Origin of the sequence: Brevibacillus laterosporus DSM 25 (genome assembly GCF_002706795.1) — a bacterium.
GTDB classification, from domain to species: Bacteria; Bacillota; Bacilli; order Brevibacillales; family Brevibacillaceae; genus Brevibacillus_B; species Brevibacillus_B laterosporus.
This window is the reverse complement of record NZ_CP017705.1, coordinates 1270172-1365000: the sequence shown is the minus strand read 5'-3', so window position 1 is coordinate 1365000 and position 94829 is coordinate 1270172. Positions and strand designations below refer to the sequence as shown.

Below are 94829 nucleotides of genomic sequence, written 5' to 3'. Positions count from 1 at the left end.
GAGCATTCTCTCAATGTCTGGTGATGATGGCAGAGGGGTCACACACGTTCCCATTCCGAACACGACCGTTAAGCCCTCTAGCGCCGATGGTACTTGCTCATTCGAGCCGGGAGAGTAGGACGTTGCCAGGCCGGTAACCTTCAAGGTTACTGAAACAATTATTTTGTTCTTTGAAAACTGGATAATGATAGAAAGCATACAAGGCAAACGTTCTTACTTTTAGTAGGAACATGCAATAACATTAGTGTAGATCGAAAGATCAAACCTTTAACTGTGGTTAAGTTAATAAGGGCACACGGTGGATGCCTTGGCGTTAGGAGCCGAAGAAGGACGCAGCGAACTGCGATAAGCCTCGGGGAGTGGTAAGCACACTTTGATCCGGGGATTTCCGAATGGGGGAACCCACCATCTGTAATGGGATGGTATCCTTCACTGAATACATAGGTGATGAGAAGGCAGACCCGGTGAACTGAAACATCTAAGTAGCCGGAGGAAGAGAAAACAATAGTGATTCCGTCAGTAGCGGCGAGCGAACGCGGAAGAGCCTAAACCGTAGGATTCATCCTACGGGGTTGTGGGGCGTTTCATATAGGAGTTACAAAAGACAGATGTAGGTGAACAGTTTGGGAAGACTGACCAAAGAGCGTGATAGTCGCGTAACCCAAACATCTGTCTCTCCGAGACCAACCCCGAGTAGCGCGGGACACGTGAAATCCCGTGTGAATCTGGCAGGACCATCTGCTAAGGCTAAATACTACCTAACGACCGATAGTGAACCAGTACCGTGAGGGAAAGGTGAAAAGCACCCCGGGAGGGGAGTGAAATAGTACCTGAAACCGTGTGCTTACAAATAGTCGGAGCACTTTCTATGTGTGACGGCGTGCCTTTTGTAGAATGAACCGGCGAGTTACGATAGCGTGCGAGGTTAAGTCGAAGAGACGGAGCCGCAGCGAAAGCGAGTCTGAATAGGGCGAAAGTACGTTGTCGTAGACCCGAAACCGTGTGATCTAGCCATGTCCAGGGTGAAGGTAGGGTAACACCTACTGGAGGCCCGAACCCACGCACGTTGAAAAGTGCGGGGATGAGGTGTGGCTAGCGGTGAAATTCCAATCGAACTCGGAGATAGCTGGTTCTCCCCGAAATAGCTTTAGGGCTAGCCTCGGATTTAGAGTCTTGGAGGTAGAGCACTGATTGGACTAGGGGCCCTCATCGGGTTACCGAATTCAGTCAAACTCCGAATGCCAAGTACTTATATCCGGGAGTCAGACGGTGAGTGCTAAGATCCATCGTCAAAAGGGAAACAGCCCAGACCATCAGCTAAGGCCCCCAAGTGTATGTTAAGTGGGAAACGATGTGGAGTTGCCCAGACAACCAGGATGTTGGCTTAGAAGCAGCCACCATTTAAAGAGTGCGTAATAGCTCACTGGTCGAGTGACTCTGCGCGGAAAATGTAACGGGGCTAAACATACCGCCGAAGCTATGGCAGTCCTTATGGACTGGGTAGGGGAGCGTTCCAAGCAGCAGTGAAGCCGTATCGTGAGGAGCGGTGGAGCGCTTGGAAGTGAGAATGCCGGTGTAAGTAGCGAAAAGACAAGTGAGAATCTTGTCCACCGAAAGCCTAAGGTTTCCTGGGGAAGGCTCGTCCTCCCAGGGTTAGTCGGGACCTAAGCTGAGGCCGAAAGGCGTAGGCGATGGACAACTGGTTGATATTCCAGTACCACCTCTGTTCCGCTTGAGCAATGGCGTGACGCAGGAGGATAGGGTGAGCGGCCTATTGGATGGCCGTCTAAGCAGTAAGTGTGGTGTGTAGGCAAATCCGCACACCAGTAAGCACAAGCTGTGATGGCGAGGGAAATATAAGTACCGAAGTCCCTGATTTCACACTGCCAAGAAAAGCGTCTAGCGAGGAACAAGGTGCCCGTACCGCAAACCGACACAGGTAGGCGAGGAGAGAATCCTAAGGTGCGCGGGATAACTCTTGCTAAGGAACTCGGCAAAATGGCCCCGTAACTTCGGGAGAAGGGGCGCCTCGGTAGGGTTTATAGCCCGAGGAGGCCGCAGTGAAAAGGCCCAAGCGACTGTTTAGCAAAAACACAGGTCTCTGCGAAGCCGCAAGGCGAAGTATAGGGGCTGACGCCTGCCCGGTGCTGGAAGGTTAAGGGGATGGGTTAGCGCAAGCGAAGCTTTGAACCGAAGCCCCAGTAAACGGCGGCCGTAACTATAACGGTCCTAAGGTAGCGAAATTCCTTGTCGGGTAAGTTCCGACCCGCACGAAAGGCGTAACGACTTGGGCGCTGTCTCGGCAAGAGACCCGGTGAAATCATAATACCTGTGAAGATGCAGGTTACCCGCGACAAGACGGAAAGACCCCATGGAGCTTTACTGTAGCCTGGTATTGAAACTTTGTGCATCATGTACAGAATAGGTGGGAAGCTGTGAAGCGAGGGCGCCAGCCTTCGTGGAGCTGTCGTTGGGATACCACCCTTGATGTACGGAGTTTCTAACTTGCCGCCCTTATCGGGTGGAAGGACCATGCCAGGTGGGCAGTTTGACTGGGGCGGTCGCCTCCTAAAGAGTAACGGAGGCGCCCAAAGGTTCCCTCAGAATGGTCGGAAATCATTCGTAGAGTGTAAAGGCACAAGGGAGCTTGACTGCGAGACCTACAAGTCGAGCAGGGACGAAAGTCGGGCTTAGTGATCCGGTGGTTCCGCATGGAAGGGCCATCGCTCAACGGATAAAAGCTACCCTGGGGATAACAGGCTTATCTCCCCCAAGAGTCCACATCGACGGGGAGGTTTGGCACCTCGATGTCGGCTCATCGCATCCTGGGGCTGAAGTAGGTCCCAAGGGTTGGGCTGTTCGCCCATTAAAGCGGTACGCGAGCTGGGTTCAGAACGTCGTGAGACAGTTCGGTCCCTATCTGTCGCGGGCGTAGGAAGTTTGAGGAGAGCTGTCCTTAGTACGAGAGGACCGGGATGGACGCACCTCTGGTGCACCAGTTGTCACGCCAGTGGCACAGCTGGGTAGCTATGTGCGGACGGGATAAGCGCTGAAAGCATCTAAGCGTGAAGCCCCCTTCAAGATGAGACTTCCCATAGCGCAAGCTAGTAAGACCCCTCATAGACGATGAGGTTGATAGGTTCGGTGTGGAAGTGCAGTAATGCATGGAGCTGACGAATACTAATCGGTCGAGGACTTATCCACATTGCCTTTATGCTGACTTCATTATCTAGTTTTGAAAGAACAATTATTTCTTTTTTGTGCCCTTAGCTCAGCTGGATAGAGCGTTTGACTACGAATCAAAAGGCCGGGAGTTCGAATCTCTCAGGGCACGCCATATTACTATAACGGGAAGTAGCTCAGCTTGGTAGAGTACTTGGTTTGGGACCAAGGTGTCGCAGGTTCGAATCCTGTCTTCCCGACCATTTAAATATGCCGGTATGGCGGAATTGGCAGACGCGCGCGACTCAAAATCGTGAGGGAAACCGTGGGGGTTCAAGTCCCTCTACCGGCACCATACATAATCAAAGCCTCGAGACGATGTTATCATCTGTCTCGGGGTTTTTTCCATATAGACGAACTGTATACTTATAAAAATATTCGCACATATAGATTGAACCTGTGGTGGTAGTATGGTACATTCGGTCATGGTAGAGTCATTAAGATGGAGGAATTACACGTGATTGGATATACGGAAGATATAAAACAAGGGAATAAGAAAGCATTACAACAACGAGTGGAGCAGCTAGGTCATGTGGCATTGCTGATGCGCCGAAATGGCGATGAGGCGCAAGCACTAAAAATAGAACAACTTGTAGCAAAAGGGAATGCAGAGGAGATGAGCATTGCTTTTTGTGGGCATTTCTCTGCGGGAAAATCTACAATGATTAACACGATACTTGGACAGGAACTATTGCCTTCTAATCCAATTCCAACGAGTGCAAATGTAGTCAAGATTCGTGGTGGACAGCCTGCTGCTAATGTTTATACCCGACATAGCGGAATCCTTCATTTTGATCCACAAACGAACTTAGAGGAGTTAAAAAAATTCGCTGTAGATGGTGACCAAGTAGAATGGGTAGAAATATGCTATCCGGGACTGTTTCTTGATGAGAAATCAAGCTTATTGGATACACCTGGCATTGACTCCACAGATGCCGCACATAAAGTAGCCACAGAATCTGCTTTGCACTTGGCAGATGCAGTTATATATATGATGGATTACAACCATGTGCAGGCAGAGGAAAATTTTAACTTTACTAAAATGCTTACAGATCGCAATAAGCCTGTCTATCTTGTCATCAATATGATTGATAAGCACGTTGAATTTGAACTGGATTTTGATGATTACAAGGAGAGTGTAGAAGAAGCATTCGCTACATGGAATATTAAGCCAGATGGAATTTTCTATACAACGCTATCTGAACTAGATCATCCTGAAAATCAATATGATGAATTCCGAGAAAAATTGATTAGCCTATATCATCACCGTACAGAATTGCTGATAGACAGTATTCTACATGCGTCTCTTGCTTTAATTGAGGAGCATATTCGCTTTTTACGTCGTGCTAATCAAGCACAGCTTGAAATAGTAACGGAGCAAATAGATAAAGGCTTATCAGCTTTAGAAGAGAAGGGGTTCCATGTAACAGATGAAGAGGGCCTGATACAATTACTAGCCTCGACTGAAAAAGAATGGACTCATTTACAACAAAATAAAGAACAAGCTTATGAGGAAATGGAAAAGGAGCTAAGCAGCTTATTACAAAATGCTCGCTTAACCTACTATAGTACTAATCAGGCAGCTGAAGCTTATGTAGAAACGCGCAAACCAGGCTTTAAGATAGGTCTCTTCTTCACAGCTAAAAAAACGGAAGAAGAGCGACAAGCAAGGCTAGAAGCTTTGTTTAATGACGTAGCAGAAAAGGTAGCAGGTAATCTAGACTTCCATTATAAACAACTGCTGTTAGCCTTTGCTGATCGTTACAACGTTCGTGATGAAGCTTACAATCGTGCTGTTCATGCTAATCAGATAGAACTTACCACCGATTGGCTTTCTTCTCTAGTAAAAGAAGGAGCAGGAACTAGTGAGTATGTCATGAATTTCTGTCAGGATATATCCGATAGCATTAAAGCCAAGTATCGAAAACAAGGCCTATCATTCATAGATCAATTACATTCAAAACTGGCAGAACAAATGATTGCTGAGGAAGGCAAGGTAAAAGAACGATTGGATGAATTAAGGATATTGCAACAAGCGTTCAAGCAACAGAAATCTTACCTCGACCAAGAAACGAACACAAAACAAGAACTCACATCGTTGTTATCAGGGGACATATAAAGGAGACCATTATGAACCAAGTAAAACAGATGTTACGTGCAGGTGCAGGTCAATTACGTCATGCAAGCGAGTTAATCAATCAGATTACTGGGTTAAAACAACAAGCGCAAGCAATGACAGAGCGTGCGCAACGCATGGAGGAAAATCGATTTACAGTTGCTTTATTCGGTGCGTTTAGTGCAGGTAAATCCTCCTTTGCCAATGCATTAATGGGAGATATGGTATTACCCGTTTCTCCCAACCCTACTACAGCAGCTATTAATAAAATTATGCCACCGACCGAGGTATATACACATGGAACCGTGCGTGTTGTACTAAAATCACAGGAATCGATTGAACAGGATGTTCTGCGCTCGTTAGCAGTGTTCGGTAAGCATGCGCATGATTTGACTAGTGGATGTGAAGCGGTGTCTTCCATCGAGGTATCAGACATAGCTCCAAATGCCAAGCCCCAATACACCTTTTTGAAAGCGGTAATAAAAGGCTTACCAGAGATCGAGAATTATCTTGGACAGGAGCTTTTGGTAGATGAAAAAGAGTTTAAAAAATTTGTTGCCAAAGAGGAAAAAGCCTGCTTTGCCGATTATATTGAGCTGTATTACACGTGTCCGTTGACGGAGCAGGGAATGGTATTAGTAGATACACCAGGAGCTGATTCTATCAATGCCAGACACACAGGCGTGGCCTTTGAATACTTAAAAAATGCAGATGTAATTTTATTCGTGACGTATTACAATCATGCATTTGCTCAAGCTGATCGAGAATTTTTATTGCAGATGGGGCGGGTAAAGGATACGTTTGAGTTAGATAAAATGTTCTTTATTGTCAATGCAGCTGATTTGGCACAAAATGATGAAGAATTGCAAGACGTTCTTACGCATGTAGAGAAAAACCTGTTATCCTGTGGTATTCGTCATCCGCGGATTTATCCGGTATCGAGCCAGACTGCATTGCTTGCACATATGCATAAAAATGGGAAGCTCACCTCCTCGTCGGAGAAAATTTATCGACAGCGTTCAGGTGTTGGTGAGAGTGAAGCATTACCTGATTTTCATACAGGGTTGAAATTATCAGGTCTGGACAAATTTGAACAGGATTTCTTACACTTTACGATAGATGGTTTAGCTCACATGGCTGTAGCCGCAGCTGAAGGAGAGATTAACCGTGCACGCACGATCTTAGCAGAGTTTCTAGACTTATCACAACAAGGAGAGACAGTCAGGGAAGAGCGACGTGCACATCTTGAAGAGGAAAGATCGACTGTAATACAACGCATACAAGCGGCCCAAATAAGCTCAATTTCTCGTTATATGGAACAGGAGAGAGTTGAACTTTTATACTATGTAAAGCAACGACTATTTTTACGGTTACCGGAGTTATTTAGTCAAGCATTTAATCCCTCCGTCTTAAAAGATGACGGGCGCAATCTAAAGAAAACCGCTCAAGCATGTATGGATGACCTGCTTCGTTTCATTGGATATGATCTAGCACAAGAGATGCGTGCTACTTCTCTTCGTTTAGAAAAGGTATTGCACAAGGAAGGAAATAAACGCGTCCAGGCTTGGCAGCAGGATGTGAAGGAAACCTTTCATGGATTGTTACTTGCTCCATATACCCAACAACAGATTGAAACACCAGTAGTACCTGAGAAGATGAAAGAAGTATCCGTTCAGTACTTTCAACCTGCCTTACAAGCTTTTAAAAACCCACGTGACTTCTTTGAAGGGGAAGGCAAAGGGAAAATGCGAGAGATGTTAGAAAAACTATTGCAGGAACCAATAGATCAGCAACTTGCTTGGGGAAACCAGATTTTAGAAGCTGTGTTCACCAAAGCTGTAGAGGATATGTGGCAAAAGGAGCAGGCCAAAGTGGAAGAGCAAGTGGATGAATACGTGAACGGTTTGCTGGCAGCGCTAGATAGTAATATAGATATAGCCAAGCTTCAAGCGGTACAGGCAGAGCTTCTTAGCATTTCAACAGAGTCTGCAAGCTAACCGGCATTCATCAGGTAGAACATTAAAGTTCAATCCTAAAGAATACTGTTCTTATAAAGACGTGATGAAAATTCTTATTTTCCCAAAAGCATTTGGGGAGATGCCTGCATAACATACCAAGAAAGCATTTGTTGCTTTACTGATTGATGGTAAGGGAGGCATCTTTGTATGCAAGGGAAAGTAAAATGGTTTAACAAAGAAAAAGGGTATGGATTTATTGAAAGGGAAGACGGTACGGACATTTTTGTTCACTATACCGGTATTAACGGTTCAGGATTCCGTAATCTAGAGCAGGGTGAGCAAGTAGTGTTTGATATCGTAGAAGGACAGCGGGGTCCACAAGCTACCAACGTCGAAAAAAATAATCAATAATGCTACACATAAATCACGACTACTTTTGCCTTTCCGGGCTTAAGTGGTCGTTTTACTTTTTTATAAGTCTTTCCCAATGTTCTTTGGTTTGTTATCATCAGAAAAAAGAGACAAAAGAGGAGTAATTGCTATGACCAATCAAGTTGTAATGCCTTTAGGTGCATATTTGAAGGAATGCTTTACTCAAATGGTGGATTGGCGCCGTCACTTACATCAATATCCTGAGCTGTCGTTTAAAGAAGAGAACACACCTGCAATGATTGCTCGCATATTAAGAGAAATTGGCCTAGATCAAGTGCGTGAAAAAGTAGGAGGTCGTGGTGTCGTCGGAACTCTGGTTGGAGGAAAGCCAGGTAAAACCGTTGCGATTCGTGCTGATTTTGATGCATTGCCGATTCAGGATCAAAAAGATGTCGAATATAAATCAAAGATTCCAGGTGTCATGCATGCATGTGGACATGATGGTCATACGGCAGGTTTGTTAGGACTTGCTAGTGTTTTAGCCCAACATCGTGAAGAGATTCCTGGTACTATCGTATTCTTGTTTCAATTTGCTGAGGAAGAGAACCCAGGTGGGGCAACCTATATGGTGCAAGACGGAGCTATGGATGGGGTAGACGCAGTATTTGGTGCGCATCTTTGGGCGGATTTTCCATATGGTAGTGTGGGGATTGCACCAGGTCCAGTTATGGCTAATGCTGATGATTTTACTATTCAGATTCAGGGTAGAGGTGGGCATGGTGCTATTCCACATCAAACAGTTGATTCTATTGTAATCGGATCACAGATTGTCAATAACATTCAAACGATTGCTAGCCGCAATGTGGACCCATTAGAAAGTGTTGTTGTGACGATTGGAACCTTCAACGCTGGAGATAACTTCAATGTGATTGCTGATTCTTGCAAAATGACCGGAACCCTGCGTACGTTTTTACCAGAAGTCCGTGATTTGAGTGAGCGACGGTTAAAAGAGATTGTGGAAGGTACAGCTGCTATGATGGGAGGAACAGCCGTCTTAGACTATGACAGAGGATATCCTGCCGTTATTAATACAGCAGAGGAAGCGGAGTTGGTACGACAAGCGGCTATGTCCGTTGTTGGAGCGGAGGGCCTTATACCTTTAAAACCGACTATGGGTGGAGAAGATTTTTCGTACTACTTGCAAAAGGCACCAGGAGCTTTCGTTTTTATTGGAGCAAGAAATGAAGAGATTGGAGCTTGTTATCCGCACCATCATCCGCGTTTTGATATTGATGAGAGAGCCATGCTTGTAGCCGCAGAAGTATTGGGACGGGCAGCATTAGCTTTTTTACACGATCATCAGGCGTAATGAGGTAGGAAGGATAAAAAAACGTTTTATATAACAAAAAGGCGGGTGGGAGTTATTATGCAAGAAGCTTTTGTGTTACCTCTTGAAGACTCTTTTGTGATACGTGGAGATGTGCATACTACAGCGGCACCAGGAGAAAAACAGCCTGTACTGATATTTTGTCATGGATTTAAAGGTTTTAAGGATTGGGGAAGCTTTCCTTATGTAGCAGGCGCTCTGGCCACAAAAGGAGTGACAGTCGTCCGCTTTAACTTTTCAGCAAACGGAGTCGGGGCGAGCCTGACTGAATTTGATGAACTAGAAAAATTCGGAATCAATACCTATGCCAGGGAACTCGCTGATCTACAGGTACTTATGAGCGCGATTCGGGGCCGTGAACTACCTTTGGCAGAGCATTTTGATACAGAACAAATCTTTGTGATGGGACATAGTAAAGGTGGGGGGGATTCTATTCTATTTGGTGCAGATCATCCAGCTATTAAGGGAATTATTACATGGAACGGTATTGCCAACGTAAATTTATTTGATGAAGAATTACGACAAGAAGTAAAAGAGAACGGCATAGCTTATATGATAAACGGACGAACTAAACAAAAAATGCCGATTACGTCTGAGGTAATTGAGGATGTCGATCAGAATGTAGAAGCTTATGATTTGGTGAAAAAAGTCTCTCAGCTTGATAAATCTCTCTTAATTATACAAGGTGAGAAGGATTCTGGACGTTTAGTACACGGAGCTAAACGGTTAAAAGAAGCTTATCCGAAAGCAATTTTGCACTGGATTAGGGAAGCGGACCATGTAATGAATACGAGACATCCGTTTACGGGAACGAGTGCAGAATTAGAAGAAGCGATTGAAGTTACTTCTCAATTCGTGCTTCAAAATACTCAATAGTAATGAAATGATAGGGGGGAATCAGCGTTACATGTATTGTTCGCGGGTTCCCCTACAAGTTTCCTTGCATTTTTAAAAATCTTGCTCTATTCATTCAAATGTCGATAGTATTTCCGATAAATGCCTTTTGTTAGCTCTTTTGCTTATGATATACTGATAGGCAAAATAGAGGGCTTGGATTGGAGATTGATTTTTTAGAAAAATCAAAATAAAGATAGAGGATGGAGAGGGATTAGTCATGAAGGGAAAAAAAATCTATCTGTACGATACAACCTTACGGGATGGTACCCAAGGAGAGGGAATCAGTCTATCTGTGGAGGATAAAGTTAAGATCGCTGTACGTCTGGATCAGTTTGGAATCGACTATATTGAAGGTGGTTGGCCGGGGAGTAATCCTAAAGATATGGCTTTTTTCCATCGGATGAAAGAGGTAGGGCTAACGCATACAAAGCTGACAGCCTTTGGTAGCACTTGTCGACCAAATATACAAGCTTCTCAAGATGATAATTTACGCGCAATTCTGGAAAGTGGTGTGTCTGTAGCCTCGATTTTCGGAAAAGCCTGGGATTTACATGTATACGAGGCCCTAAAAACTACGTTAACTGAAAATCTACGTATGATTCATGATTCTGTGAGTCACCTACATGAAAACGGGCTAGAAGTTATGTTTTTAGCAGAGCACTTTTTTGATGGATATAAAGCAAATGCTACATATGCATTGGATGTACTAAAAGCAGCAGAAGCAGCTGGTGCAGACTGGATCGTTTTATGTGATACAAATGGTGGAACGCTCCCTCATGAAATGAATGAGATTGTTACTCGGGTAAAGGAGGCCTGTAGTAAGCCGATTGGAATTCACCCTCACAATGATTGTGAGTTGGCAGTGGCAAATGTGATAGCAGCAGTTCAAGCGGGTGCAGAGCAAGTCCAAGGAACAATGAACGGGATTGGTGAGCGATGCGGAAATGTAAACTTAGTTTCTGTTATTCCCAATCTACAGTTGAAATTGGGATATCATTGTGTACCTGAAGATCGATTAAAGCAATTAACCAGTATTTCTCGCTATGTCGCTGAAATTGCGAACATTACGTTGCCAGTCAACCAACCGTTTGTAGGTAATAGTGCTTTTGCTCACAAAGGTGGTATTCATGTAAGTGCGGTTATGAAGAACACAAGTACTTATGAGCATATCGAACCGGAAGTTATCGGGAATCGCAGACGAATTCTTGTTTCGGAGCTATCAGGACAAAGTAATCTAATAGCAAAAGCAGAAGAATTACAAATATGTTTTAATGGAGAAAAATCAGTGTCAAAAGAAGTAGTACAGCGTCTGAAGGACAAAGAGTACGCTGGTTACCAATACGAGGGTGCAGAAGCTTCCCTTACCCTCATGCTTTTACAAGCATCGGGAGAGGAAGCTGAGCTGTTTCAGTTAGAATCCTTTAAAGTATTTATGGAAAAAAAGTCTGATAAATCAATTGTCTCTGAAGCGATGGTCAAGTGTAATATCAATGGTCAAACCGTACATACGGTAGCAGAAGGAAATGGACCGGTTAATGCACTAGATAATGCATTGCGAAAGGCATTAGAGCAACACTTCCCGACTCTTAGCCACATGCATTTAAAGGATTATAAGGTACGTGTTCTCGATGAGAGTGAAGCGACATCAGCTAAAGTACGGGTGCTGATTGAGTCCATTCATCAGGGAGAGAGCTGGAGTACAGTGGGAGTATCAACGAACGTGATTGAAGCTAGCTGGGAAGCACTTGCCGATAGTATTCGCTATTTATTGTGGAAACAAGGGGCAGAAGCTCTTGAACTGGAACGGGAAGAAGTACGGGTAGGCATTGTTAATCATTAAAAAGGCATCTAAGACACGACCTATTGTTTTTGCGTATGTCGTGTCTTTTTATACATAAGATGTTTGAAAGTAAATGTGTGGCGTGAAACTAAATAGGGGACATGAGGAGGAATGAATATGGTGACCAAAAAACGAAAGATGACTGCGGAAGATTTGTTGCGTTTTGAATGGTTGGAGGATCCACAAATATCTCCTGATGGGAATAGTGTAGTATATATCCGAAGAACAATTGATTCTAACGGAAAATATATTTCCAATTTGTTTATACGTTCTCTAGTAGGTTCAGAAGAACAGCAGTGGACTTTTGGTAACCATCGGAATTCTTATCCGCGCTGGTCACCAGATGGTAATTGGATTGCATTTGAGTCAGATCGTTCTGGAGAGACACAGGTTTGGTTACTTTCCATAAATGGAGGAGAAGCACGTCAATTAACAAATAACAAACACGGTGCTGCAAAGCCGATTTGGTCACCAAATAGTGAAAAACTGTTAGTTCAAGTAAGGTTATCTCCAAATGAAACGCTACATGAAACACAGGAAAATGTGGCTACATCTCCTGATGCTTCACCACATAGCTCTTCTCATGCTAAAACACCATACATAGCTACCTCATCGACGATTACAGATAAAGGGAGCAATAGTAAGTCTGAACCAGAGAGAAACGAAATCAGCTCGTCACCTGTATTACAAGGTAAGCCAGTCCTACAGGTGGATTATATTCGATATAAATCAGATGACGCTGGCTTGTGGGATGGAAAGTATAGTCAATTAGTATTATGTGATCGAAAAAGCGGTCAATTACGTCAAATCACTAATGAAGAGCAGGATCATTCAATGGCTGCCTGGTCACCAGATGGCAGGCAGATCGCGTGTTGTGTTACGGAGCGCAAAAGTGAGCGATTTTATCCTACCTGCGATTTATGGATTCATTCAGTAGAAGACAGCTCTTGGCAGAACTTGTCTGGTTCAACGGGAACGTTTATGTTTCCAACCTGGTCACCAGATGGCAAAATAATAGCGTGTGTAGGCTACGAGCGGGTGTTTGAACAGGAAAAATTAATGCATGTTTGGCATTTTCAGTTAGATACAGGAAATCGACGTTGTTTGACTGAAAAGTGGGATGTACACTTTTCAGATGCAATGGTTGGTGATATGCGTAGTGGACATATCAATCCAGGTGCTGTTTGGCGTGCAGATGGTCAAGGCAACTATATCACTGTTTCGGAGCAAGGTAGAGTGAGTCTTCACTATATATCAATCACTGGAGAGAATATTCCCCTTGTAAGCGGAGAGCATCATGTGTATGGATGGACTCTTCATAGCAAGAGCAGTAAGGCTGTCGTGGCGGTAAGTGATCCTTTGACTCCTGGAGATCTATTTTGTATTGATATGAAAAAAGGAGAAAGCAAACGGCTAACAACAAGTAATCAGTGGTTAAAAGAAGTGGAGTTATCCAGTCCTGAGATGATTACCTACCAAGCGGAAGACGGATGGGAGATTCAAGGGTGGATGCTAAAACCGGCTTTTTACAAAACAGGTGAAACCTATCCACTTCTATTAGAAATTCATGGTGGACCACATACGATGTATGGTTATACATTTTTTCACGAGCTTCAGTTTTTAGCAGCTAAGGGCTATGCTATTTTGTATACGAATCCGCGAGGGAGCCACGGATACGGTCAAAAGTTTGTCAATGCGGTTCGTGGTGATTATGGAGGACAAGATTATCAAGACTTGATGAACGGGGTTACTTATGTGTTAAGTCATTACGATTATCTAGATGAGCAACGGATGGGGGTAACTGGTGGTAGCTACGGTGGATTTATGACGAATTGGATTGTTGCACATGATAAGCGTTTTAAAGCCGCGGTGACTCAACGCTCCATCTCAAACTGGGTTAGCTTTGCAGGGGTAAGTGACATTGGATATTATTTTGCAAAATGGGAAGTCCATGGTGATTTGGTTACGGACCCAGATAGGCTATGGCAGCATTCTCCTTTGCGCTATGCTCAAAACGTTCAAACTCCTTTACTTATTTTACATGGTGAACGTGATTATCGATGCCCGATTGAACAGGCAGAGCAATTCTTCACTGCTATTAAACAACATAAGAAAGCCCCTGTACGCCTTATGCGTTTTCCAGATGCAACACACGAATTATCACGAAGCGGTGACACTGGGCATAGAATTATCCGGCTACAAGCGATTGCTGGATGGTTTGACGAATATTTATAATGTATACAAAAGGACCACATCACTCGGAATGTGGTCCTTTTGCTGTGTCATACTGTGTCAGCACTATTTTGCTACATTCTAATCTGTCTTACGCATGCTACCTAACTCTTCGACAATCGCGGTCATTTCGTTAACGCTAAAGCTGGTTTTCTTTTGCACCATGTTATATAGATATAACAGGTCTTCATAGCTATCCATTTTAAAATCCTCAGGACGCATTACTTGGGTATTCGCCATGTTTAGTTTGCTTTTAATTCCCTCGATAATGACAGTCAGGTTTTCTAAAGTCGCTTCTTGCAAATTGCTCATGCTCTACTCTCCTTTGTTTTCATCTGTTTTGTCTATTTGGTTAGTTGTCCGCGTGTTACACCAAGCTGGTTGGTTGCTTTTAATGTCTTCCATACTTTTGTGCCGGAAATCTCTCCGTGTAGAGCTTTGCGGTATAAGTGAATCACTTCTTGTACGCGAGAAGGTTCTTCCTCTAAAAATTCTATGCGATAAGCCCCTACTCCTAATCGTTTAAATTCTGGCAAATATTCGGCGCCGGATTGGTCAATTGCATTATAGACCGTATTGCGGCAGCCCGTATCTACACGGACTGGGTGAGAGAAGCCAACGCGATCTCGCAAGGAAGCACGTGATGTTTCACAAGGAGTACCACAATTCGTGTGATCTGTTCCTTCACTCATGAATGTACAATAAATGCAATGCTCGGTATGGAACATTGGCAAATGCTGATGAATAACTAGTTCTAGTGGCGAGGCATCTGTATGTTCAAGCATGTCGACCATCTGTTGAATATTTAAGTCATAGGATGGTGTGACGCGCTCAAGTCCATAGCCCATGAACAACTCAACAGCTTTATGATTAGCAATATTCAAAGAGAAGTCACCGATTAATGGGATATCTATTTCATCACGACGCGAAAGATAGTAGTACAAGGCTCCTGTGTTACGGACTAGAATCGCATCAGGCTTACTTTTTGCAATAAGAGCCAGTACGCCATTTTCATCCGGCATATGAATACGCATAGTAGCAAGCGCAATTTTTTTCCCGTATTGATGTGCCAATTTCACTGCCTGCGGATATTGCTTTACAAACTCGAAGTCTGCATAAATAAAGTCAACATCGGTTTGTGCTGCTGCTTCTATCTGTTCCAATGAACGACAGAGCACAGTCAGTAGTGGATGTGCTACTGGTTGATTGTTTGACACGGTAGCATAAACGTCTACTTGACTTTTTTGATAAACAGGCGGTTTACGGCGAAGATACAGCAGTTGCTCGCTTGCTTCACGGCGCATCCGGTTCAGTTCGCTGACAGGAATGATAACCTCGCCTTCCAAGTCTAATGAGAGACGATCCTCTGGCAGATGGAACAAGGTACCTCCTAGTCTGCTAAATTGATCATATAAAGAGGCCTGAGTTATTGGGCGCTTCATCGCTTGTTCTAAAGGCATAGTAGAAGCAATCGTTACCGCATGATTAGCTTGCTCATCAATCCACACGGTTTGCAGTGGTTCTCCTACACGTCCAGAAACGTGGAGAGCCACTGGGAACGTAGCATAAGGCTTTTCAGTCTCAAAGGTTTTACGCAGACGTTTGTTCAATTCAGGATCATTTGTTTTCCACACTCGATCGCCTACATGGATACGACCTAGCCTCACATCATTTCGACCCATGACAATTTCATATAAACCTTCCTGTACCTGACCTTCTACTTTATCACCATGCACTAAAATATCGTAGACCCGACCACCCTCTTCTTTTTGAGTCGGATCACCTGCATCAAATACGATGCCATCACCACGTTTTAATGGAGAAGTGACTTCTACTAGGAGTGCGTGCTTTAGCACCTTTTTTACTGTACCCAGGTAAACACCGCGGCTTTTCGGGAAGCTTCCGTCTAATAATAGGCGGTTATTTGTTCCTTCCAGAAAACCATGGGTGAATCCTCGTGAAAAGCTTTGTTGTAGCTCACGGATCTCATCCTTGTTTGGCTTAGCGTTGTTTCCAGCGAAATATCTGTCGATTGCTGCTCGATATTTGCTAACTACATTGGCCACGTATTCCGGTGTTTTTAGACGTCCTTCAATTTTAAAGGAAGTGACTCCTGCCTCAATTAATTCTGGCATGATTTCAATCGCGGCTAAATCCTTTGGAGAGAGTAAATAAGCGATGTTACCCATCTCTTTTTGGACTCCATCTACCATTAAATCATAGGGCAGACGACAGGCCTGTGCACATTCACCACGGTTGGCAGAGCGACCGCCCCACATTTCTGAGGTAAGGCATTGACCAGAGTAAGAGACACAGAGGGCTCCGTGTACGAATACTTCCATCGGTAGTTTTGCCTTTTCACCGATTTTCTTAATTTCTTTTAGAGAGTTTTCACGACCCAATACAACTCGCTCCATGTTATATGGTTTGGTAAACTCTACCGCTTCTGGAGAAGTGATGGTCATTTGAGTAGAGCCATGAATAGGGAAGTCGGGGCTGATTTCCCGGATTAATTTTACCAACCCTAAATCCTGCACAATTACAGCATCTACACCGGCGTCGATACAGGCATCGATTAATTCTTTGGCATCTTGTAATTCATTTTCAAAGACAAGAATGTTGAAGGTAAGAAAGCCCCTCACCCCATACATATGCAGATAAGCCATAATCTCAGGTAATTCTTTCATTTGAAAGTTTTCGGCACGAGCACGTGCATTAAACTTCTCTACACCAAAAAAGATGGCATTTGCTCCGTTGGCAACAGCGGCTTTTAGACAATCCCAATTACCTGCAGGTGCTAGCAATTCAATATCTTCTCGTCTAATCTGATTCTTCACGAATGGTAACCCTCCAAACAAATATGACGCTCTTTTTAATAGGATGTAGTGCTTCTTTATAAAAGAGCAATTTATAATAGCAAAACAAGTCATGTAGTAAAAAACAGACATTTGCTTTTTAATCGTAAGGCAAATGTCTTTGAGTCTGCGATATTATCGTTTCTTCAATAGGTAATAGATTTATTTTGCCCACATTCTAATAGGGCTTAGACAGGCACAAATCTAGTAATATAGAAAAAATCTCTATCCTCCATCATAGGAGAAGATAGGTTGAGTCGCAAGAAAAAGATGTGCTAAAGAAGAAATTGGTCATTGTTACTTCGTGTGATCTTGAACTCTACTGATTCATTCGGCAAAATATAACATAAATTTACATTTTATTCACTTTTTTGTTTGTAATTTGTGGTAAACTTAGTATATTGATGGTATATAGTAAAAAAGGAACAACGGCTCATAATCACCTATTGTTCCTTCATCTATTCGTCCTACTTTATTTATTACTTCATCACTAGTTCACGTTCATCAACAGATACGTCCATGTGTACAAATTGCTTCACATCAAAAAGTCCCATGTCAGTCAGCTTCAATGTAGGGATGACTGGTAGAGCTAGAAAGGAAAGCGTCAGGAATTGAGAGAACTCCTGAGATGCACCAATACGAAGTAATGCTTTGTCTAACTGATCGAGTTCTGCCATTACACCGTCAGCAGGACGTCTTGTCATTAAGCCAGCAATTTCTAGAGAAAGGGAAGCTAAAACCTTTCCATTTTCAACAATGACAAGCCCACCCTGCATCTCTTCTAGTGTTTTAATCGCAGTTAGCATATCCTGATCGTTGGTTCCAACGGTAATAATGTTATGGGAGTCATGGGCAATCGTGGTAGCCATTGCACCTGATCGTAGGCCAAAGCCTTTAACAATTCCTACTCCGATATGACCTGTTTGGTGATGGCGCTCCACCACAGCCATTTTCGCTAAATCACAGTCGATCGATGTCTGGAAGAATCCGTTGGCGATGTCTACGTCTTCAATCAGATGCTCGGTTACAATGCTATTAGGAATTACACCGATTATATGGGCTTTTTTCTTAGTCATAGGTAGTTGAAGCTCGCGTTCGGTCACTGGTGTTATACGTACACTATTGGTGATCGTAGCTGGTACATTTGTAGGAGTAGAGATATTTCCTTCGTAACGGCCGTTTTTTGCTACCTGCTTACCATTTTTCCACACATCGGTAATACTTACTTGTTCTAGGTTGTCCATTATAACTAGATCAGCTATATAGCCAGGAGCAACGGCACCTTTTTCTGTAAGACCATAGCATTCAGCAGCGGTAAGTGTAGCCATGCGAATTGCGGTAATTGGATCAATACCACATTGGATAGCCAGACGTATGCTGTAATCTATGCTTCCTTCTTTAAATAGATCATCTAAATGCTTATCGTCAGTACAGAACAAGCAACGTGCTGCTGTGCGTTCATTAACTACTGAAATAAGATTCTTCAAGTCTTTGGCAGCAGATCCTTCACGAATGAGTAGGTACATACCTAATTGAAGGCGTTCCTTAGCATCTTGTAAGGTTACCGCTTCATGATCTGTCCGAATTCCTGCTGTCATATATACGTTAATAGCGTCCTTGGAGAGCCCAGCGAGATGTCCATCCAATTTTTTACCATGTTGTCTGGCATCAGCGATTTTTCGAACCATATCATCACTACCGCTCATGACAGCTGGATAATCCATGACCTCAGCTAGGCCAAGCACACGGGGGTGATGATAAAAGGGAGCAAGGTCTTTGGCATACAGCTTCGCACCTGAGTGTTCAAAGGAGGTAGCAGGTACACAAGAAGGAAGCATCACATACACATCAAGGTCAAGCCCTTCTGATGCTTCTAGCATGTATGAAATACCAGCGGCACCTGATACATTGGCAATCTCGTGAGGATCGCAGACTACAGTAGTCACTCCATGAGGGAGAACAATTTCGGCGAACTGAGTAGGTGTTACCATAGATGATTCAATGTGAACATGCCCGTCGATGAAACCCGGGGCGATGTATTTACCTTTAGCATCCCAGACATCTTTACCTTCATAGGCTCCGATTCCAATGATCATACCATCTGTAATGGCTACATCTGCCTCAACAATCTCTCCAGTAAAGACATTTATGATTTTACCATTCTTAATAACCAAATCAGCTTTAGCGTGTTTGGAGGCTGCTTGGATACGTTTTTGTAGGGCAGAAGGTTGAATGTTCATTTGAATCGCTCCTCTAGTAGTTATAGTTATACATAACGAGAAAAACCCCAGGAATCGACCTGGGGCTCTATGAACACGAAAACACATGATAAGACGTGAAGGAAGTAGGGTGTTTTGCTATAGGTATAACAAAATAAACCGCTACATAATTCGCAGTCTTACTTGTATCATCCGCGTAGTCAGGTTATTTACGGTAACCCGGTAGAGACTTATAGGCCATATTCCTATGATTATACGTGGCTATCATTTTTATTTTCATAAGGGTGTTGATGTCTTTTTTAAGAAAGATATTGTTTTGTATTGTAGTAGCACATGAAAGATAAGTCAATATAAATTATGATTCATTTGAACAAGAGAGCTATTGGAAGGGGGTGTAACTATTTGGTACCTAAATGTAGAACATAAACAAACCGGCTACTAGAAGGCTTCGGTAACCGGTTCACTAGAAAGAACTATTCTTATGATTGGGTAGACACATCTAGACCTTCAAATACAATTGAGACCTTCTCTTCCATGATTTCTTCCAAAGGCCAGCCACCATCGCTACGTACCCAATCATATAAGGCGTTGTAATAGATGTTTTCCAGCATATTGGCTGCAATTAATGGATTAATTTTACTTTTCAGTCTCCCTTTCTCTTGAGCATCTTCAATTAAATCAGCAAATAATTCTCTTAGCTCAAAGTACATATTTTTCTTTTCCGATTCCAGAACTTTACGATGCTTCATAGAGGATTCAATCAGTACTTTCAAAAAATCGTAATTCTGTATATTTACTTCGTTTAAGATTTTATAAATGCGTAGGACGCGTTGTTTACAACTCTCGCCAAAATCCCACTCTTCGCGCCTATCTTCAATTTCCTGTAAGCGTTCATAGCCCCAATTGGCAAGAATCGCTTCTTTTGAGGTGAAATGTAAAAAAATGGTTCCGCGTGCCACATCCGCTTCCTCGGAGATCATATCAATCGTGGTCGCTTCAAAACCATGTTCTTTAAACAATTTAATAGCAGCATTAAAAATACGTTCCTTTGTTTCGCGCTTCTTGCGCTCTCTGCGAGTAATCAAGCTAACACCTCCTGGTAGAAGTATATCATAATCTTGCTAACTCACTAGGGAATCGTCAAGAAAATTGTGCCATTATTTAAATAAAAAACACTTTACGAGTGGCTTAGTTAGAATGTATATTTATTATTAATAATGAATTTTTATACGTTATGAGTGGAGGAGTAAAACCATGAGTATGACAGGTACACTGGTAATTCGCCATGCAACTATACACGATATAGACCAAATGTTAGAAATTATCAATCATTTCGCCGCGAAAGGATTAATGCTCCCCCGTACCAAGCTGTCCATTTGTGAACATCTACAGTCCTATATCATCGTGCACGATGGGCAAGGAGTAATGGGAATGGGTGGCTTGCATATTTTGTGGGAGGATTTAGCAGAGATTCGCTCGCTTGCTATGGCTGAACGTGCGCAGGGAAAGGGGATTGGCAAGAAGCTTGTTCTCGCTTTGGTGGAAGAAGCAAGAAAATTAGGGATACGTCGAGTGCTGTCACTAACGTATCAGGTTGAGTTTTTTCACAAATGCAGCTTTCAAATTGTTCAAAAAGAAGCCTTGCCGCAAAAGGTATGGAAAGATTGCATCAACTGCTCCAAATTACCGATGTGTGATGAAATTGCTATGGTACGCATCTTAGAACCAGCTGAATATGAATAAAAAAGAAGTAAAGCGGGAAGAATGTGCCAGACCTTATGGTGGCAGCGTTTTCCTGCTTTTTCACTCTTAGGGTGAGAGTGAATAATTTTATGGGTTTACATAATGATGAAAGGGCTTTCAAAAGCAGGATATTCCGTAGTACCTGTTGAATAAATATAAGGACAAGGAATCCAAGTCGGAGGTAAAAACGTGCAAAAAATGGATTGGGACTTGTATCTAATGCCTTATGAGCAAGCTGTAGAGGAATTAAAAGTTAAATTAAAAAATATTCGTAATGAATTTAAAAAACGGAAAGTTCACTCGCCAATCGAATTTGTTACCGGTCGAGTCAAATCAATTAATAGCATTTACAACAAAGCTACTCGTCTTCATTTTCCTATCAACGAAAATATTGCATGGGAAATTCGAGACATTGCTGGATTAAGGATTATTTGTCAGTTTATCGATGATATATCGTTTGTCGTAGATATGCTACGTGAACGCAAGGATATGAAGATTTTTCTGGAAAAGGATTATGTGACACAGCCTAAAGAGACGGGATACCGTGGCTACCATCTAGCAGTGGAGTATCCAATCATGACCATAGACGGACAAAAAACCATACCTGTTGAAATACAAATTCGGACGTTAGGCATGAATTTTTGGGCCACGATTGAGCATTCCTTACAATATAAATACGAAGGAATTATTCCGGAAGACATCAAGCTACGTCTTGTCGAATCAGCCAAAGCTTCCTATACGCTAGATAACGAAATGAATAAAATTCGTGATGAGGTTAAAGAGGCTCAGATTGAATTTACTAGGAAAAAGGAGTCCCCGATTGATCCACTACTTAGCATTGTGGAGCTTGATTTAGATGTAGACACCGAATCGGTCTATTTTGATGAGAAGCAAATCGCGCTACCAGAAGACAAGGAGGAAGAAAATGAGCACAATTAATTGGCAAAAAGAAGTAGAGAAACGAAAAGACGAATTAATCGCCACTACACAGCGCTTTTTGCAGATCGATAGCGTGCTGGACCCAGATACGGCGGGGGAAGGAGCTCCATTTGGCAAGGGAGTTCAGGCAGCATTGCAATTCGCATTGCAAACATGTGAGGATGCAGGTATGACGATCAAGAATATCGATGGATATGCTGGTCATGCTGAATTTGGACAGGGTGACGAGTGCATTGGTGTTTTAAGCCACGTAGATGTAGTACCACCGGGGGATGGTTGGACTATTCCACCGTTTGCAGCAGATATCATCGAGGGAAAAATAATTGCTCGTGGAGCTTTGGACGATAAAGGCCCCGCTATGGCAGCTATTTTTGCCGCAAAAATGATCAAAGAGCTTGAGCTACCACTTCAGAAACGGATTCGACTTATTTTTGGAACGGATGAGGAGTCGGGCTGGGAATGCGTGAAACGTTATTTTGAATCAGAGGAAATGCCGACAATGGGCTTTACTCCTGATGCTGACTTTCCGCTCATTTATGCTGAAAAAGGATTAACTCATCTGGTTTTACGCCAAACGAATGAAAACTTTGAACAATTGATGAATCAGGCTCCTCTGAACGTTAGCCAAGAAGGAACCACACAGCTTCTCTCCTTCCATGCTGGTATGCGTGTGAATATGGTACCAGAGATAGCAGAAGCAGAGCTAGCTTGCCCGCCCGAACAAGTAGTGGCATGGACCGAAGCATATCAAATTTATTTAGAAAAAGAACAGCGTCGAGGTCATATTACTCAAACGGATACAGGTGTAGTATTCAGTTTGCAGGGAGTTTCGGTTCATGGTATGGACCCAGCAAAAGGGGTAAATGCAGGAGCCTATCTAGCTCAATTTTTACAAAAATGCGATTTGGACGTGCGAGGACGCGCATTTGTTGACTTTATAGCGACTTATTTGTTTGAGCAGCATGATGGCGAGGCATTTGGGATTAACGCAGATGATCAGGAGATGGGATCACTTACGTTGAATCCAGGTATTTTTCACTATGTAGCTGGTGAGGACGTACGTTTCGATCTGAACATTCGCTATCCACATTCCATTTTGTTTGAACAATGGAAGCCGAGGCTTGAACAAGTCGCAGCTGAACATGGCTATCTGTTAGAAATCATTACTCATAAAAAGCCACATCGTGTAGACCCAGCTCATCCCCTAGTAACAACTTTACAGCGAGTCTATACGGAACAGACTGGTGAAAAGGCTGAATTGTTAGCAATCGGCGGGGGGACATACGGGCGTGCTTTAGATGTTGGTGTTGCATTTGGTCCACTATTTCCTGGTAGACAGGATACAGCTCATCAACGAGATGAATACCTGTTAGTAGAGGATTTATTGAAGGCTACGGCAATATACGCACAGGCAATTTTTGAATTAGCGAAAAACTAAGCCATATCTTTCTTGTCTTTTAGGAAATACTTATATTACTATAGAGAAAGTGTCTTCTAGGACAAACATGAGCGAATAGGCTGGTAGATCCAGAAATTAGGTAGTAGACTGGATCAGACAGTACGGTTTTCGTTAAGAAGGAAGTGAAAAGATGGCTAAGTTCGAACAATTTGGTTTACGACCGGAGATTATGCAGGGGATTTCCGACCTGTTTTATAAAGAGCCCACAGCTATTCAAGAAGAAGCAATTCCATTGATTATGGAAGGTAAGGATGTCATCGGACAAGCTCAAACTGGTACTGGTAAAACAGCAGCGTTTGTATTGCCGATCCTCCAAAAGCTACAGGATGGGAAAAAGGATATTCAGACATTGATCCTTACCCCAACCCGTGAGCTATCTATTCAGATTGCTGCTGAAATTGAGAAGCTAGGCAAACACCTTAATGTGAGTGTTTTATCCTTGCATGGCGGTACAGATATTGAGCGTCAAATGAATAAGCTAAAAGGCACTGTTCATATCGTAGTGGGAACTCCAGGGCGTGTGCTTGATCATATGCGCCGTGAAACACTACACTTTGGTCGCATTCATACTTTGGTATTGGATGAGGCTGACAAGATGCTAGAGATGGGCTTTTTAGAAGATGTGGAAAAAATTATCGTCTCCACGCCAAGTAGCCGACAAGTTCTGCTATTCTCTGCGACAATGCCGGATTTGGTGAAAAAGCTGGGACAACGATTTATGAACCAACCGCCACATATCAAAATTGAATCAAAGCAAAAAACCGTTGCTAATATCACACAAGAGTACTATGTAATCAACCAAACAGATAAAATAGATGCGCTACTTGATCTTATCGAGGTCACTAAGCCATTCCTAGGTATTATTTTTGCTAACACACAACAGCGTGTAAAGATTTTAACGTCACGTTTACAAGAGGCTGGCTATGATGCCAAGGCACTATATGGTGATTTGTCTCAAAAGAAACGCGAAACCCTGATGAAGGATTTTCGGAAGATGAAATTCCAATTCCTTGTAGCTACCGATATTGCTGCCCGCGGACTTGATGTTGAAGGGGTTACTCATGTATTTAACTACGATATCCCGAGCGATGTAGAAAGCTATATTCACCGTGTTGGACGTACAGGTCGTGCCAATCAGCTTGGAAACTCAATTTCTTTTGTGACTCCACGCCAAAAAAGCGTTATGGCTCGCTTTGGTTCTGCGACAAAGGCGGATATTGAGGAAAAATTACTTACGCATACTCGTCACTTGGATGCAGGTCGCAAAGCTCGTGCAGCGGAGCGAGAAAAGCATTATACTGAGCTGAAAACGGAGAAGAAGAAACAGGAGCAAATTGAGATAGCAGAAAAAGAAGCTCCATTAAAAAAGGCTCTTGTGAAAAATAAACAAGTAAAGCCTGGTTATAAACGAAAGCTGAAGCGTGAAATGGATGAGTGGAAAACACAATACGAACGGAATCAAAAGCGTGAAGTAGGAAAGAAATCTGCTAAAGCAAACAAAGGTAAAGCAAAGGGTCGCTCAGGAGGACAGTCGTCGGCTGGTGGTCGTCCGGGGCAAGCGCCAAGCAGACCAGGACAAGCGCCAAACAGACCAGGACAAGCACCAAGCAGACCTGGTAAACGATTTAGCAAATAAGCTTCTTTTGCAGATCAGATAAAGTAGGATAACGTAATAGAGAAGCTCTTTTCCTATTTATTTAATGGGAATAGGGCTTCTTTCTGTTACAGAAAAGGATTTTGACGAATTGTGGCGAAATCTATCGGGTGTAGAGTGAGGTGAAAAGCATGAAAAACTCCCGATCAGAAAGACATCGAATGCGCCGCCGAGCTGATCGAGATGTAAGCCGATTTTGGATTATGGGCTTCATCTTTAGCTTAATAGTGTTATCCGTCGAATTTTTTGTTACCATACCTGCTGAAGCAAAGTGGCTGTTAGAAATGGAAATGGTATTGTTTAGCGCCAGCTTTACATTACTTGCTTTTTATCTGCTGGGTTTAACCTTTGTTTTTTCAAAACAAGGTGAAGCTGGTGGTGTTAACCATCAAGTAATTATTTATGTGTGGTTGGGAGCTATTTTGTACCATTTGTTTGTACTAGTAACCAATATGACCAATCAGCATGTATATAAAGCAGGGATTATTCTTTTTTTAGGCCCTCTATTTTTAACGATTTACCATTTTATTACGTACCTGTCTGCTTTGCTTCAAGCACGACGTGATGAAGAACAAACATCGGTAGCCGCTTTGGAAAGATCTGCCTATCAACTCATCAGTGAAGCAACTAAACTGTATGAAGAGATACGAAAACTCAAAACTGAATTTCCAGAAGTGGAACAGATGCTTAATGCCAATCAATTTGCACACAAGCTCGAAAAATATACGCTTGAGATGCAACACTATTTACAAGTTGATTCGTTCCAACGAAGAGATTTGGAGTTTCTGGAAGGGCATTATCTATTCATCGAAAATATTTTAATCATTGTGAAGCAGCACCCTGGTATTGCAGAATCACGTAAATATCTAGCACGAGAAAGAGTGCTATAACCCGAAGAATGGACCATGCTCATGCGGTCCGTTTTTCGGGTTTTTTAATTGAAGCTCGGTAAAATGCATTTTTATTAAAAAATTTGTTGCATAAAAGTTTTCCCTATCCTATATTATTTCGTGTACGAAATTTTCGAGTGCGAAATAATATTAGTGATCGCGAATATATGTAAGAGGTGATATGAGGTGCCTAAAGGGCTGATCATACGTGATGGGGTAAGACAACTTAATAAAATCATCGGGATGATGATTACACAGGAGCTTAGCGAGGTAGGAATTACAATGCCTCAGATTAGTGTGATGCGCAAGATTAAGGATGGACCTATGACGATTGGCCAATTAAGCAAGGACCTCTATCTCTCTTGCAGTACGGTTTCCGGGATAGTCGATCGCTTAGAGAGGGAGGGGTACATCGAACGTGTGCGAGATACTGCTGATCGGCGTGTAGTCTGGATACACATCACAGATAAATTTGAGGAGATGGCTAATTCCATCCCGGTGATGCAAAAGGAATATTTTACAGAACTAATAAAGGACTTATCGGAAGAAGAGATAGACAAAATCACCGATGCCCTGCAACTGCTCATTAGACAATTTGAGAAGAGGATTGAGGAGAGAACATGAAAAAGAAATTTATTCTATATACCATACTGCTGCTTATGGTTGTAGCAGGTGGAGGAATCGGTTATTACTACTGGTACCAAGGTACTCATTACATTACTACAGAAGATGCTCGTGTTGCAGGTGACACGTATCGTGTGATGCCACGGATATCTGGCAAAATAACCTCGTTAGACTTGTCAGATGGTCAAAGCGTACTAGCTGATCAAATTGTGGGTCAACAGGATACAACAAATATCGCTGGCAACATGTTAGATAATGCTACTCTGCGTGCTCCCATTACTGGTACGGTGTTAAAAGTAACGGCTAAAAGTGGAGAAGTGGTAGCCCCTGGTCAGTCCGTTGCAACTATTGTTGATATGAATAAGCTCTATGTGTCAGCTAACATCGAAGAGACTGATTTAGGCCGTATCCACCTAGGGCAAACCGTTGAATTTACCTTAGATTCATTTAAAGGTCAGACATTTACAGGACAGGTCTCAGAATTGGGAACAGCAACAGCCTCTACGTTTTCCTTATTACCTGCAACTAGCACAAGCGGTAACTTTACGAAAGTGACACAGCGAATACCAATTAAAATTTCTATTGGCGATAAACAAAACAGCCGCATTCTGCCAGGTATGAGTGCTGTGATTAAAATTCATTTGAAAGGGAATTAGGGTGAAGAGTATGAATAAAACACAAAAAGGGATAGCAGGTACTTTTGCCATTATGGCGTTGTTGCTCGGTGGCTGTAGCAACAATAGTGACAATGAAGCAGCAAATGCTCCAATTGTACAAACGATGAAAGTTGTAGGTACTACGAACTCGTCTGGCTTGATGGCATCGGGCAAGATTATTCCCGATCAACAAGTTCAGGTGGTTTCCAAATTATCTGGTCGAGTAGCAAATGTCAACGTAAAAGAGGGCGACCGTGTCAAAAAAGGAACGGTGTTAGCGACTCTCGAAAACGCTGAGCTAGTACAACAAGTACGTCAAGCAGAAGCTGGCATTGTAGCGTCTCAAGCCAAATTAAATGATACCAAAGCTGGTACACGCCAACAGGATTTAGATCGGCTAAACAGTGCCTTACAACAGGCAAAAATGGGCTGGGATGTCGCCCAAAAATCATATGATCGCATGAAAGCTTTATTTGATACAGGGGCTTTGCCTCAAGCTGATTTGGATAAAGTAGCGCTTGCATTAGAACAGGCTAAATCAGGGTATGAACAAACAAAAGCACAGCTTGATTTAGCGAAAGCAGGCGCAACCTCCAATTCTATAACAGCTTTGCAAGCGGATGTAACACGTCAAAAAGCTGGTTTGGATTTAGCTAAAACAACTTTATCTAATTCAACGATCACATCACCAATCGACGGAATGATTGCGATTCGTAATATTGAGCCAGGAGAGATGGCAGCGCCTAGTATCCCACTAATGACCATCGTCAACATGGATACAGTGGTAATAAAAGCAAGCGTTCCTCAAGAACAAGTAAACCATTTGAAAAAGGGACAGACGGTACAGGTTGTAGTAAATAAGGATAAGAAAATGGAAGGAACCATTGATTTTATCAGCCCTGTTTCTGATACAAACAGTACGACGTTCCCTGTTAAAATCCGAGTGAAAAATGATGATTCGTTATTAGCTGGAATGATTGCTGAGGTCTATTTTGGTACAGATACTACACAAGTAGCCACAGGGGTGGAGATTCCAAAAAGCTCTGTTATTGAGCAAGCTGGTAAAAAATTTGTTTATAAAGTAGATGGAAATATTGTTCACATGACTCCTGTTGAAGTAACAGAAAAAAATTCTGATTGGTTATATGCGAAATCAGGTGTTACCGCTAACGATCAGATTGTTACACAACCAGCTAAAGATCTGCATGATGGTAGTCAGGTTCAGGTAAACTAGGAGGCGATCAAATTTGTCTGCTTCTAACAACAAGGAGAATGCTTCCTATAAATGGTTGGCGTTGGCTGCTATTGTAATGGGTACATTCGTGGCTGTCTTGAATAACAGTTTAATTAACATTGCCCTACCTAAGTTAGTAGCTGTATTTGGTTCTACTACTGACACCATTCAATGGGTGCTAACAGGGTATATGCTTGCTTCTGCGGTTGTTATCCCGATGAGTGGTGCACTTGGAGATAAATTTGGCTATAAGCGAGTATTTGTAACCTCACTTGCTTTATTTACGATTAGCTCTACGTTTTGTGGATTTTCATGGAACGATAGTAGCATGATTTTCTTCAGAGTGGTGCAAGGATTAAGCGGTGGTTTCATCATGCCGATCGGGATGTCTATCATCTACACGATAATGCCACGAGAACAAATCGGGACAGCACTTGGTTTATGGGGGATTTCTGCGATGGTAGCACCTGCTGTCGGCCCTACGCTAAGTGGGTACGTCATAGAGTATTTCAACTGGCGGTTTCTCTTCTTCATGGGTGTACCAGTAGGGGTTTTAGCGGTAATCATGAGTAGTATTATTTTAAGAGAAACACCGCTGAAAAAGGATTTAAAATTTGATTTTCCCGGTGCCATCTTGTCTATGATTGGTTTTGCTTCATTATTGCTCGCCTTATCAAAAGGGCAATCAGAGGGTTGGACGTCATTGTATATCGTTAGTCTATTATTTGTGGCCGTGTCCAGCTTAACATTACTGGTCTATGTAGAGTTAACTACTGAGCAACCGTTGATCGAGTTCCGTATTTTAAAGAATGGAACATTTTCGCTTAGTTTGTTGATTGTTAGTTTTCTTACGATGGGAATGTTCGGTGGTATTTTTATGATGCCGTTGTATATGCAGAACATCCAAGGCTTATCCGCCATGCAGACAGGTCTTCTCTTGATGCCACAGTCAATTGCCATGGCATTAATGATGCCGATAGGTGGTAAATTATTTGATAAATTTGGTGTTGTCCCACTTGGGTTGATTGGATTGACGCTCGCGGGTATAACTACCTTCGAGCTTCAGCATTTAGCTCAGGACACCCCTCATCGTTGGATTGATGTGCTATTAACCATTAGGGGATTGGGAATGGGATTATGTATGACACCTCTTTCTACGGTTGGGATGAACGCCATCGAGAAGTCGATGGTTGGTCGTGCTTCTTCCTTATCTAATCTGATTCGTCAAGTGATGGGCTCCTTTGCCATCGCTATTTTGACAGCACTAATGAGTAATCGGCAAACCTTCCATGCTGTGCGAATCAGTGAAAATGTGCAAGCGACCAACGATACAGCTAATCAAATGATGAGTATGCTATCAGGAGTATATGCACAAAGTGGAGTGGATTCTGCTACCTCAATGGGAGGTGCCTCTGCTATACTGGCAGGTTTGATTCAAAAAGAAGCCTTCACGAGAGGGATTGCAGACACCTTTATGGTATCAGCGTTACCAATCCTTCTATCCATTCCATTGGTGCTGTTTTTCCTAAAAAAGCGAAAAACACCAGATGATGTAGTGGTAGCAAAAAGAGCTCCTATTGATAAGCCAGAAGGAGAGTCACCACAAAACGTTTCATCTACAGCAGGTACCTCACCAGTGGAAGGATAAATATATATGCCCTCTACCTCAGTTAGCCTTGGCTGGCTGGGGTCTTTTTTTACACAAACGCAAGGAGAGAACAGCCCCTTCTAGAGTAGAAAGTAGCTGTTCTCTCCTTGTGTTTGTTACAGTCCATTGCTCTGTACTTGCTGGACACTTGTTTTCTTACATATACAATGCCTTCACGCTGTCCCTTTTACTTTATTCAAGAATAGCTAAAACATGTACAGGACAACGTAATTGGTTTCGGAATTCTTCAAGTAGGTCAGCTGAAGCTGAAAAAACCACACATGTAGAAGGTCCACCGGATTCCTCTAAATCAAGAGCGGGAGGAGTGGTGAGACGATATGAAAGCGAGGCACTTTTTGCTAGCTGATCCATTTCATAAGCAATGCCTTTTGAACCAACGGGCAATAGATCATGGACACCGGGATGAGCACGTAGGTGGATCAGGTCAGCTAGGGAAAGCATCTCGGGATCGTCTAATCTAACTTCATGCTTAGGGCCGCTTTTTGGAAGGCCTGCACACATGATAGCTTCTCTCGATTGGGCTGTTCCTGGGGAAAACTGTGATTGCTGTACTAGCCCAAGCACGGTTATTCCAACCCCTGTCTGCATGGTTGGAATGTTCTCCTCCGTACTTCCTGTAAACTGGATATCCTCTGTGACGCCTGCTTCTTTCGCATATTCCTTAATACCACGGAGAATTTCTTCACCGTAGCCCTCGAACTCTACTGATAGCGTATCGCATATCATAAACGGAGAGGCTCCACAAGCAATCAATTCAAATAGCGGCACACGAACAGCAAACCGTCCTAACATATCAGGTGCGATTTGGACAATATCTTGTGGTTTGGTGCCGATGCCGCCATCTGAATCGCATGCGATAACAATGCTTTGTGCTTCATTGATCCGAAATAGCGTCAGATCACGTACCTTTTGCAAATGGTGTAATGGATTTGTGAGATAGGGTACTCGCATAGCTGGCTCCTTTACAAAATGGATTATCTGTTTAGTGATGTGAGTGCTTACGCAAAGCAAGTAAGGTTACAAAACTAACTGCTTCACGTAATTCCATGCTCAGGGAATCGGCAAGGTCAGGAGGAAAATCATCTTTATACACATGTGATTCCTTTTGTAAGCAAAATCCATTCTCTTGCGCTAGCTGTTTTGCTTCCCAGGGCATGATTGTATTCTGGATAGTGGCCTTTCCATACAAACGTGGATAGCTATGTGCCCGCGGGCCTGCTGTGGGTCCCAATACCCCCAGTAGTAACAATCCGTTTGGTTGCAGGATGCGTTGAAATTCTTGAAGGACAAGTAAGGGAGAGGAAGTGAACTCCATCGCGTTAATAGACAGGATACCTGCAAAGGTTTGGTCTGAATATGGCGTAGCAGAAATATCTCCCTCCATAAATTGTAGAGAGGTAGAATCAGAAAGCCGTCTGGTTTGCTGTGTGGCATAGGCTATCATTTCTGAGGAAATATCCAAACCTGTTACATTATACCCTACAGAGGCTAGCTTGAAGCTAGCATATCCATCACCACAGCCAGCATCCAGTATTCGACCTGTGTGGGCAGGAAGAAGTCCTGTAAATAAAGGCAGGATCGTTTTGCGACTGCCTTGTTCCCACATTCCCTTACTACGCTCATGCCAATCACAAGCCATTTGATTCCACTGTTGTGAGACAAATGTATTCCACTCTTTCATCGCACTTCGCTCCCTTCAAATATCCCTGTTTATATCATAACTGATGGAGTAGGTAGACAGAAGACTATTATTGATACTACATGAAAGCGTTTAAGCGTTACTTCATATTCTTGCATGAAAAAAACAGAACATGTAATCTCAAATAAATAGGTTTAAAAAATTCAGAATAATCGGAGGTTGATCGATGTGAGCGTAACAGACTTTTTCCCCATTCAAGATTGGGACTATGTTGAGTTGTATGTAGGAAATGCGAAGCAGGCAATGTACTACTACGCAAAGGCATTTGGATTTGAGCCATATGCGTATCGTGGTTTGGAAACAGGGAGTCGCACTCAAGTCTCTTATGCGTTAAAGCAAAATCACATTCGTTTGGTGTTGACAGGAGCATTAGATCCAGATCATCCGATTACTGATTTCATTAAGCTTCACGGAGAGGGAGTTAAAGACATTGCCCTTCGTGTAGAAAATTGTGAAAAGGCTTACCAGGAAGCTATTTCTCGAGGAGCTACATCTGTGATGGAACCTACTGAATATAGCGATGAACATGGAACGATAAAAAAAGCAACGATTGCTACTTATGGAGAAACCGTTCATTCTTTTATTGAACGTAAAGATTACAAAGGAGTATTTTATCCAGGCTTCCAACCTTATCAAGCTCCGTTTGCCTGTCAGGGTGCGGGTCTAATTGGAATCGATCATATGGTAGGAAACGTAGAAGTTATGGACGAATGGGTTGGGTTTTATGAGAAAGTCATGGGCTTTACGTCTTCCCAAAACTTCAGCGATGATGACATTTCTACTGAATACTCTGCGCTCATGTCCAAAGTTATGCAAAACGGTACTGGGCGAATTAAATTTCCGATTAACGAGCCTGCGGAAGGAAAACGCAAATCACAAATTCAAGAGTATCTGGAATTCAACAAAGGGCCAGGGGTTCAACATATTGCTGTATTAACCAATGATATTTTGACAACCGTTTCGCAATTAACGGCAAATGGTGTTGACTTTTTAAGTGTACCTGACACGTATTACGAGGATTTAGTGGAACGTGTAGGGGCAATTGAAGAGGATATTGAAAAATTAAAAGAACTAAGAATTTTAGTAGATCGTGATGATGAAGGCTACTTATTGCAATTGTTTAGTAAGCCAGTAGTAGATCGTCCGACACTATTCTTTGAGATTATCCAGCGTAAAGGTAGTCGTGGTTTTGGAAATGGTAACTTTAAAGCATTATTTGAAGCACTAGAGCGAGAGCAGGAGTTGCGTGGAAACCTATAATGATCCGATAAACGAATAAGTAAGGAAGCTAATTTCTCATTACATATGAAAAGTGGCTTCCTTTTTTATAATCAGATATTTTTTGAAAAAAATGTATATTATGCTAAAAAAAGCTTTTCAGCCGATCTACAAGTAAGGTATCATAAATAAAGATTCTAGTTATTTTGTTAAAAATCAGATAATTTAGATTATTGGTATGTATCTTATATTCTGAAAGGAGGAGCACTTTATGAAGCGAAAGATACTATCCATTATTATGTGGACAGTTATTTCTGCATTAGGAGGCATTGGATTTGGTGCGTTGGCTTTATCAAAAGGGGAGCAAGTAAGTTCCTTCTGGTTATTAACGGCAGCTTTATGTACATATGCAGTAGGTTATCGATTTTACAGCCGTTTTATTGCCCGTAAAATTATGGGGTTGGATGACAGACGAGCTACTCCTGCTGAATTACATAATGATGGCAAAGACTTTGTGCCAACGAATAAATGGGTTTTATACGGACATCACTTCGCGGCGATTGCGGGTGCAGGCCCGTTAGTAGGACCTACATTGGCAGCTCAAATGGGGTATTTACCCGGTACAATTTGGATTATTGTTGGGGTTGTATTGGGAGGAGCGGTACAGGACTTTATTATTTTATTTGGTTCGATGAGACGAAATGGAAAATCATTAGGTCAGATTGCTAAAGAAGAAATTGGACCTATTGGGGGCGTCTTGGCAATGATTGGGATACTAGCTATTATGGTTATTCTCATTGCCGTATTAGCACTTGTTGTTGTTAATGCTCTCACTCATTCACCGTGGGCAACCTTTACGATTGCCATGACGTTACCAATTGCTATCCTGATGGGATTGTATATGAGGTATTTCCGACCTGGAAGAGTGCTAGAGGCCTCTGTTATCGGAATTGTACTTTTGTTTGCATCCCTGTATTTTGGACAAGCAGTAGCAGAGTCACCAACCTGGGCACCACTGTTTGATTATGAAGGAACGCAACTTGCTATCATGATTATCATATATGGTTTTATCGCATCTGTTTTACCGGTTTGGTTTTTATTAGCTCCACGCGACTATCTCAGTTCCTTTTTAAAAATCGGTACAATAGCTTTTCTTGCCATTGGTATCATCTTCACATTACCTAATCTACAAATGCCAGCTTTAACAAAATTTATTGATGGCACTGGCCCAGTATTTACTGGAAACCTTTTCCCATTCCTTTTTATTACGATAGCTTGCGGTGCCATCTCCGGCTTTCATGCCTTAGTCGCTTCAGGTACAACACCAAAAATGATTATCAAGGAAAGTGATGCACCATTAATTGGCTATGGGGCAATGCTGACTGAATCTATGGTTGCTATTATGGCGTTGATTGCAGCCTGTGTATTAACACCAGGACTGTATTTTGCAGTGAATGCACCTACTTCAGCAATAGGAGCTGATGCAGTAACAGCGGCAGCTACTATTACCAACACGTATGGATTCCCTGTCACAGCTGAGCTATTAACGGAAACAGCCAAAGATGTAGGCGAGACGAGTATTTTATCTCGAACAGGAGGAGCTCCTTCCTTCGCATTGGGAATGGCACATATCTTTTCAGGGTTTATCGGTGGAAAAACCTTTATGGCCTTTTGGTATCATTTTGCTATCTTGTTTGAGGCAGTTTTTATCTTAACTACCATTGATGCTGGAACGCGCGTTGGACGCTTCATGGTACAGGACATGCTGGGTAATGTGTTTCCGAAATTAAAACGTATGGATTATCTCCCCGGTAACCTAATCGGGTCTGCTGCTGTGACAGCTGGATGGGGCTACTTTCTGTATCAAGGGGTTATCGATCCATTGGGTGGCATTAAAACACTCTGGCCATTGTTCGGTATTGCTAATCAAATGTTAGCGGCAATTGCTTTTGTAGTTGGTACCACACTCATTATTAAAATGGGCAAGGCTCGCTATGCTTGGGTTACGCTATTTCCAATGGCATGGCTTTCATCGGCTACCTTATATGCGGCTTGGCAAAAAATTTTTTCTAATGATATTACGATTGGATTCTGGGCGCATGCGAATAAATTTAAGGAGATTTTAGCGTCAGGCTCATTGCCAAAAGGGGTAACATCGGTTGAAGTGGCTGAGAAAATGATTTTTAATGATAGGGTTGATACCATTGTCTGTGCGATCTTTTTGATTATTACAATCGCCATTATAATTGATGGGGTACGTCTGTGGCTCTCTATTGCGAATGGAAAGAAATACGAGCTAAAAGAGGAACCCTTTGTGTTAACCAAGCGTGATCATAAAGGAGATCTACTCGCTTAGCTAGAAAATAAAAAAGCCGAAAACCGCCCACGGGCTGGTTTTTGGCTTGTACTTGTCTTCAAAGGCTTGTTGCCAGTCCGCTTTCAGAACTGTTCAAAAAATGTTGTGAAGGAGAACTGTAGGGGTGCGTTTTAACGCAGTTTGGGATAAAGTTCTACACTTTAGGAACACGAAGCGGACTGACAACAAAACTAAGAGATTGTTCAATCTATATCATAAAACAGTCTCAATAAAGAAATCTATATTTTTAACCAAGAAACTTTAATTTATATAGAGAATTGTTTTTAATCTGTTGAAAAGGTGAGGGGTGGGCAATGCGAAAGAAAATAAGACACTGGAAACGCCGATTCAAAAAAGTTCGTTCCATCATCAAAACGATTTTTGGTATGCCAGATTATGATCGTTATCTGGAGCATTGGTATAAGACACACGGTGCTCCCGGAATCTTTCCTATGACAGAGAAGGAATTTTATCTTTTCGCTTTAAAAAACAAATATGAGAGCGGCGAAATGAATCGTTGTTGTTAATGGAACGAAGGCTATGTAGCAAAGGGAGTGCTACATAGCCCTACTTATTTTTATCAAAAAGAATGCAGGAAGAGATGAGCCTGGGTCTCATCTTTGTTTAATACTTCTACATAGGAAAATCTATTGTTAGTAGGTAGATGGTGATCGCCAAACCAATTGGAGATTACGCAATTACGGATTCGACAGCGAATACCCTGCTGGTGTAAAAACGTATATAATTCAAACGCTTCCGATTCTGGCCTAAACTATTCATAGTCGCTGTTTTTGATTGTAAGGTGTAGGAGATGGTGAAATATGATACACTAAAGAAAATTGGATGGGTTGGGTGGCGATATCTTTGCAACCGAATGAACTGGAACAGTGGAAAGAATTGGCGATCGCATGCGCCAAAACAGCCGGTAAGTTAAGTTTAGAGAAAATGAATCAGCCCTATGAAGTGAATTATAAAACCTCTGCCTCTGATTTAGTCACAGCTGTAGATGAAGAAGTAGAGCAGATGGTTATTGATATGATCCTCAAGCAATATCCTGAGCATGGTATTTTGGGAGAAGAAAATCGTTTTCAGGGCAAGGCCCCTTCTGAATATGATACCTTGTGGATAATTGATCCTATTGATGGAACAACTAATTTTGTTCATCAGCAAATTAATTTTTCTGTTTCAATTGCGGTGTATCATAAAGGAGAGGCAGCTGTAGGCGTCGTATATGATCCATCCCGTGATGAGTTGTTTTATGCAACCAAAGGTGGAGGGGCTTATTTAAACGATCGACAGTTACGTCTACACCGACAAGTAAAATTAGAGGAAGCCTTACTTTGTACCAGTGTATTTTGGAATAAACGAGCTGAGCAGATAGGCATCGATGTTATTTTCAAAGAGTTGGCTGGTAAAGTTCGTGGGATGCGCTTGCTAGGAAGTGCGGCTTTAGAGCTATCTTACGTGGCAGCAGGACGACTGGATGGTTACGTCAGCTTGCAATTGAACGCATGGGATTTTGGGGCAGGCAAGCTCATCATTCAGGAAGCGGGCGGTACTGCTACAACTATGGAAGGCAAAGAACTTCCATACGATGCCAAAAGCAGTGTAATGGGTTGCAACCCGACCTTTTATGAAGAATTGCAACAATTTATTCGTAGTAATATGAACCTTATTCGTTCCGCACAAGATGTGGAGGATCATACATAGGTATTTTTCCATAGCAATCTGCCTTTTTTTCGCTTTTCTATGCTCTTATCCAAGCATCACATGACCAAAATTCATAGGGTACTAGCAGGAGTTTGTGAGTCCATGCATTCTCCGCTACTAGACCGTGAGAAGGAGGAAGGATCATGGGATGCGGTAGAAGAGGTGGTATATTTGGCTTTGGTGGCAGCTTTTTATGGATTATCATTATTATTGTAATATTGGTGTGCTTCTGTGACGATTAATCACACGTAGTTTGCAGAAATAATGAAGCCTTACCCGTTTTGGGGTAAGGCTCTTTTTCTACTATGCTTTGTATGCGTACATTTGTTGACGGCGCTTGTCATCGCAGTCTTTGGAAGCGGTGGATGACTCCCATACATGAGCAGAATACTCCATCTCAACGATCATACGATTTATTTCTGCGTACAGACAGCCAACCTCTCGTAAAGAGGAGATACCAGCTGTCTCTATCGATGTGACGAACTGTTGAGATTGTTGTTGTTTTATCCTGTATAACAGACTCATTAACTCCTGATGAGCCTCTGTGGACGGATTTGCAACAAAGGCACCATATGTCGAAATGGCGGCACTAGCATCAAGCAAAGGTTGGTCAAGAGTATGACGGAGAGTGGGGAGATATTTTAATTCCTGAGCAGTATACAAGATACTACATATAGAGATCAGCATCTTTTGAACGGAATCAATTTGTTGTTCCAGATGATAGAGTGTGTTAAGGTCTTTCCGACAAAATACATTATATTTTAGGCTTTTTTTTGCATGTACTAATGAAGCTTCGAGTTCATTATTCCATTTTAAAAGAGAGGCTGGTTCTACTATGGGAGTATCTGTTTTACCAGAGTGACTATTTAATGCAGTTGCCATTATTGTTAATGTATGAGCTAATTGCTTACATGACTCGGCGTGTTTCCTTTGAACTGTAGGAACATAGTTCTCCGGCCGAATAACCATTTGAATAAAAACGGCCACGAGCGCTCCAATAATGGTTTCTAAAATCCGTCCAGTTGAATAACCTTGCATTTGCTGAAAGGTCATTACCATCACAGAACTAACGCCGATTTGTGAAATAATCTGTGGATTCAAGCCTAGAGCGGTAGCTGTGCCCATACCTACTAATAGAACAAGAACGAGACCTAGTATCCCATTTTCAAAGTGAGGAAGAATAATAATACTAGAGATAACTCCTCCAATGATGCCAATTACGCGATAAATCCCCTTCTCCAGAGTATCTGCAATGGTAAGTTGCATGGTTAATACCGCAGCAAGCGGAGCAAAGTAGGCAAAATGATTGCCAAACAATAATGAGGCGATCAACAATGACAAGCCGGATGCTAATACGGTTTTACACACATGAAACGTGAGACCAAAGCGAGCGCACCAATTCATACTGCGCTGCACCATGGAACTCACCTCCTCGTTTTTTCTAAGCTGTTTTAGGTGTTCATTACAACCATCATGGTAAACCAAAAATGTTGATAGGAAGGCTTATAATTTTGACAGATTTCCGATAAAGTTCCTTTTTTCACAATTATAATGGTTTGTTTATAAATGAAAGCGAATACATTTACAAACAAGTGACACATTCACATTTTTGTACAGGAGAGCTTGTTCTGATATGCTAAAATGAAGGATATCTTTTGACAGCTAAATAGATGTAAAAATAGGCAAAGTAGAGTTATTATCTTTTACTGATGTTGGATTATTTTGAACAATATTATTTTTATAAGCTTGAACATAATTGATAAAGGGGCGAGGCGATTGAACGATTGGCGCATGTACACGGATGAACGCAAAGAGGAAAGAAAACATGTGTCTTGGCATGAGGTACTCAGAGAAATTGCGAGTTTGGATGGAAAAATGAGAACGTTGGTACATGCTGCCTATGGTGACCATGTTGATTTGGTTGTGTCAGGCGGTGATGAAGGATATGTCTTAGTTCAATGGAAAGAGTACGCACGTGACATCAGACATTATGTACTAACGACGAAGCAGGTTGATGTGGAAGTAACGGGCCGAATCATAACAGTAGAAGGAGAAGGGCTCCCAGTACCGGCTGATTGGGCTATTTCACTTGAACAAGCCATACCTTTGCTTGGGGATTTATTGCAAACCTGCGAACAAAAAGAAAACGCAGATTTGCAATGGTTATTACTTGAGACAGAATCTGGGCAAATGTGATGGGGGAATCAGGCATAATCTTTGATTTTCGCCATACTATTGTAGTGTAACAGGAGGGAAATTCGATTGGCCCTTGCACCGTTATTCTCATCTGTGGGTATGATGGCTGTCATTATTGGAATAGGGGCAATGATCGGTCGGATGAAGCCAGTCACTGCTGATGCTCGTCAATTATTGATTACCATTATTATCAACGTAGCTGTTCCATGTATTATACTCAACGGAATTTTTCACACTCAGTTGAACCAGCAACTCTTGAATCATATTTTCCTCATCTTTTTTATTGCTGTTGGTCTGAGCTGTTTTGGAATGCTTCTTGCTTTTTTATTTGCAGTCCTATGTAGTGTGCCTATGAATAAGCGGAAAGAATTTTCCTTTATCGCTGGACTTGGCAATACCGGATTTATCGGTCTTCCTTTGTGTGTTGGGTTGTTTGGGCCGACAGGGGGACTGCTAGCGGCAATCTATGATGCTGGTCTTGATCTGGTACTCTGGACTGTCGGAGTTATGGTTCTAAAGGGGAAAAATGGATTTACATGGAAAGATCTGAGTAGCATCGTGAATATTCCAATGGTGGCTATTGTAGTTGGGATGGTTTTTGCATTGATGGAATGGCAACCGCCAGAGATGGTTAAATCACTTACCGCTATGTTGTCTTCTATAGCTGCACCCTTAGCAATGCTGTACATTGGTTTATTAATTCCAGATCTGGTAGTACGTAAGCAACAAACGACGCGAGCACTCCTGATTTTAAGTCTATCTATGATTGTTAAGCTTTTCTTGTATCCAGTCATTGTTGCTGGCCTACTTTGGAGTTTTCACTTAGCGACAGAGATTACCCAAGTAACTTTGGTGATGGCAGCAATGCCTACCATGACGCTAGCCTCCATGTTATTTGCCAAATATGCGGCTGATGAAGATTTAGGAGCGATGGCGACGGTTAGTTCAACGATTATCAGCTTGGTTACCATTCCTTTGGTCGTTATGTTAGGTCAATTTATCTTGTCTGTATAACTTTTTTAAAGTACGTAATCACATGAATAAAAAATATAAAAAAAGAGCCTAAATTACCACCTGCTTGATTCATGAAGTGATTTTTATGTTATAATGGAATTGTAACTTTACAATGAAAGGATCGGATAGTGATGTTACCGCGAAGGACAATCTGGAAACGGTTTGATCTCTCAGACACGTAGCGTAGTAGTTAGAGCGTTCCACTCTTGACCTGTGAACACTAACTACGAAAGAGAGATGCTTTATGATACAAACAAGCGATCCTGACAGGACCTGCTTCGTAGTTAGTGGAGAAAGTGACTAACTAACTACGAAAAGGGGAAGCCTCGATGAGGACAAAACCATACCAACAAACCTTCATGATTTTACTGGGAACTTTTTTATTGGCCTTTAGCTATTACCACATCAACTTTCAGAATAATTTAAGTGAAGGTGGATTTGTGGGGTTATCATTACTTGGAAAATACGCTTTTGATTGGTCGCCGTCTATTACCATGCTAGCATTAGACATTCCAATCATTTTAGTTGCAATGATGATCAAAGGACGTAAGTTTTTGATTAATACCATTGTAGCAGCGACATCTTTTTCCTTTTTCTATGAGCTATGTGAGCGTTTCTCGCCGCTAGTATTTGACTTTAGCAATGCCATGTTGCTCGCAGTCTTATTGTCTGGAATCAGCACGGGCTTCGGTCTGGGATTGGTTCTTAGATTCGGGGGAGCAACAGGTGGAGATGATATTTTATCTCTATTCATAAGTAAGTGGACGGGTATGTCAGTAGGTACCGTTTTATTAATATTTGACGTACTTGTGTTGCTGCTTTCGTTATTTTTCTTACCAGTACCTCAAGTCCTGTATACACTTTTAGCAGTCTCAATCGCTGGTAAAGTGGTTACATGGACCTACGAATACGGTACAAAAGAAAAACAAACCAAGCTGGCGCACAGTGCAGCGTAAAGAAAAAACCAGTTAATAAGGTGAATGTTAGTCTGCTAGTCAGATAACAATGCCCCTGTTAATTGGTTTTTTTATAGAAAATGTTTGACAATGATAATGAGAACCAATATCATTTTATGGGAAGGTATTATATTTCAGGATATTATAGCGTGACATCGAAAGGAAGATGATCATGGTTCGCTTACATACACAGCAGTTAAACATAGGTTATAACGATAATCTAATTGTAGAAGACTTAAACATATCGTTACCAGATGGAAAAATCATTGCTCTGGTCGGTGCAAATGGATCAGGTAAGTCTACCATTCTAAAAACGATGGCACGTCTTTTGAAACCGAAAAAAGGCGGAGTATTCTTGGATGGTAAATCCATTCACCAACAGGATACCCGTAAAGTAGCCAAGGATTTAGCTATTCTGCCGCAAAATCCAGTAGCTCCTGATGGACTTACTGTAGAAGAATTGGTTTCTTATGGACGCTTCCCTCATCAGAAGGGCATGGGAAGTATGACGCCTGAAGATAAAAAAATTGTGCAATGGGCATTGGGAGTTACTGGTATTGATGAATTTGCTACAAGAGGAGTCGATCAGTTGTCAGGTGGTCAACGTCAACGTGCATGGATTGCTATGGCGTTAGCGCAACAGACGGATATCCTGTTCTTGGACGAACCGACCACGTTCCTTGATATGGCTCACCAATTAGAAGTATTACAGCTACTAGCTAAATTAAATACAGAAGAGAAGCGTACGATTGTTATGGTTGTTCACGATCTGAACCATGCTACTCGTTATGCCGATCATGTTATTGCTATTAAAAAAGGAAAAGTAATGGCTCAGGGAACTCCCGCTGAGGTCATGACGCATCAAATGCTGTGGGATGTATTTGGCATTGAAGCTGACATTATTCCAGACCCTCGTAGTGGTGTGCCGCTGTGCATTCCCTATGGGTTGGCTACTGGAAGTGCTTCTGGTAAACCAAAGAAAGATAGTGGTATTTTAGAGCATTCAAATGAAGAGAGCTCTACCTTGGCTGTAGCTCGTTAAGATAAAAGTTCATCAAGAGAATATAAAAAGCAAAGAGCTTGTTACCTCGAAAAAGTGAAGAGGTGGCAAGCTCTTTTTTAGTGAAGGGATCATCCTTTAGGTCATTTTCTCATTATTTTTGAATATCTGCTAGGACACCATCCCATAAGGAAATGCGGCTGTTGAGAGCTTGTATAGCTGTTGCTTCTGCTTCTTTCCATTTTTGGTCATCTTCTTTACAAAGAGAAGCTAGAAGTTTTTCAGCTAAAGGTCCATGTTCATCTCCATCTAGTTCAATGTGACGGTTTAGATAATACAGGAGACAAGCAGGAGCTTCTCCTTTGGCAGTCAGTTCTTGTACAAGTACCTGAAACATGTCTGGTATAATATCTTCACGACCAAAGAAAAAAGCAGCACAAACCTCGTGAGTTCCTCCCTCTTTAGCCAAGTGAAGGGTTTGTTTTACAAAATGCTGTACACTGTGAGGAGCGTCGCATAATGCTAGAGCTTCGTCAGGAGTGGTACCACTTTCAAGCAATGTAAGGAAACGCTCAATTTTAGATGTATCAGCTCCGACTTCCTTCATAGCTTGCAGGTACAGCTCAAAATGGCTGGTAAATCCGCCATTGCCATCTTCATCAGTCTCTTCCCCGAGCACAATTTCGTTTATGAAACGAGCATATTCAGCATGAGGAGCAGGAAGCCAAGGGACACTTGTGCAAGTTACGTCCAGTTGTAAACGTTTTAATAAACTCATAAAATCCCATACAGCGAACACATGGTGTTCCATAAAGGTACGAACGCGTTCAGGTGTTTGCATAGCAATAGAGATTGGATGAGAAATTAACTGTTGGCGTACCACGTCAACCTGTGGCATAGACATAAGTGTAGTCATATGAAAACTCCTTTGTTATCGAGCTTATTTGGTCAAATCTTTTTTGGTACTATAATTATCTCATAAATAAAAATTGGAAAAATAGCCGTGTGATAATTGTCACTCATTTGCCTTATTTGCGTAATGATTAGGTAAAAATTGTGGGTAAATACTAAATATCAACATGTAGAGAAGAAAAAAGATATTGATAAGTAGGAAAGAAAATGAAACATTATGGGAAATCTTTAAGTCAAACAAGTAACAAAGAAAAATGAACAAAATGAAAATGACGTAAACGATGAAAAAAAGCGAAGGGATTGAGTACAAATGTTACGAAAAACGACAGTAGTAGCCGTGATGGGGCTTGCACTTGTAGGATCAGCTATACCAGGTATGGCTCAAGTAACAGTGAAGCCGGTAGCCACTTCTCTTATGATAAATCAGCAGAAGGTAATCAAGCACTCACCATTGATTAGTGTTAACCAACGAACAATGATTAGCCTACAGGAATTAAGTAAATTAACAGGCGGTCAGTTAACAGAAAAAGCAGGGGCTTATCAATTGAAAGTGAAAGAAAAGTCTTTGGTCTTTCAGACGGGGAAATCTTCTGTTTTAGTAAATGGAAAAGAACAAAAAGTAGAAGAAGGAGCCCTGGTATATCAAGGCAAGGTGTATGTGCCTCTACGCTGGACAATGGAATCCTTATCTGCACAAGTAAAGTGGGATGGAAAAACGGATGAAATCCAGGTTACAAATCTACCCGTGGTTCAGGGAGAGCAACCTGCTTCTGCATTTCAGACACTGACGGAGGAGCAATTAAGTGTAGAGGAAAAAGCCTTTGTAGAAAGCGTTAAAGGAGAACGTGGGGTTCATCAACAGGGTGATTTGTACGTGATTGCATATGGAGAAGCTCCTAATCCTGGATATGGTTTAGTTATCGATCATACTGAACAAAGCTGGGAAATGTTAAAAGTATATGTAAAACAGACCAAGCCAGATGCTAATAAAATGTATCCGATGGTCATTAGCTATCCGTATGTAGTGGGTAAGATCAGTACGCCACCTTATACAACGGTCACGTTCTGTGATGTAGATACAGGTAAATTGCTATTTGAAGGAGAAAAGAGCACCCCTCAGAAAGGAAAGTAAGATATGTCTGAGGGTAACGTTTGAGAGAAACTTTATAATAGTCAAAAACGCATCCGAATTCTCAGGATGCGTTTTTACTGTTACGTTTTATCAGTGGTGTAAATTGTCCATATGTCAAGACACGCCAACCCCATTCCAGTGGACCCATAGTAAAGATCGACAGCCATAGGTAGCTTACTAGCATTTGACCTGCATAAATACCAAGACAGATCAGAGTGGTGTGTAAATGCCCGAGTTTTTCTGTAAGATTACGAAATATCGATCCAGCTTACCTTAAACTTACAGGTTTGTAAGCATAAAAAAGGAACCAACTGGTCTATTCCAGCTCGTTCCTTTTTTTATGTATACACGATATGAATCGGTTACTGAGAGGCGGGAGAGTACGCGTCTGCTTCAGATTCTGGCTCTGGTTCTGGCAGGTGATGCACTCTTCCTAAATAAACCGCCAAAAGACCAAAGCACAATATGCCACTGATTATGAATGGCATGCTATGTGAGAAAGTAAAGAGCCATCCAGCTAAAATGGGACCTGCAATTCTCCCCATAGTATCCATGACGCTCATGTTACCAGATGTAGCTCCTTGACCATCGGGTGTACGTTGCGAAATCATAGCGGTATTGGTGGTTCGCATCATCCCTTGTCCTAGACCAAATAAGCAAAGGGTAAGCGCAAATTCTAGGAAAGTAGAAGCTAGCAGTACACAGAAGAATCCTAAAACGTAAAAAAAGATCCCTGTAGCAAGCAATTTTGATTCACCAAATCGCTTCACTAATTTGCCAATGCCGCCTTGCAAACTAGCAGAAATCAAACCCATGATAAGGAACATATAGCCCATGTCTTTGGAGGTCAGACCAAATTCATATGATATGTATAAGGCAAAGACCGTCTCCATAGCTGCAAACGCAAGCGATGTAACCAGCATGATCTGATACAATAATCCTAGGTTACTAAAAATAGCTCCCAATGAGCTGGTAGGTTTTTTCTTGAGGTATGTACCTCTCTTTTCTTTTGGTAAGCTCTCAGGAAGTAAAATCCATGTAAAGATCAGAGTAATAAAAGCTAGTACACCTGAAACGAAGAATGGTAGTGACAAGCTAATATCTCCTAGGATACCGCCAAGTGCTGGACCGAATACGAAGCTTAATCCTACACCTGCTCCTACAATTCCCATCCCTTTAGCTCGTTCCTTAGGAGGGAAAATATCAGCGACCATTGCAGTGATGGTTGGGATACCCGCAGCAGAAGTAATCCCGGCAAGTACACGATAAAACAGCATTTCGTAGTAGTTGGTTGAAAATCCGAACAGGATAAAGCTAGCGGAAAACCCAAATAAGGCTAAAAGGATAAACGGCTTTCGTCCATGTCGATCCGATAAGCGTCCCCAGATGGGAGCAAATATAAATTGCATGATATTGTAGCTGGCAGATAATATCCCCAATTGCGTCGTGGTCGCACCAATTTTAGTAACGAAAAAAGGTAAAATGGGGATAATAATTCCAAAGCCAAGCATCATTAAAAAGATAATGCTAAAGAGAAGGAAGAGATGTTTCTTTTCCACAGGAAAAACCTCTTTTCTATACAATCAAAAAGTTCAAGCTACTCTCCACCATACGAAATGGAGGGAAAGAAGTCAAGGCGAGAACTGGGGGCTGATGCAGTTGACATGTTATAATGAAGGTACCTGTAAGTAAGCAAAAGGAGAATGAATATAAATGGCCAGTAAGATGTTATATTATCTCGCAGCAGAAGAGGACCATTGGTTAGATGAGCTGTTAGATTATTTCCCAGTTATGAATGCAACGGTACCTACTAAGAAGACGCTTCAAATGATAGAAGAGCAAATGAAGGCAGGCGAAATTACTCAGTCTGTTCTTGTTATCAATGTTACGGGATTAGAAGAGCGTCTACCTGCTTTACTGGAAGAATATCGAAATCTTGACTATGTGCAAAAGCAACCTCTTTACTTAGTAGGCATAAAAGAGGGAGAAGAGGAACAGTGGAGAAATAATTACCCACAGGCGAAAATCATTGTCATCACCGGTTTCTTGGTCGAATTTGACTTTGAAGCGGTATGCCGAGAAATGGAAGCTGATTTGGGAGGGAAATAAATGAGCGATAGGAATACTTTTAATCTTCCTGAGTTTTTACGTCGTTTTCAGATCATGATTTATACCGGAGATCCGCTGGGAGATTGGTTGATGATTGAAGATGAGGTACGTGATCTATTGACATCTAAAGTCATTGATAAAGAGGAGTTTTCTCTTGCGATGAAAGAGATAGATAAGCGTAAAAGAATATATGCAGATGAGAATCAGTCAAAATAAGAAGGAGCGGCCTGATTACCTTCTCATAAAATAGCTAGTTATGCAACACACTAACCTAGCATGTAATTATAGGTATTGTTACGTTCATAGAAAATACTCTGTTTTTGTAAAGCGCTTTTACTCTATTAGCTTTTCCTATGTTATAATCACACTGCAGTTACTTGTAGGGGGGAATTAACCGTAATGACTACTCAACAAATGAATGTAGATCAATTGGCAATCAATACTATTCGTACATTATCAATCGATGCTATTGAAAAGGCGAATTCTGGACATCCAGGGATGCCAATGGGATCAGCGCCTATGGCACACGTGTTGTGGAGCCGTTTTATGAAAGTAAGCCCGAAAAATCCATCATGGATTGATCGTGATCGCTTTGTATTATCTGCTGGTCACGGTTCTATGCTGTTGTATTCTATGCTACATCTAATGGATTATGGCGTAAGCATGGATGATTTGCGTAACTTCCGTCAATGGGGAAGTAAAACGCCTGGTCACCCTGAATTCGGCCACACTCCTGGTGTAGATGCAACAACAGGTCCGTTGGGACAAGGAATTGCGATGGCTGTTGGTATGGCGATGGCTGAGAGACATTTGGCGGCGACATACAACAAAGATGACTATGAGCTAATTAATCATTTTACATATGTTATCTGTGGAGATGGAGACTTGATGGAAGGTGTTTCTTCTGAAGCTTCTTCTCTTGCGGCTCATCTTAAACTAGGTAAAATGATTGTACTTTATGATTCTAATGATATTTGTCTAGATGGCGATTTAAGCCAATCCTTCACGGAAGATGTAGCTGCACGTTACAAAGCGTACGGCTGGCAATATATCCGTGTAGAAGATGGAAACAATGTAGATACTATTGAAAAAGCTTTGGCTGAAGCACGTACAGATTTGGATCGTCCAACACTGATTGAAGTGAAAACAACAATTGGTTTCGGTTCTCCAAATAAAGGCGGCAGTAGCTCCAGTCACGGTGCTCCACTTGGTACAGACGAGGTTGTTTTAACAAAACAAGCGTATGCTTGGGAGCATGAAGCATTCCACGTACCTCAAGAGGTAAAAGAGTACTACGCTTCTCTAGTAGAGGCAGGTCAACAGAAGGAAGCAGAATGGAATAAGCTACTATCGGCTTATGAAAAGGCTTATCCGGAACTAGCTGCTCAATTTAAAAAAGCAAGTAATGGTGAGGTATCCGAAGATTTTGATGCAGACCTACCAACTTACGAAATCGGTAGCAAGCTAGCGACTCGTGCGGCTTCCGGTAACGCAATCAATGGTTTGGCAAAACGTATGCCTAACTTAATTGGTGGCTCCGCTGATTTGGCACACTCCAACAACACTTTAATTAAAGGTGCTGGAGACTTCTTGCCAGGTTCTTATGAAGGGCGCAATCTTTGGTTTGGTGTTCGTGAATTCGCTATGGGTGCGGCTCTAAATGGAATGATGCTACATGGTGGTGTGAAAGCTTTCGGCGGTACGTTCTTTGTCTTCTCTGACTATGTTCGTCCAGCAGTGCGTCTATCTGCTCTAATGAAACTACCTACCACATATGTATTTACTCATGACTCTATTGCAGTTGGGGAAGATGGACCAACTCATGAGCCTATTGAACATCTAGCTGCTTTCCGTGCCATGCCGAACCTTACTGTTTTGCGTCCTGCTGATGCACATGAAACAAACGAGGCTTGGCGTTATGCGGCTATTAGCAAAGACGAGCCTATTGTACTAGCTTTAACTCGTCAAAACCTGCCTATCTACCAAGAGACCAAAGATTTGGCTCGCGAAGGTTTAGCTAAAGGTGCTTATGTTTTAAAAGAGGCATCTAACGGTGAACCTCAGGTTGTATTGATTGCTACAGGTTCTGAGGTATCCTTGTGCATGGAAGCCCGTGAAAAATTAGAAGCGGAGGGTGTGCCAACTCGCGTAGTTAGTATGCCTAGCTTTAATCTATTTGATCGTCAACCTAAAGAGTACCGTGACTCTGTTATTCCTCCGCATGTTAAAGCACGCGTTGGTGTTGAGATGGGTTCTTCACTAGGTTGGGAACGCTACACAGGTGATCATGGAGCAATTATTGCTATTAACCAATTTGGTGCTTCTGCTCCTGGTGATATCATCATGAAAGAATATGGCTTTACTGTAGAAAATGTAGTGAAAACAGCACAAAGCTTAGTAAAATAAGAAATATCCTCTCGTTACTAAAAGCCTCCTCTATTTGACTAGAGGAGGCTTTTAACGTGATTCTGCCCATTAATTTTAAAAGTAGTGAAAGCTTTTATCCGACTTTTCGCACCTTTTATCATTGACTTTTATTCATACTCTTCTTAAAATAAGTGAGGAACTTTTTATTACATTGATGAGAAACTTGCTTGTAGGACTACATGTAAGTGGCGAAATTTTCAAAAGAGATGATAATAGCTGCATTTCTTTTTTTCGTTCGCCCCCTATCCGTTGGATGGGGGGTTTTGTGTTTGCAAAAATAGATGTAAGAAGAAAGGAAGGCAACAAGAATGCTTAAATATGCTCTGTTGGTTTTTTTAGGAGCTTGTAGCTATGGAGGCTTGTCGACCATTATTAAGCTAGGTATGAAGGAAGGCTTTCAGGTAAGTCAGCTCGTAGGAAGTCAATTTTTTATTGGATGGTTACTGCTAATCATTCTTACACTGTTGTTTAATAGAAAGCGTGTGTATTTACGCTCCATTTTACAATTGATAGTAGGTGGCTTCGCCTTAAGTGGTACCACAATCTTTTATAATTTATCTGTAGCCCAATTACCTGCGTCTATCGCGGTTGTCCTATTATTTCAGTTTACTTGGCTTGGTGTTTTATTAGAAGCTATTGTTGATAGGAAAAAACCTAGCAAGGAAAAGGTTTTTTCTATTGTTGTATTGCTTGCGGGAACAGTTCTTGCAGGAGGATTACTAGATCGTGGATTTGAATCACTTACGTTAGCGGGTACAGTATATGGCTTATTATCGGCGATTACTTTTGCGCTCTATATTTTTGCGAGTGGTCGATTGGGGCTGGATGTTCCTGTTTTTACGAAAAGCTTAACTATGGTGACAACAGCTGTGATTGTTGTATTCTCAGTTTTTTCACCAACTTTTTTAGTAGATGGAACTTTGGGACAGGGTTTGTGGATGTATGGCTTGGCATTGTCTTCATTAGGTATTATTATTCCCGTTGTTTTTTTCTCTGTAGGTGTACCAAAAGTTGGTTCTGGATTGGGGACGATTCTTGGTGCAGCAGAATTACCTGCCGCAGTTATTGCTTCTGTAACCGTATTAGGAGAACATGTAAGCATGTTACAATGGAGCGGTATTTTGCTAATTTTACTGGGAATTATTGTTCCACCCTTGATCCTAAGTAAGCAACAGACACGGCATGCTAAGGCTGCTGTTCATTAAAAGGAAGTAACTGATATATTCTGAAGCTTTTTTTCTTCACTAGATGAGCCTGTAAATGATCTTCTTTTGGCAGGAATTGTTTGGTGCAAAACAGCCACTTTATACTATCATGGTAGAGTGGCTGTTTTGTATCTGTGGTTCAATTTTGGAAAGCAGGTGAATATACATGATACATCTAGACAAGCCAGACTATTTACAAACAGGCACTGAACGACAAAAGCAAGCATTTATTGTGTTACAGGAGCTTGATTTGTTCAATCAGTTATCTATTTACGATCCAGTGCTAACAGGGACGATTCCACTTGGAATTGATATAGCGACAAGTGACCTTGATATTATTTGTCAGGTGGATCGTTCTGAGATTGATCAGTTTACTCAGCAGGTTGTAAATATGTATGGAGATTGTGCAGATTTTCAACTGGAGTTTGTAGATGAACTACGAGGGGGAAGAGCCATCGTTCTATCATTCTCATATCAAGAGTGGCCAATTGAAATCTTTGGTCAATCTATCCCCGTACGATTGCAGAATGCGTATCGACATATGATTGTTGAAGGACGAATGCTACAGTTGGCAAAGGATTCGGCACGTGCTGATATTCGATTTTTGAAGGAGCAGGGATATAAGACGGAGCCTGCTTTTGTTCACTATTTTCAACTGGGTGGCAATGATCCCTATGAGCGTTTGCTACAGCTTTATGACTGCACAGACAGCCAACTATTGGAGATAATGAACTGATCAAAAAGAACCGAGGTCAGGTACTAATTAGATGCTGCATTTTTTCGGGTCAGAAACTTTTTTTTGACTTAATCGTCTAAAAAGGTGGAGAGAGGAAAGAAATCTGGAGGTAATGTATGGCTCAAGCCAAGAAGAAAAGAAAGAAAAAACAAGTAAATAAATGGATATTGCTTATCATTGGATTTGCAGTCTTTTTAATTTTATCCGTCATCGGAGGTTACTTCGCCCTCTTATATGCGGGTGGTAAAATGGTTGATATGGATGAAAATAAATTAAGAGACATTAAACTGGAAGCAACCAAAATTATTGATGTGAATGGTAAAGAACTATCAAAATTGTATGTTCTAGAAGATCGTGAATACGTCACAATCGACAAAGTGCCTGAAAAGTTGGTGCAAGCATTTGTGGCTGTAGAAGATAGACGCTTTTTTGACCACAATGGTGTAGATATGATCCGAATCGGTGGAGCGATTTGGAAGGATATTCGAGCGGGTAGTGCAGTAGAAGGAGCAAGTACAATAACCCAGCAGCTAGCGAAAAATGTGTTTCTCTCCCACGAAAAAACATTCTGGCGAAAAACGAAAGAGGTTAGTATTGCAATTAACCTAGAGAACAGATTCACGAAAGATCAGATTATGGAAATGTATCTAAATAAAATTTATTTAGGTCATGGTGCTTATGGAATAAAGGCTGCTGCTAATCTGTACTTTGGCAAGGAAAAGGCGGAACACTTAGATACTCTAACTACGGCTGAAATTGCCCAGCTAGCAGCGATTCCGAAGGGCCCTTCTATCTATTCACCATTTAAGAATCCGACGAAATCAAAAGAACGTCGTGATACAATTATTCGCTTAATGGCGGAACAAGGAATCATTACAGTGCAGGAAAAAGAAATGGCTCAACAAGAACCTCTTCCTGTTGAAAAGTCCATTGGGGGAAATAAGGCGTATCAAGCTTTTCTTGATTACGTAGTTGATGAGGCCGAAGAACGTTACGGTATTGCTGAAAATGAACTATATAGCGGAGGATATCAAATCTACACTACGCTAAATACGGATGTACAGGATGCAATGGTGAAGAACTTTGCTAATGCTAAGAACTTCCCAAAGGATGGGAAAACGAATCAGGTCGAAGCCGGAATGGTAGTCGTCGATGCTAAAACTGGTGGTATTGCTGGTATTGTAGGTGGTCGTAACTATGTGCATAAGGGCTGGAATAATGCGTTAAGCTTGCATCAGCCTGGTTCATCCTTTAAACCACTAGCTGTTTTTGCACCAGCATTAGATACGGGTAAATGGCATGCAGGCTCTATGTTGAGTAACAAGCGTCAAAGCTTTAATGGCTATGAACCAAGAAACTGGAATAACCAATACAGCGAGTCTATACGTTTGGATAAAACTGTCCAGATGTCACTCAATGTTCCTACCGTCTGGTTGTTAAATGAAATTGGAATCGATACTTCATTGAAGTATATCAAGGATTTCGGGATTTCACTTGACCCAACCGATCGTAATTTATCGATTGCATTGGGTGGTTTGCATAAAGGAACGTCACCATTGCGGATGGCACAAGCGTATACGGCATTTACAAATGGCGGTAAGGTAAAAGAAGCTCATGCCATTGATAAAATTAAAGATCTCAGAACAGGAAAAGAAGAGACTAGACCTGTAAAAGAAACACAAGCTATTTCACCTAATGCGGCTTGGGAAATGCACGAGCTACTACGTAATGCTGTTCAAAGCGGTACAGGTACGAGTGCGAAAATGAAAAATTGGCCTGTAGCAGGTAAAACGGGAACCACACAATCAGCCTTAAGCTCAAAGGCAAATAAGGATGCTTGGTTTGTTGGTTACAACCCAAGGTATATTGGCTCGATTTGGATGGGCTTCCCGAAAGAGGATGAAGGCCACATCATGTATGATGGAAGCAGTAAGACGGCACACATGTTTAGCGTCATTATGCAAGATGCATTAAAGAATGAAAAACCAATAGATTTTGAACGACCAAATGGAGTAAGCGACCGCCAAGAGGTTGAAGAGAATCAAGAAGTAGAAACCACGCCACCTGCTCTTTCCGTTCGACTTACAATTGAAGGATCTCAACCAGTAGCCTTATTAATGTGGGATGATGCCAACGAAAAAACGACGGGTTATGATGTGATGCGCTATTTGAATAATCCTGAGTCTGCTGAAAAGGTATCATCTAAACAAGGTGGCAAAACCTTTGTTGATCCGGTTAAGGAAGGTGTCTTATACAAATATTTTGTTGTACCGTATGATGAGAATGGTAACCCTGGAAGTCCATCTAATATTGGTGAAGTAAGTACCAAACAGTTAGAAGAGCTTCTGCAAAATGGTGAAAATCAGCATGAGGAGAACAATAACGGAGATAACAATAATTCAACGGATGGTGATCAATCTCCGAATAACGGTTCAAATGGATCTGCTGAGCAAGAAGGCAATGGCAATGTCGATAACGGTGAAAATAGTAATTCGACACCTCAGGGTTTACCAAATGGTAATAACGGAGGAAATAATCAAGACAACGGACAAGGAAATGGTTCTTCAGGCAATGGTGTTGATCCCAATGCTAATAATCAAAGACCAGCCGATATTCCAGATCCTAATCAATCAGTTGATCCCTATCAACAAGGAACGGGTAATTAACAAGAACCCTGGAATTAACTTATATAGAAATATGAATGTAAAAAGGTAACGAACAAAGATCTGAAAAAGGCAACCGGAACATAGGTCGGTTGCCTTTCTTCATAGGCAGGATATACTGTTGCATTTCATATAGTTAGATTGACAAGATTATGACTATTTTCACAGACTACAGTGCGTGTTAGAATGGTGATATAAGTTTTGTTGGTAATTCGGATGATGATTTACATACAACGAAACTGTAAATGGAAAACTGGAGGGATTCATGTGTCTACCCTTTCTCAAAAGGATTTGCAATCTTACTTCCAGGAAAAACTGGAACACGCGAAAGTTCACTTTGAACGGGCTCTTGACTGTAAACATACAGAGTTTGATGATTTGTATCCATATATGAATGAACAGCCACAATTTTTCTGGTATAAGCGATATGTGGCTTGGTCAGAGCTGCTAACGGTGGTGAAGATGGCTGAAGAGCTTCATGTAGAATGGAAAACCTGTTTTTCAGCCAATCAGATCGAGTTTATTGAAGGGCGTGTCCTTCAAGGCAAAGTATTGGATCATTGGCACCCGGAAGAGGAAAGAGAAGTTGAAGAAGTAAGTCAGCTAGAAGAATAAGTAGAATAGCTGTACAGCTCATAGAGGAGTTATATAAAAAAACGCGTAGAAATGATGCTACGCGTTTTTTTATTTTTTGTATGGTGGTACATATGATAAAAAAGAGCCCCCAACAAGTGGGGGCTAATGACCAGTTTTTATTAAAAAGAGGGTGAAAAAGAGAGAATATTTACAGCATGTAATTATCCGAAAATTACTGTGCTATTAAAAACTTCACCTTTTGTTTCAGTTTGATTACCAGTTGCTGGCGCATTTGTTTCTGTTACTTGAATAGGAGCAGAAACTGGAGCAAAGATAGAGAAATTTACTACTTCACCTTTTGTAGTGCTACTAGTAAATTCAGTTGGCATAATAACAGATGCAGGTGCAACTGTTTGTGGTGCTACTTGAACGTTAAAAAATGATTGTGGTGCCATTGTTTCGTTTTTTGTTGCGTTCTCCTCAGCAGCGAATACAGAAGACGCAGAGAATGCACAGGCTAGTACAGTCATACCTAAAATTAGTTGTTTTTTCATAGAGTCCACCTATCCTTCCAAAGTACATATATTTTTTGTATTGACCAGTCAGCACAAAAGTCCTTCAGCAATTATTATTTTACTCTTTTTATTTGATTTGTAAAGTAGTTATCTGCTGAAAAAGTGCTGTTCAATAAATTTCAAAATTTTGTAAAATATACAATTCATCATATATTATAAGTAATTAATGGGAAATATATACTGTATAAAACTAGTTAACAAATAAATACTTGGATTTTTATTGCTTACTTAGGAAATTTTACACTAAATTTGAGAAAATGAAACAGTTTGAATGCAAAAAAGTGTAAGCAACTATTCCCAATTTATTAGTTATTTTATTTTTCAGATAAATAGAATCGGTATATCATTATATGTGGAATATTATTGACATTATGGTGATCATATACCAAAAAGCAACCATTCAGAAGAATGGTTGCTTCGATTAGTGATTTATACGGTAAGTCAAGAATATGAGTGGAGAGTCAGCTATTCGTCTGTAGACGGGCGATTCGTGGGTGCAACTGGTTTACAAAGAGCCTCCGTGCGGAAGATACGTTGTCCACGATTGGAAAAACGTTCTTCATATTCTGTCATCACATTAGCTGCGGCTTGTTCAGATGAATGAAGATCAAATGAGATATGACGTAATTGAAACAATTCGTTAGCGAATTGATTTAGAGAGAATTCAAACAGATTTTGATTATCCGTTTTTAAATGGATTTCTCCGTCTTGTTTTAGCACAGCTCGATATTGACGCAAAAAGGAAAAATGCGTCAGGCGGCGTTTACTGTGACGTTTTTTAGGCCATGGATCACTAAAGTTTAAGTAAATCCGGTCTAGTTCTTTTTGCTCAAACAGTTCTGTAATTTTGAATGCATCAAATTGAACTAATTTTAGATTAGGAATTTCCTTTTGTTCCGTACGTTGGGCTGTGCGATACAGCACTTCTGCTTTTAACTCGATAGCAATAAAATTGATTGAGGGAAAGCGAGCTGCTAATGTGTTAATAAAACGTCCTTTACCACTACCAATCTCAACATGAATAGGATTGTTATTGCCAAAGCAGTCTGACCATTTCCCCTTATATTGACTAGGATTATCTACATAGGTTGGAAATTGGCGCAGCATATCTTCTGCACCTGGGATATTGCGTAAACGCATAAAAACCTCCTTGCGAGCATTTGCGATCATCTGGGGTCTAACTCTTCTACTTTATTATGCATGGACGCTGGTTTCAAGTTAATTTTGTTGCCATTCTGTTTGTTTAGGATAAAAAGAAGGCCCCCCTTTTGAAAGGGAAGCCCGAGTATCAACGTTAGATTTTTAATACTCCACCAGTTGATGCATTGGTGACTAGCTTAGAATATCGAGCTAGATAGCCCGTTTTTACTTTTGGTTCAAATCCTGTCCAGCTTTCTTTGCGTTTTGCCATTTCTTCGACAGAAATTTCTAGCTGTATGGTACGTGCTTCCATATCTATGCTGATGATATCTCCGTCGTGGACAAATGCAATCGGTCCTGCTTCAGCAGCTTCGGGTGAAACATGACCAATACTAATTCCACGGGAAGCACCCGAGAAACGTCCATCTGTTACTAGAGCAACCTTAGTACCAAGCCCCATCCCGACAATCTGAGAAGTAGGTGCAAGCATTTCTGGCATACCTGGACCACCCTTTGGTCCCTCATAACGAATAACTACAACATGTCCTTCTTTAATTTTTCCATTCGCGATGCCTTCTAAAGCTTCTTCTTGAGAGTCGAAGCAAATAGCTGGCCCCACGTGCTTTTTAATGGAAGAATCCACTGCTCCTGTTTTAATGATGGAACCTTCTGGGGCTATATTGCCAAACAGAACAGCAAGTCCACCACGTTCACTATATGGTTGCTCAAGAGAATGGATAACAGCTTCATCTAAGATTGCTGCTTCAGCTACATTTTCACGTAGTGTCTTACCTGTTACAGTAATGCGATCAGGATGCAAAATTCCTTCTCGTTTCATTAGTTCCCGTAAAATTGCGGACACGCCACCAGCGTTATGGCAATCCTCGATATGATAATCGGAGGCAGGGGCTAACTTGCATAGATGAGGAGCGCGTTCAGCTACCTGATTGATTCTTTCAATCGGATATTCAAAGCCAGCTTCATGGGCGAGGGCTAATGTGTGCAGAACGGTATTTGTAGACCCACCCATCGCCATATCTAAAGCGAAGGCATCATCTAGTGCATCCAGTGTCACAATATCGCGCATTTTGATGTCATGTTTAATCAAATTCATCAGCGCACTTGCAGTAGATTTAACTAGTTCACGACGCTCAGGTGAAGTAGCCAAGATGGTACCATTTCCTGGTAGGGCAATTCCCAAAGCTTCAGCCAAGCAGTTCATCGAATTGGCTGTAAACATGCCTGAACAGGAGCCGCAGGTTGGGCAACCGTATTGTTCTAATTCCAATAGCTTATCATCATCAATTAGGCCTGCTTGGTGGGCTCCTACGCCTTCAAAGACGGAGGACAAGGAGATCGAGCGTCCATCGCTCGTTTTTCCTGCTTTCATTGGACCACCTGTGACGAAAATCGTTGGAATATTAACACGTAAAGCTCCCATAATCATACCTGGTGTAATTTTGTCACAATTCGGAATACAGATTAAACCATCAAACCAATGAGCCGAAACTACCGTTTCTAAACTATCAGCGATCAATTCTCGGCTTGGTAAAGAATAACGCATCCCGATATGACCCATGGCAATTCCATCATCTACTCCAATTGTGTTAAACTCAAAAGGAACACCGCCTGCCTCACGGACGGCTTCTTTTACAATCTTACCAAACTCTTGCAAATGGACGTGGCCAGGAATAATATCTATATAAGAGTTGCAGATGGCAATAAAAGGTTTATCGAAATCCTCTTCTCGTACACCTGCTGCTCGTAGTAAACTCCGATGTGGAGCTCGGTCAAAACCTTTTTTGATCATATCGCTTCTTTGTCTCATGTCGCCTATCCTCCAGTATGGTTCAGATATCGTAAGAGTTATTTTAATGTGGGAATGAAGCCCTACGACAACACCCTATCCAAGTATTTTCACTATTGTAGCACTACACGAAAGCATGAAACAAGCAAAATGATCTGAACATTTGTTCATTTCGGACATGAGGAAAAGTGACAAAGAGTGAAATCGACTGAGTCTGTTGCACGTATACTTAAGAGGAGGGATATTTATCATGAAGAAATTACCAAAATGGATTAGAGAGTGGTTACCCATAATAGCAATTGCTCTAGTGCTGAGCTTTACAATTCGTACGTTTGTGGTCCAAGCAGTTTATGTTCCATCTACGTCCATGGTTCCTACTTTGCAAGTGAATGATCGTCTTTTCATTGAGAAAATATCCAACCCAGAAAATTTCCAATATGGCGATATTGTTGTGTTTGCTCCCCCTATACAGGGAAACAAGGATTTGTTTATTAAACGCTTAGTTGGAAAAGGGGGGGATACCATCGAGGTGAAACATGGTTTCTTGTATCGTAACGGTGTAAAGATAGAGGAGCCTTATTTAAAGGAAGCAATGAATTATGATTTCGCTCCTGTGCATGTCCCAGCAAATCACTACTTCTTTTTGGGAGATAATCGGAATGGCAGTTTTGATTCTCATTTATGGCCAACACCATTTGTTGAAAAAAGAGCAGTGATAGGTAAGGGTATCTTTTTATACTATCCGTTTAATCATATGCGAATCATGTAAAAAAACATGTTGAAACAGAATGGAAAGCTCGTGAAACAGTAACTTGTTTCGCGGGTTTTATTTTTGTTATTTAGGTATAATTATTCATTATTATGTATATATAATTCACTTAAATCTTATTTGATATGTGCATAAACATTGTAATAACTCAATACACAAACGCTTTTGTGTATGAAAGCAATGAATAAACGCGTAATTTTTAAAAAATTCAGATATACCTAAAACAGCGTTTCTTGGTGATACAATAACAACGGAACAAACATGATTGTAACAAGTTCTACATATTTGATGGAAGGACGGGAATCAGATTGGGTACTCAAGGTATAAAAATTAATCGAATCGTCTATTTGATTCCCCTGCTAGCTACTTTGTTATGGGGAAGTAATTTTTTAGTTGGAAAAAATATTTTACATCATGTACCGCCGTTTACCCTTGGATTTTTACGTTGGTCGTTTGCTCTTATCGTACTATTACCTTTTACATGGAAATCATTGTGTGAAAATTGGGAATTTTATCTGAAATTTTGGAGAGAAATATTGTTAATGGGTTTTTTGGGAATTGCTTTATTTACGGGACTGGTATATTGGGGGATGGAGCATACCAACACGGTAAATGCATCTTTACTTTCATCTTTATCGCCAATCTTTATCACTATCGTAGCTTACTTTATGCTACATGAAAGAATTAATAGCAACCAAATAATAGGCATTCTTTTATCGTTGCTGGGAGTTTTGTGGATTGTTAGCAAAGGACACATCGGTACCTTTGCTGACATACGACTAAATAATGGCGATATCGTGTTGATATTAAGTAATGTCTTAATGGCCATTTATTCTGTTATGTTGCGTAAAACAGCGGATCGGTTACCAGGCTTGATTGGGTTTACTCTGATTGTCTTTGCTGGTGTACTTACTTCCGTACCATTGATGATGGTGGAAGTAAGCTTTCGTCCCGTTCAATTATTCCTATGGGAGAATCTATGGTCAATTGCATACTTGGGCATCTTCTCATCGGTAATTGCTTTCTTTTGCTGGACCAAGACAGTCCACTTTTTAGGGCCAACAAAAGCTTCACCGTTTATGAATGTAGTACCGGTTTTTGCTACTATGTTTGCTGTGTTGTTTTTGAGAGAGGAACTGCTCTTTTCTCAGATTGTAGGTGGAGTGCTCGTGCTCTTGGGTGTCTACTGGTCATCGCGCCCGAAAAAGAGTCTTGTACCAATTTCAAGCACGAATCCGCAAGTTCAGGAGTTAAAATATTAACCTTGCATGCATATAGGCAATACATTTGAAACTATAATATAGTTATCCCAAGGAGGCGGTCTTGATCCGATTGATATCGGAAACAGATTGCCTGTTTTTCTTTTCAGGGATAGGATTACCCATGTTTTCATATGTCAGCTTTTGTTTCTACTACTTTTTTTGTATGATCGTAGAAGGTCATTACCTATATTAAAATGTCAGGATAGTATTAGTAAAGGGGGCTTTATTAGATGCAGGAAGAGTGGCAACAAATCATGACGGAGGGAACGGATGAGGAACGAGAAATTCTTCGTTTAGCGATACAAGCAATTAAGCAGAAGCGTGAACGGAATAGTGCTTATCTATCCGGTTTCTTAGGATTACAAGGAACTTTTATTGATGAAAGAACCTATCAATTTGAAGTTCCGATCACTCCATATATGCATAACTCCCTAAAGATTGTTCACGGTGGTGTTACAGCCACGTTAATTGATAACACCATGGGGTCTCTGATAAATAAAGTAATGGCCAAAGAGGGGAAGGCTGCTGTTACGAGCGATCTGCAAATACGGTATGTACGCCCCGGGAAAGGTAAGAAGCTAACATCAGTCGCTAAACTGATTCATAAAGGTGGATTGATGGCCATAATGGAGGGATCTGTTTATGATGATCAGGAGCGTCTCATTGCACATGGTACTGGAACCTTTGTAATTATTGATCGGGGAAGAATCTAGCGAACCTAATGTAAAATCTGGAATGAAAAGATATAGATGTTCAAGATGAACAGCGAAAGAGTGAGGAGAGTCAGTTATGCTAGAAATTGCTAAAGAGGCGGCACTTACAGCAGGAGCTTATTTAAGGCAGCGTTTTTCACAACAGTTGTTCCCTGAATTGGAATCGCACAATGATGTAAAGCTAGTAGAAGATAGAGAGAGTGAAAGTCGTATTATTGAAGTGCTTCATCGCCATTTTCCAGATCACTCTATTTACTCTGAAGAAATCGGGACAATTAGTCGGGGTAACGAGTATTTATGGGTGATTGATCCAATGGACGGAACCAATAATTTCTTTGTAGGACATCCTTATTTTTCTGTTTCAATTGCTCTAGAGCACCGTGGAGAGCTAATAGTAGGAGTGGTATACAATCCGATAGCTGACCAACTGTTTTGGGCAGAAAAGGGCAAAGGAGCCTATTTAAATGGCAATCCTATGCATGTAAGTAATAAACATGAGCTCGCACGCGCGACAGGTTCTTACGTTCGGGGCAGAGAGGCATTGACACGAGAGCAAGAAATAAAGACCACTAGAGATTTGTTTTTACATACAAAACGGTTAATGAGAAATTACTCTCCTGCACTCGATTTCTGTTTGCTGGCAAATGGCTGGCTTGATTACATTGTAATGGAAAAAACCAACATGATGGATGTGGCAGCTGGTGTATTGATTGCACAGGAGGCTGGAGCGAATATGACTGGTTGGTGTGCAGAAGCTTTTACATATGAAGCATACCATCCTGAACGTCTAGTTAGTATGATTGTAAGTGGGGGAGCATTGCAAAATGAGCTATGCAATATGATGCGAGATTATTGTTAGTTAATTTTTTTCTTGAAAAGATTGCCAAAACCCCTAATTTCTGATTACAATACGAAAGGAATTCTTCCACAAACTAAGGGGGAGAGCTATGCCAAGATATAAGCGTGTATTGGTCAAATTAAGTGGTGGGGCTGTAGCTGGAGACAAGGGATTTGGTTTTGAACCAAGTAAACTGACACACATTGCGGATGAAGTAGAGGCGCTGTTACAGTTAGGCGTGGAGGTAGCTATCGTCATTGGTGGAGGCAATATTTTTAGAGGGAATATGGCTAATGAATGGGCTATTGGACGAGTGGAAGCAGACAATATCGGGACGATGGCAACCGTTATTAACAGTCTGATGCTCCGAGGTGTGTTGAACAACAGAACAGATCATGAGGTACGTGTGATGACTGCTAATCCAATTAATTCAGTTGCAGAGCCTTATATTCGTCTGCGAGCGATGCATCATTTAGAGAAAGGACATGTCATTATTTTTGCTGGTGGAAATGGTCAGCCTTATGTCACGACAGATTATCCTGCTGTCCAACGAGCATTAGAAATGGAAGCAGATGCGATCCTAGTTGCAAAGCATGGTGTAGATGGAGTGCTCAATGGAGACCCACGTATTTTGGCAAAAACAAAGCTGTACGAATCGCTTTCTTATGATGATGTGATTCGCCAAGGATTGAAGGTAATGGATCAATCTGCCATCATCTTGGCCCGTGATTATGCTCTACCTATCCATGTCTTTAACTTTGATAAAAAGCATGTAATGAAGCGGATTTGTGAAGGCGAAAATCTAGGAACACTGGTTTCTGACCAGGTTGATACAGTACTTTCATCTCATTAAAAAGGAAAGTAGGGGCTTTTACCGAATCTCTCTTTAATAAAGGAAAGAAGAACCTCCTGTATATAACGGGAGGTTTTCCTACACTTCCTTTTAATGAATGATATTATAAGCAAGAAAAGTTTGAATCATCTGTAAAAAATACAGCGCTTACAACCAGAAAAGGTAGAGGGGAGAAGAACATGAATTTGAATCAAACAGGAGTACGAATTGAACAGCAGCTCCAATTTTTAAGAGAAATTGATCAAATGAAACATATCTACCGACAGACCTTACTATTGAATGGCTCTAGGCGTGAAAATGACGCCGAGCATTCATGGCATGTAGCGATGTTAGCAACAGTTTTACAAGAGCATGCTAGTGATACAGAGGTGGATTTGTTACGAGTGCTAAAAATGCTATTATTGCACGATATTGTGGAGATTGATGCGGGGGATACATATGTGTACGATGATCCGGGGAATCTTGACAAAGAAGTACGAGAACAAGCTGCTGCCGAAAGAATCTATGCCTTATTACCTGAGGATCAGGAATTGGAGTTTAAGGGTTTGTGGGAAGAATTTGAACAAAGAATTACCCCGGAAGCCCGATTTGCTGCCGCTCTTGATCGATTTCAACCCCTGTTGTTTAATTACTACACAGAAGGGGCTACCTGGAAAACCAATCACATTACTAGGGAGCAAGTGATTAAGAGAGTGAAACAACCGATTCAGGAAGGCTCTGAATCACTCTGGACATATGCCGAAGAGTTGATTAACAGTGCGGTAGAAAAAGGATATCTACTCGCGTAATATATCAAGAAAGACCGTAGAGGAAATTGAACTGCACCCCGTCAAGTAGACAGTACAAAAAATAAAAAATCGTTAAGCGGCCTTGGTCCTAAATTCTATTGGACTGAGGCCGTTTAGTTTTGCCTGTAATCTCTCGTTATTGTAAAAGTAGATGTAGGTATCAATATCTTTCTTCAGCTCCTCAAAGGTACTGTATGAATGTAAATAATATTTTTCGCATTTAAGGATTCCCCAGAACGCTTCCATCGGACCATTATCAATACACCTGCCAACACGGGACATGCTCTGGGTTATCTTCTTTGCAAATAACTTTTTAAAAGTTAAAGAGGTATATTGAAAACCACGATCACTATGAAGCATAGGCTTGCTTCCTGGCGCCGCTTTTATGGCTAATTCGACGGTTTGAAATACAAGATTATTATTGTTGGCATGTCCTAAAACATACGAAACTACGGTGTTATCATACAGATCTAGAATAGCGCTTAAATATGCCTTCTGACCTCTGCCGTATTTGAATTCCGTTACATCCGTTACCCATTTCTCATTCGGTGCCTTTGCATGAAACTGACGGTTTAACAAATTCTCAGCGACATGCTGTGGAGTGGAGCGTGCATAATTCTTTTTCTTTCTACGGATGACCGCTTGGATTCCCTTTAGCTTCATAAGGCGTTGTATGCGCTTATGGTTAATCTGTTGTTCGGTCTCTCTACGCAAATGAAGGGTTAACCGACGGTACCCGTAGATACCATCAACCTTCTTATACAACGAGACCATGGCTGCGGTAAGCTGTTGGTTCTGCAACTCACGCGCACTAGGCTTGCGATTCAGCCATTTGTAATAGCTTGACCGAGGGATCTTTGCAATTTCACACAATTCCTGCACACTACATGCCTTTTCTTGATGAACGGCTTGTATGGCAAGATAGATGTTTACCTGTCGATGTTGGCCTAAGTTCGCCTCCTTTGGAACTCCTGTAACTTTTTTAAGAAAGCAACCTCCGCGCGAAGGCGCTCATTTTCATATTCCAGCTTCTTCATGGCGAGCTTATGCCGATCCGCTTCAGTTAGTTCTTCCTCCGGTTTCTTACGCCCCCTACCATCCTGTAACGCATCTTGACCGCCATTCTCATACTTTTTAACCCACTGGTATACTTGCTGATAAGAGACCTGATACTGGCTCACGGTCTTCTGATAGTCATAGTTATGTGCAAGACAATACTGAACAATATCTATCCGTTCCTGCCATGTTGTAGCCCGACCCTTTGTCATAGCTTTTGCTCCCCCATAATACGATGTTAAGCTGCTATGATCATTATACTTCTGAATCCAACGACGGAGTTGGGTTCGGCAAGCAATTTTGTACTTTCGGATGATTTGACTTTGAGATAATGCCCCAGATAGATAATCTTTAACCGCTTGGATCTTGAGATCCGCAGAGTAACTTCTGTTACAGATTCGATGTTCCAACCCTTCAAATCCGTTTAACTCATAACGATCTCTCCATTCGATCAATGTTGTTTTTCCGATACCATACATTTTGGCGGCAGCCGCCAATCCTATTTGGCTTCTTTCAATTTCCTGTAACACCGCCAATTTCTCTTGCGCACTCCATTTTTTATGCATGAAAAAACTCCCCTTAGAGCAGCAGGTTTTTATTATTTCACCTGTCTACTTTAAGGGGAGCTTATCAAATGGCTCTACGGTCTTTTCTTACAAAAGCTACTTATTATTTTGTTTTTGTTTCAGGAGTTTTTGGTTTTGCTTCTGTAGCTTTTTCTTTAGCTTGTTCTGCTTTTTCTTTTGCCTCTAATGCTTCCATTTCAGCTTCTAATTTTTTCATTTCTTCTTCTTGTGCTTGTACTTCTTTAATGATCTTATGGAAGTAGCCTTTTTCATCAAAGTTTTTGATTGCATCTTTATCTTTAGCTAGATCGGAGAAGTTGATTGCATCGTTTTTGCCAGGAACTACGAATGGTGTTGCTTTACCAAAGTTCCATTGGTAGCTATCGCCAATAAAACCAAACGTAATTGGAGTTGTATCTTTATCAGTAGCTTTTGGATCTTTCATGGTAACATCAACTGTTACAGTAGAGCGTACCGGTAATTTATCTTTGTCGATCCAGTAGTCTAGTTTTAATTTCAGGCTTTGTAGTCCGCCTTCTGTTTTAGCTAGTTCTACTAGTTTTTCAGGGCTATTTTCTTTTTCGAAGTCAGAAATGCCGACTTTCGCAGCAGCCACCATTAGGTCTACTTGCTCTGTAGCTTGTTTACGATATTCTTCGTCTTTCAGAAGAGTTTTCTTAGCCTCAATAGCTTGATCAGAGAACTTGGTAGCCATTGTGGTCAAATCAATAGCGAAAGAGCGAACTTCTGGATTAACAGTTGCATCTTTTGCAATGTAGTAAGCTAATTCAATTAGGTTTTTCGTATCAAGCTCAACTGTCAAGTGAGTTGCTTTTAATTCCTCACCATTTGGTAATTTAACAGTTTCTTCGCCTTTGCTTTTTACAGAAGAGCCTTTAAAGTCAAAGCCTTTGATATAACTGTTAGCGAATTTCATTGAGAGTTTGTTTACATCTTCGCTAAATTTTTTCAAAAGTGCTGGATCTATGTTAGCTGTATCAGCCAATTGCATATCTTGTGCATATTTCAAATATTTCTTATCGACAGGAGATTTCACGTAGATATCTTGCTTATCAACAATCATTTCAAGAGATGCCTTGTCTTTACTTTCCCATACTTTGTGGTCACGTAAAGCCTTATCATTGTTTAGAGTCATTGTTAATTTAGCACTTGTCGTGTCGGCTTGAACGCCTTCAAACGAAATGCCTTCTTTCACACTTTCCAGAATTCCTACTTGTTCATCTGTTAATGTCTTTTGTTTTTTCAAAACTTCATCAAAATTACCAGTTAGTTTAAAGGAACCAGCAAGATTGTAGCTTCCTTTATCCAAACTATTCACAGTTGCATCTCGAAGCATCGCTCCATCGGTTGAGCAACCTGTCATTACTAAAACAGATGATGCCAGTACAGCAGCTCCTACAGTTGTTTTCTTCATAAAAAAAAGCACCTCTTTTCAAATTGGGTAGTCTTGGATGAATATTCTAGGTTGGAAAATAATTTCCTTCACATGGTTATACGCATGAGAATCCAGATGGTTTCGAAATTTGTTCAAAAAATTGAATTGACGCCTCTCTTTGCACAATTCGTGATAAAATGGATAATGTACCCTTCTGTGCAGCATAGGAAGCAGAAGGATGAGGAATAAAGTGATTCCTCAATATCGCTTCTCTGAAGTTTAGCGGGAAAAGCAGCCAGTTACATAGTGGAAAAGGACAGAAAAGCCAGCTTTTCTAAATTAAGAGAGGAAGAGAGGACTAGTAGAGATGGCTAGTTTGTTTGATCGTCTAAAGAAATTTTGGCAAGAGATGATGGAAGTAGAGGTAGAAGTAGAGGTAAATGAGCAGGGCGATAATCGGGAAGCTAAACACGTTCCTATAGATGAAGAGCAACCGATAGAATTTGTTAGCCGTCAAGCGAGGCAGACTTCTTCTACGAAAGCGCGCACCAAAAATATTTACCCACGCAATCATAACGAGCAGGAGCTAAACGAGTTCATGGAAAGAACGCGTCCACGGTTCTTCCGGTTTCCTGTAGTATCAGACGGTGAATTTGAAAAACAGAGGAAAAGCAAAAGGCATTTGACTGATATGGCTTCTGATAAAATGCCATCGCAGTATCAACGAAATCAACAAAAAAGTGAACAGGGCCTGTGGGATTCAAGAGAAAGTAAGAACAATACAGATTATCTTTTCACGCAACAGGAACGAATTGTTTCTGAGTCAGAAGGTCGTCAGAGATGGAAAGAAGATTCTTTAGAACAACCTATTACAGATAGCTACTCGCGCCGAGGGCAACAGAAGGAACCAGATTCTCGATACAGTAGACCTGCTCAAGCTACTTATCAAGAGGGGCATACGGCTAGCTCTACTTTAAAGGAAGATTATAATCAGTCTGAGCCATACAGACCCAAAAAACCTTTTGCACCCACAGAGCTGTTCTCTCCGATCTACGGGAAGATTAAAGAGGGAGATAACACAGTTAAAAGTGAGCAGGTTCGACAAGCTCGAATTAACGAAGACGGGCAGATCGTGATTGTAACGGTGGGAGAATCGGTTCAGGAGGAAAACCACCAGGAGCAAGAAAAGCTAGAAATCGATTCTTTGAGAGAGCAGGCTGCTGCTTTGGCAGCTCAACGATTACAAGCAGCAAGGCAAGGGAGAATGCCTGAGCTAAGCGTAAAAGAGGAAGTACAGCGTACAGAGCCAAAAGCGTCAGAGGCTGTTGTTAAACCAGAGGTAATAGAGCAAGCTCAGCCAGAAGCGTCAGAAGCTGCTGTTCAACCAGAGATAATAGAGCATGCTCAGTCAGAAGCGCCAGAGGTTGCTGTTAAAACAGAGGTCATGGAGCAAGCTCAGTCAGAAGCGCCAGAGGTTGCGGTTAAGCCAGAGGTAATAGAGCAAGCTCAGTCAGAAGCGTCACAGGTTGCTGTTAAGCCAGAGATAATAGAGCAAGCTCAGTCAGAAGCACCAGAGGTTGCGGTTAAGCCAGAGGTAATAGAGCAAGCTCAGCCAGAAGCGTCAGAGATTGCTGTTAAACCAGAGGTAATAGAGCAAGCTCAGTCAGAAGCGTCACAGGTTGCTGTTAAACCAGAGGTAATGGAGCAGGCTGAGCGATATAAGCCAGCTGTCTCTAACGAACTCGTAGATATAGAGCAACAGGAGCATGTACACGACTTTTCAATACCGGGCACGGAGAGAAAGGTAGAGGAAAAGAAACCAATCTTACCTATTCCCTTTTCCTATGTGGCAGCGGGAGAGGGCAGAACCACTGATGAAGTAGAGATAGCTGGAGCGGAACAGGCACAATCTGTGGAAGAGCTGAAAACACCAACATCATACTCTGCCCAGACCGAAGAACCTGTTTTTCAATCATCGTACTCAGCAGAGTCAGAGCTAGTAGGGCAAGTAACGCAAAGAGTATCCCCCTATACTAGTCAAAATCAATCGGAACAGCTTGCATCTGAGAGTGAGGACTTGTCCGAAGAATGGCCAATGTATGAATTTCCGACGACCGCTCTATTAACTCCTACTGTGGCTTTAAATGAAGATGATTACGAACACACATTGGAGCAAAAGAAATTACTAGAGGAAACCCTCAGTAACTTTAATGTAAATGCAAATGTAGTAAATATAGTCAAAGGTCCATCAGTAACACGCTTTGAGTTACAGCCAGCACCTGGAGTTAAAGTAAATAAAATTACTGGTCTCTCGGATGATATAAAATTAAATTTAGCTGCTAAGGATATTCGGATAGAAGCTCCGATTCCTGGACGAAATGCGGTCGGTATTGAGGTTCCGAATAGTAAAAGTGAGCCTGTATTTATTCGCCGGATACTGGAATCTGACAAATTTAAGAACCATCCTTCGCCACTCGCTATAGCACTAGGGATGGATATTGGTGGAGAGCCAATCGTAGCTGATATTAAAAAGATGCCACACGGCTTAGTGGCAGGGTCTACTGGATCAGGTAAAAGTGTTTGTATCAATTCGATTATTATTAGTTTGTTATTTAAGTCTACACCAGAACAAGTACGATTATTGCTTATCGATCCGAAAATGGTAGAATTGGCACCTTATAATAATCTGCCGCATTTGGTTACTCCAGTTGTTACAGATGCTAAACAAGCAACTGCTTCTCTCAAATGGGCTGTGGAAGAGATGGAAAAACGTTATACTCTTTTCGTCGAGGCTGGTGTTCGGGATATTGAACGCTACAACCAAACGACAGAGGATGAATTGCCGTATATTGTCATTATTATAGATGAGCTGGCCGACTTGATGATGGTCTCACCGCAGGATGTTGAAGACTGTATTATCCGTATTGCCCAAAAGGCACGAGCTTGTGGTATTCATTTATTGCTGGCTACGCAACGTCCATCTGTAGATATCATCACTGGAAATATCAAAGCTAACGTTCCGACACGCCTTGCTTTTGCTGTTTTCTCTCAAATTGATTCTCGTACGATTTTGGATCAGAGTGGAGCAGAACGATTGCTTGGAAGAGGGGACATGCTCTTTTTGGAAAGTGGAACGGCTCCGATTCGTTTGCAAGGAAATTATGTAAATGATGACGAAATTGATGCAGTGACATCTGTAATCAAGAAACAACGTAAGCCCGAATATATTTTTACTAGGGAAGAATTAGAGGCACAAGTCTCATCAATTGAGATGGGAGATGACCCACTGTTCCATGAAGCCCTCGTATTTGTAGCCGAACAAGGGCAGGCATCGGCATCAAGTTTACAACGTAGATTCCGTATCGGATATAATCGTGCTGCTCGTTTAATTGAAATGATGGAGGCTAGCGGTTACGTTGCAGGACAAAATGGAGGTAAGCCCCGTACGGTATTAATTACGGCAGAGGATGCCCAAGCGTTAGGGGAAGGAAGTAATTTATTTTAGAAATCCAGAAAAGCTGCCAACTACTAGGAGGTTGTAAAATGGAAGTGAATCATGATCGAAAGTCATACCAGCTTGTTACAGATGAGCTGGCGCTATTTAATGAAGAGTACTATCTTTCTGTATGGCGTATCTCGATTCCTACAACCCAAGAACTGACAACCTCTGAACGATTTGACACACTGTTTGCCTTTGAACATCCTGATATCGAGCTTTCGGTAGATGTATCGGAGGAAGCGAGGGGAACATGGTACTATCAGCTGTTGGTACCTGCCATGCTGACGACTCCTGACGCCGCTATTCGCCGTATGGGAAAAGGAACAAAAGCTTTATCTGAATATCTTACGCAGCACAACATGCTAACTGAGCATAAGGTTTTACAAAAAGAGGAGATATTTTATTATCTCAAACGCTACAATCCAGGTATAACCATGGAGGTACAGTAAACAAGAGAAAGCTTAAAAGGTATACAACAGTGATCTGCTTACGAGGAGGAGATCACTGTTTTTTTGAAAGGGAAAAAGGGTTACAGCGGTCAATAAATCGGTTATACTTATAAAAATAGAACATGGTTTCACTAGGTGGAACGACCGTGAGAAGGAAGGGAATAGTCATGGAAGAACCCAAGGCAACCGTTCGTAGCGTAGAAAGGGCGTTAGATGTCCTACTTTGTTTTACGGATGCAACGGAATTAGGATTAAGTGAAATCGCTTCTCGGATTAGTTTGCATAAAAGTACTGTACATCGGTTGCTGGCCGCACTTGAAAGCAAGGGATTTTTACAACGCAACGTTCAAACTGAAAAGTACCGTTTGGGATTTCGAGTATGGGAATTATCAGCTAATTTGACCCGTGAGGATGATCCAGCAGTTATTTTATTGCCAGAGATGGAGAAGCTTCGCGATCTATTAGGAGAAACGGTGAGCTTGTATGTCATAGACGGGCTAGAACGAATTCGCATTCAGGCAGTTCAAAGCAACCAACCGATTAGAAGAGTTGCTCCTGTGGGGGCTAAAATGTCGTTGACGGTAGGAGCCTCCAGTAAGGTGCTGGTGGCGTTTGCTGATCAGAGATTGTTACAAGAACTATTAATGGCTCCAAATTGGCCTGATTCGGTAGAGAAGCATCAATACCAAGAGCAGCTAGAGCAGATTAAGCAAGTCGGATTTGCCACCAGTAGTGAAGAACGGGAGGTAGGGGCGGCAGCTGTATCTGCCCCCATTTATGACAAGCAGGGAAAAGTATTTGCCGCTTTGTCTGTTTCGGGGCCGTCCAGCCGATTAACAGAAGAGAAGATGAAGGAAATTGCTGCACCCATCATGCATGCGGCATTTCGAATGGGCAAAATGCTTGTGTAGGAATAAAAAAAGACTCGAGTGAATTGGCTCGAGTCCTTTTTCTTTATTTAAGACAAAGAATCGTACAGGGCTATCGCTTTTTAGGCGCATCACGCATAGATTTCGTTATCTTCTTCCAGCGATTCTTTTCGGCAGTTTGTGCTTGTCTGTTCTCCTTACGTGCTAGAAAGGCTAGCTCGCGTTGTAGCTTTTCATAGTTTTGATAACGCTTGTCTGTGAGCGATCCATCCTCTAGCGCAGTTTGAATGGCGCATCCTGGTTCTGTTGTATGCTTGCAATCGTAGAAGCGACAGCGTTCTGCCAGCTCCTCTATATCTTTAAAGGTATCTGCTAAACCTTCATTGGAATCCCAAAGTTGGAGTTCACGCATCCCTGGAGTATCAATCATTAGCCCTCCAGAAGGTAACAAGAACAACTCTCGGTGGGTGGTCGTATGCTTTCCTCGATCATCACCGCTACGGACTTCCTGTACAACCTGGAGCTGTTGATTGCTTAATGCATTGACTAATGAGGACTTTCCAACCCCAGATGATCCAAGTAAGGCAACTGTTTGCCCAGTTTGAACATAGGGAAGAATCTGCTCCAATCCTTGATGAGCTATAGAGCTAATCGCATAAATCGGTACCCCAAATGCTACGGATTCCACTTCAGCGATCTTGCTCTCAACATCCTCACATAGATCGGCTTTGCTAAGCACAATAACAGGAGTAGCTCCAGATTCCCATGTGACTAGCAGATAACGCTCAATACGACGTAGATTAAAATCTTGATTAAGAGCATTAACTAAAAATACGGTATTTACGTTGGCTGCTACGATCTGTTCTTCGAGAGCATTACCAGCCGCTTTACGTGAAAACTTACTTTGTCGTGGTAAAATAGCATGAATCGTAGCTTTTTGCTCTTTCCAGCGAGGTTGCATTACGACCCAATCTCCTATTGCTGGATAATCTTCTCGATCAAAAGCTTGATACCGCATTTTTCCACTAATTTCAGCGAGTAGTTCGCCACCTTCAGTCATGACGCGATAGATACGTTTATGTTCTAATGTAACCCGGCCCACAATAAATGTAGGATCAGAATATGATGCAAAATGTTGTTCAAAATATTGATTCCAGCCTAATGTTTTGAGATCCAAGGTAGGACTCCTCCTCTAATCATGTATAAAGCTCAGACATGACCACAGAAGAATCCAGTTTTAGGAAATATGCCCGTGTTAACAGGATTCTCTGTGATCCCCACCAACAATTAGATTTTCGACAATGATATTTCTCATAAAACACATCCCCTTTCTAGTACAAGCCGTTTTGTTCCAACAATAGTTTACTACATTTTTCATAATAAAGGAAAAAGGAAGTTATGCATTTTTTCAGACAGTTGTTCTAGTTTCTGTATAGCATATGCTGCAAGCTTATTTTCTCTACTCCTTAAAGTATTGTATAAAAAATCCCCCCACTTATCAGCAGGGGATTTCGTATAAGTCATATCAAATGAAGAAACATTACTTGCTTTCGTTAAACAATTGGCGAAGAACTGTTTGAAGGATACCACTATTTCGATAGTAGTCGATATCAACTGTACTATCTAGACGAGCGATGGTTTCGAATTCAAATGTAGAGCCATCTTCGCGAGTACCTACAACTTTCAAAAGCTGACTTGGTTGAACATTATCGCTTAGACCAATAATATCAAAGGTTTCACGACCTGTTAATCCAAGCGTATGCCAGTTAGTACCTTCCAAGAATTGAAGCGGAAGGACTCCCATACCTACCAAGTTAGAGCGGTGAATACGCTCAAAGCTTTCAGCGATAACAGCTTTGACACCTAACAGGAATGTACCTTTCGCAGCCCAGTCACGGGAGCTTCCAGTACCATATTCTTTACCAGCAATAACCACCAGGTTTTTATTGTCTGCTTGATATTTCATAGATGCATCATAGATTGACATCACTTCATCGGTAGGAAGATATTTCGTTACTCCACCTTCTGTACCTGGAGCTACTTGGTTACGAATACGGATGTTGGCAAACGTACCACGCATCATGACGTCATGAGAGCCACGACGAGCACCATAGGAGTTAAAGTCTTTACGTTCTACACCGTTTGCTTGCAGATAGACACCAGCAGGGCTAGTCGGTGTGATGTTACCAGCTGGAGAGATATGGTCGGTTGTTACGGAATCACCAAGGAGTGCTAAAGTGCGAGCACCTTTGATTTCTCCGATATGACCAGCTTCTTTTTCAAGATTTTTAAAGAATGGAGGCTCCTGAATGTAGGTAGACTTGCTATCCCACTCATATAGATCTCCAGTAGGAGCGTCAATTTTATTCCAGCGTTCATTTGCTGTAAATACATGCTCGTACTCAGCACGGAACAGGTCTGGATTCGTTGCTTTTTTCATAGCTTCATCCAGTTCAGCTGGAGTTGGCCAGATATCCTTTAGATATACAGGCTTACCGTCGTTGCCAATACCGATAGGCTCTGTGGTTAAGTCGATATTTACTGTACCAGCTAATGCGTAGGCGATAACCAATGGAGGTGATGCTAAGTAGTTCGCTTTCACCTGAGCATGAATACGACCTTCAAAGTTGCGGTTACCAGATAGTACAGCCGCTACCGTTAGATCGTTATCAGCAATAGCCTGGCTGGTCTCCACAGGCAATGGACCAGAGTTACCAATGCAGGTGGTGCAACCAAAGCCTACAATATTAAAGCCAATTTTATTTAAAGAATCGATTAGCCCCGCATCTTCTAAGTATTGAGCTGCTACGCGAGAACCAGGTGCCAAAGAGCTCTTAACGAAAGCTGGTTTGGTTAAGCCACGTTCTACCGCTTTTTTCGCTACGATACCAGCAGATAGCATTACGCTAGGGTTAGACGTATTTGTACAGGAAGTAATCGCAGCAATCACCACGGAACCTGTTTTCAATTCAGCCTTTTCCCCGTTTGTGTAGGTAACTTCAGCAGAAGTAGAGATCTTCTCATCACTTAGTCCGAAACCACCTTTTTCAATCGGAGTGCGGATGATGGAGTTAAAGGATTCTTTCATATTAGTTAGTTCAATACGGTCTTGTGGACGTTTTGGTCCAGCAAGGCTTGGTACTACTGTAGACAAGTCAAGAGAGAGCGTTTCGGAATAAACAGGCTCTTCTGTGTCATCTGTGCGGAATAAGCCCTGGGCTTTGGTATATGTTTCAACTAGTTTGATCAGATCTTCGCTGCGACCTGTTTGACGCATATAATCTAGAGTCAGATGGTCAACTGGGAAGAAGCCCATTGTTGCACCATACTCTGGAGCCATATTGGCAACGGTTGCACGGTCAGCAAGAGAAATACTAGATAGACCGGAACCATAGAATTCAACGAACTTACCTACAACGCCTTTTTTACGAAGCATTTGTGTGATGGTAAGAGCTAGATCAGTTGCGGTAGATCCTTCTTTTAAAGTACCAGTCAATTTAAAACCAACGACCTCAGGAGTAACGAAGTAAAGCGGTTGTCCAAGCATACCAGCTTCTGCCTCGATACCGCCGACACCCCAACCAAGTACGCCTAATCCATTGATCATTGTAGTATGAGAATCCGTACCTACCAAGGAATCTGGATAAGCAAATGTTTCGCCATTCACTTCGCGATTAGCAACAACAGATGCTAAGTACTCAAGGTTAACCTGGTGAACAATACCTGTAGCAGGTGGCACGACGCGGAAATTATCAAATGCCGTTTGTGCCCAACGTAGGAAGCGGTAACGCTCCTCATTGCGTTCAAATTCTAAATCCATGTTTGTTGCCAAAGAATCTGCTGAACCGAATGAGTCAACCATAACGGAGTGGTCAATTACCAAATCCACTGGGACAAGTGGGTTGATACGGCGAGGATTTCCACCATTGTTTTTCATTGCCACACGCATAGCAGCCAAGTCTACAACCGCAGGTACACCGGTAAAGTCTTGAAGAACGATACGAGCAGGCATTAGTGGAACCTCTTGATTACTGTCACGGCCCTTCGTCCAGTTTGCGAGAGATGTAACATGCTCCTTTGTTATTGCACGATTATCAAATTGGCGAACTGCAGCTTCCAACAAGATTTTAATGGAGAAAGGTAATTTAGATACCTCACCGATTCCTTGATCTTCCAAACCTTGCAAACGATAGTACTTGTAGGTTTTGTCACCTACTTGCATGGACGATTTTACTTTGTACTCATCTTGAAAAGCCAAAAGAATAACCCCCTTCGAGCAAATAAATTCAACTGTTACATAATTCCTTACCCGTTTGTTTCACTAGATGAAACCACGTTTCGTTTCCGTTGCAAATTTATTATACTCGAAAGCGTGTTACTCTTCCACCCTATTTTCACAAAATAGTAACAAAATTACCTAATTACCGATAAATTTGGCGAATAAGCCACGTGCAATGGCAATATCGTCTGTATTTTGAACGAGCACACGCCCGTCTGGGAAAATTACTAGAGTGTAGGAGTCGATGTGGAATCGCAGTAAGAAACGATTCTGTTCCACTGTCCCTAAGGGAGCGAGCCGTTCTGCTAGTTGAGATAAATCAAGTGTAGTTGTTTCACGAGGACTCAGTTGTACCGTATCTCGACCACATAAGGCTGTAGCTAGCTCATCATCAGGGCTAGTCTCCAGAAATTCAAAATTTCGCTGTCCACAAGTAGGACAGTCAGGACGTTTTGCCTTGAGGACTTTGACTTGTTGATGAGTATTATTCCATAAATCGAAATGCTCCAGATGAGGATTGTAGGCATTTGTTGCCTGTAAAAGGATTTTAAAAGCTTCTGTCGCCTGATAGGAGGCAACAACATGTATGATTGGGCCAATTACGCCAGCTGTATCACATGTGGCGGTTGTACCTGGCTTAGGAGCTTCGGGAAATAGACAACGTAAGCAGGGCGTTTCACCAGGGCGAATAGCGGTATATGTTCCAGTCGCGCTGACAGCTCCACCATAAATCCAAGGGATATTGTATTTAACAGCTACATCATTAATGAGATAGCGAACCTGAAAATTATCTGTAGCGTCTAAAATTAGATCAACATCTGATAAATACTTTTCAGCATGAAAAGCAGTAACATCTGCTACGATGGGTTCCAATGCTACATCTGAGTTTATTTTAGATAATTTCTCATAAGCGGCTATCGCTTTCGGCAAGTGTTGTCTTGCATCTTCTTCGTCATACAGCATTTGACGCTGTAAATTGCTTGGTTCCACAAAATCCCGGTCTATAAACCGTACAAACCCGACCCCAGCTCGTACTAGGTGATTGGAGAGCACTGTTCCCAGCGCTCCCATCCCAACAATGACAACACGACTGTTGCGTAAACGTTCTTGTCCAGCTGCACCGATCGGGGTGAATAAGATTTGTCTAGAATATCTTTTCTCATTCATGGTTGTTATGCTCACTCCATCCTAGCAATAAGAAATACACTATTTTTTCTCACTATCCAAGTCAGTAATTGGATTCCAAGGTCCTAGCTGATGACCCTTCCACTCGTTTCCATCCTCCCATATTTCCTTTTTCCATATAGGGACGATTTGTTTTAAACGCTCAATCGCATAGCGACCAGCTTCAAAGGAATCATTACGATGTGGAGATGAAACAGCAATTACTACCGCGATCTCTTCAATCTGTAGATCACCAATTCGATGGTGGATGGCAACACGTATATTTTCCCAGCGTTCATGGATTTCTGCCTCCACTTGTTTAAGCTTTTCAATGGCCATTGGAATATACGCTTCATATGAAAGATAGACAGTACGCTGACCCTGTGTCATTTCACGTACAGTACCGATAAAAGTTAAAATAGCTCCACAGTTACGGTGAGAAACTAGTTTAATTAACGGTTCTACAGAGAGAGGAGCTTCTGTAATTACAAAACGTGGCTCTTCGCCTCCGCTTACAGGGGGAAGAATCGCTACTTCGTCGTTTTCCTTTATAATAGTATGGTGATCGGCATATTCTTGATTTACCGATACAAAGCAACTGGATAGCAGTTCCTTCAAAGCTGGATACTCATGGGGTAGCTTATCGAGTAAATCTTGTACGGTACTGGAATCAGGCAATTCGATCTGTACGTTATTTTGTCCGGCGCGTTCTGCTAAACCGGCGAATAATAATAGGGTAACCTGCATGTCATTAGCCTCTTTTCTTTCGTTCTGCTTACTATTTTCCGTTTCTCTCTTGAACATACCATATCACTATAGCGAAATGAAGGGAGGAAGCTAAGTCGAGTAGCAATCTCTACCCGTTCTCTTTATGGATAAAGAGGAGCGTAACGCGGAAGATAGGCATTAGTGGCAGTGGATGGATTGTTTGAATAGTCAGGTCGTATACATTAACATAAAATAAATGTAGAAAGAACGTTTGTAAAAAAGGAGAAAACGATTATGTCTACAAAAGATCAACTAACACATTTTAATGAACAAAATAGGGCTCGCATGGTAGATATCTCAGATAAAGATGTTACGCGACGTGAGGCGGTAGCTAGAAGCCGGATTGTGATGAAGCCGGAGACCTTGCTACGCATAAAGGAAGGGAAGATCAGTAAAGGGGACGTACTGGCTGTAGCACAAGTAGCGGGCATTATGGCAGCCAAAAAAACCTCAGATATCATTCCAATGTGTCATCCGTTAGCCTTAACGGGCGTAGATGTTACATATGAATACGAGGGTGAGGATACCATTGGGGTATGGGTTAAAGTGAAAACAACAGGTAAAACAGGAGTAGAAATGGAAGCATTGACGGCTGCTAGTGCTGTGACACTCACTGTCTATGATATGTGTAAGGCAATGGATAAGGAAATGATTATTGGTCCTACCTATCTGGTGAAAAAAACGGGTGGCAAGAGTGGGGACTATGAGCGCTTAGAGGGATAGATTTAATTTTGGATGTAGATTAGCCACAGATTAACCTATAAAAGGAGCCACCTTTCCTAGCAGATAGAGAAGGTGGCTGATTTATTATTCGTTTTCCATTTTCATTTTAAGAAGCAGCCCCGTTTTTGCATCTATAGTATTTGCGTCGGTGTTTTCTGGTAAGACAGTATATACCAAACGGGGGCTGCCGTTTTTGGTAGGCAAGATATATGCTAACTGAAACGGATAGGTCTGAATATAGGTCTGTGTAGCCTCTTTAATCGACAGGATGCTGGATTTTTTAGGTAACGATTCTGGATCAAAAGGGCTACCCTGATAATTCGTGATCGTACCTGTATCCATATCAACTGTGACATGGTAAGGATGACTAATCACAGGAATTCCTTCATAGCTAGGATAAAAGGTAAAAGTAATAAAAGACGTATCAATATTTTCTTTGTTGGTGTCCAGATAAAGCTCCTTTATTTGTGTAGGGACGATATACTTGAGTAAAGCTATCGCCTTTTGCTGAGCTTCTACCTTATTGATTTGAGATGAAGTATGATTTATTTCAGGTTTATAAGCATATTCAAGAAGCTGGCCACTGAACGTATTTACTTCAATACGGCCACGCTTTTCCGTGTCATCTTCCCATTGATATATTTGACTTTGTTTATAGGATGAGCTACTCTGCATGCTAAGTTTTTGTGTGTCCACAGTAAACAAATCAGCTAAGATTGTCTGTACTTCTTCTTCGGACTTAGCAGAAAATTGCTTTCTTGAATCAAGGGGGATAATCTTTCCACTTGATTTATCAAGCAATCTATATGAAGAATCTAACCATTCCCCGCTCTTTGCATCGATATACCCATAGATAGCAGGTTGGTATCCCAATACATACTGATTTTCTCCTGTTTGAAAATAAATAAGTCGCATTTCTTTTTCCAAAATTTCGTCCACTTTCGCTATTGGCAATATATCTTTAGGAAGAGGGAAGTGAAGTGGATCAATATCTTCCGTAATATTACCTTTGATAGTAGAATATACGTCTTTCGTTTGGACATCTATTGATAGATTTATATTTTGATCGAGAATAGGAGTATTATGAACCATCCGATAATATACTACTCGGCTTGTAGCTTTTCCTTTAGTACCAACAAAGCTTTGGAAGCTATTGATAGAATCCCCAAGCCTTTGTTTTAGAAAATCGAACGCTATTTGTTCAAACTCAGTCATTTGATTTTGTTTTACAATAGGCACTTCTTTTTTATCGACAACCGACTCTGATATCTTTTCTTTGATTGGATCAGGATCAGGAGTTGTTGGTACTGGCTTTTGATCTCGATCTGGCACCTGGATCGGAGTGGGAGTAGGAACTGGAACAGTTGGACGAATCGTTGGACCTTTTTTCTCTATAGGAGGTTTGGGAATAGAAGGTGACGGTTCGTTATGTAACGGTTCTTTAACAATAGGCTCTGTTTGTGACCATTCCATTGGCTGATGAAGCAGAGGAGAGCCAAGCCATATCACTAACATCATAGTAGCACCAATACAGGATATTTTCGCAGTTCGAATATACCAGATGTGAGCTCGTTTCTTTTTTGCTAGCCTTTTGATAATCGCTACTTCACACTCTTCCACAAATTGAGACCGTGGCTGTAAATCTTCTCTTTGCTTTAAAGCATGTAAGATCTCTTTTTCACTTGGCAAGCTCATCGTATAATCCTCCCATCGTGGGAATAAGACATTTCTTTTGCATAATCTTCAGGGCACGATGGTAATCGACTTTTACTTTTGCCTCACTACACCCTAAAATTTCCGCCGTTTCTTTAATCGAAAGCTCTCGTAAACCGCGGAGGATGATGACCATTCTATGTTTCGGCTTCAGTGACTGAAAGATTTGCTGTAGGTTCTGTTGTAGTTCTTTTTGCTGTAGTTCTTTTTCAGGCAGTCCAAATGTTGCCGGTATTTTTTTTATCCAATAGTCTGAAAAGACATATTTAAACTTTTTTTTACGATAATGGTCGATTGCTGTATAACGAGCAATAGAAAGTATGTATAGCTTTAGTGGAGAACGTCCATCGTAATTTGACAAAGAGCGGAATAGACGAATAAAAACCTCCTGTGTCAAATCCTCTGCTTCGTTTTGATCGCCTGTAAAAAAGACTAGAAATTGATAGATGTCCTGATAATGAGTACGGTATATATGCTGGATATGTTCCTTTTCGTCTTCCGTCAAGGCATAATTCCCCTCCTGGATAAAAGCCATCCCAAACAACAAGGATGGCTTTGTGGAGTGATAGGTTAATTAAGAATTATTTTTCTACTGGTTCCCCTGTAATTCCATTGATACGCACGTCATTGTCTACTGTATAGGCGATATATGCGTCGCCATCGTTTCCAGTTGTGTTTGCAGTTACGTAGACAAGCTTAAGTGGAGTTTCTTTTAGAAAAGCTTTTGTAGCTGTTTCAGCGTCAATAATTGAATCCTTGTCTGGTAGCTTTTCAGAAGTTTCACCTAGTCCGCTAATTCCCGTCACTTTACCAGTAGCACGGTTCACTGTTACTAAATATGAACGGTCAAGAACCAAGATTCCTGCATGGGCTTGATTGATCTCGTAATGAATTACAATATCAGGATCTTTATTTGTTTTCCAAGATTTGTTAATTAATTCCTCTACATCGTCTCCCAAATACTTTTGAATTGTTTTGACAGCTAGCTTTTGACCTTCTTCCGGAGAAATTTTAGCTTTTGTAGCATTCTTATTTTCATCCTCGATTGCTATATCAAGTACTTGATTATCTTTTGTCTCAACCGAAGCAACTGCTTCTTTGTTTTTATACCATGAATATATTTTATTTCCTTTGGATTCTTTTTCAACTAAGGTCAAACCTGTTACATCAAAACCCAATACGGATTGTAGAGCTTCAGCGGCCTCATCAGCTGATTTAGCTACCAATTTTTTACCACTTTGATTTGCCTGATATGGATCAGAGTAGGACGTGTCCTGAAAGGTACTAATCTTTTCTCCTGTCTCAGCATTCACATAAGGAGTAGCAGGGAAGAAATAAACGACTCTTCCATCATCTGCTGAAATGAATGGGAAAATTATGTTAGCTAACGCTTCTTCCGCTTGTTCCTCACTGATTAGTTTTTGGGGATTTGGAAGATCTTCATCAGAACTAGCTGGGGTTCTCTTTTCCATGCCAATAATATCTCCATTTGGATTTACTTGAAGATAATATTGATCATCTTTAAGTTCAATGCCGTTGAGTACACGATTAAAGGAGATATTAATCCAAGCGTGTCTATCACTAGCGCCATCTCCTCCTCCAATTCCAATTCTTTCTCTGACTGTATACTGATCAGCGTCATCACCAAGTAGCTTTTTCAGAAAAGCTTCTCCTTTTTCCTTGGCCATTTCTTTGTCAGCGGGTTCATCAGAATAAACGTCTTCTTTTCTTATATCGAATTTTTGAATAACTCCTGACTCAGAATCAAGTATGATAACAGCCGATGGGAATTTCTTAGCTTTTACTTTAGAAAGAACAACTTTTGTTTTTCCTTCAGAATACGGTAAAACCTCAATTCGAGTGAACTCTTCTAATTCAGGAAGTATTTCAGTCAATTGCTGTACTGATTTTTTTATTACTTTATTTAACTCCTGTAAGGTTTGTACTTTTCCTGTTTCATCTGTAACGGTTTTGGCACTAGCCCATACCGGAGTTGATGAAAGCATAAGTGCTGCCATAAGACTCAAGACTGTTTTATTCGTAGATTTTTTCATAATTATCTTCCTTTTCTTTTAATTTTTCTTGCTCACATACAAGGTCGAGAATAAAAAAAGAAAAGTTACAATTTTTTTTGGAGAGGATATTTTTATAAAAACCGAAACTTTTTTCAGCCGAGTGACAATATAGGGTGTACGCGTTCACTCCCGCGATTGTCGACAGTCTGATGAAAAAGAATGGAACTTTCTATAATTCATACAAAAAAAACAAATCAATTTTTTGAAAAGAGAAATTTTTTGTAAGGAGATACGTATTATCAGATAGACCAATGACAGAAGCTGTATTTAGCATATGTAGCTTTGGAAATTTCTTGATACAAGATAACCATCATGACATAATGTTTCGTATAGCGAAATAAAAACAGTAGGAGGAGGTTGCCGTGATTCTATGAATGAGCTCTCTGATCGATTGATGGACATGTGGAATTTATACATCGGGATTTTTACGCAAGAGCTGGTGAAGAGCGGCATTACTAAACCTCAGATTATGGTGATTCATCAAGTAAAAGATAATCCGAAGACGATTGGAGAAATCAGTAAAAAGCTAGAATTATCCTATAGCACGGTTTCCGGTATCATCGATCGTTTGGAAAAAGCCAACTTGGTGACTCGCAAGCGGGATCATAATGACAGACGCATGGTCTGGGTTTTTCTGGCTCAGGATTTTTCTCAGCTTCAAAATCGATTTCCTCTAATGAAAGAACAGTATTTACCCGAATTATTTGTGGGAATGAAGGAACACGAGCGAAAACAAATTACTCAATCTTTAGAATTGCTCAATCATTATCTAGAGAAAAAATATCATTCCTTATTAAAGGAGAGAGGGAACAAAGATGAACATTTCAAGGTTTGCGATTAATCGACCCGTAACCATCTTGATGCTGGCAGTAGCCGTCCTCATTTTTGGATTCGTGTCGCTACCCAAATTGGCGGTAGAACTCTATCCTAACCTTAACTTACCGGTTGCTGTTGTAGTAACCTCGGTTGAGGGCGGGACACCTGCATCAGTGGAAAAGCTAGTGACAAAACCTGTGGAGGAAGCATTAGGGACTGTTCCTAATGTAAGTAAAATATCGTCGTTTTCCATGAGTGGAGCCTCGCAGGTTATTGTCCAGTTTAACTGGGGCACAAATATGGACCAAGCCACGTTAAACATGCGTGACAAGGTAGATCAAGTGCGCGGAGCATTGCCGGATACGGCTAAATCTCCACGCGTTCTTAAGCTAGACCCAAATAGTGAGCCAATTATGACGTTTGCTTTAACGGGTAGTGATGACATTACGAAGTTAAAAGAATTAGCTGACAATGTTATTAAATCCAGGATTGAACGCATTGATGGGGTTGCTTCCGTTGGTGTCAATGGTGGGAAGGAACGTATCATAGAAGTAACGCTTGATGCTGACAGAATCACTGCTTACGGTATTACTTTGGAACAAGTACAGCAAGCTTTAATGGGTACTAACCTCTCTGGAGCAGCAGGTATGGTGCGTGAAGGGGATAAAAAGCTTAGTATCCGCGTCCAAGGAGAATATACAACGATTAAGGATATTGGTGAAACACCAGTAGTGGTTGGTCCTTCAACCATTCCGCTAAAAAATATTGCTTTTATCGAAGATACGTATAAGGAACAAACACAGTTTAGTTATTATAATGGGAAACCAACTGTAGGAATTTCTGTTACAAAAGCTTCCGGTGGTAACACCATTAAAGTTGCAGATTCGGCAAAAATAGAGATTGAAAAGCTAAAAGAAAATCTGCCACCAGGTACAGAGATTTCCATGATCACAGATTCTTCCCAGTTTATCAAAGATTCAATTTATACAGTTGCGGAGCATGCCTTGATAGGGGCGGCATTCTCGACTATTATCCTGCTATTGTTTTTAAATAGCGTTCGTTCCGTTTTAATTATTGCGGTTGTAATACCAATTTCTGTTATAGCTACCTTCTGCTTGATGTTTTTTACGAATCAGACAATCAACCTGATCTCTCTTAGTGGTCTAACACTTGGACTAGGTTCACTAGTTGACTTCGCTGTCGTTATTTTAGAAAATATTTTCAGACATCGTCAGGAAGGCAAATCGATGTTGCAAGCTGCTCGCTATGGTTCTCAAGAGGTTGGAACAGCAGTCATGGCTTCTGCTCTTGCGCAAATTTGTGTATTCTTGCCGATCATGTTCGTTGAAGGATTAGCATCTCAATTATTCGGACCATTGGCACTAACGGTTGTGTACTCACATATAGCAGCTCTCTTAGCTTCTATTACGCTTGTGCCTATGATGTCTGCACGAATTTTGAAACGCATCCCGGATGAAGAAATCTATCATTCTGGAACGTATCGCGGCTTCAATCCGATCACTTGGTTTAACATTGGCTTTACGAAAATCTCCAATTTCTATGGAGGTTTCCTAAAATGGGCGATCAAGTGGCGTAAGACCGTTTACCTAGCTGTGGCTCTAATGTTTGCCGGTGCTGTGGTATTGACACCATTTATTGGAGCGGAATTTATTCCATCCATGGATCAAGGAAAAATTACTGTCGCTGCTAAATTAGCTAGCAACACGCAGATTCAGGAAACGGAAAAAGTGATTAGTGAACTTGAAGGTATCGTGAAAAAGGTACCAGAGCTAAAAGAATTGTATGTATCCATTGGGAGTGCAGGTGCATCTGTGTTAGCGAATAGTGCTACCAATCGTGGAGAACTACAGCTTACACTAGTAGATACAAAGGAACGTACACGTACAACAGACCAAGTCATTGAAGATTTACGGAACCAGGTCAAAGGTATACCTGGTGCAGAAATTACTGTCAAACATTTGGATGGCAATGGTGGTATGGGCGGTACACCACTTGAAATAAGCTTACGTGGTGATGATTTAGATGTTCTAGATGATATCAGTAATATCATCTTGGGTGTTGTCAACAAAGTTCCTGGAACAGCAAACGTAACCACTTCTTTAGAAGAAAAAGATCGGGAGTTCCAAGTGGTAGTCGATCGTGAAAAAGCAAGTCAATATGGCCTAAGTACACAACAGGTTCTATCATATGTACGGACGGCTTTTGAAGGGCAAACCTTAACTCGTTATCAAACAGGTGATGATGAGGTGGATGTAAAAGTTCGATTGCCAAAAAGCATTCAGGATGAACCAAAGCATTTAGAACGTCTAACCGTTACAACTCCTAGCGGGGCACAAGTATCAATTGGTGCGATTGCTAAAGTGGAAAAAGTGGAAGTAGCACAAATGGTTAAACGTGCGGATCAAACTCGTGAGGTTTCAATTACTGGTGATACTAGTGGTCGTGACCTGAACTCGATTATGACTGAGGTACAAGGAAAATTAGCTCAATTAAACCTTCCAGACGGTTACCATATCGAATATGGCGGTCAGTCTAAAGATATGGAAGAATCCTTTGGTAGTTTAGGTCTTGCCATTCTCTTGTCTATTGTTCTTGTTTACATGGTTATGGCAAGCCAGTTTGAGTCTCTATTTAGTCCGTTTATCATTATGTTCTCTGTGCCGCCTACTTTTATCGGGGTTGTGGTTGGATTGTTTGTGACAGGTCAACCATTGTCAGTACCAGCCCTAATCGGTTATATCTTGTTAGTGGGTATTGTCGTAAATAATGCGATCGTTCTCATGGATTACATTATTACGGCTCGTAAAGATGGTTTAGATCGAGATGAAGCTATCTTAAAAGCAGGTCCGATTCGTCTGCGTCCGATTATGATGACTACGTTAGCGACTGTGCTAGCGATTACTCCACTAGCATTTGCGGGTGGTTCCGGTAACGAATCACAAGCTCCAATGGCAGTGGTAGTTATTTTCGGCCTAACATTCTCCACGCTAATCACTCTTGTACTTGTACCTGTCGTATATGTCACTTTTGATAACTGGGGTCGTAAGTTCAAGAATCGTTTTAATCGGAAAAAGAAGAATAATACGCCAACTGTAGTAGAAGAAGTGTAATGAGGTAAAGGAGGATTAACAATGATAAAAAGTAAATGGGGCTTACCGCTGATACTCGTTGTTGCTTTGACAGCAACGGGGTGCACGGGCGAAGAACCCGCTGCAGCTCCACAAGTTGCTGAGGCGGAAGCGCCAACTCCGGTGCAAATAAGCCCAGCAATAGAAGATTCAATCGCTTCAGGAGCAGGTTATACTGGTAAACTGGCACCGAGCCAAGAAGTAAAACTTTCGCCAAAAGTTCCGGGTAAAATTCAAACCTTATCTGTTAAGCTAGGTCAATATGTACAAAAAGGATCTGTATTATTTACGCTAGATCAAGATGACCTCAGAAATGCGGTTCGTCAGGCGGAAGCCCAGTATCAGGTATCGGTAGCAGGCCTCAGCCAGAGTGGTACTAGCACCACTCAATCTGTTGAAACAGCAAAGAATGCAATGGCGCAGGCAGAGCGTGCTTATCAGGACGCTAAGCGTGAGGCCACTCGAAGCCAAGAGCTATTTAATCAAGGAGCTCTCTCCCAGCAGCAGAATGAACAAGCGCAAGCAGCATTGAAAAATGCGGAAACCGCTTTTAATAATGCAAAGGTGGATTATAATTCTGCTTCCAAAAAAACAGGAATCGTGGTTTCAGAAGCAAATGTTAACCAAGCGAGGGTTGCGCTTGCTAGCGCACGTGAACAGCTGAGCAATTCAACTGTAACAGCACCAATCTCTGGTTACGTATCTCAGATAGGCGGACATGTGGGAGAAATGGCTACAGGGCAAGCTCCAGTGGTTGTCCTGGTTAATACCAATCCACTCTTAGTAAAAGCAAACCTTTCAGAGGATGAAATTACTAAGATAAAAGTAGGGGATCGCACAACGGTTGAATTAACTGCCTTGAATAAAAAAATCGAGGCTACCATTACTGCTGTAAGTCCTACAATGGATCAACAATTAAAAGCATATCCAATTGAAATTACCGTGCCAAATCCTAAGAATGAATTAAAGGCAGATATGGTTGTAAATTTAAAAATCCAATCTGCTTCTAGTAAAGTTCAGAAGGCTGTTGCCATTCCACGCAAAGCTGTATTCGATGAAAATGGCAAAAAGTATATATATAAAGTGGAAGGCGATATAGCTAAGAAAGTAGCTGTAGAGACAGGCGAGGAATCAAGCGAACTGATTGAAATTAAAAAAGGTGTTTCTTTGGGAGAAAAAGTTGTAATCAGAGGTCAGTCCATGCTTAAAGATGGAGGAAAAGTTGAGATTCAAAAAATGGATTGACAGAATCAGCTACACTAACTAGTATAAAATCATTGTTACACAAACGACTCCTTTCTTTGCTTACAAAAGAAAGGGGTCTTTCTCTTACAAATCAAAAGGTTGTTTTTACCTACATAAATGTCTGTTTACTCTGAAAAAAGAAAGTAGGGAAAGCGATGCGTATCACGCCTGCTTCCATGATGGAACAGTTACCCACCCAATTTTTTTCAACATTGGTAGCAAAGGTTAACAAGGTGATTAGTGAGGGGCATGATGTTATTAACTTGGGACAAGGAAATCCTGATTTACCGACACCTTCACATATTGTAGAAGAACTAGCAAAACAGGCGAAAGACCCTTTGCATCATAAATATCCACCTTTTCAGGGACGGTTGGAATTAAAGCAAGCCGTAGCCCACTGGTATAAGCAGGAATTTGATGTAGACCTTGATCCAGAAGAGGAAGTAGCGATTTTATTTGGTAGTAAGACAGGACTAGTAGAGATTTGTCAGGTATTGATGAATCAAGGGGATGTCGCCTTGGTACCTGATCCTGGCTACCCGGATTATTGGTCAGGAGTAGCTGTGGTAGGCGGACGTATGGTGCCCATGCCCTTGAAAGCAGATAATCAGTTTTTACCTGACTACGGTCAATTAAATGCGGCTGATTTAGAAAAAGCAAAACTGATGTTTTTAAACTATCCGAACAATCCAACGGCAGTCACGGCACCTTACGAGTTTTATAAGGAAACCATCAAGTTTGCTCGAAAGCATGAAATTGTCGTTTGTTCTGATTTTGCTTATGGGGCCATTTCCTTTGATGGAAAGAAACCAGTAAGTTTCATGCAGGTTCCTGGTGCTAAAGAGGTAGGAGTTGAGTTTTATACCCTGTCCAAAACCTATAACATGGCGGGCTGGCGTGTAGGAGCAATGGTAGGAAATCGCGAGCTGGTGAAGCTAATCAACACTTTGCAAGATCATTACTTTGTAAGCTTATTCGGAGCTGTCCAAATGGCAGCAGCTAAAGCAATGACTGATTCTCAAGACTGTGTCCGCGAGTTGGTGGCTACCTATGAAAGTCGACGAAACGCTTTGTATACAGCGTTGCATGAAATCGGCTGGAAGGCGAAACCATCACAGGGATCGTTCTTTGCTTGGCTTCCGATTCCGGCGGGCTATACATCTGCTGAATTGGCGGATGAGCTCTTATTTAAAGCACATGTAATGGTTGCCCCTGGGATAGGCTTTGGAACACATGGTGAGGGATACGTACGTTTAGGACTGTTGAACACGGAGGAGCGCTTGCGTGAGGCTGTGAAACGTATTGAGAAGCTACAATTGTTTACGAAATAGGCTTCAAAGCAAAAGACAGAAAAAATAATAGAGGATCATATACCAAAGCTCACATGGCGATAAAAATATCGCTAGTGAGCTTTTTGTTTAGGTTGATTTATTCAGATATACATATATTTTTTACTTTTAGATAAACATTGTTTACATTATGTCAAAAATATATTACATTTAAACAAAAGGATGTGGTTTCTTGGAAAAGGAAGGAAGAATTCGAAATGAATTACTTGTGCTACGTGCAAAGAAACGATGGTCGCAAAAAGAGGTAGCAGACAAATTAGGAGTTAGTAGACAAACGATTGTTTCATTAGAAGCAAACCGCTATAATCCTTCTCTTATGCTAGCCTTTAAAATTGCTCAATTATTTGAGGTTGATATAAATGAAGTTTTTCAATATGAAGTAGATAAGGGAGATGTGCCAGAATGTTAGAAGTTATATTTGTTTTACTTGTAATTACCTATGTAATTTCGGTTTCATACACCGTTGCTTTTACGAGATCAGAAGGAAAAGATGAACGTGGTAAACAAATTCTGACCAATGGATATACATTAGGGTATTCCATTGCAGTGATCGGAATCCTTCTTTCCTTTTTGACAGCAAAGCTATCATTTATTTCCGTTGGATACAAAGTTGCTTTAGATTTTGCTTTAATGTCTATTTGGGTCTCTGGCATTTTTATTGCTGTTTATATTTTCTATAAAAATAAAACTGCCTAACAATAAGACCCTGTGGATGGTTTTATTTGTATTAGGGTACAAAGATGTTTCACTGTTGATAGATATTGGAGTATTTTTACAGATTAAACCTGATGTATTGGGGAGAAACTGCATTGTAAGTAGATAAAAACGTTAATTACAATCTCAATATTGACTAATAATGATTTTCATTATACGATACAAATAAAGTTGATAATGAGTCTCATTAGCAGATAAGATAAGAATAGGAGTGAATTTTCGATGACGAGATACCAGATTAACGGTTATACCGATATGTATACGGTTGTATCCAACGAGCGTAAAATAGGTGGCGCAGTAGAAGCTGATACCATCAAGCTTCGCTCTGGAGAAGAGTATAAAAATGCGGTGATTACTCGTCTAGAAATGTCTGACTCTCAGTTCTGTTCGTTGGGATTTGTTACAGAAGAGGGAAAACGTCTAATCGTTCATATTCAGGATATCAGCATGGTGATAGATGCCCGTCATGTCAATGTTTGTGAGTTAGTAAATCAACATATGCGCGAACAAAAAGTGGGCGAACGACTTAAACATTTAAAACGTCTGTGTGAATTAAACGAAGGAAGCTGTACCTTGCCTTTCTGTGAAGAGGTAGATGTCTTAGTCTGTGATATTGGTTATGAAACAGCGACTAGCCACGTAGACATCCCGTTCTTACATACAACTGATCTTCAAAAAATCGTTCGGATTGCGTAATCAGTTCCAAATATAAGAATTTCTACCTTAGGGTCGTACCTAAGGTTTTTTCATCCTTATCAAAAACTGAAAATTCAAACTAAAAAAACATATTGTTGATGAAGAAATAAAAAGAGAGATAGCCCCGACTACAACCAAACGGCTATCTCTCTTTCTTGTATACATCGTATATCTATTTATTCTTCTGTCGTTTCTAATGTGCAAATTGCACTTGGACGCTTAATACGGAGGACAGCACACTCATAAACGCGCATTAGGCTGTTCATTTGTTCGTCTCCTAAGAAAGCTGAATCAAAATCCTCAGCAATTGCAAGGTCTAGGTTATGTCTTCCTGTTGCTACTAGAGCACCACCTTTGATTACCGGAGATTGGAAAACACCATCTGTAACTAGGTTGCGAATGTGGTCTATTTCAAGGACATTAGTACCTTTGTGTACACGATGGAGCAACGAATACAGCTCTGGAGATACAACAAGGGCATATGGACCGCTGTGCCCCATTTTTAATAGCTTGTTACGAGCTTCTACGATATCAGCAAAAGCATTTCCTGATTCCATCCAGTCGCTCTTAATATGCGTAAGACGCCCTTTTACATTCATGATACCTGGGAGGTCAAACTCAGGGTTACCATTAAAGATCAGATCATCTTCCATAAGAGCGCAGCTGCTGGCAGCATTAGCAGCAGGGCTAAGATCAATTGGCATACCCAATGTGCGCGCTTGTGCCATATCACGCCAGTATAGCATGAAATCTTTGTATACGATCGGAATCGTTAAGCTAACTCTTTTACTTGGTTGCGTTAATTCTAGTGATTCGCCACGCAAACTCATATTTCCAAAACGAGATTCATCATAAATATCGTTAGTAATGGTTTGAATACCTTCTCCTAGTGGACCATAAATGTCAATGAATCGACGGCCTACCAGTTGACGACGAGACATTTCAACAATAGTTTCATCTAATTGACGCCATTCTTCCTTAGACAATGGGGAGTCTGGGAATTTCTGTGATTTATCCATAAAATCCTCCGATCTTAACTTTTCTCTTATACATGACGATTGAGATGACGCAGACTTCCAACTGTAAGTCCTTTTTTCACAACAGCGCTATCTGCTGAGTGGCCGTGAGTGTCGGCATGTACAGCTGCTGACTGCTTAGCGCTGCCAGAATCTTGCAATGCAGACGAAGCCTCAAAGTGATTAACCTGGTGGATATCATGGCCATGGTCATGATCATGTGTGTCCACTTTTGCAGGAACGACATCGGAAAATTTTTCACTCAACTTCACCATGATTTCTTTGGTTGCTAAATAATCTTGATGTGTGTTTTCACGCATGTTATCTAGCTTTAAACGACTAGGCTCGTCTGTAAATTCATACAGGGCTAATTCCAAATGCTCACGGAAATTGTGTAGACCAAATCGTTCTAAATTTAGGTCAGAGAGCAAATGAGACAGTTCGCGATCACTCAGTTGGTCTAGATTTTTCTCCTGAATAAGTAAAGACAAACGCGGGACGAGATCATGCAAGCGTTCTTCCCGTTGTTCTTCTTCTTCGGAAATGTGATGATAGTAAAGCTTCATATGTTCATCCCTAGCATGATCGATTAAAGGCTGAACCATGGTGCGAAAAACATTGATGCCTTCTAATGTGCGGGTAAAGATGGTGTGGAGCTGCTTGATTTCTTGCAACATTAACTCCCACCTCCTTTTTTAAGAATTAGTGATAGCCTGATTATAACCGTGGGAAAACCATCCAATCAAGGACGGAGCTGTAGCTTGTAAAAATAGTGTGAACAAACGAGAAAAAAATAGTACAGAGTATTGTCAAACTTAATTGGGAATGATAATATTTATCAATAAGAATGATATTTATTCTCAATTAACTTTTTGCTTCAGAGACATATAACGAATAAACAGTGAGCGAACTGTTTTTGACCATCAGAGTCATATGAACATATTATCTAAAGGAGGATTTTTATTATGTCTATATTAATTATCGGTGGGGATAGGTTAGGTAACATATTACAAATACTTGAAGAGGTTGGGTATAAAAAGATCCACCATATTACAGGTAGAAAAAGCTCAGAGACCAGTTTAAAAATCCCATCTGATGTGAAAATGATTTTAGTCTTAACCGATTTTGTTAATCATAACTTAGCGAAAAAAATCAAATCCAAAGCCAAAGATAAGCAAGTACCTATTTGTTTTTGTAAACGTTCTTGCTCGGCTGTATCTCAAGTGCTTCAAATGCAAACCGTTAGTGCTTAATTGATCAAAATAACCACCCAATCTTTAGAAATTACATACGCGCATATTTTCCTCCCTATCAGGACATAATAAAAAAGAACGAACTTGATAATTGTGGGAGGTGGGTGAGAAGATGGAACAGGATAAATATCTTAGTGAGATGCCATTTGCAGAGTTAGACTCTGCTCAGTTACAACAATTAAAACAAATCGAACAAGAAATAAACACTGAAAGCGATCAGGAAGTCTATCTGATTGCGTTTTCTAAAAACCAGGAAGTGTAATCAGTAGCTTCTCGTACTATGATAATGGATATTAAAATGAGAAACTCATTTTTTATAGAGAATAAAAAGCAAAATGGATCGCAAATGGTTCCATTTTGCTTTTTTTTGTGAAAACGCTTTTTCATAGTAATACTGTGCTACGTTTCAACTGTAGTATGATTGATTTTATGATTTTTTGTTCAGAAATGAAAAGAAATTCAAAAAAATTAATTGATTATAAAGAGAAGATGGATTATTATAATAAAAAATTAAATTCGTCTCAAAAATCTAAAAAAGGTATGAATTAAGGAGAAAAAAGGCAACACTTAGACGAAATTAGGTGATGAACAAGGTGGAAGAGGTAAAAGCACAGCGATCTTTATACTCCGATTTAGACGACCTAGACTATCAGATTGTAACCCAGCTACAGGATAATGCTCGACTTCCTTTTACACAGATTGCAAAAGAGCTAGGCGTAGCTGAAAAGACAGTGCGTATCCGTGTCCAGCAAATGCAGGAAGAAGGTATTTTGAGCTTGGTAGGAGTAGTTAATCCGATTAAGGCTGGCATCCTTGTACAGACGATGATTCAAGTGGCTGTTGAGAATAACATGCTCGAGCATGTCATTGATGTCATGGAGCATACGCATGAAATCCGGCTTTTAATTTTAACATCTGGTGACTATCAACTGCTGCTTCAAGTATTTACAAGAGATCATAATGAATTGTCTGATTTTTTAGTACAAAAGCTAAACAAGATCAAAGGGATTACAAAAACGAATGTAATTGTGGAGCTTAAAGTGCTGAAGTCTAAATTGAAATTTATTCGGTAGGAGTAGAAGCAATACAGCAATTTTCTCAGCTTTATGAAAGAGAGTTGCTGTTATCTTAAAAAGACAAAATATTTCGTTAAACTGAAATATCTAGAAAAGGAGAGAATATCATGGGTTCAAGAAAACTTTTTCAAAGTGCAGCTCTTGTTCTGTTAGGGAGTACCCTGTTGCTCACTGGCTGTGGAGGGGCTGGCGATTCAGCTACGAAAGAAAGTGTTCAAGCTAACAAGACGGCTTTGAAAACACTGACAATCGGTTTAAAGGCAGACCCGCCTAGTCTTGATCCGATGGGTTCAACCTCGCTGTATGATCGTTATGTTCAGAATAGTGTGTATGATAAGCTGTTTGACCTTGATGAGAACGGAAAGATTATTCCGATGCTGGCTACCTCTTATGAAGTTTCGCCAGATGGGCGTATGTACACATTAAAAATAAAAGAAGGGGTAACGTTTCAGGACGGAACCAAATTTGACGCTGAAGCAGTGAAATTTAACCTAGATCGGTATAGAGAAGAAGGATCGAAACGGAAAGGTGAGTTGAAATTTGTTACAGATGTAAAAGTAGTAAATCCAACGACCGTACAAATCATGTTACAGAAGCCGTTCTCACCGCTGATCTCTATTTTTACAGATCGCTCTGGAATGATGGTGTCACCGGAAGCTGTAAAAAAATCGGGAAAGGACTTTCTGAATAATCCGGTAGGCTCTGGTCCCTACAAGTTTGTGGAACATGTAAAAGGAGATCATGTAACGCTCAAAAAGAACGAGAAATATTGGAACGGAGAAGTAAAGCTTGACACAATTAACTATAAGGTATTTACCAACCAGACGGCTGCCGTTCAAAATCTTCGTTCTGGTATGTTAGACATCGTGGATGAGCTTCCGGTAAAAGAGATTCCGGGATTAGAAAAGGATGAAAAATTTGCGGTAGTGGCAAAAGCAAATATGGGCTATCAAGGACTTCATCTGAATGTAACAAAGGAACCCTTCACAAACAAATATCTTCGTCAAGCTGTTGACCGTGCGATTGATCGTGAAGCAGTGGTGAAGGTTTTGTTTGATGGGTATGGGTTGCCAGCGCGTACTCCATTCTCCCCGGGTAGTTTAGCCCATGGGGAATCTGATACCGTAAAAAAACCAGATGATAGAGAGATTAAAGCGTTGCTAGAACAAGGTGGGAAGCCTGAGGGGTTCTCCTTTACGTTACAAATCGCAACCTCACCTGCCAATGAACAATTCGGTGCAGTTCTGCAAAACATGTTGAAAAAATACAATATCGACATGAAGCTGGAAAAGGTCGAGTATGGGACAATGCTGGAAAACGGTGATAATGGAAACTTTCAAGCTCTGCAGCTAGGTTGGTCAGGACGTCTTGATCCAGATCAGAATATTTACGATTTCCATGTAACAGAAGCCCCTAATAACAAAAGTCGCTTATCTAATCCAGAGGTGGATCAATTGTTAAGTGATGCTCGCAGTGAATTAGATGAGCAAAAACGTAAGGCCCTATACGATAAAGCAATGGCGATTTTGCAAGACGAAGCACCATACATCTACATCTATCACAACTATGATAAATTTGGATTGTCCAAAAAAGTAAAAGGCTTTACCTATGTACCAGATGGGATTATTCGTACTGCCAAATTAGATAAAGAGTAACTTTTTTGACAGGAGAGGTGATTTAACATGATGTTTGTAATAAAGCGTCTGTTGCTTACAATTCCCATTCTGCTCCTGGTTTCTATCATGACCTTTTCATTGATTCATATGATCCCGGGTGATCCCGCTCGGGTGATTTTGGGTCAAGAGGCAACACCAGAAGCATACGAGGCTTTGAGGACTGAGCTAGGCTTAGATAAGCCAATCGTTGTGCAATATGTGAGTTGGCTAGGTCATGTAGTGACTGGGGATTTGGGGATTTCGATTACCGATAGAGTTCCAGTGAGTGAATTGATTGCCCAACGATTGCCGGCCACTATTGAGCTTACAATTGGCACGTTTTTATTTGCTTTAGTCATTGCTGTGCCAACCGGGATTTTAGCGGCTGTTCGTCGCAATACGTGGATAGATTATGCATCTTCCTTTACCGCATTGGGTGGCATGAGTATACCTAGCTTTTGGCTAGCGATGATGGCTATCATCTATTTTTCCGTAGAGAATCAATGGCTTCCTTCCTCCGGTTATGTACCTTTTTCTGAAGATCCCAAAGCGAATGTAATGGCTATGATTCTTCCCTGTATGGTGACAGGGCTTCGTGAATCAGCAATGCTCATGCGAATGCTACGCTCGTCATTGGTAGAAGTGGTACATATGGATTTTGTCCGAACCGCGAAAGCCAAAGG

At 41.3% G+C, this 94829-nt stretch carries 79 protein-coding genes, 3 tRNA genes, 2 rRNA genes and 1 riboswitch (1 of these 85 cut by a window edge); of the genes, 59 read left to right on the top strand and 25 right to left on the bottom strand.

Annotated elements, in window-relative coordinates; all coding sequences use genetic code 11:
• Window positions 1–16: 16 nt before the first annotated feature.
• The 12 genes from rrf to BrL25_RS06525 all read left to right on the top strand — a co-directional run bounded on the left by rrf (window position 17) and on the right by BrL25_RS06525 (window position 14027).
• Window positions 17–131 (top strand): 5S ribosomal RNA (rrf, locus tag BrL25_RS06580).
• Between the two features lie 144 nt (window positions 132–275).
• Window positions 276–3204: ribosomal RNA gene (locus tag BrL25_RS06575) — 23S ribosomal RNA — on the top strand.
• A gap of 56 nt (window positions 3205–3260) precedes the next feature.
• Window positions 3261–3337: transfer RNA gene (locus tag BrL25_RS06570), tRNA-Arg, on the top strand.
• A gap of 11 nt (window positions 3338–3348) precedes the next feature.
• Window positions 3349–3425: transfer RNA gene (locus tag BrL25_RS06565), tRNA-Pro, on the top strand.
• Between the two features lie 9 nt (window positions 3426–3434).
• Window positions 3435–3517: transfer RNA gene (locus BrL25_RS06560), tRNA-Leu, on the top strand.
• A 162-nt stretch (window positions 3518–3679) separates the two neighbouring features.
• Window positions 3680–5341: a dynamin family protein gene (locus tag BrL25_RS06555; protein WP_026315328.1), complete on the top strand. Its 1662-nt coding sequence runs from the start codon at window positions 3680–3682 to the stop codon at window positions 5339–5341.
• 11 nt (window positions 5342–5352) lie between these two features.
• Entirely contained in the window at window positions 5353–7335 is a 1983-nt protein-coding gene (locus tag BrL25_RS06550; RefSeq protein ID WP_026315327.1) for a dynamin family protein, read from the top strand.
• A gap of 168 nt (window positions 7336–7503) precedes the next feature.
• On the top strand, window positions 7504–7707 hold the full coding sequence (locus BrL25_RS06545) for a cold-shock protein (RefSeq protein ID WP_018673725.1): 204 nt from the start codon (window positions 7504–7506) through the stop codon (window positions 7705–7707).
• A 130-nt stretch (window positions 7708–7837) separates the two neighbouring features.
• A complete protein-coding gene (locus tag BrL25_RS06540) occupies window positions 7838–9037 on the top strand; it encodes a M20 metallopeptidase family protein (protein ID WP_018673724.1) in 1200 nt (399 codons plus the stop codon).
• A gap of 57 nt (window positions 9038–9094) precedes the next feature.
• Window positions 9095–9931 (top strand): alpha/beta hydrolase, encoded by an 837-nt coding sequence (locus BrL25_RS06535; RefSeq protein ID WP_018673723.1) that lies wholly within the window; start codon window positions 9095–9097, stop codon window positions 9929–9931.
• Window positions 9932–10169: 238 nt separating this feature from the next.
• The gene (gene cimA, locus BrL25_RS06530; RefSeq protein ID WP_018673722.1) at window positions 10170–11792 is read left to right on the top strand and encodes a citramalate synthase; all 1623 of its coding nucleotides are present in this window, start codon (window positions 10170–10172) and stop codon (window positions 11790–11792) included.
• Window positions 11793–11909: 117 nt separating this feature from the next.
• Entirely contained in the window at window positions 11910–14027 is a 2118-nt protein-coding gene (locus tag BrL25_RS06525; RefSeq protein ID WP_018673721.1) for a S9 family peptidase, read from the top strand.
• Window positions 14028–14105: 78 nt separating this feature from the next.
• Here BrL25_RS06525 and BrL25_RS06520 read toward each other — a convergent pair whose 3' ends face one another.
• The 4 genes from BrL25_RS06520 to BrL25_RS06505 all read right to left on the bottom strand — a co-directional run bounded on the left by BrL25_RS06520 (window position 14106) and on the right by BrL25_RS06505 (window position 20183).
• Window positions 14106–14336: a DUF1128 domain-containing protein gene (locus tag BrL25_RS06520; protein ID WP_018673720.1), complete on the bottom strand. Its 231-nt coding sequence runs from the start codon at window positions 14334–14336 to the stop codon at window positions 14106–14108.
• Between the two features lie 32 nt (window positions 14337–14368).
• Entirely contained in the window at window positions 14369–16861 is a 2493-nt protein-coding gene (locus tag BrL25_RS06515) for a U32 family peptidase (RefSeq protein ID WP_018673719.1), read from the bottom strand.
• A 497-nt stretch (window positions 16862–17358) separates the two neighbouring features.
• A complete protein-coding gene (ade, locus tag BrL25_RS06510; protein ID WP_018673718.1) occupies window positions 17359–19119 on the bottom strand; it encodes an adenine deaminase in 1761 nt (586 codons plus the stop codon).
• 156 nt (window positions 19120–19275) lie between these two features.
• Window positions 19276–19377, bottom strand: a riboswitch (purine riboswitch).
• A gap of 200 nt (window positions 19378–19577) precedes the next feature.
• Window positions 19578–20183, bottom strand: coding sequence for a TetR/AcrR family transcriptional regulator (locus tag BrL25_RS06505; RefSeq protein ID WP_018673717.1), 606 nt, complete (start codon window positions 20181–20183; stop codon window positions 19578–19580).
• Between the two features lie 169 nt (window positions 20184–20352).
• Here BrL25_RS06505 and BrL25_RS06500 point away from each other — a divergent pair, with 169 nt between their 5' ends.
• From BrL25_RS06500 to BrL25_RS06460, 9 genes are all read left to right on the top strand, one after another.
• Window positions 20353–20841, top strand: coding sequence for an N-acetyltransferase (locus tag BrL25_RS06500; protein WP_018673716.1), 489 nt, complete (start codon window positions 20353–20355; stop codon window positions 20839–20841).
• A gap of 189 nt (window positions 20842–21030) precedes the next feature.
• The gene (locus tag BrL25_RS06495) at window positions 21031–21780 is read left to right on the top strand and encodes a GTP pyrophosphokinase (protein WP_018673715.1); all 750 of its coding nucleotides are present in this window, start codon (window positions 21031–21033) and stop codon (window positions 21778–21780) included.
• A complete protein-coding gene (gene pepV, locus BrL25_RS06490; RefSeq protein WP_018673714.1) occupies window positions 21767–23218 on the top strand; it encodes a dipeptidase PepV in 1452 nt (483 codons plus the stop codon). The genes BrL25_RS06495 and pepV overlap by 14 nt, the downstream gene beginning before the upstream one ends.
• A 151-nt stretch (window positions 23219–23369) precedes the next feature.
• Window positions 23370–24875 carry a DEAD/DEAH box helicase gene (locus BrL25_RS06485; protein WP_018673713.1) on the top strand — a complete coding sequence of 502 codons (1506 nt, stop codon included), beginning with the start codon at window positions 23370–23372 and terminating at the stop codon, window positions 24873–24875.
• Between the two features lie 149 nt (window positions 24876–25024).
• The gene (locus tag BrL25_RS06480) at window positions 25025–25783 is read left to right on the top strand and encodes a hypothetical protein (RefSeq protein WP_026315325.1); all 759 of its coding nucleotides are present in this window, start codon (window positions 25025–25027) and stop codon (window positions 25781–25783) included.
• A gap of 186 nt (window positions 25784–25969) precedes the next feature.
• A complete protein-coding gene (locus BrL25_RS06475; protein ID WP_018673711.1) occupies window positions 25970–26407 on the top strand; it encodes a MarR family winged helix-turn-helix transcriptional regulator in 438 nt (145 codons plus the stop codon).
• On the top strand, window positions 26404–27063 hold the full coding sequence (locus BrL25_RS06470) for an HlyD family secretion protein (RefSeq protein ID WP_018673710.1): 660 nt from the start codon (window positions 26404–26406) through the stop codon (window positions 27061–27063). Before BrL25_RS06475 ends, BrL25_RS06470 begins: the two co-directional genes overlap by 4 nt.
• 10 nt (window positions 27064–27073) lie before the next feature.
• Window positions 27074–28297, top strand: a complete 1224-nt coding sequence (locus BrL25_RS06465; RefSeq protein ID WP_018673709.1) for an efflux RND transporter periplasmic adaptor subunit — start codon at window positions 27074–27076, stop codon at window positions 28295–28297.
• Between the two features lie 13 nt (window positions 28298–28310).
• Entirely contained in the window at window positions 28311–29945 is a 1635-nt protein-coding gene (locus tag BrL25_RS06460; RefSeq protein ID WP_018673708.1) for a DHA2 family efflux MFS transporter permease subunit, read from the top strand.
• 192 nt (window positions 29946–30137) lie between these two features.
• On the opposite strand, the gene BrL25_RS06455 is transcribed toward BrL25_RS06460, so the two are convergent.
• Both BrL25_RS06455 and BrL25_RS06450 read right to left on the bottom strand, forming a co-directional pair.
• Window positions 30138–30917 carry an AIR synthase related protein gene (locus BrL25_RS06455; RefSeq protein WP_018673707.1) on the bottom strand — a complete coding sequence of 260 codons (780 nt, stop codon included), beginning with the start codon at window positions 30915–30917 and terminating at the stop codon, window positions 30138–30140.
• Between the two features lie 31 nt (window positions 30918–30948).
• Window positions 30949–31647 (bottom strand): class I SAM-dependent methyltransferase, encoded by a 699-nt coding sequence (locus BrL25_RS06450; protein ID WP_018673706.1) that lies wholly within the window; start codon window positions 31645–31647, stop codon window positions 30949–30951.
• A 186-nt stretch (window positions 31648–31833) separates the two neighbouring features.
• On the opposite strand from BrL25_RS06450, the gene hppD reads away from it, so the two are divergent.
• The 4 genes from hppD (at window position 31834) to BrL25_RS06425 (ending at window position 36949) form a co-directional block, all read left to right on the top strand.
• Complete coding sequence (hppD, locus tag BrL25_RS06445; RefSeq protein WP_018673705.1) at window positions 31834–32925, top strand: 4-hydroxyphenylpyruvate dioxygenase; 1092 nt, start codon at window positions 31834–31836, stop codon at window positions 32923–32925.
• Between the two features lie 229 nt (window positions 32926–33154).
• A complete protein-coding gene (locus tag BrL25_RS06440; RefSeq protein WP_018673704.1) occupies window positions 33155–35239 on the top strand; it encodes a carbon starvation CstA family protein in 2085 nt (694 codons plus the stop codon).
• 314 nt (window positions 35240–35553) lie between these two features.
• Window positions 35554–35766 (top strand): CstA-like transporter-associated (seleno)protein, encoded by a 213-nt coding sequence (locus tag BrL25_RS06435; protein ID WP_018673702.1) that lies wholly within the window; start codon window positions 35554–35556, stop codon window positions 35764–35766.
• 337 nt (window positions 35767–36103) lie between these two features.
• Window positions 36104–36949, top strand: coding sequence for an inositol monophosphatase family protein (locus BrL25_RS06425; protein WP_035312295.1), 846 nt, complete (start codon window positions 36104–36106; stop codon window positions 36947–36949).
• Between the two features lie 303 nt (window positions 36950–37252).
• Here the strand turns inward: BrL25_RS06425 and BrL25_RS06420 are convergent, their stop codons facing one another.
• The gene (locus tag BrL25_RS06420) at window positions 37253–38368 is read right to left on the bottom strand and encodes an FUSC family protein (RefSeq protein ID WP_018673699.1); all 1116 of its coding nucleotides are present in this window, start codon (window positions 38366–38368) and stop codon (window positions 37253–37255) included.
• A 357-nt stretch (window positions 38369–38725) separates the two neighbouring features.
• Here BrL25_RS06420 and BrL25_RS06415 point away from each other — a divergent pair, with 357 nt between their 5' ends.
• The 4 genes from BrL25_RS06415 (at window position 38726) to BrL25_RS06400 (ending at window position 42157) form a co-directional block, all read left to right on the top strand.
• On the top strand, window positions 38726–39145 hold the full coding sequence (locus BrL25_RS06415; RefSeq protein WP_018673698.1) for a hypothetical protein: 420 nt from the start codon (window positions 38726–38728) through the stop codon (window positions 39143–39145).
• Between the two features lie 66 nt (window positions 39146–39211).
• Window positions 39212–40159, top strand: a complete 948-nt coding sequence (locus BrL25_RS06410; RefSeq protein ID WP_018673697.1) for an AEC family transporter — start codon at window positions 39212–39214, stop codon at window positions 40157–40159.
• Window positions 40160–40488: 329 nt separating this feature from the next.
• The gene (locus BrL25_RS06405) at window positions 40489–41115 is read left to right on the top strand and encodes a YitT family protein (protein ID WP_018673696.1); all 627 of its coding nucleotides are present in this window, start codon (window positions 40489–40491) and stop codon (window positions 41113–41115) included.
• Between the two features lie 172 nt (window positions 41116–41287).
• A complete protein-coding gene (locus tag BrL25_RS06400; RefSeq protein ID WP_018673695.1) occupies window positions 41288–42157 on the top strand; it encodes an ABC transporter ATP-binding protein in 870 nt (289 codons plus the stop codon).
• A gap of 112 nt (window positions 42158–42269) precedes the next feature.
• On the opposite strand, the gene BrL25_RS06395 is transcribed toward BrL25_RS06400, so the two are convergent.
• On the bottom strand, window positions 42270–43031 hold the full coding sequence (locus BrL25_RS06395; RefSeq protein WP_018673694.1) for a DUF3050 domain-containing protein: 762 nt from the start codon (window positions 43029–43031) through the stop codon (window positions 42270–42272).
• A 306-nt stretch (window positions 43032–43337) separates the two neighbouring features.
• On the opposite strand from BrL25_RS06395, the gene BrL25_RS06390 reads away from it, so the two are divergent.
• Entirely contained in the window at window positions 43338–44159 is an 822-nt protein-coding gene (locus tag BrL25_RS06390; RefSeq protein WP_018673693.1) for a stalk domain-containing protein, read from the top strand.
• A gap of 61 nt (window positions 44160–44220) precedes the next feature.
• Here the strand turns inward: BrL25_RS06390 and BrL25_RS06385 are convergent, their stop codons facing one another.
• Entirely contained in the window at window positions 44221–44358 is a 138-nt protein-coding gene (locus BrL25_RS06385) for a DUF418 domain-containing protein (protein WP_236847724.1), read from the bottom strand.
• A 163-nt stretch (window positions 44359–44521) separates the two neighbouring features.
• Window positions 44522–45718, bottom strand: a complete 1197-nt coding sequence (locus tag BrL25_RS06380) for an MFS transporter (RefSeq protein WP_018673692.1) — start codon at window positions 45716–45718, stop codon at window positions 44522–44524.
• Window positions 45719–45872: 154 nt separating this feature from the next.
• Here BrL25_RS06380 and BrL25_RS06375 point away from each other — a divergent pair, with 154 nt between their 5' ends.
• From BrL25_RS06375 to BrL25_RS06345, 7 genes are all read left to right on the top strand, one after another.
• The gene (locus BrL25_RS06375; protein WP_018673691.1) at window positions 45873–46268 is read left to right on the top strand and encodes a hypothetical protein; all 396 of its coding nucleotides are present in this window, start codon (window positions 45873–45875) and stop codon (window positions 46266–46268) included.
• Window positions 46269–46484, top strand: coding sequence for a YqgQ family protein (locus BrL25_RS06370; protein WP_018673690.1), 216 nt, complete (start codon window positions 46269–46271; stop codon window positions 46482–46484).
• Between the two features lie 183 nt (window positions 46485–46667).
• A complete protein-coding gene (gene tkt, locus BrL25_RS06365; protein ID WP_018673689.1) occupies window positions 46668–48674 on the top strand; it encodes a transketolase in 2007 nt (668 codons plus the stop codon).
• Window positions 48675–49003: 329 nt separating this feature from the next.
• Entirely contained in the window at window positions 49004–49900 is an 897-nt protein-coding gene (locus BrL25_RS06360; protein ID WP_018673688.1) for an EamA family transporter, read from the top strand.
• Between the two features lie 166 nt (window positions 49901–50066).
• Window positions 50067–50636 (top strand): DUF4269 domain-containing protein, encoded by a 570-nt coding sequence (locus BrL25_RS06355; RefSeq protein WP_018673687.1) that lies wholly within the window; start codon window positions 50067–50069, stop codon window positions 50634–50636.
• Between the two features lie 116 nt (window positions 50637–50752).
• The gene (locus BrL25_RS06350) at window positions 50753–53302 is read left to right on the top strand and encodes a transglycosylase domain-containing protein (RefSeq protein WP_018673686.1); all 2550 of its coding nucleotides are present in this window, start codon (window positions 50753–50755) and stop codon (window positions 53300–53302) included.
• A gap of 264 nt (window positions 53303–53566) precedes the next feature.
• Window positions 53567–53914: a hypothetical protein gene (locus BrL25_RS06345; RefSeq protein WP_018673685.1), complete on the top strand. Its 348-nt coding sequence runs from the start codon at window positions 53567–53569 to the stop codon at window positions 53912–53914.
• 182 nt (window positions 53915–54096) lie between these two features.
• Here the strand turns inward: BrL25_RS06345 and BrL25_RS06340 are convergent, their stop codons facing one another.
• The 3 genes from BrL25_RS06340 to ilvD all read right to left on the bottom strand — a co-directional run bounded on the left by BrL25_RS06340 (window position 54097) and on the right by ilvD (window position 57418).
• The gene (locus BrL25_RS06340) at window positions 54097–54429 is read right to left on the bottom strand and encodes a hypothetical protein (protein ID WP_018673684.1); all 333 of its coding nucleotides are present in this window, start codon (window positions 54427–54429) and stop codon (window positions 54097–54099) included.
• A gap of 486 nt (window positions 54430–54915) precedes the next feature.
• The gene (trmB, locus tag BrL25_RS06335) at window positions 54916–55590 is read right to left on the bottom strand and encodes a tRNA (guanosine(46)-N7)-methyltransferase TrmB (RefSeq protein WP_018673683.1); all 675 of its coding nucleotides are present in this window, start codon (window positions 55588–55590) and stop codon (window positions 54916–54918) included.
• Window positions 55591–55744: 154 nt separating this feature from the next.
• On the bottom strand, window positions 55745–57418 hold the full coding sequence (gene ilvD, locus BrL25_RS06330; protein WP_018673682.1) for a dihydroxy-acid dehydratase: 1674 nt from the start codon (window positions 57416–57418) through the stop codon (window positions 55745–55747).
• 229 nt (window positions 57419–57647) lie between these two features.
• Here ilvD and lepB point away from each other — a divergent pair, with 229 nt between their 5' ends.
• The 6 genes from lepB to BrL25_RS06300 all read left to right on the top strand — a co-directional run bounded on the left by lepB (window position 57648) and on the right by BrL25_RS06300 (window position 62620).
• Window positions 57648–58166: a signal peptidase I gene (lepB, locus tag BrL25_RS06325; RefSeq protein WP_018673681.1), complete on the top strand. Its 519-nt coding sequence runs from the start codon at window positions 57648–57650 to the stop codon at window positions 58164–58166.
• Between the two features lie 308 nt (window positions 58167–58474).
• A complete protein-coding gene (locus BrL25_RS06320; protein ID WP_018673680.1) occupies window positions 58475–59428 on the top strand; it encodes a DMT family transporter in 954 nt (317 codons plus the stop codon).
• Between the two features lie 230 nt (window positions 59429–59658).
• A complete protein-coding gene (locus BrL25_RS06315; protein ID WP_018673679.1) occupies window positions 59659–60141 on the top strand; it encodes a PaaI family thioesterase in 483 nt (160 codons plus the stop codon).
• Window positions 60142–60217: 76 nt separating this feature from the next.
• Complete coding sequence (locus tag BrL25_RS06310) at window positions 60218–61000, top strand: inositol monophosphatase family protein (protein WP_018673678.1); 783 nt, start codon at window positions 60218–60220, stop codon at window positions 60998–61000.
• Between the two features lie 88 nt (window positions 61001–61088).
• Entirely contained in the window at window positions 61089–61832 is a 744-nt protein-coding gene (pyrH, locus tag BrL25_RS06305) for a UMP kinase (RefSeq protein ID WP_018673677.1), read from the top strand.
• Window positions 61833–62011: 179 nt separating this feature from the next.
• A complete protein-coding gene (locus tag BrL25_RS06300) occupies window positions 62012–62620 on the top strand; it encodes an HD domain-containing protein (RefSeq protein ID WP_018673676.1) in 609 nt (202 codons plus the stop codon).
• 72 nt (window positions 62621–62692) lie between these two features.
• Here BrL25_RS06300 and BrL25_RS06295 read toward each other — a convergent pair whose 3' ends face one another.
• From BrL25_RS06295 to BrL25_RS06285, 3 genes are all read right to left on the bottom strand, one after another.
• A complete protein-coding gene (locus BrL25_RS06295) occupies window positions 62693–63547 on the bottom strand; it encodes an IS3 family transposase (protein WP_236848108.1) in 855 nt (284 codons plus the stop codon).
• Window positions 63548–63567: 20 nt separating this feature from the next.
• Window positions 63568–64242, bottom strand: a complete 675-nt coding sequence (locus tag BrL25_RS06290) for a helix-turn-helix domain-containing protein (protein WP_018671105.1) — start codon at window positions 64240–64242, stop codon at window positions 63568–63570.
• 103 nt (window positions 64243–64345) lie between these two features.
• Window positions 64346–65677: a hypothetical protein gene (locus tag BrL25_RS06285; RefSeq protein ID WP_018672682.1), complete on the bottom strand. Its 1332-nt coding sequence runs from the start codon at window positions 65675–65677 to the stop codon at window positions 64346–64348.
• A 328-nt stretch (window positions 65678–66005) separates the two neighbouring features.
• Between BrL25_RS06285 and BrL25_RS06280 the strand changes: the two genes are divergently transcribed.
• The 3 genes from BrL25_RS06280 (at window position 66006) to BrL25_RS06270 (ending at window position 70497) form a co-directional block, all read left to right on the top strand.
• Window positions 66006–69143 (top strand): DNA translocase FtsK, encoded by a 3138-nt coding sequence (locus tag BrL25_RS06280; RefSeq protein WP_018672684.1) that lies wholly within the window; start codon window positions 66006–66008, stop codon window positions 69141–69143.
• Window positions 69144–69181: 38 nt separating this feature from the next.
• Complete coding sequence (locus BrL25_RS06275; RefSeq protein WP_018672685.1) at window positions 69182–69586, top strand: hypothetical protein; 405 nt, start codon at window positions 69182–69184, stop codon at window positions 69584–69586.
• A 167-nt stretch (window positions 69587–69753) separates the two neighbouring features.
• Entirely contained in the window at window positions 69754–70497 is a 744-nt protein-coding gene (locus BrL25_RS06270) for an IclR family transcriptional regulator (RefSeq protein ID WP_018672686.1), read from the top strand.
• A 70-nt stretch (window positions 70498–70567) separates the two neighbouring features.
• Here the strand turns inward: BrL25_RS06270 and rsgA are convergent, their stop codons facing one another.
• From rsgA to moaD, 4 genes are all read right to left on the bottom strand, one after another.
• On the bottom strand, window positions 70568–71632 hold the full coding sequence (rsgA, locus tag BrL25_RS06265) for a ribosome small subunit-dependent GTPase A (protein ID WP_018672687.1): 1065 nt from the start codon (window positions 71630–71632) through the stop codon (window positions 70568–70570).
• A 363-nt stretch (window positions 71633–71995) separates the two neighbouring features.
• Window positions 71996–74713 carry an aconitate hydratase AcnA gene (gene acnA / locus BrL25_RS06260; RefSeq protein ID WP_018672688.1) on the bottom strand — a complete coding sequence of 906 codons (2718 nt, stop codon included), beginning with the start codon at window positions 74711–74713 and terminating at the stop codon, window positions 71996–71998.
• Window positions 74714–74872: 159 nt separating this feature from the next.
• On the bottom strand, window positions 74873–75901 hold the full coding sequence (locus BrL25_RS06255; RefSeq protein WP_018672689.1) for a ThiF family adenylyltransferase: 1029 nt from the start codon (window positions 75899–75901) through the stop codon (window positions 74873–74875).
• A gap of 39 nt (window positions 75902–75940) precedes the next feature.
• Window positions 75941–76645, bottom strand: coding sequence for a molybdopterin converting factor subunit 1 (moaD, locus tag BrL25_RS06250; protein WP_018672690.1), 705 nt, complete (start codon window positions 76643–76645; stop codon window positions 75941–75943).
• A 255-nt stretch (window positions 76646–76900) separates the two neighbouring features.
• On the opposite strand from moaD, the gene moaC reads away from it, so the two are divergent.
• The gene (gene moaC / locus BrL25_RS06245) at window positions 76901–77389 is read left to right on the top strand and encodes a cyclic pyranopterin monophosphate synthase MoaC (RefSeq protein ID WP_018672691.1); all 489 of its coding nucleotides are present in this window, start codon (window positions 76901–76903) and stop codon (window positions 77387–77389) included.
• Window positions 77390–77473: 84 nt separating this feature from the next.
• Here the strand turns inward: moaC and BrL25_RS06240 are convergent, their stop codons facing one another.
• The 3 genes from BrL25_RS06240 to BrL25_RS06230 all read right to left on the bottom strand — a co-directional run bounded on the left by BrL25_RS06240 (window position 77474) and on the right by BrL25_RS06230 (window position 81156).
• A complete protein-coding gene (locus tag BrL25_RS06240; RefSeq protein ID WP_018672692.1) occupies window positions 77474–79084 on the bottom strand; it encodes a YcdB/YcdC domain-containing protein in 1611 nt (536 codons plus the stop codon).
• Window positions 79068–79607 carry an RNA polymerase sigma factor gene (locus tag BrL25_RS06235; protein ID WP_018672693.1) on the bottom strand — a complete coding sequence of 180 codons (540 nt, stop codon included), beginning with the start codon at window positions 79605–79607 and terminating at the stop codon, window positions 79068–79070. Before BrL25_RS06235 ends, BrL25_RS06240 begins: the two co-directional genes overlap by 17 nt.
• 76 nt (window positions 79608–79683) lie before the next feature.
• Window positions 79684–81156, bottom strand: a complete 1473-nt coding sequence (locus tag BrL25_RS06230; RefSeq protein WP_018672694.1) for a YcdB/YcdC domain-containing protein — start codon at window positions 81154–81156, stop codon at window positions 79684–79686.
• Between the two features lie 391 nt (window positions 81157–81547).
• Between BrL25_RS06230 and BrL25_RS06225 the strand changes: the two genes are divergently transcribed.
• The 7 genes from BrL25_RS06225 to BrL25_RS06195 all read left to right on the top strand — a co-directional run bounded on the left by BrL25_RS06225 (window position 81548) and on the right by BrL25_RS06195 (window position 89146).
• A complete protein-coding gene (locus BrL25_RS06225) occupies window positions 81548–82018 on the top strand; it encodes a MarR family winged helix-turn-helix transcriptional regulator (protein ID WP_018672695.1) in 471 nt (156 codons plus the stop codon).
• A complete protein-coding gene (locus BrL25_RS06220) occupies window positions 81993–85124 on the top strand; it encodes an efflux RND transporter permease subunit (RefSeq protein WP_018672696.1) in 3132 nt (1043 codons plus the stop codon). The genes BrL25_RS06225 and BrL25_RS06220 overlap by 26 nt, the downstream gene beginning before the upstream one ends.
• Window positions 85125–85145: 21 nt before the next feature.
• Complete coding sequence (locus tag BrL25_RS06215) at window positions 85146–86387, top strand: efflux RND transporter periplasmic adaptor subunit (RefSeq protein ID WP_018672697.1); 1242 nt, start codon at window positions 85146–85148, stop codon at window positions 86385–86387.
• A gap of 155 nt (window positions 86388–86542) precedes the next feature.
• A complete protein-coding gene (locus BrL25_RS06210; RefSeq protein ID WP_018672698.1) occupies window positions 86543–87718 on the top strand; it encodes a pyridoxal phosphate-dependent aminotransferase in 1176 nt (391 codons plus the stop codon).
• A 190-nt stretch (window positions 87719–87908) separates the two neighbouring features.
• Entirely contained in the window at window positions 87909–88145 is a 237-nt protein-coding gene (locus BrL25_RS06205; RefSeq protein ID WP_018672699.1) for a helix-turn-helix transcriptional regulator, read from the top strand.
• Complete coding sequence (locus BrL25_RS06200) at window positions 88139–88432, top strand: hypothetical protein (RefSeq protein WP_018672700.1); 294 nt, start codon at window positions 88139–88141, stop codon at window positions 88430–88432. Before BrL25_RS06205 ends, BrL25_RS06200 begins: the two co-directional genes overlap by 7 nt.
• Before the next feature lie 240 nt (window positions 88433–88672).
• The gene (locus tag BrL25_RS06195) at window positions 88673–89146 is read left to right on the top strand and encodes a hypothetical protein (protein WP_018672701.1); all 474 of its coding nucleotides are present in this window, start codon (window positions 88673–88675) and stop codon (window positions 89144–89146) included.
• 176 nt (window positions 89147–89322) lie between these two features.
• On the opposite strand, the gene BrL25_RS06190 is transcribed toward BrL25_RS06195, so the two are convergent.
• Both BrL25_RS06190 and BrL25_RS06185 read right to left on the bottom strand, forming a co-directional pair.
• Complete coding sequence (locus BrL25_RS06190) at window positions 89323–90165, bottom strand: family 1 encapsulin nanocompartment shell protein (protein ID WP_018672702.1); 843 nt, start codon at window positions 90163–90165, stop codon at window positions 89323–89325.
• Between the two features lie 26 nt (window positions 90166–90191).
• Complete coding sequence (locus tag BrL25_RS06185) at window positions 90192–90839, bottom strand: IMEF encapsulin system ferritin-like cargo protein (protein WP_018672703.1); 648 nt, start codon at window positions 90837–90839, stop codon at window positions 90192–90194.
• A gap of 288 nt (window positions 90840–91127) precedes the next feature.
• Here BrL25_RS06185 and BrL25_RS06180 point away from each other — a divergent pair, with 288 nt between their 5' ends.
• The 5 genes from BrL25_RS06180 to BrL25_RS06165 all read left to right on the top strand — a co-directional run.
• Window positions 91128–91415, top strand: coding sequence for a DUF2325 domain-containing protein (locus BrL25_RS06180; protein WP_003334818.1), 288 nt, complete (start codon window positions 91128–91130; stop codon window positions 91413–91415).
• Between the two features lie 112 nt (window positions 91416–91527).
• Window positions 91528–91677 (top strand): hypothetical protein, encoded by a 150-nt coding sequence (locus BrL25_RS25130; protein WP_018672704.1) that lies wholly within the window; start codon window positions 91528–91530, stop codon window positions 91675–91677.
• 322 nt (window positions 91678–91999) lie between these two features.
• On the top strand, window positions 92000–92488 hold the full coding sequence (locus BrL25_RS06175; protein WP_018672705.1) for an Lrp/AsnC family transcriptional regulator: 489 nt from the start codon (window positions 92000–92002) through the stop codon (window positions 92486–92488).
• Window positions 92489–92598: 110 nt separating this feature from the next.
• Window positions 92599–94146: an ABC transporter substrate-binding protein gene (locus tag BrL25_RS06170; protein WP_018672706.1), complete on the top strand. Its 1548-nt coding sequence runs from the start codon at window positions 92599–92601 to the stop codon at window positions 94144–94146.
• 27 nt (window positions 94147–94173) lie between these two features.
• Window positions 94174–94829 carry the 5' portion of an ABC transporter permease gene (locus BrL25_RS06165; protein ID WP_018672707.1) on the top strand. The gene runs 301 nt beyond the window's last position, so only the first 656 of its 957 coding nucleotides appear in the window; its start codon is at window positions 94174–94176; its stop codon lies beyond the right edge, outside the window.

Excerpts from the sequence above, each read along its gene's own strand:
- BrL25_RS06550 (WP_026315327.1), top strand. The coding sequence starts at position 5,353 with ATGAACCAAGTAAAACAGATGTTACGTGCAGGTGCAGGTCAATTACGT.
- BrL25_RS06545 (WP_018673725.1), top strand. The coding sequence starts at position 7,504 with ATGCAAGGGAAAGTAAAATGGTTTAACAAAGAAAAAGGGTATGGATTT.
- BrL25_RS06540 (WP_018673724.1), top strand. The coding sequence starts at position 7,838 with ATGACCAATCAAGTTGTAATGCCTTTAGGTGCATATTTGAAGGAATGC.
- BrL25_RS06535 (WP_018673723.1), top strand. The coding sequence starts at position 9,095 with ATGCAAGAAGCTTTTGTGTTACCTCTTGAAGACTCTTTTGTGATACGT.
- cimA (WP_018673722.1), top strand. The coding sequence starts at position 10,170 with ATGAAGGGAAAAAAAATCTATCTGTACGATACAACCTTACGGGATGGT.
- BrL25_RS06525 (WP_018673721.1), top strand. The coding sequence starts at position 11,910 with ATGGTGACCAAAAAACGAAAGATGACTGCGGAAGATTTGTTGCGTTTT.
- BrL25_RS06520 (WP_018673720.1), bottom strand. The coding sequence starts at position 14,336 with ATGAGCAATTTGCAAGAAGCGACTTTAGAAAACCTGACTGTCATTATC.
- ade (WP_018673718.1), bottom strand. The coding sequence starts at position 19,119 with ATGAACATTCAACCTTCTGCCCTACAAAAACGTATCCAAGCAGCCTCC.
- BrL25_RS06500 (WP_018673716.1), top strand. The coding sequence starts at position 20,353 with ATGAGTATGACAGGTACACTGGTAATTCGCCATGCAACTATACACGAT.
- pepV (WP_018673714.1), top strand. The coding sequence starts at position 21,767 with ATGAGCACAATTAATTGGCAAAAAGAAGTAGAGAAACGAAAAGACGAA.
- BrL25_RS06485 (WP_018673713.1), top strand. The coding sequence starts at position 23,370 with ATGGCTAAGTTCGAACAATTTGGTTTACGACCGGAGATTATGCAGGGG.
- BrL25_RS06480 (WP_026315325.1), top strand. The coding sequence starts at position 25,025 with ATGAAAAACTCCCGATCAGAAAGACATCGAATGCGCCGCCGAGCTGAT.
- BrL25_RS06470 (WP_018673710.1), top strand. The coding sequence starts at position 26,404 with ATGAAAAAGAAATTTATTCTATATACCATACTGCTGCTTATGGTTGTA.
- BrL25_RS06465 (WP_018673709.1), top strand. The coding sequence starts at position 27,074 with ATGAATAAAACACAAAAAGGGATAGCAGGTACTTTTGCCATTATGGCG.
- BrL25_RS06455 (WP_018673707.1), bottom strand. The coding sequence starts at position 30,917 with ATGCGAGTACCCTATCTCACAAATCCATTACACCATTTGCAAAAGGTA.
- BrL25_RS06450 (WP_018673706.1), bottom strand. The coding sequence starts at position 31,647 with ATGAAAGAGTGGAATACATTTGTCTCACAACAGTGGAATCAAATGGCT.
- BrL25_RS06440 (WP_018673704.1), top strand. The coding sequence starts at position 33,155 with ATGAAGCGAAAGATACTATCCATTATTATGTGGACAGTTATTTCTGCA.
- BrL25_RS06435 (WP_018673702.1), top strand. The coding sequence starts at position 35,554 with ATGCGAAAGAAAATAAGACACTGGAAACGCCGATTCAAAAAAGTTCGT.
- BrL25_RS06420 (WP_018673699.1), bottom strand. The coding sequence starts at position 38,368 with ATGGTGCAGCGCAGTATGAATTGGTGCGCTCGCTTTGGTCTCACGTTT.
- BrL25_RS06405 (WP_018673696.1), top strand. The coding sequence starts at position 40,489 with ATGAGGACAAAACCATACCAACAAACCTTCATGATTTTACTGGGAACT.
- BrL25_RS06400 (WP_018673695.1), top strand. The coding sequence starts at position 41,288 with ATGGTTCGCTTACATACACAGCAGTTAAACATAGGTTATAACGATAAT.
- BrL25_RS06395 (WP_018673694.1), bottom strand. The coding sequence starts at position 43,031 with ATGACTACACTTATGTCTATGCCACAGGTTGACGTGGTACGCCAACAG.
- BrL25_RS06390 (WP_018673693.1), top strand. The coding sequence starts at position 43,338 with ATGTTACGAAAAACGACAGTAGTAGCCGTGATGGGGCTTGCACTTGTA.
- BrL25_RS06375 (WP_018673691.1), top strand. The coding sequence starts at position 45,873 with ATGGCCAGTAAGATGTTATATTATCTCGCAGCAGAAGAGGACCATTGG.
- BrL25_RS06370 (WP_018673690.1), top strand. The coding sequence starts at position 46,269 with ATGAGCGATAGGAATACTTTTAATCTTCCTGAGTTTTTACGTCGTTTT.
- tkt (WP_018673689.1), top strand. The coding sequence starts at position 46,668 with ATGACTACTCAACAAATGAATGTAGATCAATTGGCAATCAATACTATT.
- BrL25_RS06360 (WP_018673688.1), top strand. The coding sequence starts at position 49,004 with ATGCTTAAATATGCTCTGTTGGTTTTTTTAGGAGCTTGTAGCTATGGA.
- BrL25_RS06355 (WP_018673687.1), top strand. The coding sequence starts at position 50,067 with ATGATACATCTAGACAAGCCAGACTATTTACAAACAGGCACTGAACGA.
- BrL25_RS06350 (WP_018673686.1), top strand. The coding sequence starts at position 50,753 with ATGGCTCAAGCCAAGAAGAAAAGAAAGAAAAAACAAGTAAATAAATGG.
- BrL25_RS06340 (WP_018673684.1), bottom strand. The coding sequence starts at position 54,429 with ATGAAAAAACAACTAATTTTAGGTATGACTGTACTAGCCTGTGCATTC.
- trmB (WP_018673683.1), bottom strand. The coding sequence starts at position 55,590 with ATGCGTTTACGCAATATCCCAGGTGCAGAAGATATGCTGCGCCAATTT.
- ilvD (WP_018673682.1), bottom strand. The coding sequence starts at position 57,418 with ATGAGACAAAGAAGCGATATGATCAAAAAAGGTTTTGACCGAGCTCCA.
- lepB (WP_018673681.1), top strand. The coding sequence starts at position 57,648 with ATGAAGAAATTACCAAAATGGATTAGAGAGTGGTTACCCATAATAGCA.
- BrL25_RS06315 (WP_018673679.1), top strand. The coding sequence starts at position 59,659 with ATGCAGGAAGAGTGGCAACAAATCATGACGGAGGGAACGGATGAGGAA.
- BrL25_RS06310 (WP_018673678.1), top strand. The coding sequence starts at position 60,218 with ATGCTAGAAATTGCTAAAGAGGCGGCACTTACAGCAGGAGCTTATTTA.
- pyrH (WP_018673677.1), top strand. The coding sequence starts at position 61,089 with ATGCCAAGATATAAGCGTGTATTGGTCAAATTAAGTGGTGGGGCTGTA.
- BrL25_RS06300 (WP_018673676.1), top strand. The coding sequence starts at position 62,012 with ATGAATTTGAATCAAACAGGAGTACGAATTGAACAGCAGCTCCAATTT.
- BrL25_RS06290 (WP_018671105.1), bottom strand. The coding sequence starts at position 64,242 with ATGCATAAAAAATGGAGTGCGCAAGAGAAATTGGCGGTGTTACAGGAA.
- BrL25_RS06285 (WP_018672682.1), bottom strand. The coding sequence starts at position 65,677 with ATGAAGAAAACAACTGTAGGAGCTGCTGTACTGGCATCATCTGTTTTA.
- BrL25_RS06280 (WP_018672684.1), top strand. The coding sequence starts at position 66,006 with ATGGCTAGTTTGTTTGATCGTCTAAAGAAATTTTGGCAAGAGATGATG.
- BrL25_RS06275 (WP_018672685.1), top strand. The coding sequence starts at position 69,182 with ATGGAAGTGAATCATGATCGAAAGTCATACCAGCTTGTTACAGATGAG.
- BrL25_RS06270 (WP_018672686.1), top strand. The coding sequence starts at position 69,754 with ATGGAAGAACCCAAGGCAACCGTTCGTAGCGTAGAAAGGGCGTTAGAT.
- BrL25_RS06255 (WP_018672689.1), bottom strand. The coding sequence starts at position 75,901 with ATGAATGAGAAAAGATATTCTAGACAAATCTTATTCACCCCGATCGGT.
- moaD (WP_018672690.1), bottom strand. The coding sequence starts at position 76,645 with ATGCAGGTTACCCTATTATTATTCGCCGGTTTAGCAGAACGCGCCGGA.
- moaC (WP_018672691.1), top strand. The coding sequence starts at position 76,901 with ATGTCTACAAAAGATCAACTAACACATTTTAATGAACAAAATAGGGCT.
- BrL25_RS06240 (WP_018672692.1), bottom strand. The coding sequence starts at position 79,084 with ATGAGCTTGCCAAGTGAAAAAGAGATCTTACATGCTTTAAAGCAAAGA.
- BrL25_RS06230 (WP_018672694.1), bottom strand. The coding sequence starts at position 81,156 with ATGAAAAAATCTACGAATAAAACAGTCTTGAGTCTTATGGCAGCACTT.
- BrL25_RS06225 (WP_018672695.1), top strand. The coding sequence starts at position 81,548 with ATGAATGAGCTCTCTGATCGATTGATGGACATGTGGAATTTATACATC.
- BrL25_RS06220 (WP_018672696.1), top strand. The coding sequence starts at position 81,993 with ATGAACATTTCAAGGTTTGCGATTAATCGACCCGTAACCATCTTGATG.
- BrL25_RS06215 (WP_018672697.1), top strand. The coding sequence starts at position 85,146 with ATGATAAAAAGTAAATGGGGCTTACCGCTGATACTCGTTGTTGCTTTG.
- BrL25_RS06210 (WP_018672698.1), top strand. The coding sequence starts at position 86,543 with ATGCGTATCACGCCTGCTTCCATGATGGAACAGTTACCCACCCAATTT.
- BrL25_RS06200 (WP_018672700.1), top strand. The coding sequence starts at position 88,139 with ATGTTAGAAGTTATATTTGTTTTACTTGTAATTACCTATGTAATTTCG.
- BrL25_RS06195 (WP_018672701.1), top strand. The coding sequence starts at position 88,673 with ATGACGAGATACCAGATTAACGGTTATACCGATATGTATACGGTTGTA.
- BrL25_RS06190 (WP_018672702.1), bottom strand. The coding sequence starts at position 90,165 with ATGGATAAATCACAGAAATTCCCAGACTCCCCATTGTCTAAGGAAGAA.
- BrL25_RS06185 (WP_018672703.1), bottom strand. The coding sequence starts at position 90,839 with ATGTTGCAAGAAATCAAGCAGCTCCACACCATCTTTACCCGCACATTA.
- BrL25_RS06180 (WP_003334818.1), top strand. The coding sequence starts at position 91,128 with ATGTCTATATTAATTATCGGTGGGGATAGGTTAGGTAACATATTACAA.
- BrL25_RS25130 (WP_018672704.1), top strand. The coding sequence starts at position 91,528 with ATGGAACAGGATAAATATCTTAGTGAGATGCCATTTGCAGAGTTAGAC.
- BrL25_RS06175 (WP_018672705.1), top strand. The coding sequence starts at position 92,000 with ATGAACAAGGTGGAAGAGGTAAAAGCACAGCGATCTTTATACTCCGAT.
- BrL25_RS06170 (WP_018672706.1), top strand. The coding sequence starts at position 92,599 with ATGGGTTCAAGAAAACTTTTTCAAAGTGCAGCTCTTGTTCTGTTAGGG.